Below are 110,569 nucleotides of genomic sequence, written 5' to 3' on the forward strand. Positions count from 1 at the left end.
GCGCGAAATTATATCAATACCAACTGCCTATGGATTCAGGTGTTATTCTTCGCACTCAACGCCTAGCAACACGTGAAGGTTGGATCGTTGAATTACGTGATGGTGATAAAGTCGGTTTCGGTGAGATTGCACCTTTACCTGAGTTTAGTCATGAAACTGTCGAGCAAGCAGGTGAGCAAGCAAAACAGTTACTTGAAAGCTGGATTCAAGGTGAAACCATTGACTTATCACAAGCGCTGCCATCGGTTGCGTTTGGTTTGAGCATGGCAATGTTAGAGCAGGCTTCAGAGTTACCAATGAAAGGTAATTATTTAGTCGCGCCATTATGTTCTGGCGATCCTGATGATTTGATCGTTCGCTTGAACGAAATGCCAGGTGAGAAAGTCGCAAAAATTAAAGTCGGTATGTATGAAGCGGTGCGTGATGGCATCGTGGCAAATATGTTTATTGAAGCGATTCCTGATGTACGTTTGCGTTTAGATGCAAACCGTAAGTGGACGCCTATTAAAGCCCAGCAATTTGCGAAGTATGTGAAGCCTGAACACCGTGCTGGTATTGCGTTCTTAGAAGAGCCCTGCAAGACACCAGAAGACAGCTTAGCGTTTTCTCTAGAGACAGGGATCAAGATCGCATGGGATGAAACCGTGCGTGATGAAGGCTTTGAAGTTAAAGCTGAACCTGGCGTGGTTGCAATTATCATCAAACCAACGTTAGTGGGTTCTGTGCAGCGTTGTATGGACTTAGTTAAGCAAGCGCATGCGATAGGGCTTATGGCTGTTATTAGCTCTAGTATGGAGTCTAGCCTTGGCTTAAACCAGCTAGCGCGCTTTGCTGAATGGCAAACACCAGGTGTTATTCCTGGTTTAGATACAATGCAATTATTTAAGGCGCAACTTGAAACGCCGTGGCCTGATTGTGATTTACCGAAAACTGCATTGTCTGATTTAGAGGTGGTATGGCAGAAGTAACTCAATACTTCGCCACATGGCCTTGGCAACATTGGGCAGAGGAGCGACCGTCAGCGGTCGCTCTTTCTTTTGGTGCACAATGTGTCGACGGTGAATGTATTGGCGAGCAACGATTCAGCTGGGCGGAAATGAGCCATCGCGTTGATGAGTATGCACAAGGTTTAATTGAACAAGGCGTCAAACGCGATCAAATGATTGCGATTGTTGCACCTAATTCGATTCAGGTTATATGGCTTATTTTAGCTACGCTACGCATTGGTGCCCGTTATGTTGGGTTAAATCCGAAAAATACAGAAATCGAGCTAAATGAACAACTAGCTCGATTAAAAAATGATTATATTTGGTACCCAGCACGTACTGTTCATCAATTCACAACCGGTCAACGCCTGCATTTATTGCAGCCAGAACAACCTCGTATTGTGCCTGTTACTTGGCAGCAAACACGAGCTGTAACCCTAACGTTAACATCGGGCTCAACTGGCGTACCTAAAGCGGCTGTTCATACTGCAGAGAATCATCTTGCCAGTGCTGAAGGGTTACTTGAAGTGATGGATTTTGGCAGCGATGACAGTTGGTTGTTATCTTTACCCTTGTTTCATATTTCAGGGCTCGCCATTCTTTGGCGCTGGTTATACCGAGGTGCCAAGCTGGTGGTTACAGAGCCTGCCTGTTTTGAGCATTCACTGACTATGGTGACGCATGCTTCTCTCGTGCCGACGCAGCTTCAGCGTTTATTAGCCTCTAAGCAGGATGAGGGCAGTGGCACTTTAGCCTTAAAACAAGTGTTATTGGGTGGCGCGGCTATTCCAGTTAGCTTAACAGATGCAGCTGAACGTGTTGGTATTAGCTGTTGGTGTGGTTACGGCATGACAGAGATGGGTTCGACCGTTACAGCAAAAAAAGCCGATGCGAGTGGGGGGGTAGGCACGGTTTTAGGCAACCGTCACTTTATGATTAAAGACGGTGAAGTGTATGTTCAAGGTGCTAGCTTATGTCTGGGCTATTATCGTAATAAAATGATATTTCCAGCCTGTGACGGAGAATGGTTTGCCACCCGTGATTTAGGCGAATGGCGAGGCAATGAACTGCACATTTTAGGGCGTGCTGATAACATGTTTATTTCTGGTGGCGAGAATATTCAACCAGAAGACGTCGAAAAAATATTAATGACCCATGTTAGTGTTAGGCAAACCTTTGTATTGCCAGTGGATGATGCAGAATTTGGGCAACGACCAATCGCAATCGTAGATACCGACTCGGTATTATCGAATGATGTTATTGCATCACTAGAAAACCACATGACGGACAACATCGTGAGTTTTAAGCGACCGATTCGTTACCTAGCATTGCCAAAGGAACTAGCAACATCGGGTATTAAAGTGTCGCGTAAGCAGTTAAGTGAGTGGTTAGCGCAGCAGCTTTAAATGATGTGATATAAAAAACAGGGCGATGATCAGTGTTATTGATCATCGCCCTTTTTTGTATTATTTCGCCACCTATGGATTATTGCCACGTAAGGCAACGATTCGTTCACGCAGTTCAGAGCTATGAATATTGTCTGATGGTGAAATTGGTTCTCCTGCGACTACAGTAACCTTTGACCAAAAACGTTTTGGCATCTTCAATAAAGCGCTGCCTCGTTCACGGCTGAAAAGACTGCCCCATAACCCTTGTAAAGCAACGGGAATAACGGGTACAGAAGACCGCTTAATGATGATATCAATGCCACGTAAGAATGGGCCTATTTCACCGTCGTAGGTGAGTTGCCCTTCAGGGAAGATACAAACAATGTCGCCATTTTCTAAATATTGGGTGACTTGCGAAAAGGCTCTATGCACTGAACGACGCTCATTAGGGTCAACAGGAATAACCTTACAAGCTTTACAAAATACCGAGATAAACGGCAGGCTAGAAATGTCTTTATCCATTAGAAAACGAATAGGGCGAGGATAAGCCCCCGCTAATAATAACGCATCCATGTAACTGACATGATTGCAGACAATCAGTGCACCGCCTTGTAGAGGAATATTATCTAAATTCTTATGTTTCACTCGGTACATAGTGTGTGTAACGAGCCACACCAGAAAGCGCCAGAAAAAATCGGGTACTTGTACGTATAGATAAATAACAACAATAAAGTTAGTGATTGATAGAAACAGAAAGAACTGTGGAATACTAAATTCTAATACTGATAAAAAGACAATCGATAGAATGGCACTCGCCACCATGAATAACGCATTCCAAATATTATTTGCAGCAATGATTTGTGCGCGTTCATCTTCTTTTGCTCGGCTTTGCATCATGGCGTAAAGAGGAACAATGAACACCCCACCAGAAACACCCAACAGCATTAATGCGATGAAAATATGGAAAAGCTCAGGCTGAGCAATGAACTCAATAAAACTGTTTGATACTGGTACCATATCTGGCGAAGCAAAGAAAAGAATGGCACTGAATAACGTAATACCAAAACTACCCAAAGGGACAATACCGGGTTCAATTCGGTGGCCAGACAGGCGGTCACATAATAGTGAGCCTGTAGCGATGCCAATTGAAAATAATGCGAGTAAGAAAGAAACAGAAGCCGCGCCACCACCAAGGTGGATTTTAGCAAAATTAGGGAATTGGGTTAGGTAACATGCCCCTAAAAACCAAAACCAACTAATGCCTAACACACATTGAAAAACGGTTTTGTCTTTCTTGGCTATTGCTAATGTATGGCGTGTTTGTGTAATCGGCTGCCATTTAAATTCAAGGTTAGGATTACTCGGCTTCGCTTCAGGTATTTTACGGGACGTGGCATACCCTAAAACAGCAAAAGAGACGACGCTAATGGCTGCAATTAAAGGCGCATCTTGCTGGTTGGCTATCACGCCAGCTAACAAGGTACCGAGTAAAATTGCCAGAAAAGTACCTGTCTCGACTAATGCATTGCCTGAAACGAGTTCTTCTTTTCTTAAATGTTGGGGTAAAAGTGCATATTTGGCTGGACCAAAAAATGCGGACTGGGTTCCCATCAAAAATAAGAGAATCAGCAGCATCATGTAACTTTCGGTGAGAAAGGCGATAGCGGCTAAAGCCATAATAATAATTTCAGCAAACTTTACGATACGCATAATCTGCGCTTTATCGTATTTATCTGCTAATACACCTGCCGAGGCTGAAAAAAGGAAAAAAGGGAGAATAAATAAGCCAGCCGCGAGGTTAATGATCAGATCTGAATCGAGGGGCAATGTACCAGGAGCAGAAAATGCAATAAGAATGAGCAAGATATTCTTATAGACATTATCGTTAAAAGCCCCAAGAGCCTGCGTAAGAAAATAGGGTAGAAACCGCTGCTTAGTTAAAAGGCGCGATTGGGGCTGAACACTCATCAAATACTCCGCTTATACGTGCCAAGCGTTTAAATAGGTGTTTAATAAGTTGTCTATCAGTGCTTTAGCGTCAACCGGAACGGAAGTAAACAATTTGTCATCAACACTTAATAACGTAATACCATGAACACCCGCCCATAAAACGCGGCTTGCTTCTAAGATATCGGCATCTGATTTCTGAGGCGTGATTTGACGGATTAGGGTTTCAAGCATACTTGTCATGCTATTAATTCGTTCAGATTGCCATTCAGGAAGTTCATCGCCATTCATTGTGTGTTGGAAAATCAACTGCCAGCGGTAAGGGTGGGCGGCTGCAAATTCTTGATAGCAATAAGCGAGCTTACGAAGTGCATCTTCAGGTGACGTTGCAGAGTTCATTTGTGCTTCTGCTTCTGCGAATAACTCATCAAGTGTTTGTGCTACAGCATGAAGTAGTAGTAGGTTGTAGTTACCAAATACATTCACTAATGTGCTTGGTACATAGCCGATCATGCCTGCTACTTTTCGTAAACTGAGTTCGTGATGCGGGTGTTCATTTAAAAAAAGTTTCACTTGCTCTAGTGTCATGCTTACCAACTCTTCACGAGTGTGGTCATTTCGTCTTGCCATCGAATAGTACTCTTAATGATTTATTTGTTGTTATTATTATAAATGAATAAAAAGGCAACATAGCCAGCGATCCATGATTAGTTTAATTATAGAACGACGTTCGATATTCTAGTTGCTCACTTACGATATGGTCAAGTAATTAGCCAATTCTGAGTGCGAATAAAAGCCTATATGTGATAACACTCTCACTTAGAGTGTTACCATAAATATAGCCCAACAAAAAAACATGATTTTATTGAATGCTTATGCGTTACGTTCTGAATTTTTGACTGAAATCTGATCGTTCAACGTCCAGAAATCGACAAGAATACCGATTAAAAAGAAACCAAAAGTGCACAAGTATAGAATGCCAGTAAGCCATTTTCCCATATACATTCGATGAAGACCAAATACACCTAAAAACGTTAATAGCAACCATCCGACGGTATAATCAATGTTGCCTGCTTGGAAGCGAAAATCTGCTTCGCGATCCATCGACGGTATTAGAAATAAATCAATTAACCAGCCAATCCCGAATAACCCCAATGTTAAGAACCAAATTGTGCCAGTAACAGGCTTGCCATAGTAAAATCGGTGAGCACCAGTGAAGCCGAAAATCCATAATAAATAGCCAATTAACTTACTATGTGTATCTTGCATAAATATTCCCGTTGTTGTTCTTATTTAGAGTGGTTACGCCACATGATCATATACTTGTTATATTCATTTTTTGACAAAATTTATAGAGGAAAGTGCAATAAAAAACTGTTTTGAAACAACATACTACTCTTTTATCTCTATTTATGATTTGCCACTGTCAGATCGTACAGATAAAAGTGAGTCTCAAGTTTTTTTGTTAATGTGTTTCGATCAAGTTATTAATTTATCCGCTTTTTATCTTTAATAAGTATGTATTAAAAAGTCTATAATTCAACCGTTTGAGCGTATTTTTACATTATCATCATCATTAGTAACAATTTGCACATGAGGATTGATTGACTTTTTAAGGTATACAGATAGGATGCAACCAGAACATGGCAAAGGTAATAATAATATGAAACGCTTCTTTACTCTGTTTGCTTTGATCGTGGCGGTGTCGTTTTCGGCTCCTCATGCAGAAGCAAAGAAATTTGGTGGTGGCAAATCGTTTGGTAAAAGCTTTAAAACAGCGCCAGCGAAACAGCAACAGCCACAACAAACGAATACAATTAATAAACAAAATCCAACGGCTGCACAATCAGGTAAGAAAGGTCTGATGGGTGGTTTGATGGGCGGGTTATTGGCTGGTGGTCTACTTGCTGCATTCTTTGGTGGTGCGTTTGACGGCATTCAATTCATGGATATTCTTATCTTTGGTCTGATTGCATTTGTCATCTTCAAGTTATTCAAAACAATGCGTGGCGCTAAAGGGACACCAACGGGTCATCGTGAAGCGTATGCAGGGAACTCCCCGCAACAGCAGCACAATACTCAGCAGCGTCAACAAGCGCCTGAAATGAATACAGCTCCTCAGCAATCTGGTTATGCATCAACAGATAGCGATGTGCCGTTTAATTTGCCACCTAATTTCAATATGAATGCGTTCTTGAGCGGTGCTCGTGATCACTATCGTATTTTGCAAGGTGCATGGAACCACAACGAACTTGATAAAATTCGTGAATACGTTTCACCTGCTTTATTAGCTGATTTAACGGCAGAGCGCGCAAAACTTGAAGGTGAGCAACATACAGAAGTGATGTATGTTGATACTGAAATGGTACGCGCTGATTTTGATGCGAATTTAGCACAGCTAAGTATTCAATTCTCAGGTCGTTACAAAGATCGTAATGAAGAGCATGAAGCTGACATTACCGATGTTTGGCATTTAGAGCGTGATTTACGTACGCCTAATGCACCTTGGTTGATTGTTGGTATTCAAGCTTAAGCATTGAATCAGCGACGTAACTGTATAAGTAGAAGCCGCTTTAATCGAGCGGCTTTTTTGTGCCTGTAACTTGCGAGTACCGAATTTTTATCATCTTTGTTTAAAGAGTTTTTTTTGGGAATATGCAAAACAGTAAAATGCATTGAAGCACTATTTTTTCGTACCACGTGTGTATGATGAACAGATAGTCATCAGGTTTAAAAAAGTAGAGTCAGTAACTTTGAGTAGATGATTGAATTCATAGTTATGCGCATTGCGCACTTGTTATAAACAGGAGTGGTGGCATAGTGAGCTACAGGATAATGAATACGATGGGTATAAATATCCAAATATTTGAACTAGGTCGCGATATCTGCTTTAAAGGTTTCCAGAGATTGATCTCTACACCTACTTTTATTCATATCAGGCGCTATTATTAAGCAAGTTGGTATTTAAACAAAACAGACCAAGTCTCGATTGGTAGTAAAATTATATAGAGGTGACTATGCCATATACTGCAGAACTTGTTGATGAAATGAACCTTCTTGTTAGGTTTCCAATGCACAGTGATTTGGAAGGAATCAAGGTCCGCGGTGATGCTGCGCCTGAAATGGTAGCAGCAGCAAAACGTTTGTTTACTAAAGGTTTAGTAACGCAAGAAGATGGTGGTTATTTAACATTCTCTGGCCATCAAGCCGTAGAGCATGCTAAATCAACTATTCGTATTTTAACGGGTACCGTAGCCGTTTAATACATTTGAAAAATTAGAGCAAAACTTGTCATTAAGTTATGTTTTCTAATTCCGTAATAATAGCTAAAGCTTGCTCGTTTGATGTACCACATATATCAGGGCAAGCTTTAAAATTATGGCACACCGCTGGCCGTTCTGGCTGACCAAAAATTTTGCAAAGATTCTTCTCGTTTAGCTGAATGCAGCGAACACCTGCTGGCTTACCATTTGGCATGCCGGGAATAGCAGAAGAGATACTTGGTGCAATACAACAAGCACCACAACTTAAGCGACATTCCATCTCATATCCTATACTTCACGAAGATATATCGTTGGGTTTTATAACCAATCACGACATTTACAAAAGGTTGCGCAAGTTACCACTCATCGTTCTCAGGGTCAAAATTTCATGCTTTTTAATGGTGTAAATAATAATGCCTCTTATTACCGCTATTCTTCAGGCTTAATCCGTAGTATTCGCTTGCACTTTAATCATTAGACAGCTATAAAACCGCCTCCTTAGCTATATAGGCTAGGGTTAGGTAATGAATAGGTTGGGTAGTATGGTACGTTTTTGGGAAGATAAAGAATTAGCAATAATGACAGATCAAGAGTGGGAATCTCTCTGTGATGGTTGTGGTAAGTGCTGTTTGCATAAATTAATTGATGATGCGACAGATGATATTTATTTTACCAATGTTGCGTGTAGCTTACTGGATAACAACACTTGTTCTTGTAAAGACTACCAGAACCGTTTTGAATCTGGTGAAGAGTGTTTAAAGCTAACACGTGAACGTATCGACGAGTTTGTTTGGCTGCCAGAAACGTGTGCATACCGTTTGCTTGCTGAAGGCAAACCGTTACCTGAGTGGCATCCTTTAATTACAGGCTCTAAAAAGGCGATGCACAAAGCGGGAGAGTCGGTGAAAGATCAAGTTGTCTATGAAATTGATGTCATTGATTGGGAAGATCACATTACCAATCACCCTAACCGTTAATAGCATTATTGAATTCTAATAAAACCCCGGCAATGATGACTTATTATAAGTTACGCATTGCCGGGGTTTTGTGTATCTAATACTAAGAGAAAGTCTTGTCGATTGACGCTTTTGCAATGGCTGACTTAAGCATGTGCTAATGCTTGAGCCCGTTGCAGAATATCAACAATGGGTGCTGCTTTATTCAAACTGCGAATGTCGACAAATAAGTCTTTAGCCTCAGGATACTCATGACGCAGGTAGGCAAACCATTGTTTAACGCGGTTAGGGTAGTAGAGCCCTTTATCACCTTTGATTTCAAATTCAGAAAACTTAAGCAATAGCTGAATAACATGGTGCCATGGCATATGTGCTTCATTGCGTTTTATGACATTACACAGGTTGGGTAAATTGAGTGCACCACGGCAAATCATCAATGCATCTGTTTGAGTAACGTTTAAGCATGCTTGCCCGTCTTGGTAGTTCCATACTTCACCATTAGCAATAATGGGAATAGAACTTTTTTCTTTTACTTGACGGATGTAGTCCCACTTTATTGTTTCGGCTTTATAGCCATCGACTTTTGTACGGGCATGAATGGCAATTTCATCACCGCCAGCCTGTGCCACTGCATCGACAATTTCAAAGCAGTGCGTTGGGTCATCCCACCCTAAACGGACTTTTGCTGTTACAGGTTTCGTTGGGCAAACAGCACTACGTACTTCTTTGACTATTTGGTAAATCTTTTCGGGTTCTTTAAGCAGAACTGCACCACCGCGATTCTTATTTACCGACTTCGCTGGGCAACCAAAATTAATATCGATACCTGCCGAGCCAAGATTACTTGCACGGTATGCATTTTCAGCCATCCATACAGGCTCTTGACCTAACAGTTGAACACGCACAGGTGTACCTGATGTTGTTTTCCCACCATGGTGAAGCTCTGGACACAGGCGATAAAAAACACTACTGGGTAATAAGCTATCAATAATCCGAACGAACTCTGTGACGCAAAGATCGTAATCATTGATGTTTGTTAGCATCTCTCGCATTAAAGGGTCTAAGACGCCTTCCATTGGACCTAAAATTACTCGCATATCACCCGTGGCTTTATCTGTGTGGCTACAAAAAGTGTAAGGTGCGAGATTTTAGTGCCCAAAGGCGTGCTTGTCATCTAATCTTATGCGTTAAGCCGATTTATTCTTATCGTTCTTGTGTGATGATTTTTTTCTTATTAATGCTTTTCCCGATATTGCCTGTGTTTTTTTGCTATCGGTATACTCAGGTTCCAAACTTAGGGTAAGCATGTTGCGGGCAACATCTTCAGCAGGAATGGGCTCTAAATTAACAAGAGGACCAATCAAAAGCGGGTGGATTATTTCAAATAAACGTTGAACAATAATTTCATCTTTACGGGGTTTAGAACGTTCGCCCGTTAGTGGCCCTGGTCTAACGAATGTGCAGCGAGCAAAGCCCATCTTGCTGAGTGCTTGCTCCATTTTTCCCTTACAGCGTAAATAGTGGGACGGTGACCACGGGTGAGCACCGAAACTGGATACAACCGTAATATTTTTCACGCCCAATAAATGCATCGTATTAGCCACATCTTTGACTAATTGATAATCAATAGCTTCTAAATCTTTGCTGCTGCCAGCTTGCTTCTTCGTCGTGCCTAGGCAAATGTAACCGTATGTTGGTGTATGATCTGTCTCATTCCATGTTGTTACCCGTAGCTCTGGGTGAACAATTTGCGTAAGATTTTTACTGTGAAAAGGCAGTTCACGGCGTGACAAAGAATAAACGATATTAAAATGCTCGCAGGCCAGTAATTGATGAAGAAGTTCATCACCTACTAGTCCACTAGCACCCGCAATAATCGCACTCGCTTTTTCTTGACGCATTATGTTGTCCCTAACTACCAAAAAGAAATACGTATGAAGTCATGTGGGTATATACCCAAGTTACCTTAAGATGCTCGTTTCAGCGAGAATAAAACCAGTTTTGCCTTTATCTTCATCAAATATCAACACTATTTATGTAGAATTGCAGTGTTGGTTGAAGATAAAGTTTAGTTACACGCTTTGGTTTAACTATTTGTTAACGTTAGTTATGGAGTTATTAACGTAGAGTTTGCTGCCCTGTTCCTCGCATCCTCAGGTTGTTGAGGTATAATCGGGCTATATTGAAAACCGTATGATAGAACCGGAAAATAAAATGACAGACTTAATGACACTACCTGCTGATTGGGACGGCATGCCAACCGCATTCATCGAAGGCGCACTATTGGCAGCGAATGCAAACCCAAAGCCACTCGTTCCAGAAGCATGGTTACCAGTACTTATTAATGGTGGTGTGGTTGAAGAAGATCAAAAAGATGTGACCGATGAACAGAAAAAAGCCATTCTTAGTCACTTTCAAATGCAGTATCAGTACATCAAAGCGGGTGAATACGAATTACCAAAAAGTGTAGCGTGGAATGCAGAAGATGGCGTGAGCGAATCTTTAGGACATTTCGCTGAAGGCTTTCTAAGTGTATGGCCTCAAATCGAACCTAATTGGGCCGATCAAGCTATTTCAGATGGCACGATGCGCATGTTATCTGCGCTTATTACAACGATGCTGTTGCTGCTTGATGAAGAAGACACATTAGCGCAAATGAAAGAGGCTGGAATGACAAGCCTACCAGCTCCGAGCGATCTTTACCCTCAGGTATCACTGATGATTGGTGAAGTGGTAATGGCTGCTGATGAAATGCAGCAAGGCGCGGGTGCTCAAGCGGTAAACCCCTATAAAGAAACAGGTCGTAATGATGCTTGTTTATGTAATAGCGGTAAAAAATTCAAGCAATGTTGTGGTAAGTAATGCCGCAAGAAAATGCGAGTAATACTGTTAATCCAGTAAGCAGTAAACCGACAATATTGGTCGTGGCTGGAGTGATTGAAAAGCAAGGTCGTTATTTATTAGCGCAGCGTTTTGAACATGCTAGTCAAGGTGGGTTATGGGAGTTTCCCGGTGGTAAAGTGGAAGAGGGAGAAACACCTCAATCTGCTTTAGAACGGGAGCTAATGGAAGAACTCACTATTCAAACAACGACAGGTCAGTTTCTTGCTGATAGCGTGTTTGACTATGGTGATAAGATAATCCACTTGAAAGGGTATCTTAGCCATTGGGTGTCGGGTTCATTAACTTTACATAGCCATCAAATAAGTGTGTGGGCTGAGTTAACAGAAATAAGCCATTATGCACTTTGCCCTGCAGACTATCCTATTTTAGAGGCTTTAGACGCCAAACAAAGCACATGAAAAAAGGAGAACATGATGTTCTCCTTTTTTTGTTTAAACCGTATTCAATGGTACTTTATATCAATTTAGACAAGAAACTGAACATTTACATATCCCGAATGGTATTCATCTTCTTACTAAAAAACTGAGCAATAACGATCAATGCTAATGCGACCAAATTGGCTGCAAAGATAATAACGAGCCATTGTGGCATTGATTGTCCAAGGAAAGTCCAAACGACTTTTGCACAATCGCCGTAAGCTTCGAACATCCATGGAACCCATTTATTCAACGGTGCCCAACTAGGGAACTGTACAAAGAGATCACAGGTTGCAAAAGGTGATGGGTTGAATTGATAACTCACATGCTCAATAGATAGCTGTAAGCCTCGTACAGCACTATAACCCCATGCGATAAGCCCAGCCCAACGAATGAGGGCATATTGTGGAGCAATAGCGCCTAACAGTGCTGCAAACGCAATGCCCATCATGGCAACGCGCTCATAAATACACATTACGCAAGGCCCTAGTTTCATACCATGTTGGAAGAACAGAGCACTGCCCTCGAAAAAGACAATACACAGTAGTAACAGTAACCAAGATATACGGCTTTTTGAGAATGTGTTCAGAAATTGCATATGATGATCTCTAAGCTAATTGAAGTCAAAGTATAGAATAAAGCCCTGACTAATCAGGGCTTTTACATTTCTATCGGACACTTATAATCGAGAATAATTCAATTAATGTCCAGCAGCAGGTGCAATCGTCGACATAACTTCACCCGTATTATGAACCAGCCAGCCCATATCGTAGAACCACTCCGTCATTGGCAGAAGCATAAATTCGATACCTGCTAAGCCAACCAGTGCAAGTACAATAGTATAAGGCAATGCCATATATACCATACGACCATACGAAAGGCGGATTAAAGGAGCAAGTGCCGAAGTAAGTACGAACAAGAAGGCAGCTTGACCATTTGGGGTTGCCACTGACGGTAGGTTTGTACCCGTGTTAATGGCAACTGCTAACATGTCGAATTGATCACGAGTAATCGCACCACTTACTAAGGCTGCTTTGACTTCATTGATGTAAACCGTACCAACAAAGACGTTATCTGACACCATAGAAAGTAAACCATTGGCGATATAGAACATCGTCATTTGTGCGTTACCGTTAAGAGTCAGCACCCAAGAAATGATGGGTGTAAATAAATGTTGATCAATGATCACTGCAACAATTGAGAAGAAAACGGCTAATAATGCGGTAAACGGTAACGCTTCTTCAAATGCCTTACCTAAAGCATGCTCTTCAGTAACACCAGTAAACGATGTAGCAAAGATAATAACAGTCAAACCAATCAAGCCTACAGCAGCCAAGTGCATGGCTAGACCGACAATTAACCATACTGCGATCAGTGCTTGCGCTGTTAATTTAGCGTAATCGATATTTGTACGGCTTTTACGTTCTTCGTCATCATAATCGACCAAAATTCTGCGTACGTTTTCAGGTAAAAGTGTTCCGTAACCGCAAATTTGGAATTTTTCGACCAAAGCGCACGTCAATAATCCACACATGAAAACAGGAACAGTGACTGGAGACATGCGAAGAATAAACTCACCGAATAACCAACCTGCTTGGTCTGCAATAATCAGGTTCTGAGGTTCACCAACCATTGTCATTACGCCACCTAATGCCGTACCGATACCAGCGTGCATAAGTAGACTACGTAAGAATGAGCGGTAATTTTCCAGATCATCTCGGCTCACTTCACGCACGTGAGTGTCTGTGGTGTGATCATGAGAAGAACTAGGATCTTGTCCTGATGCTACTTTGTGATAAATGCTATAGAAGCCGACTGTAACGCTGATAACAACGGCGATAACCGTTAGTGCATCAAGGAAAGCGGAAAGAAATGCAGCCATTAAACAAAAAGATAATGACAGCAGAATCTTAGAGCGAATACCAATCAGTATTTTAGTAAAGATATAAAGCAGTAACTGCTTCATAAAGTAAATGCCAGCTACCATGAAAATCAGTAGTAGTAGTACTTCAATATTCGCAACCAGCTCATGTTTTACCTGAGCTGGGCTAGTCATACCGATAGCAACAGCTTCAATAGCTAATAATCCGCCAGGTTGAAGAGGGTAACATTTTAGTGCCATTGCTAATGTGAATATAAATTCGACAACTAACAGCCAGCCAGCAACAAAAGGATCAACTAAAAAGAAAACAAAGGGATTGATGATAAGAAATGAAATTATTGTAATTTTATACCAATCAGGCGCTTTACCTAAAAAGTTCTTAATAAACGCGTTCCCTAGCGAAATAGCCATCTTTGGGGTCTCTTATAATGTACGTGTTAATAAATGAGCTGGGCGCGGCCTTTGTATCAATTAAGACCTCTAAGCTAAACATCATATCTGGTTGGATAAATTAGATGGTGTTTAACTTAAAGTAGGCAGCAGCGTCCATTCAGCTCCCAGTATTAATTCGATGCTAACTGTACCGTTAGATCTGAATCAGTCAAGTTATGTAGGTTGATGTTACATAAATTACTCAGGTTTCATCTCAAAATGAGAATATTAATGTGCTAGAAAGCCACGCCATGCAATTTACAGTTAAAAGTGTAAGCAAATGTTGCGCAGAATCAACTTTACTTAACATCTAGGTCTGAATATGGATCTGTTCTACTTTACTGTAATTTCGCCTATTCCTGAACTGGTGGTATGATGAGTGAATAAAATATAAACAAGAAGCAAATTGGATAGCATTTAAATGGTTATAAAGGCTGACAGCCCAGCAACGTTTGCTGAGAAATATATCATTGAGAGTATCTGGAATGGTCACTTTCCTCAGGGTTCGATTCTTCCAGCTGAACGTGAATTATCAGAACTGATTGGCGTAACTCGCACAACATTACGTGAAGTATTACAACGGTTAGCGCGTGATGGATGGTTGACTATCCAACACGGTAAGCCAACACGTGTGAATAATTATATGGAGACTTCAGGTCTTAGCATTTTAGACACTTTGATTACGTTAGACGGTCAAGATGTTCAGAGTGTACTTGAAGATCTATTAGCTGCTCGTACTGATATCAGCAGTGTGTTCATGCGCTATGCAGTGAAGGGTAACGGTAAAGAATCTAGCGAATTGATTGAGCATGTTATTCAATCATGTGAAGAACTGTTGAATGCAAATAGCTTTGCCGAGTTTGTAGAAAACAGCGATGACAAACTGCCACTTATGCAGCAAGTTAAGAAAATTGTTGATAAATATGGCAAAACGGATCCTGAATTGTGTGAAGCAATTTGCCGTGCTCGTGCATTTAACTATTATGATTATCGTTTGTTCCAAGGTTTAGCGGGCAAATCAGGTAACAAGTTGTATGTATTGACGATTAATGGTTTGCGTAAAATTTACACTCGTGTGGGTGGTTATTATTTCATGAGCCCAGAAGCGTGCCAGTTAGCACTAGATTTCTACCGTGAAATGCAGTCTTACTGTGATAATAATCAACCTGATCATGTTGCCGATCGTTTAAAGAAATATGGTCGTGAAAGTGGTGCGATTTGGTACAGTAACCGTATCGAAATTGCACGTTACTTATACGAAGAAGAGCAGTAACTGTTCTTTAATTTAGATATATAAAAAGCCGAAGGTAATATTACCTTCGGCTTTTTTTATTGTCTTCTTTACGTTACCTTTTACACATTCTGTAACATAAAATAGGATTTATATTTCAGTGTTATATTGATTTTGAATAGGGCAAGTTGCCAGGATTTGTGTTCTGCCATCAGGCATCTCTTCTTCAAGCGTTACGTCAAATCCCCAAATACGGTGTAAGTGTTTAATCACCTCATTATAGCTATCTGCGAGTGGTACACGATTGTGTGGTACATAACGAAGAGTTAATGAACGATCACCTCTAAGTGCCACATTCCAAACTTGAATGTTGGGTTCATTATTACTGAGGTTGTACTGAGAGGATAACTTTTCACGAATAGCACGATAGCCTTCTTCATTATGAATCGCATCGACTTCCACATAGTTGTGCCTGTCATCATCATTGACGGCAAAGAACTTAAAATCACGCATTAACTTTGGCGATAGATATTGGCTAATAAAGCTTTCATCTTTAAAGTTCCTCATCGCAAAGTGTACGGTTTCTAACCAATCCTTACCTGCAATATCAGGAAACCACTGTTTATCCTCTTCTGTTGGGTTTTCACACATACGTCGAATATCTTGGAACATAGCAAAACCAAGGGCATAAGGATTAATACCACTGTAGTAAGGGCTATTATATTCAGGCTGTACTACAACATTGGTGTGGCTGTGAAGGAACTCTATAATGAAACGGTCTGTGACTAAACCGTCGTCATAGAGGTGGTTCATGATGGTGTAGTGCCAAAAAGTCGCCCAGCCTTCATTCATAACTTGGGTTTGTTTTTGTGGGTAGAAATATTGACTAACTTTGCGCACAATTCGAACGATTTCTCTTTGCCAAGGTTCTAGCAAGGGAGCGTGTTTTTCGAAGAAATAAAGAATGTTTTCTTGAGGCTCAGAAGGGAAGCGCACTTCTTCTGAATGGTTTTCTTTTTCTTCATTAACCGGAATTGTGCGCCATAGTGAATTCACTTGAGTTTGCAAATAATCTTCACGTGCTTTTTGGCGTGCTGTTTCTTCCACTAACGATATTTTTTGTGGTCGTTTATAGCGATCTACACCGTAGTTCATTAATGCGTGGCAAGAATCGAGAAGCCTTTCGACATCATCTACGCCATACCTTTCTTCACATTCTGTGATGTATTTACGGGCAAATAAAAGATAATCAATGATCGAACTTGCATCTGTCCATGTCTTGAATAAATAGTTACCTTTGAAGAAAGAATTATGACCATAACATGCGTGCGCCATCACTAATGCCTGCATTGTGATGGTATTTTCTTCCATAAGATAAGAGATACAAGGGTCTGAGTTAATAACAATTTCATAAGCCAGACCCATTTGACCATGCTTGTAACCACGTTCAGTTTCGATGAAACGTTTACCGAATGACCAATGATGGTAATTAATTGGCATGCCGATACTGGAATAAGCATCCATCATTTGTTCAGCTGTAATGACCTCTATCTGATTAGGATAGGCATCTAACTGATAATGTTCAGCAATGCGCTTGATCTCTACGTGATACTGATCAAGTAGGTCAAAAGTCCAATCTGGACCATCACTGAGTGTTTTTGTCTTTGTGGTTGAAACCATATAACACACTCCCCAAAAGCGCTTATTGACATCAAAAACTAATCATCAACACGTGTTAACTGTGTTAGCCACTAGCTGACTTGTTTTTTAAATAGCTCCCTAAATACAGGGAAAATGTCATCCACAGTCCTTATGTTTTGCATTGCAAAGTTGGCGTGAGTTCCTTGCAGTGCTTCGTATTCTCTCCAGAGCGTTTGATGTGCTCGTCGAGTTATTTCGATATAAGAGTAATAACGGGTTACTGGTAGAATCTCTTTATTGAGTAATTCACGACAGCCTGGCGAGTCATCAGCCCAGTTATCACCATCCGATGATTGAGCCGCATAGATATTCCATTCAGCAGGGGAGTAACGCTTTTTGATGATGTCATTCATCATACGTAAGGCGCTGGATACAATCGTGCCCCCAGTTTCCTGCGAGTAGAAAAACTCGTGTTCATCGACTTCTTTAGCTTGTGTATGGTGGCGAATAAAGATCACATCTACATTCTTGTAGGTTCGATTTAAAAACAAGTACAGTAAAATATAAAAACGTTTCGCAATGTCTTTTGTGGCTTGATCCATCGAACCAGAGACATCCATTAAGCAGAACATGACTGCTTGGCTGCTTGGCTGAGGACGGCGCTCATAGTTTTTGTAGCGCAAGTCAAAGGTATCAATAAATGGCACACGGCTTATTTTCTTTTGCAGTGCCTCTATTTCTTCTAGAATTTTCTTTTCTTCAAAAGGCTGTGCTGGTTCGGTGGTCTGTAACAAGTCTAGGGCTTGTTCAAATTCACGTAGTTGTCGGCGTTTTGCCGCTGTCATTGCTGTACGACGTGCCAACGAATTTTGTAAAGATTTTACTATGGCAATATTAGACGGTACACCGACTGATTTAAAACCAGAACGGAATGTCTTCCATTCAACAATTTTATTGAGTTGGTTCTTTTGAAGATTTGGTAATTCTAGATCCTCAAACAGTAAATCAAGATATTCATCTTTTGATATTTGAAAGACGAACTCATCTTCACCTTCACCATCTTGGCTAGCTTGACCGTCACCTGCGCCACCTTGCCCACCCCCACTAGGGGGGCGTTCAATACGATCGCCGGGGCTAAATTGGTCGTTGCCTGGGTGAACAACATTACGTTGTCCACCACGGCCTTGATGAAAGCTTGGCTCTCTGATATCGCGAGAAGGGATAGTAATATCTTCCCCGCTCTCAACATCGGTGATAGAGCGCTTATTGACCGCATCCGCAATTGATTCTTTAATTTGCGATTTATGGCGGCGTAAGAAGCGCTGACGATTCACCGTGCTTTTATTTTTACCATTGAGCCTGCGGTCTATAAAATGCGCCATAAGCTCTCCCCCCTGTTTATTTATCTTATTTATCCTACCGCGTGTATCTTCTGTATTTATGAAGACTTACGTACGCGTAGATACCATTCAGATAACAAACGTACTTGTTTGCGGGTGTAACCTTTTTCCATCATTCGAGCGACAAAATCATCATGTTTCTTTTGTTCATCTGTTGATGTTTTGGCATTGAAGGAAATAACAGGAAGCAGTTCTTCTGTATTCGAGAACATTTTCTTCTCAATTACAGTGCGCAGTTTTTCATAGCTGGTCCAATTTGGATTTGTTCCTGCATTGTTAGCTCGTGCACGAAGTACGAAGTTCACAATCTCGTTTCGGAAATCTTTTGGATTACTGATCCCCGCAGGTTTTTCAATTTTTTCCAGTTCGTTATTTAATGCTGAACGGTCAAAGAGTTGCCCTGTATCAGGGTCGCGGTATTCTTGATCTTGAATCCAAAAATCAGCGTAACTCACGTAGCGGTCAAAGATGTTCTGACCGTATTCAGAGTATGATTCAAGGTATGCGGTTTGGATTTCTTTTCCAATAAACTCAACATATTTCGGAATCAAATAACCTTTCAAAAATTCAAGGTATTTTTCAGACAGATCTTGCGGGAATTGTTCACGCTCAATTTGTTGTTCAAGTACGTAGAATAGATGAACTGGGTTCGCTGCAACTTCAGAGTGATCGAAGTTAAATACTCGGGATAGGATTTTAAAGGCAAAACGAGTCGATAGACCGTTCATTCCTTCATCGACACCTGCGTAATCACGGTACTCTTGGTACGATTTTGCTTTAGGATCGGTATCTTTTAATGTTTCACCATCATAGACACGCATTTTCGAATAGATGCTTGAATTTTCTGGCTCTTTCAAACGAGAAAGTGCGGTGAATCGAGCAAGGATTTCTAGTGTGCTAGGTGAACATGGAGCTGAAGATAGCTCACTGTTTTGCAGTAGTTTTTTGTAAATTTTGATTTCTTCCGAAACACGTAAACAATAAGGCACTTTCACGATGTAAACACGGTCGAGGAAGGCTTCGTTATTCTTATTATTTCGGAATGCTAGCCACTCAGATTCATTAGAGTGAGCCAGAATGATACCGTCAAACGGCAGTGCTGATAAACCTTCAGTGCCGTTGTAGTTACCTTCCTGTGTGGCTGTTAGTAGAGGGTGCAGCACTTTTAGCGGTGCTTTAAACATCTCTACAAATTCCATCATCCCTTGGTTAGCTTTACACAAGGCACCTGAGTAACTGTATGCATCAGGATCATCTTGTGAGAAGTGCTCAAGCTGGCGAATATCTACTTTACCCACTAAGGCTGAGATATCTTGGTTGTTTTCATCACCAGGCTCAGTTTTAGCAATACCGACTTGATCAAGAATCGATGGACGCACCTTGATAACTTTAAATTTGGTGATGTCGCCACCAAATTCATGCAGGCGTTTTGCTGCCCAAGGAGACATAATATTATTTAGATAACGATCCGGAATTCCGTATTCTTTATTTAGAATATCGCTATCTTCATTTTTATCGAATAAGCAGAAAGGGTGGTCATTAACAGGGCTACGTTCACCGTTTGCCGTTAAAATATAGATTGGTATTTTTTGCATTAAGCTTTTTAGCTTTTCAGCTAATGATGATTTACCGCCACCTACAGGGCCAAGTAAATACAGAATTTGTTTACGTTCTTCTAGGCCCTGTGCTGCATGCCTTAAGTAGGAAACAATTTGTTCTATCGCATCTTCCATGCCATAAAAATCTTCGAATGTTTCGTAGCGTGAAATCACACGGTTAGAGAAAAGTCTGCTCAAGCATGGATCTTGAGCGGTATCGATCATTTTTGGTTCACCGATGGCCATAAGCAGACGTTCTGCTGCGTTCACATATGAACTACGGTCATTACGGCAGATCTCAAGGAATTCTTGCAACGAAAGCTCTTCATCCTTGGCTTCTTCATAGCGTTGACGATAATGGTCAAAAATACTCATGGTATCCCCCTGAATCGTTCTTTAATCAATTAGAAAGGACGAAAACAAAAAACTTTCACATCCCTCATATCTAAGACTAGACCTAACTGATCAAAATGCTTCACTGAGTTGTTGGTTTTTAAATAAATTTCCTTTTTTCTATCATTTTGCTGGCTTGTATATTTATTGCTCACAATCTCACTATCCTCTTAAAAAATGGGAGATGCAAGCAAGATTGTTAGTAAAATGTAACTGAATTTTGCTGGTATTCAGTATTTGTTCTATCAGTAGTCGTTAACATTATTTAATTAATATATTTTGGTTTTATATGCTTGCTTATCGTTATTCTATAATTGAATTAAGCTTTTGACGTCGATTTTATGGAGTATTACTGCGTTTTAAAGGCTGTGCGTATAATGATAAGAAATGTACTTTTACCTGTTCGTGTGATTTTTTGTGCTATGTGAGTGAATTTATTTGTCTATTTTTGAGAGTGAATAAAAAAAGACGTTGAATTGGCTGTATTTCTCTTTGTCGATGCTTATTTTTCGAGCGAAATCAACAACCCTGTTTTAAGCTTGAGAGATAGAAAAATAAAAAGTATAGATAGGGGATTTTGATTTATGGGTATTTCACGTGTTGATACAGTATCAATTCCTGTTTCTAATCAGGGCCAGTCATTGTTATTTTATCGTGATGCGTTGGGCTTTGAATTAGTACGTGATCATCATGCAAATAATAAGAAACGCTGGATTCAGCTCGCACCTAAAGGCGCGGAAACAACCATTAGTTTAGTGGTGCCATTTGCTGGAATGAAAGCGGGCTCTGTACAAGGTCTTGTAGTTAAAACTGATGATATAACATCAACTTATAATGAATTAGCGGATAGGGGGGTGAGCTTGTCTGAGATTGTGTCACTTATTGGCGGCCGCTTTGCAACGTTCACGGATCCAGACGGTAATGGTTGGGTACTCATTGAAGCGACATCGCATATGATGGCTTAATGAGCATTGCTTATGTCGGTATTAAAAAGCCGCACAGCTATGCGGCTTGTTTAACTGAGTATTACAGCTCAGTGGTGTCGAATGATAACCCGATTACTATTTCACAGAAATCAGTGTGCTTAGGGTGTGAGTTTGACCGGGTGCTAACTCAATACCTTTACCGTGAATCGTTGATTCAACACACACCATGGTTTTAAAACTATTATCAGCCATGTCACTCATGCTGATTGATAATTCTTGCCAAGGGTTCCAAATAACAGCAGCGTTATGGCCTTGATTTTCAACCGTAATCTGGCGCATATTGCTTTTATCATTAATAGTGATGATGTCTTGTGCTGAAGTATAAACGCGATCCACTTCTTGAGTAAATGTGAGTGTGTCTCCACCTTCAGCAACTTTTCCACCTTGTGTGCTATCGTTGTATTCTTTACCCATATCTGTAATTTCAACAGTATTGATATCAGCAACAGTAAAGTAAGTATGTAAGGCTCCGCCGTATGACCAGCTATGATCATCGACATTGGTCGATGTTAAGTGGACTTTAAGTTCTGTGCTAATTTCAAAAACCAGTTCATTTTTGAATTTATGTGGCCACATTTCACGTGTTGATTCAGAGTCTTCTAACATCAGCGAAATAATCACGCCATTGCTATTTTCACGGTGTTCTTTGAGTGTCCATAGGCTGTTTCGTGCGAAACCATGAGAGGGTGTTGCTGCTTTTCCAAACCAAGGCCAACAGACAGGAATACCGCCACGAATGGCTTTAGTTGTATCAAACTCAGCTTTTTCACTAAGCCATATTACATCTTGCTCACCTGCTGGTTTGAACCAAATCAGGTGTCCACCATGAAGAGATATACCCGCTTCGGCAGTATCATGAATAACGCGAACTATTTTCACGCCCTGAAATTCACAAATGGTAACAGCATCTGAAAGTGCATTAATCGTTGAAAGCTTACGTAAATCCATCGACTATTCCTTACTTAACTATGATTTAAATGTTTATTCAGCTATTTAATCAAAATTTCGGGTAGAAAAGATAGCGGAATAAATACTTATTTTTCGTTTAAAATTATCATTGTTTGTGAAAACTTATTTGTTAAATTTGTAAAATCTCAACAAAGGGAACGGATGTAAAGCTGACTCTGTAGCGGTTCAATGATACTAAATGTGATCTATTTATGGTGTTTTTTTGGTCTTATAATACTAAAGAGGTGGGTTTTCATTGAGTGTGGTGATATTACTATCAATTGTTGTGTGTATTTTAGGTATAAAAAAAGGCAGCTAATAGCTGCCCTTTTGTCACTTTGCTAAGTAAAAATTACTTAGATACGTGAGTGATTAGATCAAGAACTTTGTTTGAGTAACCGATTTCGTTGTCGTACCAAGATACAAGCTTAACGAATTTGTCAGTTAGCGCAACACCAGCTTTTGCATCAAATACTGAGGTTTGAACTTCACCGATGAAGTCTTGAGAAACAACTGCATCTTCAGTGTAACCAAGAACGCCAGCGAATTCATTTTCAGAAGCACGCTTCATTTCTGCACAAATTTCTTCGTAAGTTGCAGCAGTTTTTAGGTTAACAGTTAAGTCAACAACAGAAACGTTAGCAGTAGGTACGCGGAAAGCCATACCTGTTAGAAGGCCGTTTAGCTCAGGAATTACTTTACCTACAGCTTTAGCAGCACCAGTTGAAGATGGGATGATGTTCTGAGAAGCACCACGACCACCACGCCAGTCTTTCATTGAAGGACCGTCAACAGTTTTTTGAGTAGCAGTAGTAGCGTGAACAGTAGTCATAAGACCAGATTCAATGCCCCACTTGTCGTTAAGAACTTTAGCAATAGGTGCTAGGCAGTTAGTAGTACAAGATGCGTTAGAAACGATATCTTGACCAGCGTAGTCTGCAGAGTTAACGCCCATAACGAACATAGGAACGTCGCCAGAAGGACCAGTAAGAACAACTTTCTTAGCGCCAGCTGTGATGTGCTTACGAGCAGTCTCGTCAGTAAGGAAAAGACCAGTTGCTTCAGCAACAACGTCTACACTAATTTCGTCCCACTTAAGCTCTTCAGGGTTACGTACAGCAGTAACACGTACAGTGTTACCGTTTACTACTAGGTTACCGTCAACAACTTCAACAGTACCGTTGAAACGACCGTGAGTTGAGTCGTACTTAAGCATGTATGCCATGTATTCAACATCGATAAGGTCGTTGATGCCAACAACTTCGATGTCATTACGCTCTACAGATGCACGGAAAACAAAACGTCCAATACGGCCAAAACCGTTAATACCAACTTTGATAGTCATTACAGTAGCTCCACGACTTAATTTATTATGAAAGATAACTGGTGGTAAAATTACAGAATCCTTAGTGACCCTGCAAGTAAAAAACGAACTTAAATTGCTTAAGGTCAAAAAAAAGTCCGTATTTTTTTACATTCTTACTACAACGTTGTTAATTTGAACGCTATTTGTTCAAATGTTCGGCGTTATAGTTATTAACTTTCAATACGGTACCTAAGAACAAAAATTGTCTTAGACATGTAAACAAATCTTCAGAGCAGAAAGTATGTGCTACAGTTGTGATAATTGGCAAGTCTAAATGTCAGTTAGTGCAAAAATGGATAAAATAGGTTTTAAAATGACTGATAAAACAGATGCTTATTGGCGAAAAAAATTAACCGAAGATCAATATCATATTTGTCGAGAAAAGGGGACAGAGGCATCTTTCTCGGGAACATTGCTGCATAACCGTGAAACTGGCCTTTATAGTTGCACATGTTGTGAAGCCCCTTTATTTGTATCTGACAACAAATACGACTCTGGTTGCGGCTGGCCAAGTTTTGATGCGCCTGTGAATAAGGAAGCTGTCCGATATATTGAAGATAATTCACACGGTATGCAGCGTACTGAAATTCGCTGTGCAAATTGCGATAGTCATTTAGGGCATGTATTTCCTGACGGACCAAACACAACCGGTGAGCGGTATTGTGTTAACTCGGTATCTTTAGTGTTTGAAACTAAAAACTAAAAAGTGATTGGAATTTAAAAGGACGAGAATGTCCTTTTAAATTTATTATGTAGACGTAGTGAAACTACGATGCAGCTATTATGGTTTGTTATTTTGTGGTTTTATTTCATCATATCTGCTGTGAATTTCCCTTTTTTGAGAGCATTTGTGATTTTATTAGCACTGTTATCTAATGTCTCTCGTTTACTGTCTACCATAGGGTATAAAGCAGCAAGCTTTTCTTTGTTCGCAACGGGTAGGTTAAAATTTGCTCCTACTGTTGCCCAGATATATGCATTCTGAGTTAATCCTTTCTGATGTGAAATTGTTGCTAGACTCTGGATGATTTCAGGCTGTATTTTATCTCCTTTTTTATACAGCTCTAATGCATGCTTCAATAACGCCAATGTTTTTTCTTTATCTTTATAGGTGTAGTAGGTTGCAAGTGCGAGCTGCAAAGCGGGTGTTTCTAATTTTGGCGTACCCTCTAATAATAAAAATTGACGCAATGCATTTTGATCGCCTTGGCTCCAACGGTAGTAAATAATGTCGGGATCCGGTGACGTTGAGAGTTCTAAGTTCAAACGTTTAATGGCGTCGTAGCTATGAATGAGTGCATTCATACGGATAGTTTTACGTTCTTTTAATTCCGTTGGTTCAATACGTGCCGCGTACTCTAAGCATTTTTGATAATCATATGTGAATTGCAGCTCTTTGAATTTTTCAGCATCAGTTGGATTTTTCTGCACATCAAAACGTTGCCAAATTAAATTCGTGCGTTGAATACGACATTGACCATCGTTGACGTTTAGTTCTGCACACAATGCGGGGTAACTTTTACATAAACTGTCTGTTGTTCGATGACGTTCGTAGCAGCCGCTCAATAGCGTTGTTAAGGACGCTAAGAGAGCAAGTTTAATGAATCGGGAATGCATAAATTATCTTTACTCGTCAACAGGTTAAAGGTAGTAGTACGTTCTGTCGTTTATTGTTTATAAGTCTATCAGTAAATAGTGTGGCATCAGTGTGAACGACAATATAAATGTGATCATCAAAGCAGAAATACGGTTCTTACTTGACTGTTTTTACCATGCCTTTATGGTTAGCGCTAAGGAAGCAATAAACCTTATACCATATTTAACGTAATGGCGGATCGTAAACGCACGGATGAGAGTCGTGCAACGGAGTAAAAAATGGATGTAAAACAATTATTAGACGTAATGACGCCAGAAGTATACCAGCGAATCTCAACAGCTGTTGAAATAGGTAAATGGCCTGATGGCTCGGTATTAACGCAAGAGCAGCGTGATTCTGCGCAGCAAGCCGTCATGCTATACCAGTCGCGACATAATGATAATGCTGAACATATGTCGGTAGAAGCTGGCGGTGACATTAAATTTAAGTCAAAAGCAGAATTGAAGCGCGACTTCGGCGTAAAAGAACCGGTATTAGAATCTGACCTTAATGATATTGCGCGCTTTGGTCATGGCGATTTATAAAGAAAGCCTTTAGTTTGCTTTAAAGATCATGGGTTCACAGTAAAAGCTACTGAGCTCATGATTTTCTTCACTGATGAGGTTCGCAATCCAAGGTTCTTGTTCTATTGTGCTGATATAAGCATGTAACTTGGGATAATGTGAATTGAGTCTTAACCCTGCCATCCAACCATTTCGAAAGATGCTCCATAAGCTCACTTCTGCCATAGAAAAGTGTTCGCAAACATACCCTTTTTCTGGTATTTGCTGTTCTAAATAATCCAACACCATAGGAAGGTGATGTTGTAAGCACTGATCGACGGCATCTTGATCAACCTCTTTATTAAGAATTTTACCTCGTAATACTTTTTGATAGAAAAGTACCCCACCAATGAGTGAGGTTAATCGTGTATCTGAATATTCTTCTAGCCAACGTATTTTGGCCCGATCTTCTGCTGTGCCTGGGTAGAGGGGCGGTACTGGGCATATATCATCGAGGTAATGTGCGATAACGGTGGAATCCATGATCGTTTGATTATTATGTTCTAGAACGGGCACTTTCCCCATTGGATGACGTTTATGAGCCAATTCTTTTTCAAGATAAGGGTTTAGCGGCTGTAGATCATAAGCAATGCCTTTATAGGCAAGTGCCAACATGATTTTTCTAACAAAAGGGGAAATGGATGCACCGTGCAAAATCATAGTTATTTCTCAAGCTAACTTTATTGGTAATAAGTGTAGCTCTAAAAAAAGAGCCGAATTAAATTCGACTCTTTTTTGATGATTTTACAGGCTAAGTTCACCACGTAAATCTTGCTGCATCATACTGCGAATCGTTTCTACCGGAAAATCGGTACTTAACAAGTAGTGCAGTTTAGCGAGTGCTGCTTCAGGGGTCATATCATAACCGCTTAACACACCAGCATCCGCGAGTGCACAGCCTGTCGCGTAACCCCCCATATTCACTTTGCCAGAAAGGCATTGCGTAAGGTTCATTACAATCACGCCACGTTCACTTGCTTCTTTCAGTTGAGCCAGTAAATCGGGGTTTTGCGGTGCGTTACCTACACCAAATGTCAGCAAAATCATTGCATTAACAGGTTGGCGTAATGTGTTGCGAATCACTTCAGGTGAAATGCCAGGGTACATTGTAATGACACCAATAGGCTGCGGTGTTATTGCATTGACCTTAAAATCACCATCAGGTTTCTTATCAAGTTCAACATTGTTCAACTTGATATTAATACCAGCTTCAAGCAACGGGGGCATGTTAGGTGAGATGAAAGCACCAAAGCCGTCAGCATGTGCTTTGGTGCTTCGGTTTCCACGAATTAGCTGGTTATTGAAGAACAAGGTTACTTCATTGATTGGGTAATTAGCCGCAATATGAAGTGAATTCAATAGATTACTTTGCCCATCTGAACGTAATTCCGCTAAAGGAATTTGTGATCCTGTTACAATAACTGGCTTATCTAGGTTCTCAAACATAAACGACAAAGCTGAAGCAGTGTAAGCCATGGTGTCCGTACCATGCAAAATGACAAAACCGTCATACTTGTCGTAGTTTGCTTTAATATCATCCGCGATACGCTGCCAATCCTCTGGCGACATATCAGACGAGTCAATAAGCGGCTCATATTCGTGGATAGTAAATTCTGGCATTTCTGAACGGTGAAATTCCGGCATTTTATCCAGTTGATTTTGCATAAATCCAGCAACAGGTACGTAGCCATGATCTGACTTTTGCATACCAATGGTGCCGCCGGTGTAAGCAATGTAAATATTTTTTCTTTCCATAATCGGGTACAGACTTATCGGTTTTGGTGAGCGCATTATACGGTTAACGAACGGTAAAAAAAGCCCAGCATATGCTGGGCTGATCTCACTTCTCGATATTACTGCAATTTAGGCAGAAGGCATATTGCCCTTTTGGATCGTTAAAGTTACTGAGTGTTGTGTAGTCTGTTACAACTTGCTGTGTGACAGGTTGCAATGTACTTGGAAGCTGACCAAGCACCATAGTGGCAACTTTCGTGCTAACATCACTTGAAAACTGCTGTAAGAATTGTTCTGCAGTACTGAGTGGCTCTTCCATCCAGTTCAGCTCGTAACTCTCTAGTTTTGCTAATTCAACCGCAGCGGCAATGGCATCATCAAAATCACCAAGCTGATCGACAAGTCCGAGCTCCATCGCATCTTGCCCCGTCCATACACGCCCTTGTGCAATTTTATCTGCTTGCTCTAGTGACATGTTACGGTACTGACTTACTAAGCCGATGAAGCGCTTATAACCGTGCTCAACACCGAGTTGGAAAACCTGCCCTACACCTGCTGGTAGTTCACGTGTTACACCAACACCTGAAAATGGTGTAGTGCCTACGCCATCACTGTATACGCCCATTTTTTCCAGCCCTTTTTCAAAGGTGGTAAGAATAGCGAAAATACCAATGGAGCCAGTAATGGTTGTTGGTTGCGCGATAATACGGTCAGCACTTGATGATATCCAGTAACCACCCGAAGCGGCAACACTCGACATCGATACGACCACAGGCTTACCTGCTTGTTTTAATGCATCCACTTCATTACGAATGACTTCAGAGGCAAAGGCACTGCCACCAGGACTATCAACACGTAAGATAACGGCTTTAATATCATCATCTAGACGCGCGTCTCGTAATAGCGCCGCAGTTGAATCTCCGCCGACGGTACCTTGGCGTTGTGTTCCATCAATAATGGCACCATTGGCTACTACAACGGCAATTTGATTATCGCTTGGCAAATCGGTGTTGATAATTGTTGGTTGGTATTCGTAATAACTGATTTGATTAAAGCTGTGTTCGCCATCACTGCCGAATTCTTCAATCATTTTATTACGTAACTGAGGACGAGAAATGAGTTCATCCACTAAACCCATTTTTAGTGATAGTTTGGCAAAATCACCATCAACAGCTTTAAGCTCTTGAACAAAGTCATCAATATTAGGCGTTAATGTTGCAGCATCAATATGGCGGTTGTTCGCGACATCAGTTGTAAAAGCACCCCACAATTGATTTAACCATACGGTATTTGCTTCTCGTGCTGGAGCAGACATATCATCGCGGGTATAAGGTTCAACAAAAGATTTGTATGTACCGACACGGAAGACATGTGTATTAACGTTTAGCTTTTCTAGCAAGCTTTTGTAATACAGCGAGTAAGAACCGTAACCGGTTAGCATTACACCACCGTCTGGCGACATAAATACTTTATCAGCATAGCTGGCAAGGTAGTACTGGCTTTGGCCGAAATTATCACCGTAAGCGTAAACGGGTTTACCTGCTGCTTTAAACTCGGTAATCGCCTTAGCGATATAACGTAGTTTCGTTAAGCTGGTTTCAGACATGCCTTTTAGGTTGAGTACTAAACCTTCAATTTTATTATCTGTCGATGCTTTACGAATGGTCTCGGTAATATCGAACAGCACATTGTCTTGCGCAGGGGGTTGTCCTAGGACATTCGATGCAATGCTATCAATAGGATTAATGTAGCGACGCTGCTCTACGATAGGGCCTGATAAGTCTAAAACTAATGCGGCTTTATCGGGTTGTTCAGGTGTATCTTCACCATAATTAAACGCAACAAAAATTGCGCCAATTATGATCAAGAAAAATAGATTGAGAATAAGTTGCCGGGTGAAACTGATCAATTTCCAGATAGCACGGAATATTCTTCCAATTCCTTTAAATATTGCTTTCATGAACGTTCCTGATGATGATTCTTGTTCTTTATCGTAACTTAGTAAACAAGGAATTACATTTTTAAATCACGCAATGTTACTTTGATGTAAACAAATGTTTGAAAAATGTTGTGATTGTGCAATATACTGGTCAGACCATAATCAAAAAAGAATGGAAGCCATGGACGATAAATCTTACCCTCATCTTTTAGCACCGTTAGATCTTGGTTTTACCCAATTGCGCAATCGTGTGTTAATGGGATCAATGCATACTGGGCTGGAAGAATCTCGCGATGGTTTTAAAAAACTCTCTGCTTTTTATGCTGCTCGTGCCCGCGGCGGAGTGGGTCTGATTGTAACGGGTGGCTTTTCACCTAATTTTAGGGGGCGTTTGCACCCCTTAAGTGCAGAATTTAGTTCTGCTCGTGCAGCGCGTGCTCACCGAACAATAACCGATGCCGTCCATGCAGAAGGCGGAAAGATAGCCCTACAGCTTCTTCATGCAGGTCGTTACGCTATGCACCCTTTAGCGGTGAGTGCTTCAGCGATTCGTTCACCTATCTCTAAATTTACCCCAAGAGAAATGAGTTCTCGTCAAATCAAGAAAACGATTGAAGCCTTTGCTAAAAGTGCAGAATTAGCACGCGAAGCAGGTTATGACGGTGTCGAACTGATGGGTTCGGAAGGGTATTTAGTCAATCAGTTCATTTGCAAGCGTTCAAATCATAGATATGACGAATGGGGCGGCAGTTACGAAAACCGTATTCGTTTACCGATTGAACTAGTTAAGGCAGTAAGAGCCCGAGTAGGCAAAGAGTTTATTATTATTTTCCGCATCTCAATGCTGGATTTAGTTGAGCAAGGTAGCACCCAACAAGAAGTGGTTCAGCTAGCAAAAGAATTAGAAAAAGTAGGCGTCACCATTTTAAATACGGGTATTGGTTGGCATGAAGCGCGTGTTCCAACGATTGCCACCCAAGTACCAAGAGCTGCCTTTGCATGGGTAACCGAAAAGCTGAAAAGCGAAGTTAATATCCCATTGGTTACCTGTAACCGAATCAATACGCCACAAGTTGCTGAAGATATTCTCTCGGCTAATCAAGCTGACATGGTATCAATGGCAAGACCATTCCTTGCTGACCCTGATTTTGTTGCGAAAGCTGAGCAAAATCGAGCAGACGATATTAATACGTGTATTGGTTGTAATCAGGCTTGTTTAGATCATGTGTTTGTAGGTAAACGTGCAAGTTGTTTAGTGAATCCACAGGCCTGTTACGAAACCGAGTTAGTGTTAAAACCAACAGCAAGCGAGCGAAGTATTGCGATTATAGGCGCGGGACCTGCTGGGTTAGCATGTGCGGTTGCGTGTGCTGAACGTGGTTTCTCTGTTGATTTGTTTGATAAAAATGATTACGTCGGTGGTCAATTTAACTTAGCGATGCGTATTCCGGGTAAAGAGGAATTTAAAGAAACAATTCGCTATTTTACACGTCGGTTAGAGCAAACAGGCGTGGTTGTGAAATTGGGACATGAAGTTCAAGCTGATGAGCTGAAAAGTTACGATGATGTGGTGGTCGCAACGGGGGTGAAACCGCGTATTCCAAATATTCCAGGTGCGCTTGATAGCGACAAAGTGATTGATTATCAAACTCTGATTCGTGACAACGTGCAATTGGGTCAAAAAGTGGCAGTGATTGGTGCGGGTGGCATTGGCGTGGATGTATCAAGCCTGTTAACGGAGCCCGATCATCAAGATCTAGATGCTTGGCTAAAAGATTGGGGTATTGATAAAACCATCGAACATGCAGGTGGTTTGTATCCTCATGAACAATATGTAAGTCAACGTCAGGTATGGTTGATGCAGCGTAAACCGGGCAAAGTAGGCAGAGGGCCGGGTCGTACTACAGGTTGGATTCACCGTAAAGTGTTGGAAAAACGTGGTGTAGAGCTGTTGGGCGGTGTGAGTTACGACAAGATTGATGACAAAGGCTTGCATATCACCGTTGAAGGCCAGTCTCGTATTTTGGATGTCGACCATATTGTGATGTGTGCCGGGCAAACATCTGTTGAAGCCTTGTCTGCAAAGTTGCAAGCATTGAAAATCAATACACATGTTATTGGTGGTGCCGATGTCGCTGGTGAAGTGGACGCTAAACGCGTGATCCGTCAAGCGGTAGAGTTAGCAGCAAAACTGTAACCATGGCAATGTCGAAGGTAATCAGGCTTAGATTCAAATAGTAAGTGCATAAAGGGAATAATTATTCCCTTTTATTTACAGGGTTTTACGCGAATAGTTTTATGATATTGTAAGAACAATTATTATTTGCAGTTCGAGGTTGCTATGGATGCATTAACGCTACTATTAAATCGTCGCTCATTACCTAAGCTAATGGAGCCTGCACCGCAAGGCGAAGTGTTAGATAATATCTTTCGTGCGGGTCTTCGGGCTCCAGATCATGGTGGTTTAACACCTTGGCGTTTTATTGTTTCACAAGGTGAAGGCTTGCAAAAATTTGCGGCTATTCTTGTAAATGCAGCCAAGTTTGATGGCGCAGATGAATCAGTGATTGAAAAAGCGAGCAAAGCTCCGTTTCGTGCACCAATGATTATTACAGTGGTCGCAAAAGTGGCAGAACACGACAAGGTCCCTGTTATTGAACAACATTTGTCGGCAGGGTGTGCCACTCAAGCCATGCAAATGGCTGCGGTTGCACAGGGCTTTTCTGGCTTTTGGCGTACTGGCAAATGGGCTTATCATTCTGTTGTGCGTGAATCACTCGGTTTAACCGGAGATGATTTGATTGTCGGTTTCCTGTATATGGGCACCCCGGGTTGCCGTGAAGCGAAAGTGAATGAGCGAGATGTCAGTCAGTTTGTTGAGTATTTATAAAAGAGATAACGCAACAAATAACGTTCAGCAATCAATAAGCTAGAATAAATCTTCTTGAATAAATATAACGCTTTGTTGAGTGATCAACAGGGCGTTTGTTGTTTATAGGAGTGCATTAACGCTGATTGATCGCCGTGATAAAAATGTCTCTCTTTTGATTGTAATCAAGCCCTATAGATGACACCTGCACCTTGCAGGAGTAGTATTCACGGTTCTCAAAATTATTTCGGAGCGTATCATGGAAAATGTTCGCCTTACTCAATACAGCCACGGTGCAGGATGTGGTTGTAAAATCTCTCCTCAAGTTCTTGATACTATTCTCCGAACTCAGTTAGCACCCTTCTCTGATCCTAATCTTCTTGTCGGTAATGAAAGTAAAGATGATGCGGCTGTTTATGATTTAGGTAATGGCACTGCTGCAATCAGTACCACAGATTTCTTTATGCCGATTGTCGATGACCCATTTGATTTCGGTCGTATTGCGGCGACAAATGCAATCAGTGATATTTATGCGATGGGCGGTAAGCCAATTATGGCGATTGCAATTCTAGGTTGGCCTGTCAATGTACTGGCACCAGAAATCGCTCAACAAGTGATTGAAGGTGGTCGTTCAGTGTGCCGTGAAGCGGGTATCTCTCTTGCTGGTGGTCACTCGATTGATGCGCCTGAGCCTATTTTTGGTCTTGCAGTAACTGGTATTGTCGATACCGATCGGGTAAAGCGTAATAACCGTGCGGAAAATGGCTGTAAGTTGTACTTAACTAAGCCGTTGGGTATTGGGGTATTAACAACAGCAGAGAAGCAATCTAAGTTAGCGGATGAGCACAAAGGCTTAGCACGTGACTGGATGTGTAAACTGAATATTCCAGGCCAAGACTTTGCCGATGTTGAAGGCGTTAAAGCCATGACAGACGTGACAGGGTTTGGCTTGATGGGGCACCTAAGCGAGATTTGTGAAGGTAGCCAACTAAAAGCACGTGTTGATTTTGATAGTGTACCGTACCTACCAGGTGTGTTTGATTATATCGCACAAGGTTGTGTACCGGGTGGCACCACGCGTAACTTTGATAGTTACGGTCAAAAATTAGGTGTAATGACAGAACAACAAAAAGCGTTGTTATGCGATCCACAAACATCGGGTGGTCTACTTATTGCCGTAACCCCTGATGCGGAAACGGAGCAGCAGCTGCAAGCGATTGCTGCTCGTCATAATATTGACCTGCAAGCTATTGGTGAAATGATGCCGTTAGACGGCGATACATTGATTGAGATTTGCTAATGCCACGCCAAAATTGTGAAGATTTTCGTCAGTTGTTTGTTAATGATACCCCGTTGATGGATATGCGTGCACCGGTCGAGTTTGTCCAAGGTGCATTTCCAACATCAACTAATCATCCTTTAATGGAAGATGAAGAACGTAAAGCTGTTGGAACATGCTACAAAGCGCATGGTCAAGATGCAGCCATTGCATTGGGTCATCAGCTAATCAATGGCGATATAAAAGCAGCACGACTTGCACAGTGGAAGGCATTCGCAGAAGCAAATCCAAATGGCTATTTGTATTGTTTTCGTGGTGGGTTACGTTCACGTATTACTCAGCAATGGCTAAAAGAAGCGGGTATTGATTACCCGATGGTTGTCGGTGGATATAAAGCCTTACGCCGTTTTTTAATTGATACTATCGATACGGTTGCGCAGCAGCCGATGACGATTGTTGGTGGTAATACTGGTAGCGGTAAAACCATCATGGTGAATGAACTTGCCAATGGTATTGATTTAGAAGGCGCGGCAAACCATCGCGGCTCTTCATTTGGTCGTTATGTAACGGCGCAACGAACACAAATTGATTTTGAAAATGTATTAGCTGTGGAAATGCTTAAAAAGCAAGCCCAAGGTTGTACGCACTTTGTGTTTGAAGATGAAGGTCGTGCTATCGGTTCTACAAGTGTGCCGCTATCAATTAATGCAGCGATGGGCAATGCAGACGTAGCGATTGTTGATGATCCGCTAGATGTGCGTATTGATCGATTAATTGATGATTATGTTGTGCGTATGCAGCGTGACTATATTGCACTAAACGGTGAGCAGCAAGGCTGGGAATTATTCACTGAATACCTTGAGCGTGGCATGTTTGGTATTCGTAAGCGTCTTGGTATGAAGCGCTATGAAGAATTATTGGTAGCGCAACAACAGGCAATTGCAAACCAGAAAAGTAATGGTTCATTGACTGAGCATGATAATTGGTTACGCCCACTCTTAATTGAATATTACGATCCAATGTATACCTATCAGTTAAGCAAAAAAGCGGATCGCATTGTGTTCCGTGGTAATTATCAAGAAGTCAAAAGTTGGCTAGCTGATAAATAAAGTTGGTTAGTTGATAAATAAAGACAGCAAGCCAAACTGATTAAATCGAAAACACCCCGTATTTTCTATGCTTATGATTAGGTGCGAATACGGGGTGTTTTCTTTTAACTGTTTTTATTTAACTGTTGTTATATCCAGTATTATGTTGCCCGTTCACTCGCTTTTCGGTACAGTTTATTCATCTTTTTTGTCATTGTGTATTATTTGAATGACTCGTCTATATATTGCAGAAAAACCCAGCTTAGGTCGTGCGATTGCCGCGGTATTACCTCGCCCTCATAAAAATAATAATGGTTATATTGAAACCGGAAATGGGGACATAGTAACTTGGTGTATCGGGCATTTGCTGGAACAGGTTGAACCTGATGCCTATGACGAAAAATACAAAAAATGGAACATGACAGATCTGCCTATTATTCCAGAACAATGGCAGCTTTCTCCACGTAAATCGGCTAAACAGCAATTGGCTGTGGTGCGTAAACTCGCTAAACAAGCCACTGACATTGTGCATGCTGGCGACCCTGATAGAGAAGGGCAATTATTAGTTGATGAAGTGATCGATTATGTTAAAGTTTCCGCGAAAAAGAAAACGGAAATTCAACGTTTATTGATTTCAGATTTAAACCCAGCAGCGGTAAAACGTGCCTTATCAACCATGCGTAGCAACCGTGAATTCATCCCTTTATCAGTTTCTGCTTTAGCACGCTCACGCGCTGATTGGCTATACGGTATGAATATGACACGGGCGTACACATTACTCGGTCAGAAAGGCGGGTATCGGGGCGTATTGTCTGTAGGGCGAGTACAAACACCTATTTTAGGCTTGGTGACTCGACGTGATGACGACATTGCGAATTTTAAGCCGAAACCCTTTTACGAAGTATTTGCGCTGATCCCTTATCAAGATATGGATATTCGTGCGCGCTGGAAGCCAAGTGAGGCGTGCCAATCTTGGCAAGATGAAGAAGGGCGAGTGCTCAGCCGCCAGTTGTGTGAGAACGTGCTCAAGCGTATCAAAGGGCAACCAGCAGAAGTGACTGAGTCTGAACGTAAAGAAACGCGTCAGGCGCCGCCTTTACCGTATTCTTTATCAGCGTTACAAATTGATGCTGCCAAACGATTTGGTATGAGCGCTGCTGATGTGCTGGCGAACTGCCAGTCATTGTATGAAAAGCATAAAGTGATTACTTACCCTCGTTCAGATTCTCGCTATTTACCCAGCGAGCACTTCAAACAAGCTAACGATGTATGCCGCGCGGTGGCATCCAATGCAAGCGAGTTGTCGAATGCATGTAATGGCGCAAACACAACGTTGAAATCGAAAGCGTGGAATGACAAAAAAGTGGATGCTCACCACGCTATTATACCGACCCCAAAGCAAATCAGCCCGAACGCATTGAGCGGTAGCGAGAGTAAAGTTTATCAATTGATTGCGCGTCAATACGTCATGCAATTTTATCCTGCTGCGATTTATGCTGAAGCGAAGTTAGTGTTTACCATTGCACAAGGGCACTTTATTGCCCGTGGTCGTCAGCTAATGAGTGCCGGATGGCGAGAATTATTAGGGCGAGATCAGGCTGAAGACAAAACCAAAGTCACTGGAAATAGTGAGCAAGGGTTAACAGATAAAGTCCCTCCTCTTGAAAAAGGTACGGTTTTAACCTGTCGAGAAGGTGAACTTAAAGACAAAATGACCGAGCCACCAAAAGCGTTTACTGAAGCTACTTTGCTACAAGCTATGACGGGTATCGCCCGTTTCGTTTCGGATAGCTCACTGAAAAAGATACTTCGAGATACAGACGGCTTAGGTACAGAAGCGACTCGTGCGGGTATTTTAGAGTTATTATTTAACCGACAGCTACTGATGCGCCAAGCGAAAAATATTCATGCGACGGATGCGGGGCGAGGGCTCGTTTATGCATTACCCGATGAAGCAACATACCCTGATATGACGGCTCATTGGGAGCACCAGTTGCAAGATATGGCTGATAAAAAATGTGCTTATAAGCCCTTTATGGATGCTTTGCAGCAGCAAGTTAGTCAATTAATGGATAAAGTGAAATACAGCGAAGTACCTGAAAGTCTGCGTCAATTGAAATCACCAGAACCTAGAAAACCAATGAAAAAAAAGCGTTATACTAAAAGTAAGAAAAGCTAAATGACAAAATAGCAATTACGCCCTTGTGATTTGGCTTTATACAGTGCCATATCGGCTTGTTTGAATAATTCATGATAAGAACGGTGTGCCGCAGGAATAACAGTACTAACACCAATACTGATTGTGACGATTGTTGAGTTGCCGTCAGTATTAGCACATTTCGTTCTTGTTAGTTGAAGCTGTTGAATTTCATCTAATGCTTGTTTGGCCGAATATTGTGCTGCATGTGTATCTTGCCCTGGTAGCAAGAGCACAAACTCTTCACCTCCGTAGCGAGCAAATAATGCACCTGCTCTACGTTCTAGTTTTTCTAATGTGGTAGCAATAGCCTTTAAACACAGATCACCAGCAGCATGCCCGTAATTGTCGTTGTAAGATTTAAAATTATCCACATCAATGATTAATAAGGATAAAGGTAGTTGATGCCGTTCAGCTCGACGCCATTCTTCGATGATTCTTTCATCAAATACTCTACGATTAGCAATGTTAGTAAGCGGATCGAGTTTCGATAAGCTTTCTAGCTTTTGATTCACAAGTTCAAGCTCTGCGGTTCTTTCTGTGACGCGTTGTTCCAATTCTTTATTGAGGTTTCTAAGGTTCTCTTCAGCTTGCCTACACACGATATTCTGAGAAAGAATAAAACCAAATTGTTTGAGTAAGTGAGGGTGGTAGTCATGCAGTGGGGTGCCTGTTAGTAGGTTGTCGCAAGCTATCCAACCTACGGGTGTGTCTTCATCCCATAATGCAATGTAACAACTCCAACCAAAGCCAACTTGTTTAAGATTGTGATACAGCGGTGTATTATTTTCGATAGCAAGGTATTCTTTATTTGAACGGGTGTGTGTTAAAAACCATTGATTAGGAATGTCGGATTCAAAATAATTTTCATCAACCGTTTTACCATGCAGATCCGTACCATAAGTACCGCGCATACGGTTATTTTTGTTGCTAATAAAAATGGCCATGCGATCAATTTGTAATTGTTTTTTTCCTTCTTCAACAGCAGTGTAAAGCATCTCGTTCATTGAGTGCGTACGCCAAAGCTTAAAAGAAATATCATGCAATGCTTGTAGTTGTTCTAATAAGTTTTTTTGCTCGTGCTGACTAATTTCTAATTCACGCTCAGCTGAACGCCGTCCCCAATGCTCATCTTGAATTGACTGAGTAAGAAAACCTGTATCAACTTCAGAGGCTAATAATGAGGTTAGCGTGGAGAATGCCTGACAATCTAGCTGTGGTTCGCTAAGCGGTATATCAACCACTAAGCATCCTATAATGCGAGATCGACGCTCTAAAGGTAGCCATAAACGTTGTACATCATGTTGGCGTGTAACATGTGGTTGGTTGTGCTTTGTGAATTCTATGATGTGATCCAATGGAAAATGATTACTATCAGAAATCTCACAAGGAGGAGATTGATAGTTTATCCCTTGGCGATTCATCTCAAGCAAAACTTTCCACGTTGATTGAGAGTCGACAATGATTTGGCAATGCAGTGCATTAAAGCTTTCACAAAAATTACGGCAAGTTAACTCACAAATTGTACGCAAGCTATGGGCCTTTCCCCATTGCTCGATAATTCTCTGATAGAAAATACTTAGCTGTTGATTACTTGCCACTAGCGCAGTTCCAAATGATATGTATATTATTAATATGAGCTTATTTTTAACCAAATTACGCTAAAAGTATGCGCATACCCCACACTATGTTGTGATACTTCGTATAGATTTATAAAATTGCGATGTATGCCTCATCGGCACATCATGACTTTTCTCGATAACGATAAATCATCATGAAAATTTATACTGAGTGTTAAGAATGAGACAAAGATAGATGCCTTGATTGACTAGTTTTAAAGACTAAAGCAATGAATTGCGAGGGCACTGATGTTCTTAATTGTGCGTATAAGTATTGCTGCTGGTATGTTGATTATTTTGAGCGGATGCTCTGCTACACGGCATGATCAGTTATCGAATTTAGGCTTCACTCGACACTATCTCGATGGCTATCAAGATGGGTGTAATAGCCGTAAAGAAGATCTGAATACCTACTTAGAGGGTTTTCGTCGAGATCCCGAGCGAATGAAGGTTGAAGATAAATATGCGAGTGGTTGGAATGATGGTTACGAACAGTGTTATGCCGATAATGCTGAATACCATTAACGTAGTCAACTTTAGGTTCAGTTCCAATGTGTCAACTTATCTCAGGACGGGACACTATTTTAGGACGAGACAGTTGATATAAAAAAGGCAACGAAATCGCTGCCTTTAATTATTGCGGGTTTGGTTGAAGGCTAATTTGGCTGGTAAAAGCGTTTTAGTTCATTCATTACCTGCATTAAAGTCGATAACCTAGGTTTACCTTCACTCATCAGCTTGTAATCTTCATCGTAAACACGGTAATTACCGTACTTATCAACGACAGTCGTGCTGTTTTTCTGAATCATAACGATATCACGGTCATCTCCAGCGAGAATCCAGCGTCGTTTGGGATCTTTCTCAAACAGGTTCGTACCACTGCTGTACGTTGTTGGTGCCGAAGCTACTTCTAGTAGTGATTCCATTAGGGTCGGTACAACATCTAAATGACTGGTCATACGGTCAATTTTTGCTGGTGCTTGCTGTGGCCAATGTATAACCATAGGTACTTTCAATTGGTACTGGCTATAATTGGTGTCTGCACCCCAGCTATTGGTACCTGTTTCGTTAAATTCAGTACCGTGATTAGCTGTGATAATTACAATCGTGTTATCAAGTACCTGTTTACGTTGTAGTTCATCAAGAATATCAGCAATTTGCTGATCAACATGATATGCCGCGTTGCGGTAACTATTTTTAAGCAGCAGATTGGAATCTACGCCTACGGTATTTATTTTAACGGTACCCAGTGAAGGGGTGAATTGTGGTACATAATCACCACCTTCTTCGAATTCTTCCACAGAGGTCAGCTCTAGATAACTGAACCATGGGTTATTATTCTGTTCACCTAACCAAGTTGTCCAATCTGCAATTGCTAGATTATCGTTAGTTTTTTGCTCTGATTTTTTTGATAATTGCTCTTCAAGCTGTTTATCATTAAAAATAGCTTGAGAGTAAATTGAAGATTTAAATTGATTACCACTGAACAGGCCAAAGTCATAACCGCGTTTCTCCAATGTATTCAGGAGTATCGGGGTAGTTCCTTCTGCGCGTACGCTATTAACGTAACCACCAGGTAACCCGTAGAACAAACCAAAAATACCCACTATGTTGTCATTGTTAGCACTGTAATGATTGGTGTAGTTTACATTTTGGTTAGCAAACGCAGATAGGTTGGGCATGGTTTTGTTGTTAACCATGTCACTGCGAAGGTTATCAACCATAACGACGAGTAGGTTTTGATCTGTACCCAAGCCATCAAAATTCAACTTCTCGGTTGGGTAGCGAATGCGCTGGCTTTCACTTAAGCCTTGTTCGGCACTCCGCTTGGCATAATCTTGAAGATCAAGTAGCCCGTGCTTTTCCATAAAGCTTTTCGCTGTCATTGGGTATGACAATGGAAAGTTTGAACGTTGCATAGTGACAGGATGATACAAGTTAGCATCAGCCCAAATATATAAAAGATGGCTACCCAGGAAGGACATGCCAAACACGATAGCGATAGGTACGCCAACATGCTTACGTGTGAGCTTCCTGAGTTTACGCCATAACCATTCAGACAGAATTAACTGTAGAAGGAAGATGATCGGAACAACAACAAAGAGGTACTGCCAACGGGCATTCAGATCGGTTTTCTCACCACTTAACAACAGATCCCAAACAAGGGGGCTGAGGTGTAAGCTAAGACTTTCGTAAGCATGAGTATCTAACAACAAGATCGTTAGACCAATCGTGCCGACTAATACGGCAAAAAACCGCATTAAGCGTTGTGAGGGGATCAAAAAGCTCGCAGGGAAAATGATTAAGATGTAAAGACCAAATACCAGAAAGCCAAAATGACCAACCCAACTCAATAAGAGGTAAAGTTGTCCAAGTAGCGTTTCTGGCCATTCAGAATGCACAATATATCGCGAGCCCAATAGCATGGCTGCGATAATATTGAAAAAGCTGAACCAGTGTCCCCAGCTAATTAGCTGTGAGACTTTGTCTTTATAATTATTTCCGCTGGCGACCATATATGTCAGTTCTTCTCAGTCTTAAATGTCGTTTACTACAGCAAACTTAAATCTTATTTAGTTGACTTAAGCAGAGCTTGAGAAAATTGCTCGGCAATTTCTTTTTTCTTTGATGCTGGAACATCGGCATTGATGATGTTGGTTGCAATGTTACCTACCACCATCAGCGCTAATTCCGCTGATGCATCATGCTTTTCAAGTACGTCAAACACATCGCTAATGATCTGTTCAATTTTTTGATTTGTATATTTTGAAGTAATTGGCATAGGAAATCTTGTTTAATGTCTTAGTTTAAAGTTTAAGAAAGCGCTCTATAATAACCCACACTCTAGTCTTACTGATAACCTTTTCCATTATGAGTCTTACACTTTCTAATGTCATCCTTCATCAGCTGACAAAAAACGATCAAGATGAAATTGAAATTAACCTAAGAAATCAGGTGCTTGATACCAATTCTTCTACTGAGGGGCTAGTTGCTGAACTGCATCGAGTATACAGCAGTAAAGGGGCAAAAGGCTTCGCTCTCTTTGCTGAAGATAGTGAATTTTGTCATTGGTTGAAACAATATCGCACTGGCGAAATGGATTTTTTAACTTTTTCTAACCAATCTGCACAGCGTTTACAGGTTGAATTAGCAAAATATCCCTTTGCTGAAGCAGGTACATTGGTGATGACAGAATACCAATCGCTGGCCACTGATTATTTATTTATTGGTTTGTTGCCAACTTGCCACAGCATGAAAGTGACTGAGCAATTAGATATCAGCGCCACCGATTACCTTGATGTCGCTAAAATGGATATTGTTGCCCGTATTGATTTATCCTCATGGGAGACTAATTCGGATTCAAATCGTTACCTAACGTTCATTAAAGGGCGTGTAGGTCGAAAAATTTCAGATTTCTTCCTTGATTTTCTGCAAGCTGTTGTTGGTCTTGATGCAAAAGAACAAAATCAAGTGTTGATGCAAGCTGTTGAAGATTTTTGTGCTGATTCTCGTCTTGATAAAGAAGAGAAGCAGCAATACCGCAAGCAAGTTTATGATTATTGTAATGGCCAATTACAAGCTGGCGATGAAGTGGCGGTTAAAGAATTGGCGGGTGAATTACCACCAGCAGAAGACGGCACTAATTTTTATGAATTCACGTCAAAGCAGGGCTACGAACTAGAAGAAAGCTTCCCTGCTGATCGTACCGCGATGCGTAAATTGACCAAGTTTGTGGGTGCTGGTGGTGGCATGTCGATTAATTTTGACAGCATGCTATTGGGTGAGCGTATTTTTTATGATGCGGAAACCGATACCTTGACGATTAAAGGCACTCCTCCAAACTTGAAAGATCAGTTATTACGCCGTTTGAACTCTGATAATTAATCGTTAGGGATTAGTACCTAGTACTTAATACCTAGCAGTTAATACTAGGCACTTAATACATAGTATTCGACGGCTTTTACTCAAACCACCTAGCGTGCTTTTGTGAAAAACAAGGGTGAGCGAAAGTGGTTTTTTTGTGCCTGTTTTTCATGTCTTATTCGTATCCACCAAGATATTGTCTACTATTTCAATGATACAAGACAAATTTCATATTAAAGTATTGATTGCTGTTGTCCTTACTTTAAATTTTAACTTGTCAGGTGGTTAAATGCGTAAAGTGCAGTCGCTCAATAGTAGGCGTACTCGTAAAATACTTAATGTGATGATTTTTATTATTGCAGCTTCTGTGGTGGGGGTGAGCTACTTTTCTTATCAATCTTCCCAAGCATTGAATACTATTTCTCAAATTTCGAGTCTAGAAAGCGAGGCAGAACAACATCTAAATGGCTTGTTAGTGTATGTATCAAGGTTGGCGTTGTTCAATATGGTACTGATGGGCATAACATCACTGCTGGCTATTACTTCAATGTTTACTGCCGTGAAGCTACTGACTTTAGTCGAGGGGTTAGAGCGTTCTGAAGTTGTAGAGCGTTCTGAAACAGAAGAGCGATCAGATACAGTAGAAACACACGCAGAAGAGGCGACTTCTGTAAATACGAATGTGACTAAAAAACGTGACGAACAATCCTCTGCAGTATCTCAAGATTCACCTCAATCGACGAGTCGTCTTGATTCATCAGAAGATACGCTCTTAGATATCAATTATATTTTAGAGAGTATGAGTGGCGACAAAGAATCGGTTGTGATGTTGTTAGAGGTATTTCGAGAAGAGCATTCAGCTGACGGACTACGACTGAGAGAATTGATTGAAGGTTCACAGATCGAAGAGGCATTACGCTTAGTACATAATTTAAAAGAAGTTGCGGGTAGCCTTGGTGCTCCAAGATTAAAAGCTGAATCTGAACGACTAGAAAAGAGCTACCAGCAACAAGAACCTGTAACTGTTAATGATGCCGACAAATTGACAGATATTATTTATTTAGTGATTAATGCGATAAATGAATACTTGGCCGCTGAAATTGAAGGTTCAAGTGATATCGTTCTGAATGTAGAAGCAAAGAAGACCTCATCTACCGTAGACGCAAGTAATGAAGCTAATGAAGCGTCGGGGAACACCAATCTGTCAGATACTGATAAGAAATCGTTGTCTCCTGAAGTGGCATCAAAGGCTGCTATCGATATTCCACTTATGCTAGAAGTGATGGATGGCGACTCAGATTCTGTGCAAATGCTTTTAGACATATTTATGGATGAACATGCTGCTGATGCGGAAAAGTTACACTGCTTAGTTTCACAATGTGAACCATCGAATATCAGCGAACCAGCGATCAGAATTGTGCATAGTCTCAAAGGTTTGGCTGGTAGTTTAGGTGCTGAAAAATTAAAAGTTATAGCGGGTGACATTGAGATAAAGTTTATACAGCATCGCGTTGTGAGTGAGGCGGATTATCGTGCTTTATCCTTAGCTCTAGATGAATGTATTACGTACGCTATGTCTTATATTTCTGAAGGGTCGAATGTTCATGCTTAAAGCTTGAAAGCGCAAACTTTATTACAGTATTTTACTCTGTAAAATGATGAATTTATCAACATAAAAGTGTGATCAAAGTATTATTTTGATCTTAATCAACAATCTGATTATGCAGCGGTGGATAATAGCCGCACTATGACAGTACTAAATAGACATTCAGTTCGTACGCAACGTGAACTGGATACAGTGACGGCGATGATTCGTCTATATTGTAAAACGTTGCACCGTGGGGCGATTACTTGCCCTGAATGTGAAAGTCTTTTCGAGTATGTTGAAAGCAGAGTGGTCAATTGTCGTTTAGGCGATGAAAAACCAAGTTGTTTACAATGTCAGGGGCATTGTTACCAATCAGCAAAACGTTTGCAAATCATGCATGTGGTACGCTGGTCGTTACCAAGGTTCTTGTGGCGGCATCCAGTTAAAGCGCTACAGTTTAAATTCGATAAGATGCGTTCAAATACTATTTTATCTTCACGTAGAACAGGCGATATTAAATAGCTTGATGATGGTGAACGATTAGATAGCGAAGGGCGGGAGCCACTGAAGTAGAGTGTTACAAAGGCTGTGTTTTGATAGTTGTTTTTCGGTAATCATCAAATTACCGAAGTACAGTTAACAGATCACAGCCTTTTTTATTACATATGTTTTATATTAACCAGCAATTTTAGTTAATACTTTCATCAGTAGCTTAATACGAGGTTCGATAGTATCGAGCTCTAAGTACTCATCAGCACTGTGAAAGCCTGCACCAGCAGGGCCATCAAGTGTTGGAATGCCCATTACCGCTGTTAGGTTGGCATCTGAGCCACCCCCCACTTCTTGCCACTTAATATCGATACCAAGCTCTTTGCCTGATTCTTCAACTAATGCCATCAGTGCTTCTGTTTTCTCTGTTGGCACCATTGATGGCTTGTGCGCTTCACGTTCAACCGTGATAGTCACACCTTCAACAAAGGGTGTTTCTGTTAGTGCACGGATTTTTGCATCAGCTTCTGCGTATTCGTCATTATCCCAGAAACGTACATCAACAACTGCTTCTGCTGAATCAGGTACAATGTTCGCACCCGCACCACCTTTGGCAATACCGACATTTAACGTCGTACCTGATTCAAAATTGGTTAAATTGTTTATCGCCAAAACCCAGTTAGCCATTTCCGTAATAGCACTGCGACCGTTCTGTGGTTCATTACCAGCATGCGCAGCTTTACCTGCGAATGTTAGACGGTAACGAGCCATACCTTTACGTGCTTTCACTAAAGAGCCATCAGCACGTGCTGCTTCTGCAACAAGTACATTCTTTGCATTAACGGCAACGCTTTTTAGCCATGATTCTGAGTGCAATGAACCGATTTCTTCATCAGGGTTCATGCAAATGCAGATAGATAGTTTATCGAGTGTTTCTTTGTCCATATTACGTAAAGCATGAACAACATTAAGTAGGCCTGATTTCATGTCAGAAACACCTGGGCCGTATGCGCGTTTTTCATCAAACGTCATTGGTCGTGCAGCGACGGTTCCTTCAGGGAAAACAGTATCCATGTGGCCAATAAGCATTACGTCGATATCGTTGTTTTCAGGCTTGTTGCGAACTTCTATGCCAGTACCCGCAATACCACAATCGGTACGTTTAACGTACCAGCCCATATCCAGATATTTTTGCTGCATCTGAGTGGCAATAACTTCGATACCGTCCTTAGTATACGTACCGCAATCAACATCAATTAATGGGCGTAGCTCTTGTAAGTAATTTTCTAGAGAGAAATCTTGTAGGGCGAAAGTCATCGGAAACTCCAAAGAGACTCAGTGGTGAGTTTTAATCGCGAAAAGAAAGGAGAGAGCAGAGACCTCTCTCCATTGACATCTATATACGGAAAAGCTGTATATGGAAAACCTATACCAGAATGTTCATTACAAACATTGCTGCAAAAGCGTTGAGCACAGATAGAGCAATCATTACTGGAATGTATCGGCCTTCAGTTTTGATAGGCCCCATGATGCGACCCATGTATTGAACTTGAGAGCCCATAAGGTAGATTGCTGGGGCTAAAATTGCGATGTGTTGCCCATTTAAGATACCTTGGTCGAAAAGAGTAATAACCACACCTACCGCACCGCCCATCGACATCCAAGCACCTATCAGTACAGCTGCTGCTTCACCAGGAAGACCAAATACAGCCATAATTGGTGAGAATACGGTTCCCATTAATTCTAAAGCGCCAGTGATCTGCAATGCTTTGATGATCACAAAAGCCATTAATACGTTGGGTACGGTTGACGTTGTTGCTATTACCCAACCTTTTTTAGCACCTTCAACGAAAATGTCTGTCACCATTGGTTTTTTAGCCGTAGTCATTATGCTGTTTCCTCTTTCATTTCAGGCTTTGTATCTTCTTTATCTTCTTTATCTGCTTTACCTTCAGTAATGTTTAGGTATAAGCGGAACATGTTGGCACCGACAAATTTAAAGATAAACATGATGGCAACAGCGAGACCAATAGATGATGTAACCGCTGGCGTACCATCAGTATTAGTTAATGTGAACAGCACAGCGCCAGAAGAGAAGAAGTTAACAATGGCCGCACCTGCAGAAAATTGGAACATAGTGAAAACATCGGTTTCCCGCTTGGTTAGATGGCCTTCATCTTTTAATTGGCGGGTCATCGCTGCACCTGCATCTGTACTTTGTAGCGAGGCTATAAGTGCAAGACCAGAGTTTCCAGGAATACCCATTAAAGGGCGAAGCAGCGGTGTTAGAATTTTACGAGCAGCATCTAGCGCACCATAGTGTTCTAGAACATTGATCATACCTAAAGCGAACATTACTGTTGGGATTAACGTTAACGCGAAAATGAAACCGTCACGAGCACCACTACCGCCTTTACCGCGCAGTGAGGTTGTAGCCGTTTGGATGCCATCAGCAGTGTCGTTTACAGCGTAAACAACGTTACCAAATGAACCATTTAAGGTTGTGAAATCAAAAACGCCATACCATTCGTTTGATTGAAGTAGCCCAGAAAAGAAGACAACAGCAAAGGCGAGGGCAATGTAGCTGCCAATCGTTACTTTGCGGTCTTGTCCAACCTGATTGCTCATGAATATAACCCCTTAGGAAATTAAAATCGCAAATGCGAAAATGTGTCTTTCGTAATCCTGTTCAAAAGTTTTAATATTTTGATACAAGTGAAAACTAAGATTTAAATAAACTAGTGCTATTTTCACTGATTTTGATGGGGTTTTATTGATTGGGGTCAATATGTGCTACTGAATATTAACACTTTGGAGTTAGTTGGTGTTTTTGTGAACTTATTCACTAAAAACACGCCATTAACATGTTTTTTTATTTTAATGGCTTGTTTTACACATTTGTTAATTTTAACTAATGAATAACAGTGACTTATGTTTTTGAGTTTAAATATAAAATAATGATATGTGATGAATTATATACAGTATTGATATAAAAAAAGAGCGCTATTAGGCGCTCTTCTTTGAGTTGCTTATTTTGTGTTTTCTACTGTTAAGCTGTTTGCTGAGTAACCGCTAGGTTCTCATTCTCATCAGTTTCTTCAGTAATTGTTGGTGGGCAACGGTCAACAAACCAACCCATGTAAGATGTCACGATAGTCACGATAATACAGACGAAGCTTAACCACATAAATGGTGCGTAAGAGAAGGTTGCAACCCCCAAGATACTCGCCATGTAAATACCGTTATCACTCCAAGGCACCATACCAGATGTTAACGTACCGCCAAATTCAGCGTTACGAGACAGGTTCTTACGTTGGTAACCTAGGCGGTCGTAGTTCTTCGCACAGATTTTAGGCGTTAGAATTAATGATACGTACATAGCAGAACCAAATACGTTACCAAAGAATGCCGTCGCAATCGTGGATGTAGCTAAGCTACCCGCAGAGTTAACGCGTTTCTCGAATAACTTAGCAACAGTTTGTAGTACACCTACTTTATCAAGTAGACCACCAAAACCCAGACCAAAGATGATAACGGCTACTGAACCCAGCATAGAAGACATGCCACCACGGTTTAGAATCGCATCAATGAAGTCAACGCCAGAACTAATAGAGAAAGGTGCCCATGCAGTGTTAAATGCCACTAGTGGGTCCATATCTTGAACCATTACCGCCCATACGATACCCAGCAGCGAACCGAAAGAGATAACAGGGAAAGACGGTAGGCGCATTGCTAGTAGGCCAAGAACAATAATCACAGGGATGAATGAGAATGGAGAGATAACAAACTGATTTTCCATCGCAAGAATAACAGAATCAACCTGAGCCATGTCGACATTACCAGCATAGTGCAAACCAGCACCGGTAAATAGAATACCTGTAATGATGTAACTGATTAACGCGATAGGTAGCATGCCTTTGATGTGTTCCATCACTTCTACGCCAGACATAGAAGAAGCAAGAATTACCGAATCAGATAGCGGCGACATTTTGTCACCAAAGTAACAACCTGAAAGCACAGCACCTGCAGTCATTGGGGCTGGAACGCCCAGACCTTGTCCAATACCCATCATTGCGATACCAGCGGTACCTGCTGCACCCCAAGATGTACCTGTTGCTAACGCTGTTAGTGAACAAATAATCATGGTTGCAAGCAAGAAAATGGATGGATGAATGGCTTGCAAGCCGTAATAAATGATTGTCGGAACAATACCACCTGCAATCCAAGTGCCCACAAGAGCACCTACAGCAAGAAGAATTAGTACAGCACCTAAGCCATTTGAAATGCCTTGAGTTGCCGCTTTTTCAAGTGATTTATAGTCATGGCCAAGTTTGATACCTAGCGTGATAATAATGAACCAGCCGATATAAAGTGCTAGTTGAATGGGTAAATCAAGTTTAGCGGTGAAAGAGAATGCCAGTGCAAGGAAAGTACCAAGGGCAAGGATCACTTGCATTAGCGATGGTAGCTTCATAGTCTGTTTTTCCATACTGTTTAACCTTGTTTGATCGAGCTTATTAAAGGGTGAACCCTGAAACTAACGTCATTAAGAACGTTAATAATTAATTTTTCTTCTGATCACTGAGTCCTTCTTTAAAGAGACTCATGTTGTTTCGGCGCTACTCTATCTAAATGAGTTACTCACTGCGATAGATATTGTACTTTTCTGTGACCTGAATCTTTTAGTACTGATAAACGCTTGAAAATATATGTTTACATGTGTTTTTACTGTTAACTTTAGGTTTTAAATTTGTTCTTATGTTGTTTTTTAATCGATTTATAAGTTGTGTTTTTATATTAATGATGTGGTTTTTAAAGTGTAAATAACTACATATGCTTATTTTATTGGTGCTTTAAGTCTGCTTAATCAGTATGTGTAGGTTATCAGGGTGTGGGTTTTTATTCAAAACTTGTGGTTTTTTTGATTTTATTGGTTGGAGGTGGAAAGTTATTTGTAGAGGGTGAATTGTTCACTCTTATTGGTTTTTGGGGGTGAATTAATCACATTTAGTTTGCTTTCTAGTCCGTATTAATTGTTGGTCTAATATGTGTGTTTACTGTCTTAGATGCCAACTAATCTCTAGATATTAAATATGTAAAATAAAACGTGGACGGAATTTTTATGCAATTTCTTCAGATTCTGCTTGTTTTTCACAATTTAAATCTCTATAGATGGAGGTAGAAATACTCATTCGTGTAGTGATAGGAATATTACAACAAGCGTTGGGTTTGTAATTATGAACAAGGAGTGTAGCAAGCGATGATGAAGGTTGGTTTAGTTGGTTGGCGTGGCATGGTAGGTTCTGTGCTGATGCAGCGCATGGTTGAAGAGGGTGACTTCAATTTCATTGAGCCTGTATTTTATTCAACATCTCAAATCGGAATCCCAGCGCCTAACTTAGGTAAAGATGCTGGCTTACTGCAAGATGCGTTTGATATAGAAAGTTTGAAAAAGCTGGATACCATTATTACCTGTCAAGGTGGTAGCTATACAGAAAAAGTATACCCAGCATTGCGTGCTGCAGGTTGGAAAGGTTATTGGATTGATGCTGCCTCTACATTACGTATGGATCCTCAATCTATTATTACGCTAGATCCGGTTAACTTTGATCAAATCAAACAGGGCATTCATAGCGGTACTAACACTTATGTGGGTGGTAACTGTACGGTTAGTTTAATGCTAATGGCGGTTGGTGGCCTTTATAAAGAAGGCCTTGTTGAGTGGATGACATCGCAAACCTACCAAGCGGCTTCTGGTGCGGGTGCGAAAAATATGCGTGAGTTGATCAACCAAATGGGTGTGATTAACGATACGGTGTCAAGCGAGCTTGCAAACCCAGCAACATCGATTCTAGATATTGATCGTAAAGTATCTGAAACCTTACGTTCACCTGGTTTTCCTTCGCAAGAATTTGGTGCTCCGCTTGCGGGCTCATTAATTCCGTGGATTGATGTGAAGCGTGACAATGGCCAGAGTAAAGAAGAGTGGAAGGCGTCGGTAGAAACGAACAAAATTCTGGGCTTACAAGATAACCCAGTGCCGATTGATGGTACGTGTGTACGTATTGGTGCAATGCGCTGTCACAGCCAAGCATTAACGTTGAAGCTGAAGAAGAATGTACCGTTAGATGAGATCGAAGAAATGATCGCATCACATAATGATTGGGTTAAAGTGATCCCGAACGATCGTGATGCGACCGTTCAAGAGCTTAGCCCTGCGAAAGTAACGGGCACATTGTCTGTTCCTGTTGGCCGTTTACGTAAACTGGCAATGGGTGATGATTTCCTTAATGCCTTCACTGTGGGTGACCAATTACTATGGGGTGCTGCAGAGCCACTTCGTCGTACACTTCGCATTATCTTGTCTGAAAAATCGTAACGCGAAAAAACAGACATTAATAAAAACGCCTGCAAATGCAGGCGTTTTTGTTTCCGATGCTAGTGCTTTGAATTGCAGACCGTTATGTATATCCCCAAGTTTCCTCAAGATGCTAGCTGAGATCACTCTGAATCCTGAGGTAGCTTGGGTATTAATGAGTAATTAAGCATACAGATAGGCTGTAAATCAGATATAAAAAAGCCTGCAATTAAGCAGGCTCTGTTGGCAATAATTGAACCGCAATAACGCGATATTATGCCGCTAGGTTCTTCGCTACGAATTCCCAGTTTACTAGTGACCAGAAAGCAGCCATGTAATCAGGACGAACGTTACGGAAATCGATGTAGTAAGCGTGTTCCCACAGATCAACAGTAAGAAGAGGAGTAACACCTTCTTCTGTGATTGGAGTACCAGCGTTAGAGGTGTTTACGATTGCTAGAGAGCCGTCAGCGTTCTTAACAAGCCAAGTCCAAGAAGAACCGAAGTTGTTGATTGCTGAATCAGTGAATTTCGCTTTGAATTCTTCGAAAGAACCGAATGCTTTAGCGATAGCGTCTGCTACTTCACCAGTTGGTTCGCCGCCTGCGTTAGGGCTTAGGCTGTGCCAGTAGAACGTGTGGTTCCAGATCTGAGCTGCGTTGTTAAATACACCACCAGTTGAAGTCTTGATGATTTCTTCAAGAGACTTTTCTGCTAGATCAGTACCTTCAACAAGGCCGTTTAGCTTAACAACGTAAGTGTTGTGGTGCTTACCGTGGTGGTATTCTAGCGTTTCTTGAGAGATATGTGGCTCAAGAGCGTTGATTGCGTACGGTAGAGCTGGTAATTCAAATGCCATTGCTCAATTCTCCATTTGGTATATTTGAGAGGGGCAAGCCCTCGACATTGCTTCCGGCAGACTTCAAACGAGCCTGCATTATTTTTCTAAACTGACGGGTTTTATTTTAGCAAGTTTTTACTTTATTAAAAGCCCTAAACACTAATAATCGTCATGTAATATATCCTTACAGATAATAGGCGTTTTTTTCCAGTCCGTGACAAAGTAGAATGTGACTGTTATAAGACCCTATATAAGCAAATTGTCGTAAGAGGAAGCTATGGAAACCATCGATAAGATTAAGCAGCAGATTTCAGAAAACCCAATTCTGTTGTACATGAAAGGCTCTCCAAAACTACCTAGCTGTGGTTTTTCATCTCAAACGTCGCAAGCGCTAATGTCATGTGGTGAGAAGTTTGCTTACGTAGATATTCTTCAAAACCCAGATATTCGTGCAGAACTACCTGTTTACGCACAATGGCCAACTTTCCCACAATTGTGGATCGAAGGTGAGCTAATTGGTGGTTGTGATATCGTTCTGGAAATGTTCCAGAAAGGTGAGCTTCAGCCGCTAATCAAAGAAGCTGCTGTACGTCGTGATGGCGAAGCGGCTGCTGAGTAAGCGCTAATATATTCCCTCCTTTTTTAGGTGGTTTATATATACAAAGCCCCGCTGGTTGGGGCTTTGTTGTATCTGGCTGTTTAGCTACCTGCAATCAACTCTCGTCCAAACGTAGCATTCGCAGTGAGTGGGGTAATAGCTTTAATCGTATCTAAGCGTACTGGCTGCGATAGTCCATCTTGCTCTATGACTAACCATTCTGTTTTATCTGCTTGGGTTTTGGTGTCAATCGCTGTGCCGACCAAGGTTGTCTCATCATTTAGTTCGATAGACAGCAGATAACGTCGCATACAAGCAATCTCGATAAAGTCGTACCGTTGGCATTGAATCGCTTGGTAGTCACTCATATGCGTCCTGTGATTTTGTCAGTAGTTTATATAACCAAGTTACCTCAAGATGTTCGTATCAGCGAGAACTTGTTGGGATATAGGCTAGGCAAAGGTGAACAATCGACAGATGAAAAAAATCCGCCCCTTAAAGGACGGATTCAGATGTTAAGTTTGCCAATGTTATTTAACCAATGTTTGGTTAACGAAAGGCTATAGCACCATTGATGCTAACCAACCAAATGCGATAAGTGGCAGGTTGTAGTGTAGGAAAGTTGGAACCACTGTTTCCCAAACGTGTTCGTGCTGACCATCAGCATTCAAACCCGCTGTAGGCCCTAACGTTGAGTCAGATGCCGGTGAACCCGCATCACCCAACGCAGCCGCTGTACCGACAAGTGCGATTGTCGCCATTGGTGAGAAACCAAATGTTAGGCACAAAGGAACATAAATAGTGGCAAGAATAGGGATAGTTGAGAACGAAGAACCAATACCCATCGTCACAAACAGGCCAACAACCAGCATCAATAATGCCGCCAGTGGTTTGTTATCACCAATAACAGTAGCAAGAGAACTAACCAGTGTTTCAACACCACCTGTTGCTTTCATTACTGAAGCAAAACCAGCAGCTGCAATCATGATAAAGCCGATCATTGCCATCATGTGTACACCTTTCGTGAACACATCATGCGTTTCTTTCCACTTAATCACACCACCAAATGTGAACACCATGAAACCAGCAAGACCACCAATAATCATCGACCCGCTATATAGCTGAGCACCTAGTGCAGCAAAAATAGCGACTACCGCGATATAGACATGGCGCAGGTTAATTTCTTTGTGTTCAGGTTCGTTAGCTAGAATTTTTTCTTCAGAATACTCGCGAGGCTTACGGTAAGTCACAAACGTCGCCAAAAGTAAGCCAAAAATCATACCTGCAGCCGGTAAAAGCATCGCTATTGGTACTTGGCTTGCTGTTACATCTAGCCCGTTATCATGCAGGTTCTTCAACAAAATGTTGTTAAGGAAGATACCGCCAAAGCCAACGGGTAGAACCATATAAGGTGTTACTAAACCAAACGTTAGTACACATGCAATTAAACGACGGTCTAATTTTAACTTAGCAAAAACATGCAGTAGCGGCGGAATAACAATCGGAATAAACGCGATATGCACCGGAATAACGTTCTGAGAAGAGATAGCCAGTAAAACTAAAATGATAAGAACGCTATATTTAACCCCAGTTGCTGCTGCTGCATTCTCATGCCCACTAATGCGTTTAATGACTTTTTGAGCCAATACATCAGTAATACCAGAGCGAGAAATTGCCACGGCAAAGGTCCCGAGCATTGCGTAGCTTAATGCCGTCGTTGCACCGCCACCTAAGCCGCCTTCAAATGCAGATACTGCTTCGGTTAATGGCATGCCGCCAATTAAGCCACCGATTATGGCACTAAAAGTAAGCGCAACTACTACATTAACCCGCATTAGCGCGAGTAAAAGCATGACGCATACCGAAATTACTACAGGGTTCATAAAACTAAGATCCATCGTTGTGTTATGTCATAGGTGAAAAGCAGAGAATTTTAATTATGTGATGCTCGTAATTATTTTCTCATTTTTTATTATATTTTGAGCTGTTCTACTCAAAAACAATCAGTTTGCTGGAATTTTTTCACATGTCGAGTAAAAGTTGATACTCGTACGGAATTTTATTGGCATTGTGCCAAGTGTCTTAGTCTTGTCACCTTCCCGACGATATACTGAGATTTACTGTATTGGTAGGCAGAACAGAACGTTACTGTCGATTTCAACGTTAAAAGTTAATGGAGTTAACCATGAGTGTATTAGTAGGCCGCCCGGCACCTGATTTTACTGCAGCTGCAGTGCTTGGTAATGGCGAAATTGTTGATAGCTACAACTTGTTTGAAAATATCAAAGGTAAAGCCGCGGTTATTTTCTTCTACCCGTTAGATTTCACGTTTGTATGCCCATCAGAATTGATTGCATTTGATAAGCGTTATGCTGATTTTCAAAGCAAAGGTGTAGAGGTTATCGGCATCTCTATCGATTCTCAGTTTTCACATAACGCATGGCGTAATACGCTGGTGGAAGATGGTGGCATTGGCGAAGTACAGTACCCATTAATTGCAGATACCAAGCATGAGATTTGCAAAGCTTACGATGTTGAACACCCAGAAGCGGGCGTTGCGTTCCGTGGTTCATTCTTGATCGATAAAGAAGGCATGGTTCGTCACCAAGTAGTGAATGACTTACCGCTGGGTCGTAATATTGACGAAATGCTACGCATGGTCGATGCGCTTCAATTCCATGAAGAACATGGCGAAGTGTGCCCAGCACAGTGGGAAAAAGGCAAAGAAGGTATGGATGCATCGCCAGCAGGTGTCGCGGCATACTTATCAGAGCACACTGACGATTTGTAAGGAATAGTCTGAAAGCTATTCTTTAAACAATAAAAAGCGGATGTTGTAAGTACAACATCCGCTTTTCTATGCATAGAAACTATAAATGATTCATTCTAGTTAATCTGATAGATAAAGCTTTGCTCAGCCATCGGCAAAGAGCCGTTACTTAAGAATGAAATAGAATTAGCTTGCATGTCAGCAATTGCACTAGCAAATGGAGCTAGTGGACCTAATGGTTGTTTTGCTAATGCACCATGGAAACTGTATTCCTTTTTATATAGTGCAGCACTTCTGTTATTACCTTCAGTTGGTGGTCCTGACAGAATTTCGTAACTGTTGTTAACTATCATCGGAATAGTACCGGCGACTGCTGATTTTAGAACATCTTCTTGTGCTAAAAATGGTCCATTAGGAATTACGGTATCGCCTTGTGCCATCGATAGATAAACAGGTGTTTGTATACTACCTAGCAAGTTGGCTGGATCTGTTGTATCTAATACCGATTGCGCTGCATAAGCAAAGGTATTAAAGAATACACTGTCACAACTAGCATCATCTAGCTCACTACATGTACTCGCTTTAAAGGCCGTATAGCCATCACTTGCTTTCAATGCTGCTTTGATGGTGCCACTAAATGCTTCTGAGTTAAATAGGAAGTAAGCAATGCCACCACCAGGAACGTCAAAGTGGCTTCGAGTAATACTGAATAAGCCTGCTTCAGTCGCTAGATCATCAAGTACTGGTTTATTCATGGTTGCGGTATAACCAATACCCACAATTCCACCTAAGGAAATACCAACATAACCGACACCAGGTTTACCGTTATTGATAAGGGATAGTTTACTTAATTCACCATATGTGGGTTCGATTCCTGCTTGAGTAAATTTATCTTTTGCTCCAAACATAACTCCCAGAGAGGCGCGTAAACTCATTTGGTCAGCGACAGATTGTCGAATATTATCACGTGCAACAGGTAATACTGCGAGATTCATATAAGCAATTTCTTGTGTAATCTTTTCATTGAAAGCAGGATCCCACCGTTCACCATGCAATGGTAAATCTATTGCAATGAGTGCCTGACAGTTTGTATCAAGGGTTTTTCCTGCATAATAATCAGCGCTGTTATTATCACTTGTAAAGCCATGGCCAAAAATATTTACTGGAATATTATTTACATCGCTACAGTTTGATGGGTCTGGCATATATAAGTTATATGGTACATCTGCGACTGAACGTAATTGAGGTGCTGGGCTGTATTTAGTGATTAGACGTTCTGCATCAAGCTGTTGTGTTTTGGCTTCATCTAGATATAGCTTCTTGTTAATCAACTTTTGAATAACCGCTAGTTTAGTGGCATTGTCGCTAGGATCGTTAACGAGAGTTGTTAATTGATCTGGTGTTATTCCAATATTATTACTTGTTAATTGAGCCAATAAAATTGCACTGGTGGCATCATTACGGTTAATTACGTTTAAGATTTTGGCCAAACTTGGAGTGGCACTTTGCCACGGTTGAGAAAGAAGAGCTGTTAAATCCTCATTTGATGCCAAGAAGTAAGGCAGTTTTACTGTGCCTGTGTACTTTGTAACTCCTGGCATTGTATAACTAGCATCTAGTTCTGGTTTGACAAAGCTAAACATCCCCTGCGTATCAATATCTGTACCCCAGATAGCGCTGGCATTTCCTTGTTCAGTTTGTGTGGTTGTTGCTACAACATTACCTGCGGATAATGCGATCGCTGCTTTGGCTGCGTATAGAGCGTCACCAGCAGATGCTGTTGTAAACCAGGTAGAATAAACAATATCTTTTTGTAGAGTGCCTGTAGTTGCTTCTATTGTCTTCTCGGTCGCATGAATAATTTTTTGGGCCGGTATAAGCGCTTCTGATGGCGGTGGATTAGAGACTTTAAGTACGGCATAACTATTAGAAGTACCAACAGAATTATTACTTTCATCCAGTAAGGCATCCGTGACAGCAAACATGTAATTACTGTTTGCTTTTAATGGTTTTAACAATGACACAATGAGTGATTGTCCTGCTGTTGTTACTATATAGTCGGTGCCATAAGTAAGGGCTGCAGGTGTAGTTGTATCTGTTTGAGAGGTCGGGTTAAAAGACTCAATAATAACAAAGCTTTCTGGGTCAGGGGTTTCAGTTAATGCTTTGCCCTTGAATTCGATGGTGATGGGTTCAAGTGTTCCCCAGCCATCATTTTTACCTAATGCAATTTTAGGGTCTGCGATATTTGTTGAATAAGCAGGATCCGGTTGCCCATTGCTGAGTAGATTACTACCGTCTGTGGCGAGCGTACCGTCATAACTATCAACAGCTAAAAATGAAGGTGTTACCACTTCTTTTTCAGTGGAAAGCAAATCAAAATTGATCTTTGTTTCGGCTTTTAAACTTTTTTCAATATCAGGGTCAATGGTAGCTTTACCCTCGAGACTAGTTTCATCACCACAGCCATATAGACCTAAACTTGAAGCAATTAATAACGCTAATAAATTCTTATTCATACTGGAATCCTTTCTTTCAAATCATCTGATGGTGTATTTACACCAATAAGTTTCTAGAATGTGTAGTTCATTTGTGCGGCACTAATAATGGCGCCGCCGGATGATGTGAAAGTGCTGCCATCTTCTTCGAAGGTGCTTTCTTTGCCGTATAGATAAGTCAGACCGAGATCAAATGACATATTTGGGCTGTAGGTATAAGTAGCACCTGCTGAGTACCAATAACGATCGGTATCAGGGATACTTAAAGTTGCTTGACCTGCTTGCTCGTCAAACGCAAAACCAGCACGTACTGTCCACGTTGGGTTGATCGTGTATGTAGCACCTAACGCATAACGGAAACTGTCGTCGTAATCTTCTTCTTTTAGCAAACAAGTACCTGATTCCCCGTTGTAACCTGGTGAACATTCATTACTTGTTGCTTTTAATTCTTCAAATTTGCTGTATTGCGTCCATTGAACGCTGTAGTGCACAGCCCATTGATTGTTTAACTGATGGAAGCCTGAGAACTCAGCAATGGCAGGTAATACTACTGGCAGCTTACCGGTTATGGTGTTATTTGGTGTACCTGTGATAGCACCAAGGTAGTCAGTGAAGTCACCTTCAAACTCGAGATCCACTTGTGAACGGTAGCTGAGACCGAAACGGTTGTTTTCGTTGTATTCGTATAACCCACCAATGTTCCAACCCCAATCAAAGGTATCTCCTTTCATGGTGATTGTTTTATCGCTGGGGCTAGAGTCAGAAACTGCAGCAGAAAGTGAGCCAAGATAACGGTTTAATTCAGCATCACCGTATACCAAACTGACACCACCACCAATACTGAAGTTATCGTTAATACGATAAGCAATATTAGGGTTGAAATTGATGGTGATGAGCGATGTATCACCAGCTGATGAGCCTGCATTAAAATCGGTAGGGTATTCTGTCGCCACACCATAATTTGAAAAGAGTGCCAAGCCAACAGCTAAGCGATCATTAATTGGTTGAATGTAGTAACCTGCTGGTACAAAAGCGACGGGCGCGACATCTTTAGCTGTTTGGCCAAAGCTTTTATCTTCCACATCGACACTAGGGTCAACAATACTGAATCCACCTGAAATTTCAGCTGTTTTGAAAAGGGTCATTGCGGCGGGGTTACGTGAAAGCACGGCGGCGTTATCAGCGATAGCTGCATCACCTGCGAATGCTCGACCAAGACCTGATGCTGAATGTTCTGAAACTTGAAACCCAGCGCCATGTGCTGTTGTTGATATTAATGCTGCTGTAATGGCAAGTGCTGTATATCTAACTTTTACGGACATTATACTGCCTCTCTATTCACTTCTGTATTTAGCTTCTTGTTCTTCATTCCATGAAGGAAAAACAACTCAATTTTATTGAGTTTCAACAATGTTCAGATAAACAGAGCCATGTTAGGCGCGCTGAAAGGAAAGGATGCTATCTAGGTATAGATGCGTCATATCCATATGATGCAAAGTGATTATGCTTGCGCGATTAGTCTCTCATGGAAATTGTCTGAAACAATATGAAACACAGTTATGGAGTATAAAGAGGAAAGTTTAAAATGTTAACCCAGTGTAAATCATTGTTTTTGATATTGATGGCTAATCGAGCAGTATTCGATTGCATTGCGTTTTAAACGTATGTTTTAAATAAAACGAGCGTTTGGAATCATAGATCTAAAAGCCCAGCAGTGCTGGGCTCATAGGAGGTCTGATGAGTTTTGGTTGTTTTAATTTTGAGACTTATCGATTTCTTCTGTTTGAGATTCAAAAAGCGGCCATCCGCCTAATTTCTTCCATTTGTTAACAATCTCACAAAACAGTTCTGCTGTTCGCTCGGTATCATAGAGGGCAGAGTGTGCTTCTTTGTTATCAAATGCGATTCCAGCCGTTTTACATGCTTTTGCTAAAACGGTTTGACCGAACGCTAAACCACTCAATGCGGCAGTATCGAAAGTGGCAAAGGGGTGGAAAGGATTGCGTTTTAGACGGGCACGCTCTGAGGCTTCCATTACAAAGCTATGATCGAAGTTAGCATTATGTGCAACCATGATCGCACGTGAGCAATCAGCCGTTTTTTGTTCTTTACGTATTTGCTTATAGATTTCTTTTAATGCCGTTTCTTCAGACACAGCGCCACGTAATGGGCTGAACGGGTCACGAATGCCATTAAATTCTAATGCTTCTTTATGTAAAACTGCGCCTTCAAAGGGGGCTACATGAAAATGAATGGTCGAAGCCGGTTTTAACCAACCATCTTCGTCCATTTGTAATGTAACGGCACAGATCTCAAGTAGGGCATCAGTTTTGGCATTAAAGCCGGCAGTTTCAACGTCAATGACTACGGGAAAGTAGCCGCGGAAGCGACTTTTTAATGTATTTAGTTCGTTTTGTTCGCTCATAACACTGCTGTCGATAAAAAAGAGGCTGGCATTATGTCAGATTCAGAAGTCTAGCTAAACCTTCTGGTTACAAATGTTCATGATCTCACGATGATCGGCTAAAGATTTTTGAATTAAATTCGATACAATAGGGAGTAGTGAAAAGCCCCGTTGTTAGATTTGGAAAAGCATGAATACATTTTTTAAAATTGTTTGTTTAAATGCTTCTGTTTTAACGTGCTTAGTATTAAGCCCGTCAGTTATGGCTGCTAAACAATATGTAGCGACCCCGGCACAATCAAGCTGGAAAGTTGCAGTCGATACGCCACTTGAATGCCGTATGATTCATGCTATTCCAAGTTATGGAGAGGCTCAATTCACCTCAAAGGCGGGGAAAAAAATCAATTTAGATTTTGAGCTTAAAATGCGCCGCCCTATGGGTGAAACACGCAATGTCAATTTAGTGTCAATGCCTGCGCGTTGGATGCCGGGTGAAGCGGCTGAACCGATAACGCAGATCCAATTTTTTAAGCAGTTTGATGGTTACGTCGGTGGTCAAATGGCGTGGGCAATGTTATCTGAGCTTGAAAGTGGGCGTTATCCTACTTTCAGTTATAACGATTGGCAGCATCGAGATAAAATGATTGAAGTAGGGCTTTCTGCGGTGTCTTTTCAAGCGCCATATCAGCAATTTAGCATCTGTCTAGATAACCTGCTTCCATATAGCTTTGAAGATATCGCTTTTACTGTCTTGCATTATGATATGGATAACGATGAATTGAATAAACCTTCTCAGCGGCGTTTAGCTCAAATTACAGACTTTGTGCGTTACAGTGATGATATTGATTTAGTGTTGCTAGCAACTTACAGCGATTCGACTGGGGGTGCCAACGTGAATCAGAGTTTATCTGAACGTCGTGCAAAGAAACTAGAAGAATACTTTATGTCGCTAGGGCTACCTAAAAACCGTATTCAAGTAGAAGCGTATGGTAAGCGTCGTCCAATAGCAGATAACGATACCCCAATAGGGCGTAATAAAAACCGTCGTGTTGTTATCTCGTTGGGCAGAACAATCATTTAATACGTTATGTCGCCACATGTTAGTGGCTCAATAACGATAGTAGAAAGAGTTTCGGGCGTATAGCACGAAACTCTTTTTTATTGGAGTGATATTTTTTGCTTAATGCAGGCGGAACTTAGCAATTAATTCACATTGGTTGCTCGCACTGATGTGAGAGAGCTGCTTTGCGATAACAGGGTTTGGGTGACGTTTTAGAAATTCAACTAAAGCAGAGCGACAACAGCCTAAGGTTTCAATAAAAGCATCACACTCTTTTCTTGGGCATTGTGGGATCAGTGACATAACTTGTTCAGATGCAAGCTGAAGGTATTTAAGTTCATAATCATTGTCTCCATTCTTACGCCAAAAATCGGCAAGGTTATGGCATGAAACTACCTTAATAGTAAGCAGATCTTCTAACTCATCACGTGTATCATGAATCGGTTCAAGCAGCTGAGATTCAGCTAAAGCAAGTTGATAATGAATAATGGACATCATTGGTTTATTACTTTTTTCGGCTTCCGTTGCTAGCAGGGTATGTGTTTCCCACCTTGAAACGTCCATGGTTTTTCCTTTTATTTACCCCCAACGTTGAATCTCAAGGGGACGTGATATTAACGGTGACTGATACCAATCAGCATCAGTCATTGATGTTCTTTGCAAACTAAAGCTGCTGATTACTGCTGCAAGATAGCTAAGTAGCGCTGCGAGACTTGCTCCCAATCGACTACATTCCACCAAGCATTAATATAATCAGGACGTTTATTCTGATAGCTGATGTAATAAGCATGCTCCCATACATCAAGGGCTAGAATCGGTTCGCCGCGATTGTCTGCAATATCCATTAACGGGTTATCTTGATTGCTCGTTGCCGAGATCTCTAATCGCCCCTCTACAACTGAAAGCCAAATAAATCCGGAACCAAAGTGGTTTGCTGCCGCATTAGAAAATGCTTCTTTAAATAATTCAAAACTACCGAAGTGGCAGTAAATTGCTTCAGCGAGTAAACCTGAAGGCTGGCTACCTCCGGTTGGTGACATACATTGCCAGTAAAGATTGTGGTTAAAGAAACCGCCACCATGGTTTCTTACTGCTGGTGAATGTGATGAGACATTGGCAAAGATAGTATGCAGTGACTGGGTTTCAAGCTCTGTTCCGGCAATGGCAGCAATGAACTTATCAAAGTACGTTTTGTGGTGACGGCTATAGTGGATCTCTACCGTTTTTGTATCGATATAAGGTTCAAGTGCATCATAGGCATAAGGTAACTTTGGAAAGCTAAAAGGCATAGAAGAGACTCCCTTGATTATTTCTATACATGGTAATGATAATCACTCGCACTAACAACCATAACTTTTTTGAGATTATTAACTATGATTAGGTTGGACCCAGTGATGAGTGCCGTATTAATCATTGCTGAAACATATAACTAAGAAGAAAAAGTGGTGTGATATGAAGAAAATTATTTTATTGCTAATGGTGTGCTCATTTACTGTTTTTGCTGACGACAAAACGGTTGTAGGTAGTGATGCGACAGAGGCACTAGAACAAGTTGTCAGTGAAGTGACTTCAGAGTTGATTACGGTGGAACGAGCAGAAGAGTTAGATTTAAACCGTGCCACAACCTATGAAGTATCTAGCACCGTCAGTATTGATAATTTAGAACACAATATTGCCGAAAAAGTGAAAGAGTCGAAAGTGCCTTTTTATTCAGTAAAATTTAATAAGGCAACGCAGGCTGATGGTAATTATCGCGCAGAAGTGACGGAATACTTTAGCAAAGTTGAGTAACCAGTTCGTTCATACTAAAAGGCCCGATGATATCGGGCTTTTTGTCGAATTATGCACGTTGGATTAGTTCTATTTTGTAACCATCAGGGTCGGTCACAAAGGCAATATGTGTATTGCCGCCTTTAACCGGACCAGGCTCGCGAGTTACATTGCCGCCTGCGGCTTTAATGGCATCACACGTTGCGTAGATATCTTCAGTGCCAATAGCGATGTGACCAAATGCATCGCCCATTTCATATTCAGTTGTTCCCCAGTTGTAGGTCAACTCAATAACAGCACCTTGCGATTCATCACCATACCCGACGAAAGCAAGGGTGTATTTATAGGCTTCATTTTTACGTTTACGAAGTAAATCCATACCCATTACATTGGTATAAAAATTGATTGCGCGGTCTAGATCTCCGACGCGAAGCATTGTGTGAAGAATACGTCCATTAGCCATGTGTTACTCCAGTGTGTAGGTAAACAATTTAGGTTATTCGTCAGGGTATATTTTATCTTTGAATTCACAGAGATCTTCAATAATACAGCTGCCACAGCGAGGTTTTCGTGCTATGCAGGTATAACGTCCGTGTAGAATCAACCAGTGGTGTACATCTACTTTGAATTCTGTTGGTACGACTTTAAGTAGTTTTTCTTCTACTTGGTCAACATTTTTACCCATGGCAAATTTAGTACGATTCGACACACGAAAGATATGGGTATCAACGGCAATTGTCGGCCAGCCAAACGCGGTATTTAGCACAACATTCGCTGTTTTTCGCCCAACACCTGGCAGTGCTTCTAGCGCTTCACGATCTTCAGGAATTTCACCATTGTGCTTATCCAGTAAAATCTTACAGGTCTTAATGACGTTTTCAGCTTTGGAATTAAATAACCCAATGGTTTTAATGTACGTTTTAACCCCTTCAACACCCAAATCGTAGATAGTTTGTGGCGTATTTGCGATAGGGTAAAGTTTATCTGTTGCCTTGTTCACACTCACGTCTGTAGCTTGAGCTGATAAGAGCACAGCAATCAGTAGCTCGAAGGGAGAGCTCCATTTTAACTCTGTTTCAGGGTGAGGGTTTTCTGCTCGTAAGCGTTCTAGTATTTGGGTACGTTTTTGATTGTTCATTGCTTGCTTCCTGGCTGCACCGCAAATGACTTGTTATCACATGAACTCACGTAGGGGATGTGATGGGCGGTTGAGTCGCCCATCATGTGATAAGTGTTTTGCGGTTTACTTTGTACGGTTAACAATACGAATGTGCTCTAATCGGCAGATGTAATGCGTACTCGTTCTATTTCTGGCTTTTTATCGGCGGTTAATGCTTTTTTCTCTTCACGCTTTTTATCGATCACATTTTTTAACGCAATCATGAAGCCGACACCGAGGAATGCGCCCGGTGGTAGCATGGCAAGCAAGAAGCTGCTATCAAAGTTGAACACTTCAATACGCAACGACAAAGCCCAGTCACCCAATAGGCGATCTGCACCATCGAAGAGTGTACCGTTGCCTAAAATTTCACGCATAGCACCAAGTACCACGAGCGCAGCTGTCATACCTAACCCCATCCACAGTCCATCTAAGGCGGCAGGGATTGGGTCATTTTTAGAGGCAAATGCTTCGGCACGACCAATAATGATACAGTTAGTTACAATCAATGGAATGAAGATTCCTAATGATTGGTATAAACCATAGGTGTATGCATTCATTAGTAATTGAACGCATGTGACGAGTGCCGCAATGATCATCACAAATACTGGAATACGGACTTCTGATGGAATCCATTGGCGCACCAAAGACACGATCAAATTAGAACCGACCAATACAGCTGTTGTCGCTAAACCTAAACCCAAGGCATTGGTCACTGTGGACGATACGGCTAATAACGGACACAAGCCTAATAGCTGTACAATGGCAGGGTTATTGACCCACATGCCATTTTTCATTAATTCTTTATTTGTGCTCATGATTCACCCTGACAGTTCAAAGGTTGACTGAGTAGTTCTTGCTGGTAACGTTCAAAGTATAGTGAAACATTCTTTACTGCTTTTACGACGGCACGGGGTGTGATCGTTGCGCCAGTAAATTGGTCGAACTCACCACCGTCTTTTCTTACTGCCCATGCCGGATCTTTTTCACCGTTCAGTTTCTTACCTGTAAAGGCATAGATCCAGTCGGTAATACGCGTTTCGATTTTATCACCTAAACCGGGCGTTTCATTGTGTTGTAGAACACGAACACCTGTTACATAACCCGCCATGTCTAAACCAACAATCAATTTAATCGCGCCGCTGTAACCATCGGGTGCAATCGCTTCTATGGCCACACCCGTAGGCTCACCATTTTTTTCTGCTATGTAAGCTGGCATTGGCGCTGGTGTGCCGATATATTGTTGGTTAGTAATGAGTGTGCAGCTTTTATACAATTCATTGTCATGATTGACTGCTGGAATCACCTGATTAAGAACTTTTAGTAGTTCTTTTTGCTGCTGTTCTAGAATTTTATCTTCAGTCAGTAAATGGGTGACTGACACTAATGCTGTTGCCAATAAGGCAAATATCGCTAGCACTCCACCATTTTTTTTCATTACATTTAGCATGGTAGCGCTCCTAAGAATGACCGAAAGTACGAGGTCGGGTGTAATAATCGATTAGTGGTACACACATGTTGCCAAGTAATACCCCAAATGCGACCCCATCAGGGAAGCCACCCCACGTTCGAATGAGATAAACCAGTAGTCCAATGAGGGCGCCAAAGATGATGCGTCCTTTCACTGTAGTGCATGCCGATACTGGGTCAGTCGCAATAAAGAACGCCCCTAACATGGTTGCACCAGAGAACAGATGGAAGATAGGAGAAGCAGTCCCGTCAGGATTTAATATGTAGGCAATACTGCTGACTAAAAATAACGTACCTAGCATTCCCGCTGGAATTTGCCATTGGATAATGCGCATTTTCAGCATGATTAAACCACCAATCAAGAAACCAATATTGACCCACTCCCAGCCTATGCCAGCAATGGCGCCATAGATTGGGTTTGCCAATGTTTCAGAGGCCGTTAGCCCTGTGGTTAATGAGGTTTTGAATGTATCAAGCGGTGTTGCCATTGTTACGCCATCGACTGACATACGTAGTTGATGAACACTAAAGCCATCTTGAGTGAACCCGGTAAAAACAGAATATACACTATCAATTAATGAGACTGGCTCGGCACTTAATGACGCTGGTGGTAGCCATGTTGTCATTTGTACTGGAAAAGAAATGAGCAGTACCACATAGGCAACCATTGCCGGATTAAAGAGGTTTTGACCTAGGCCGCCATAGAGGTGTTTGGCGATAAGAATGGCAAAAATAACCCCTATCACTGTGATCCACCATGGTGCTAAAGGTGGAATAGATAACCCCAATAAGAGGCCGGTTAGCAATGCACTATTATCGCGAAGATAAGGCATTACTGGGCGTTTTCTTAATTTAACAATGGCAGCTTCAGTGACAACTGCAACGGAAGATGCCAACAGAACTTGGATTAACGTACCCCAGCCAAAAAAGAACCATTGTGCAGCTACACCGAAAACAGTGCAGAAAATAACGGTGCGCATAATGTTGCTGGTACTGCGACGATTATGGGTATGCGGAGAACTGGCGATTTTGAAAGCCACGGCTTAATTATCCTTGTTATTCGGTTGAGCTTCTTTTTCAGCTTGTTGCGCCGCTTTACGGGCTTTCGCACGTGCAATGGCAGCAGCAATAGCGGCTTTCTTCGGATCGACTTCGGCTTCTACCGTTGAAGCAGATTCCGTGTTTGAACTCGAATCTGATTCAGCAGCATTAGTTTGGTCAGCTTGTTGCGCTGCTTTACGGGCTTTCGCACGTGCAACGGCAGCAGCAATAGCGGCTTTCTTCGGGTCGACTTCGGCTTCTACAGTTGGAGCAGATTCCGTGTTTGAGCTTGACTCTGATTCAGCAGCTTTTCGTTCACGGGCTAAGCGTTTACGCTCTTCTCGTAATTTCGCCATTTCTGTATTATCAGGAACTGCGGCGCTTTTATCTGCTTGGGCTGCTTGTTTGGCTTTTGCCCGAGCAATCGCAGCAGCTACGGCGGGTTTCTTTTCTGTATCTGGTGAGCTTGCCGCGGCTTGTTTGGCTTTCACGCGAGCAATGGCTGCGGCTACCGCATCATCACCACCCTTAGTTGCGGTTTCTTTGCGACGATCATCAGCTGCTTTCTTAAAGCGATTTTCACGCTCAGCTTTGTCTCGTTCCATACGCGCATTTTTAGCTTCAAAGCGTAATCTTGCGCGCTCGGCATTAGCTTCATCTTGTTTTCTGGCGGTGATTTCAGATTTAGCCTGACGGTAGTATTGAACAAGTGGAATCTCACTTGGGCACACATAAGCACAGGCACCACATTCAATACAGTCGAAGAGGTTATATTCTTCGCACTTTGCGTAATCTTGATCTTTCGCGTACCACTGCAATTGCTGGGGCAATAAAGATGCAGGGCAAGCTTCTGCACACGCCGTACAACGAATACATGCCATTTCGTGAGTATGTAACGGCAATTCTTTTCGCTTAGGCGCAAGAATACAGTTAGTGATTTTAGTTATGGGTACATTGGCGTGAGGTAATGTAAAACCCATCAACGAGCCACCAATAATGACACGAGGATATTTCTTGTCTGGCTGGTAGCTGTAGTTATCAAGTAGGTATGAGATCGGTGTACCGAGACGAGCAAAAACATTACCACGTTGCTGGAAAGCTTCACCGGTTAAGGTAACAACCCGTTCAATCAAAGGCTCGCCATCGATAATGGCACGTTTGACAGCAAACACCGTCCCCACGTTTTGTACAATGACGCCTACCGATGTTGATCGCGCCTGACTTGGTACTTCACGACCTGTGAGTACCTTAACCAGTTGCTTTGAACTACCAGAGGGGTATTTCGTTGGTATAACACGAATAATGATGTGGTCATCGTTTGTGATGTGCTTTTCTAAAGCGGTAATCGCTTCGAGTTTATTGTCTTCAATGCCAATAATCGTTAGCTTTGGTTTTACGATATGGCGAAGAATACGAATACCGTCAATAACTTCGGCGGCATAATCTTGCATCAAGCGATCGTCAGCAGTGATGTAAGGTTCACACTCAGCTGCATTGATAATTAGAATATCAACTTTCCCCAAACCGCCTTGTAATTTACGGCTGGTCGGAAAACCTGCGCCACCTAACCCGGCAATACCACTGAGTCGTATTTTCTCGATCAGATCAGCAGATTCTTCAGCTGTATAATCAGCAACAGGTGATTGTTCACACCATTGGTCATCACCATCGCTGTCGATAACAATGCATAAATCAGTTAAACCTGATGGGTGGGCGATTGTGCGTTGTTCTATTGCAGTGACTGTTCCCGACGTTGGTGCATGCACGGGCACACACATGGCAATATCACCTTGGGTCAGTGGCTGACCTTTCAAGACTTTATCGCCAACCGCAATAATAATATCGCCTCTAGAACCTATGTGTTGTTTCAGAGGGATAATGAGTTGTTGCGGTACGCCAGCGTGTTGCAGTTCAACTTGATTTGAAATGGCTTTATTTTCTGCAGGGTGAACACCGCCATGAAAATCCCAAAGCTGACCTTGTTTTATTTGTTCGATAATTGACAGCATGTTTACTCTACCTTGTCAGTATTGGGTTCAGTAGGAAGATTGACGACCGGAATCTGGTTAAGATCCCATTTCCAACTTTCCGGTGTATCTTTAACCGGAATCATCTCAATACAGTCGGTAGGGCAGGGGGCGACACATAAATCACAGCCAGTACATTCGTCTTTTATGACGGTATGCATCGATTTTGTACCACCAACAATGGCATCAACAGGGCAAGCTTGAATGCATTTTGTGCACCCTATGCACATGTCTTCATGAATAAAAGCCACGGTCTTTATGTTTTCTTCTTCGTGTGCTGAATCTTGTACTTCCACACCCATTAAGTCGGCTAGCTTTTCAATCGTAGCTTGTCCACCTGGAGGGCATTTATTAATGTCATCACCGTTTGCAATCGCTTCTGCGTAAGGGCGGCAACCCGGATAGCCACATTGACCACATTGAGTTTGCGGTAAAATGGCATTAATTTGTTCAACAATAGGGTCAGCTTCGACTTTGAATCGAATAGAAGCAAACCCAAGAATAAGGCCAAAAATTGCGGCTAAGACAGCTATCACAATAACTGCAATTAAAATTCCGCTCATCTACAGTTTCACCAATCCAGTAAAGCCCATGAAGGCAAGAGACATAAGACCTGCTGTGATCATCGCAATAGAGGCGCCTTTAAAAGGGCCAGGAACATCTGCCGCGGCAATACGTTCTCGCATAGAAGCGAATAAAATCAAGACCAACGAAAAACCAACGGCAGCACCAAACCCATAAATAACGGATTCGATAAAGTTGTGGTGCTCATTGATATTCAATAGAGCAACACCTAATACCGCGCAGTTAGTCGTAATTAACGGTAGAAAAATACCCAGCAAACGGTATAGCGTTGGGCTCGTTTTATGTACCACCATTTCGGTAAATTGCACGACAACGGCAATAACAAGAATAAAGCTAAGAGTACGAAGGTATTCAATGCCAAGAGGCGCAAGAATGTAATTTTCCACGAGATACGCAGACACGGAAGCCAAGGTTAAGACAAATGTCGTCGCCAAGCCCATACCAATCGCAGTTTCCAGCTTCTTAGATACGCCCATAAATGGGCATAAACCTAAGAATTTAACGAGTACAAAGTTGTTTACCAACACTGTACCGACAAGTAATAAAAGGTATTCAGTCATACCATCATAATTCTATTTGAAAGAGATCTTAGTATTATCTGATTTTGTGAAGGGTATAACAACTCCTCTCGGGCAGGGTTTTTCAAGTTTGGTGCTATTTTCCTGTTATAAATGAGGTAATGTACATTTATTTTTATAATTCTGACTGTCTTACAGTATATCAAGATGTTGTATTACTTGTGTTTTAGTTTGAATTCGTGTTGGTAAACTGTAGTTGAATAGTGTTTATTGCTGGAGAATCACCCAAAGCATTACTAATAAACTAGCCCCTTGCGTTTTTTGTGATCGCCCCCGTTGTAAATAAGCGTAAGAAGGCGTTATCTATCTGCTATAAATTCGATCAGTATCAAAACAGAGCATAAGGTAGAAAAGATGGATATTTTATTGTTAAGTAATGGCAAGATTGCAGGCAATCAACATGTGATGGAGTTTGCGAGTGATGCTGTTGTCGAGCAAATTAAACGAACAGGGGCTAAAAACTTAGTTCTGATCCCTTATGCTGTGATTCGTTCTAGCCATGATGATCGTGTTGCCTTGGTTCAAGAAACATTTGATGCGTTAGGTTTAGATTGCAAAGTCACGGGTTTACACCGTGCAGAAGATCCGGTGAAGGCGATTCAAGAAGCCGAAGGTATTTTGGTTAGTGGTGGTAATACTTGGGTGCTGAACAAAACATTGCATGATTTAGGTTTAGTGGGTCCAATTCGTAAAGCGGTTCTTGATCAAGGTATTCCTTATATTGGCTGGAGTGCAGGAACAAACATTGCGTGTCCTACTATTCGCACAACAAATGATATGCCGATCATTACTGGTGCGGTACTTTCGTCATTAAATTTAGTGCCATTCCAAATTAACCCTCATTACCTTGAAGCCAATGTGGAAGGCCACATGGGGGAAACCCGTGATGAGCGTATCCAAGAGTTTTTAGAAGTTAATCAGTATGAACCTGTTGTCGGTATTCCAGAAGGTACATGGTTACATTTACTAAATGGTGAATTGAGCTATCACACTGCGAACGGTAAGCCGTTAAAGCTGTTTAGTCACGGGGAAGACCCTGTTTACTATACTGCAGAACAAAGTGTTCAGTTTTTAATGGCGCATAGCTGCTAATAAAAGCGGTGATGCACCCAAAGAGATAATTCCCCTTTAGTTCAGTTGGTAGAACGGCGGACTGTTAATCCGTATGTCGCTGGTTCGAGTCCAGCAAGGGGAGCCAAATAACAGGCCTCATCTTCGGATGGGGCTTTTTGTGTTTAGAGCTAAATTTGGGCAGTAGGCATGTAATAGGCATGTAAAAAAACGAGGCGATGGCGCCTCATTTTCATTTTTCAAAGCAGTTTTTCTGATTTTGTTGGTCTTTGTTGTGTTAAATGTTTGCTCATATTTACAACTATTTGACAATTGAGTTGCTGTTCAAACAATTGTCAGCCAACTTATTTCATCTTTCTGAGCTGATTTATCTTTTAGATGTGTCAAAAACGGACGTTATCTAGTGACCATTTTTGTATAGTTCAACGAATGATGGTTGGTATAAAGAGATGATTTTTTCAAAAATACGAGTCATTGTGACTTCCTCAATCAATTTAGGGTTTAATAGGGAAACTGTTTTTAACCCACCTAAAAGATGACTTTTCTTCTCTGGATGGTTCAACCTGTTTCTGCCGCTGATTATAGATATTTTCCCTAAAGTGAAAAGCAAGAAATTTTCTTTTTTTAGATTAGAATATCTAATCCAAAACCTGTTCTATTTTATGCGTTAACTCTATAATATTGATGTTGTTCCCTAGGTGGTATAGGCATATAACAGATTTGGAATAAAGATGATTTCCCCTTCTTTTTTCTAACTGTGCATATCCAAGTGATGAAGATTTTAAAATAAGATGTCTTATCCTGTTAATTAGGCGAATATGTTATGAAAAATCTTATCTTTTAATGCTTTATAAAATCCGTAAAAAAAGTGATTCAAAGTTTGATCTATATCAAGCTGGCTGGTGTTGATTGAAAAATGAACAGCTTTTATTGATACTTATCAAAGAAAAATGTGTGATAAATCCTTTGCCGCGGGCAGTGATTGTCAGTAATATTAGCAATGACTTTATTAGCTGTAGCTCAACAATAAACTAACTAATTTGATACATAGCCGCAACATAAGAAGGAAGTCATTGATATCACTTGATATGGCAGCCAGGACGGCAATCAAATTGCGGGTTTGTAAGCTACATTTTGCTAAGCCCAACAATCGGTACACTGTGTAAGTACTGTCGTCACTCAGCCTGACGAAAAAAGGAGTTCAACATGTTCACTGATGTCGTCGAACTATCGAGATTACAGTTCGCATTAACTGCGATGTATCACTTTTTGTTCGTACCACTGACTCTAGGTATGGCGTTCCTACTAGCCATCATGGAATCAGTTTATGTAATGACTGGAAAGCAAATCTATAAGGACATGACAAAGTTCTGGGGTAAGCTTTTTGGTATTAACTTCGCTCTAGGTGTGGCCACTGGCCTTACTATGGAATTCCAGTTTGGTACAAACTGGGCATACTATTCTCACTACGTTGGTGACATTTTCGGGGCGCCTCTTGCCATCGAAGCGTTGATGGCGTTTTTCCTAGAATCCACTCTGGTTGGTTTATTCTTTTTCGGCTGGGATCGTTTATCAAAACGTCAACACCTTACAGTGACATGGCTGGTTGCTATCGCATCTAACTTCTCTGCGCTTTGGATTCTTATTGCAAACGGTTGGATGCAGAACCCAGTAGGGGCTGAATTTAACTTTGAAACCATGCGTATGGAAATGGTGAGCTTTGCTGAAGTTATCTTTAACCCAGTAGCACAGGTGAAATTCGTTCACACAGTTGCTTCTGGTTATGTAGCTGGCTCGATGTTTGTTCTTGCGATCAGTTCATACTACATGCTGAAAGGTCGTGACATTCCGTTTGCACGTCGTTCTTTTGCCATTGCGGCATCATTTGGTATGGCTGCGATTGTTTCTGTAATCATTCTTGGTGATGAATCAGGCTACGAGCTGGGCGATGTTCAGAAAACGAAGCTTGCTGCGATTGAAGCAGAATGGCACACAGAAGAAGCCCCTGCAGCATTCACTGTGTTTGGTTTGCCAAATCAAGAAACAATGGAAACCGATTTCGCCATTAAGATCCCATATGTAATGGGTATTATCGCGACACGTTCTACTGATACCCAAGTAACTGGCTTACGTGATCTGAAAGATGAGCACGAAGTCCGTATTCGTAACGGTATGGTTGCGTACGGTTTACTTGAAAAATTACGTAGTGGCGATCGCTCGCCAGAAAACGTAGCTGCATTTGATGCAGTGAAGCAAGATCTTGGTTATGGCTTCCTACTTAAGCCATATACTGACAACGTTGTTGATGCAACGCCTGAGCATATTGCACAAGCCGTTGACGATTCAATCCCTACCGTTTGGCCGCTGTTCTTTAGCTTCCGTATCATGGTTGCAGCTGGCTTCTTAATGCTGGGCATCATTGGTGCTGCATTTATCCAAACGTGTCGTCATAAGATCACAGAGAAGAAGTGGTTACTTAAAGCTGCGCTTTACGGTTTACCACTGCCTTGGATTGCAATTGAAGCTGGTTGGTTCGTTGCAGAGTATGGTCGTCAACCATGGGCTGTAGGTGAGATCTTACCTGTATCTATGGCGGTATCTGATCTTGAGCCATCAGCAATTATCACAACATTGGTGTCAATGATTGCACTTTACACTGTGTTCTTGATTGCTGAAGTGTACTTGATGGTTAAGTTCGCACGTAAAGGTCCAAGTAGCCTGAAAACAGGTCGTTATCACTTTGAACAAAATGATGCACCACAGAATGTGGTATCGCGTCAGGTTGAAGCGTAATTCAGGGAGAGTAAGCAATGTTTGAATATGAAGTATTGCGATTCATCTGGTGGTTGTTAATTGGTGTGCTTTGCATCGGTTTCGCTGTTACAGATGGTTTCGATATGGGTGTAGGTATCTTGTCTAACGTTATTGGTAAGACAGATACAGAACGCCGAATAATGATTAACTCAATTGCACCGCATTGGGATGGTAACCAAGTTTGGCTTATCACTGCGGGTGGTGCTTTATTTGCGGCTTGGCCTCTTGTTTACGCAACAGCGTTTTCTGGTTTCTACTTCGCAATGGTACTAACATTGGCGGCTTTATGGCTACGTCCGTTAGGCTTTGATTACCGTTCTAAGATCGAATCTCCAAAATGGCGTAATACTTGGGACCGTGCAATCTTCGTTGGTAGCTTTGTGCCACCAGTTATTTTTGGTGTAGCTTTCGGTAACTTGCTGCAAGGTGTTCCATTTGTCTTGAGTGAATTTATGGTTCCATCATACAAAGGTACATTCTTAGGCTTGCTAAACCCGTTTGCACTACTGTGCGGTATTGTTAGCTTGATGATGATTGTGACTCAAGGCGCAACCTACCTACAGATGAAAACAACAGATGCCTTGCATGAGCGCTCTCGTAATGTTGCATCTATTACTGCTGTTATTACAGCGGTATGTTTTGCAGCTGCAGGTGTCTGGGCTCAGAGTATTGACGGTTACGTTATTACTTCTGAAATCATCAAAAATGGTCCATCAAATCCATTAACGAAAGAAGTGATTCGTGAAACTGGTGCATTGTTCGCAAACTTTGATGCTTACCCATTACTATGGATTGCACCGATTCTTGCGGTTGTTATGCCACTGCTAACCGTTGTCGCATCTCGCGCTAATCGTGCAGGTTTTGCATTTTTGACATCAAGCTTAACGATGGCTGGTGTAATCCTGACATTTGGTTTCGCATTGTTCCCGTTCATTATGCCTTCAAGCTTAGTGCCATCGAATAGTTTGACCGTGTGGGACTCAACATCAAGTGAACTTACGCTAAATATTATGACTGGTGTAGCCTTTGTTATGGTGCCAATTATTCTTGCGTACACTTCATGGTGTTACTACAAAATGTTTGGCCGTCTTGATAGCAAGTTTATCGAAGACAACAAAACTTCACTGTATTAAGGAGACAGACTATGTGGTATTTCGCTTGGATTCTTGGTGTTCTGCTAGCCTGCTCATTCGGTATCATCAACGCTTTATGGCTTGAAACAACTGAAGATATGGATAACAAAGGTGAGTAGCCTCAGCTTATGGGTCACACAGGCTCATCAGTTATTTGATAATGCACTATTACGTGCATTATCCTTTCTGCTGGCGCTAGCATCTGCAGGGCTGGTCGTGTGGGAGCCTATTCATTTTGCTCAGGCTATTGGTGGTTTTGACCTAATCAAATCGCCAACATTGATATGGGCAACCTGCTCGGCAATGATTTATGGGGTGGGTTTTGTACCGCGCCATTGGTATTGGCAAGTTGTGTTTACGCCATTTATCGCCTTACCCATCTTGAGCTATATTATGTGGCTGCGTTTCAGTTACTAAACAAAGTTACATTAAGATACACAATAGACAGCCTATTACTAATTGAGTAATAGGCTGTTTTTTTTGTGTAAAAGATGCATTTCAAGTAAAGAAACGCTGTACAATAGCGCTCTTGTTAGAAATGTCATGCGTTGTTGCTGAAGATGCTTTCGGGATATTTCATAAAGCGGATGAAGTTAGGTATAGTAGGCAAATTAAGCCTTTAAAGTCGTTATTAGGCATTTAGTTTCATCACTCTTGTGGATTAAACATGGCAGAAAAAAACATATTTAAATGGCCAATCACTATTTATTATGAAGATACTGATGTAGGCGGCTTGGTTTACCATGCTAATTATCTAAAGTTTTTTGAACGTGCAAGAACGGAACTATTAAGAAGTATCGGGGTCAGCCAACAAGAGCTATTTAAAAATAAAGCGAGTTTTGTTGTTTGTCATATTGATATGGGTTATTTAAAAGGCGCGCGTTTAGATGAGCAACTTATCGTACAAACATGTGTTGAAACCGTAAAAAAAGCGTCAATCATATTTTGTCAGGATTTAGTTAACAATGCAGGTCATGCCTTGTGTAAAGCTACTGTTAAGGTAGCCTGTGTCAATCCTGAAACCATGAAACCAACTGCAATTCCTCAATTTATTATGTCGGAGATTTCTAAGTGAGTGCTGAACTGTCAATTCTGGATCTTTTTCTACAGGCTAGCCTGTTAGTTAAGATCGTAATGCTAATCTTGCTTGGTATGTCAGTTGCTTCTTGGGCAATGATCATTAAACGCTCGCAAATTTTATCGAATGCCGCTTCAAAGGCTGGGCGTTTTGAAGACCGTTTTTGGTCAGGTGTTGATCTGTCACAACTTTATAAAGAAGTTGAAGCGCGTAAAGATGATCTGATGGGGTCAGAGCAAATCTTTTATACCGGATTTAAAGAGTATGCCCGTTTACATCGCAGTAATGGTCAAGTACCAGATGCTGTAATGGAAGGTACTTCCCGAGCAATGCGCGTATCACTTTTACGTGAAGTTGATGAACTAGAAACCAACTTACCTTTTCTTGCAACAGTCGGTTCAATTAGCCCTTATATCGGTTTGTTCGGTACTGTTTGGGGTATTATGCATGCATTTATCGCACTTGGTGCAGTGAAGCAGGCAACACTCGCAATGGTTGCGCCTGGTATTGCAGAAGCGCTAGTTGCAACAGCAATGGGCCTTTTTGCAGCGATTCCGGCGGTTATGTTTTATAACAAACTGACGAACCAAGTTTCTAAACTTGAGCATACTTATGCGACTTTTATGGAAGAGTTTTCAAGTATTCTTCATCGTCAGGCATTTGCCGCTAATCAGGAGTAATAAGCAATGGCTTATCAACCTAAAAAGCGAAAATTGACGGCTGAAATCAATGTCGTACCTTATATCGATGTGATGTTGGTACTCTTGATTATTTTCATGGTTACCGCACCTTTTGTAACACAAGGTGTTGATGTTGAACTACCTTCCACTCACACCGCGAAAACCGTCGCTGACTTATATGAAGATAATTCAGGTGCGCCAATTATTGTTGAAGTGGATCAAGACGGTAATTTAGGTCTAAGTGTTGATAACGGTGACATGCTTCGTGGGTTAGCGCTTAATGATTTATTAACCCGAGTAAAAGCGGAATTGCAACTTAACCCTAAATCATTAGTGATGGTTGGTGGCGATGGGCGAGTACCATACTCTTTCATCATCGAAACACTTGATGCGTTAAGTCAAGCTGGGGTGGGTTCTGTTGGTTTAATGACCGAACCATTAGATCAATAGGCAGGTAGTAGGATGAAAAATAATAATTACACTGCTGCCGCCATCATCTCGTTATTTCTTCATGTTTTATTGTTAGTCGCATTGCTTTGGGGAACGGATTTCTCTATGAGCAAGCCCAAGCCTTCCGGTAATACGATTCAAGCTGTGGTTGTTGATCCAGCGTTAGTTAATCAACAAGCTAGGCAGATTCGTCAGCAACGTGAAGCAGCCAAAAAAGCGGAGCAAGACAGATTAAAACGTCTTGAGCAGCAAGCAGCGTCATTAGAGAAGCAACGTAAAGCAGAAGAGCAACGTTTAAGGCAGTTAAAATCCGATAAAGTCAAAGCGGAGCAAGAAACGCGCCGTGCAGAAGCAGAACGTAAGCGAGTGAATGCTGAAAAGCTAAAAGTCGCTGAAGAAAAACGTAGAGCAGATGAAGCGACAAAAGTGGCTAAGCAACAAGCAGCCAAAGCAGAAGCGGATAGAAAGCAGAAACAAGAAGCCACACAAAAAGCTGAATTAGCAAGGCAGCAAAAAGTCGAGCAACAGCGTAAAGCAGAAGAAGCGACACGCAAAGCCGAAGCCGATCGTAAAGCTGCAGAGGCAGCACGTAAAGCACAAGTGGCGGCGAAAGAAAAAGCCGAAGCTGCTGCGCGTAAAGCAGAAGTAGCACGCAAAGAAGCAGAGCGTAAAGCGGCTGAAGCAAAAGAACTTCAGCGTCAGCAAGAAGCGGCTTTAAACGACATGTTTTCAGGTCTTGAAACGGAAAGTGAGCAACGAGGTGGTGCTCGTGGGCAATTCGTTGCTGATGAGGTATCTCGTTATGGTGCAATCTATACTCAGATGATCCAGCAAAATTTGTTGGTTGATCAAAGCTTCGTTGGTAAAGAGTGCATTTTAACAATGCGCTTATCAACCAATGGCTTGTTACTTAATGCATCAGAAGCTGGTGGGGATAATCGTCTCTGCCGTGCTGCGAAAGCTGCCGTTGTTAAAGTCAGTCAGTTCCCGATGCCAGATGACCCTCAGGTTGTCGAGAAGCTTCGTAGTATTCGACTTACGGTAAGCCCACAATAATGAAGGAGATATTGATGAAACGTTGGATGATGGGCCTATGTATTGCTCTGCTGAGCTTTAGCCAAATCGCACAAGCTGAACTTGAGTTAGTGATTACAGAAGGTGTCGACTCAGCCCGCCCAATCGGTGTTATACCGTTCACGTGGGAAGGTGAAGGTAAACTACCGACTGATATATCTTCAGTTATTGCATCTGATTTACAGCGAAGTGGTAAGTTTAGCCCAGTGGCGACAAGTAAAATGCCACAAACACCCGATAGCGAAGAGCAGATCGATTATAACGCTTGGACGTCAATGGGGGTTGATGCGCTAGTAACGGGTAAAGTCACCAAGAACGCAGACGGTAATTACGTTGTTAATTATCAGTTGGTTGATGTTGTTCGTGGTCAATTAACCAGCGGTGAAAGTCGTGGTTTAGCAAATGGTGAATTGGTATTAACCGAAGATCATTTGCTCGTTAATAATCGTGCAGAAGTTAAAAAAACCGGTTTACGTCAATACGCCCACCGTATTTCTGATGTGGTTTATGAAGCGTTAACTGGCGAGCAGGGTGCTTTTTTAACCCGTATTGCGTATGTCGTGATTGATGATAAATCACAGCACCCTTATCAACTTCGCATTGCAGATTACGATGGGTTTAACGAACTTCTTGTTTTGAAGTCTCAACAGCCAGTGATGTCGCCAGCTTGGTCGCCTGATGGTAATAAGCTAGCGTATGTTAGCTTCGAGAATCAGCAAGCACAGATTTATATCATGGATATCTACAAAGGTACTCGTGAGTTGGTTACCTCATACCCTCGTCATAACGGTTCTCCTCGTTTCTCGCCAGACGGTAAAAAGCTGGCGCTTGTGTTGTCGAAAACTGGTAGCTTGCAAGTTTATATTAAAGATTTAGAGACGAAAAAATTAACACAAATCACATCAGGTCGAGCGAATAATACAGAAGCCTTTTGGGACCCAGACGGTAAGTCTCTGATTTTTACGTCAGACAGAGGTGGTCAACCGCAGATTTATCGCGTAAATTTAGCGGATAATTCGACTAAGCGTTTGACTTGGCAAGGAAGTCAGAACCTTGGGGGTCAATTGACACCCGATGGTCGTTACTTAGTGATGGTGAACCGTTCTGATACGGGTTTCAACATTGCTAAGCAAGACTTGAAAACCGGTGCCGTTCAAGTTTTAACCAAAACATTTTTGGATGAGTCACCAAGCATTGCACCTAATGGCGGCATGGTTATCTACAGTTCAGTAAATAATAAATCTAATGAACTGTCGTTAGTGTCGATTGATGGGCGATTTAAAGCTCGATTACCGACGACAAATGGGCGAGTACGTGCACCTTCTTGGGGCCCGTTCTTATAACATTTAGCGTTTTTGCGATAATAAAGGAAATATAAAATGCAACTTAACAAAATTTTAAAGGGTTTGGCAATTGCGCTGCCAATGATGACTCTTGCTGCTTGTAGCTCAACAGATAGCACTGATAGTTCAGCTGCATCAGAAACCACTGACGGTTCTACTCAAACAGTAGTAACAACGCCAGTAGATGGTGGTTCAGCTGCACTTTCTGAGCAAGAGCTGCGTAGTCAAGAGCTTCGTCAAGAGCAAACTGTTTACTTTAAGTTCGATACAGCAGAAATCCAAGCTGATTACCAAGCGATGCTAGAAGCACACGCAGAGTTCTTGAGCAACAGTTCTGATGTTAAAGTGATTGTTGAAGGCCACGCCGATGAGCGTGGTACACCTGAATACAACATCGCTCTAGGTGAGCGTCGTGCAAATGCAGTTGCTCAATACCTACAAGCTCTAGGTGTATCTGCAAGCCAAATTTCAATTGTTAGCTATGGTGAAGAAAAGCCACTAGTGCTTGGTCACACTGATGCTGACTACGCTAAGAACCGTCGTGCGGTTCTAGTTTACTAATAGACAGGTAAACGATTATGAACAGTAACATTGTGCGAAATATCGCATTAGCGTTGCTGATTGGCGCGGCGACTCAAGTAGTTGCCGCTCCTGCTCCTGTTACTGAACTCAGTAAAAGCGGACAAGGCTCCAGTCTTGAACGTTTGGAGCGGTTGCTTGAAGCTCGAAATCAGGTTCAGCTTGATATGCAGCGTCAGCTTAATCAGTTAGCCTCAGAAATGGATCAACTTCGTGGTTTGGTTGAACGTAATAGCTATGACTTAACTCAGATGTTAGAACGTCAACGTGAACTCTACCGTGAAGTGGATACTTTAAGTCAACAGCCACAAAAAGCTGCGAAAAAAGATTCAGCTGATAAGTCTGCATCGGGTGAAACCTACAGCGGTGATGTCAGCGAAAATGAAGCGTATGAAAAAGCGGTCAACTTAATCTTAAAAAAGAAAGATTATGCGGGCGCAGTCACTGCATTCAATGCCTTTTTAACGACATACCCAGAATCTACGTACAAGGCGAATGCGCATTATTGGCTTGGTCAGTTGTACTTCACTCAAAATCAGTTGGCAGAAGCGAGTAAAGAATTCAAAGCTGTTACCAGCGATGAAAAATCGAATAAACGCTCTGATGCATTATTGAAGCTTGGTGTTATTGCTGAGCGCAGTAAAGATGTTGAATTGGCGAAGAAATATTACCAAGAAGTAATATCGACTTACCCAAGTTCAACCAGCTCACGGCAAGCCGAAGGTAGCCTGAAGCAACTTGGTAACTGATACCCCTAGAAAACGAATACATAAGGTCTGCCTGATTAAGGTGGGCCTTTTTATTTTATAAAACAATTGGTTATGCGAAAGCTAAAAATTCCTTTTTAGACCGTGTATAATGTCCGGATAGTAAGGACTAGCTGATGAGCAAGTAAGTAATGAGCCTAACATACGATCCGTCTGAAACGATTTACCCGTTTCCGCAAAAACCTGTTCCATTATCTGATCAAGAGAAACTGACTCACGTCGAGAAAATCAAAGCGTTGTTGAAGGAAAAAGACGCGGTTTTGGTTGCTCACTATTATACCGACCCCGAAATTCAGGCCCTAGCTGAAGAGACTGGCGGTTTTGTTGGTGATTCTCTTGAAATGGCCCGTTTTGGTAATCAACATTCAGCCAAAACATTGATCATTTGTGGTGTTCGCTTTATGGGTGAATCTGCAAAAATCTTAACGCCTGAAAAAAATGTTCTGATGCCAACCCTAGAAGCGGAATGTTCGCTAGATTTAGGTTGTCCTGCTGATAAATTCTCTGAATTTTGCGATGCTCATCCAGATCATACTGTTGTCGTTTACGCCAATACATCTGCGGCTGTTAAAGCACGTGCTGATTGGGTTGTTACATCAAGCATTGCCCTTGAAATTGTTGAGCACTTAGACAGTGAAGGTAAAGACATTATTTGGGGACCTGATCGCCATTTAGGTGCTTACATTCAAAAAAATACTGGCGCTGAAATGCTATTGTGGCAGGGCGAGTGTGTTGTGCATGACGAGTTCTCTGCAAAAGCGCTTCGTGACATGAAAGCACTCTATCCTGATGCTGCGGTGCTTGTTCACCCAGAATCACCAGCAAGCGTTGTGGCGTTAGCTGACGCGGTAGGGTCAACTAGCCAGCTAATTAAAGCGGCAAAAGAGCTACCGAATACAAAATTAATTGTGGCAACCGACAAAGGCATTTTCTTTAAAATGCAACAAATGGTGCCAGATAAAGAATTGGTTGAAGCCCCAACGGCGGGTGCGGGTGCAACGTGTCGTAGTTGTGCGCATTGTCCGTGGATGGCAATGAACGGGCTTAAAGCAATTGAAAGTGCATTAGTTGAAGGCGGAGAAAAGCACGAAATCTTCGTTGATGAAGCATTACGTGTGAAGTCATTAATTCCGCTTAATCGCATGCTTAACTTTGCTGCTGAATTACAATTGAAGGTAAAAGGCAACGCATAATTGTGCGAGGCCTCAGTCTTTTAAGTGGCGACCATGTGGTCGCCATTTTTATGTGCTACATTTGGTGCCGATTAAATAACCATAATATAAATAGCTGTTATTTAAAATAAAGATAAGGAATGCTTTTTTATGAGCCAGACAATGTTAACCATTGCATTACCGCTCGCGTTAGCATGGATGATGTATTGTGTTGGTCTCACATTAACCCTTGCTGATTTTAAACGTGTTGCGACTTTTCCGAGTAAAATACTGGCAGGTTTAACCGCTCAATTAATCGGTTTACCCATACTGGCCTATGCATTGATTCATCTGTTGGCGTTACCAGAACCTATTGCCGTTGGCTTATGGCTATTGGCGCTAGCACCGGGTGGGGCATCGTCTAATGCTATTACGCATTTGAGCGGTGGTGATACTGCGTTATCGATCAGTATGACCGCGATAAGCAGCCTGATTATTCCACTTAGCTTGCCATTGATGCTGCCTTTAGTGCTCAGCGATACTCAGTTGGTTATACCCGTTAAGATGGCAATATTACAGCTGACGGTAGTAACGTTTGTACCTGTAATGATCGGTATGATCATGAAGCAATATATTAAGGCGCCATGGTTTTCTTCGTTTATCACCTTCGCTGGACGATCGTCATTATGGGCATTGTTTTTCACCGTAACCATTACGTTGGCTGCAAACACCAAAGTCTTTAATCAGCTATTTTCTGTTGGGTCTATTGCTGCAATCGTATTGTGCTTGAGTGGAATGATTCTTGGGGTCATTGTGGCTAAAGCATTGCGTGGCGATAAGACATTAGTCAAAACGTTAGCAATAGAGGTTGGTATTCAAAATGCAGGAACGGCTATTTTTGTGGCTGTTGTGCAACTACAAAGACCAGAGTTAGCACTCACCCCGTTATTGTATGGTGTGCTCATGAATATTCCGGCACTGCTTATTATTCATCGAAATAAACGACAAGGCGTATTGTTGAAGCCTTAGTTGAATTTGTAATTGAAAGACCGCATAAGAAAAAGGTTGCCCGTTATTTGTCATAACATAAGCAACCTTTTTGCATTTCTGCGCAACAGCCTTATGATGCTGTGCTCTTGATATAGTACGCGTTATTAGTGAAGCGTCACTAATGCTTGTCCACGCTGTGTTAAGCCACATAGCATGTTCGGTACTGCTGTAAAGATTTCTTCAAACTGTGCCAGTGCGTCAGCACCTTCTTCAGATAACGCGACCATTGCATTTTCTGGATCGTATAGAAGAGTGATTGATAGCAATACGCCACCTAATAAGGCGTTATCTTCACTATGTTCAGGCATAATGTTTTCCCAATCATCACGAGCTAGCTGCCAACCTTGTAACATGCCTTCGGCAAAATCACGGGTTTCTTCTGAAACGAGTTCTGCGTCATCAAGTGCACAGGTTTCAGGCCATTGCCATGTGCCTTCTAATAAGGACTCACGACTCTCATTCCAGATATTAATAACCGCATTGGCATAAGCTTCAAGATCTTCGTGGCTGGTAAATGGAGATGTTTCATCGCCACCCCATAGGTATGCTAACCATTCTGAAGGGTCTAACAAATGCGGTGCAGCTGCCATTGCAGTCACAAAGCCATGAGTTTGCGCTTCAGTTAAAAGGTGGTTTGTAAGCTCAGGGTCTTGCAGTAATGCACCCAGTTGTGACTGTGAAGACATAGTTAATCTCGGTTAATCGCTTGTATTGACTACTACTCATTGACCTACTCGAATATATACAGAGTGAAAGGCAGTGAATAATTAGTAATGATGCGAGGTATTGTAGCAGCCTAGTTAAATATGAGCAGTAGCCACCGCGTTATATTTTATGCGTAGTATTTTAATTCTGTCGAAAAGTGAACAATTATAAGGCGTTTCGATGATTTTTGTTGACCGATCCTTATATGGTCACTATAGTAGCGCTCCGTTGTGGTATTCGTATCCAACGGCAATTTGTGGTGAGGTGTCCGAGTGGCTGAAGGAGCACGCCTGGAAAGTGTGTATACGGCAACGTATCGAGGGTTCGAATCCCTCCCTCACCGCCATCATTTAAAGAAGCCGTCCTCGTGACGGCTTTTTGCTATCTGCAATACCATAAATAGTCTGAATAACCCAAACTTTTGTTCAATGTCGCTATACGGCATGTAGCCTTTCAAGACGACTCGATATCGATTGGGTATACCTAATTCCAGTGACATTTTATTTCCTTCTAGAACAATACCTGATCGTCTATTTACCCTGAATGATAGTGTCTTTCTCTTTACTTCATTTCTTCTAACATTCCTCTTCTTGATGTGATCATTTGTTAACCACTCTGCAGTTGTAGCGATTAAACATTGACCGACTAATTGGTCTGTCTACTATATGATTCATTGGTTGTTGTTGAAATGTTCATTCACAAATCGTGAGAGGCAAGTATGAGTCAGTTTGATTTCGATAATATTGTTGTGGGTTCCGGGTTTGGTGGCGCTGTAAGCGCATTACGGTTAACCGAAAAAGGCTATCGTGTTTTAGTGCTAGAGAAAGGAAAACGGTATGAAGCCCAAGACTTTGCGAAATCTAACTGGCGAATTAATAAATTTCTATGGATACCGTGGCTTGGGTTACGGGGTCCGTTGCAAGTTGCGTTCACGCGTAAATTGTCTGTTGTGTATAGTGCTGGCGTCGGTGGAGGATCATTGGTTTACGGTAACACCCACCTTGTTCCAGACGACAAAGTGTTCAATTCTCCCCTTTGGTCTGATATCCATGATGATTGGCAGCTGCGCCTCAAGCCATATTATGCCTTAGCGCAACGAATGATAGGGTTACAACAGAATGTATGGGAAGGCGAGGCCGATAAAACCTTAAAGCAAGTGGCTCAAGAGTTAGGTTGTGGTGATACTTATACGACCGTTTACAGTGGCTTGTTATACCCAGAAGATCATGATGTTTTTGGATCTGAACCCAACGAATCCACATTAGGCGCAGATCGTGGCGATCCTTATTTCAATGGTGAAGGCCCCAAACGCAATAGCTGTAATTATTGTGGAAATTGCATGGTGGGTTGTCGAAATAATGCTAAAAATACGCTGGATAAAAACTACCTGTATTTTGCTGAGCGAAACGGTGCTGAAATACGAGCTGAAAGTAAAGTGACACGCATTGAACCCATTGCAAATGATGCAGGTTTACAAGATGGTAGTGCGGGTTATGTTATTACTGTTGAAGAGGGAATGGGGCTGATAGGGCGGAAAAAATACACAATAACGACCCATGGTTTAACCTTATCTGCCGGTGTATTGGGTTCAATCCCGTTGCTGCTTAAAATGCGCGATGTTGATAAAACCCTGCCCAATATTTCTACCGAGCTAGGTCGTCAAGTCATGACCAATTCAGAAACACTGCTGACAGTGAATGATCGCCATGATCGGATGCCGAGTGTTGATCAAAGTCTGGGTACAGCAATCACCTCGATGATCCATCCGGATGATGAGACCAAGATTCAGGTTGTACGCTATGGTGCAACCAATGACGCTTCTTGGATAACGGTTCCCAATATCCCTTTAACCAGTAAACATGCAGGCATACCACGTGTCGTCACTATGCTTGGTAATATGGTTCGTCATCCAATAACGACGTTGCGTGTGATGAATCCAGTAGGGAAAGCGAAAAGAGGGGTATGGCTGCTGGTGATGCAAACTGCCCATAGTTACATCCACCTAGAGATGCGTAAACCGTGGTATTACTTGTTTCTTAAAAATACTTGGGTTCCTACGCAATATGCAGACGATGAAAAGTTGAGAAGCTATTTTCCGATTGCCCAAAAAGTGGCTGAAATGTATTGCAAAATAACGGGAGGAGACGCCGCTAATTTACTTCCAGAAGTTGTTGCAGGTACACCTTTAACGGCACATATGATGGGTGGTGCACGTATCGGTAATAGCGCCGAGAATGCGGTTATAGATGATAGCGGAGAAGTATTTGGTTATCAAAACCTGCGTGTACTTGATGGCAGTATTATTCCCGGAAATTTAGGTGTTAATCCCTCATTAACCATCTTAGCGCTAACCGAACATGCAATGGCTCTGCTACCCGTCTTTAATGAAGAAAGAGCGAATGCTATTACGCCCGTTGTATTCGCTCCAGCGCTTACTCGTAATCCATCAGCTTATCAAGGTGAGGGTGTGTTACATCAGCAGGCTGTGCAAGATAGCAATATGGACTGATCCCTTTCCACCTTTATTTCTAAGTAGTTAATGTCAATTATAAGCACCGTAATGGTGCTTTTTCTTTGTCTGATATTTGATACCAAGGTGATTTTGTCTCGTGATTGTTGGAAGTGTGAACAACATGTAATTAACTTTCAGTTTGATGTGATTTGTTTTTTGATCTCTCTGGTTGTAAATCATGATTTATCGATAGGAATTGAGCGATATATTCTGATTTTACACTTTAATTATGATGACGAATGTATGGCGTTAAATGTTAATTTCATATGCTTTATAGCGATAGCGTGCTTTGTTAAGTATTTGTCTGGATAAATATAAGCATATACTGGCTAATTATCCGTTATTTTTTTATTTTTCAATGTTGCTTATTCATGGTTTTATTTTTCGTTTTTTATTTGATTGTAACTACTTGTTATTAATTGATTTATTTTTATTGTCTGTCGGCTTTATTACTCGTTGGTTTTATTTTCATATTTTATGGATAAATATCCATCACGGTATGATAGTAATGACTGTTGCTTAATTATATGTGTTTACTACCTTTTAAAAGCGCTTTTATTGCAACTTATAGTAGTTAAATGAAGGTTCAATTTGATGTTTTTTGCTAGTGTGGCACGTGAGTGGTGCGTGGGTAGTAATTTGTTCCAAAAACGAGGTTAAAACTAGTGGTAAATTTACCAACATATAAAAACTTTAGTATTTTATTTTGATAAAAACCTGTTCTAATACGCGAATCAACTGGCTTGGCTATTTAAGCTAGTTTAAGTTTCTATTATTACCTAATAATCTGGTTTTATTTGCTATAGCTTGGGGGTTTAAAATGTCTGTCAAAGGTCAATTCAATATGCGTAACGCAGCGGCAGATACGTTTGCCATGGTTATTTTTAGTTTTATTACAGGCATGCTGATTGAAGTTTTCGTGTCGGGTATGACCCTCGAGCAGTCTTTAGCATCACGAACCTTGTCGATCCCCGTTAACATTGCGATTGCATGGCCATACGGTGTGTTCCGCGATTACCTATTACGCACAGGTCATCGATTATCTCCCTCTAGTTGGATGAAGGGTTTATCTGACATGGTGGCCTACGTGTTGTTTCAGTCACCGGTTTATGCTTGTATTTTATTGGCTGTAGGTGCAGATACCGATCAAATCATTACCGCAGTAACAAGTAATGCTTTTGTTTCTGGTGCGTTGGGTATTGTTTATGGTCAGTTCTTAGATGCATGCCGTCGTATGTTTAAAGTACCGGGCTACTGCCGTGAGCTATCACACCCAGAGCCTCAGCATCAAGAAGTGTAATCAATTGAACACGGGGTCTAAATAGAAAAGGCACCTCATTGGTGCCTTTGTTGTTTTTAACGATTGTTTTTAGCGATTGTGTATCTGATATTCGAGTGTTTATATTTACGCTGTTTTCAAGTTCAGGTTGATCATTTCTATTGGAAATGTCTCGCTTGGCTCGACGAGTTCATTTTGGGCTAGAATGGTTTGCAATTCCCACTCGTTTAGCTGATGAGTTTGTTTAAGAACGCCATAACAAGCATCATGGCAATGTTGGAATGCACGCCTTGTTGAGTAACCTTTTAATAAACCTGCGGTGAACAACGAAGATATCAGATCTCCAACCCCAACGGGTTGCTGAGCAAACGTTAAATGAGGACGCTGGGCAAGAAAACAACCTTCTGGTGTGGCTAACAGCATGCTGAACTTATCGTCTGAAACACAATATAGATGCTTAACAAGAACAACTTTTGGACCCTTAGCTAAAGCAATGTTGCAAGCTTCCACGGCATCAGACAGCGTGTTGATTTCCATTTGTGCAAATTGGCTGAGCTCGAATTGATTCGGCACGATAACATCTGCCATTGGCATTAAATGATTCACTAAGTATTCCGTAATGCCGGGAGCAACGATACAACCTTTATCCGGTGCCCCCATGACAGGATCACAGATGTATAAGGATGAAGGATTTTGAGCCTTAACTTTTTCTACGGTTCTGATAATAGCTTCACATTGCTCAGCACTTCCTTGGTACCCCGTGAGAATTGCTTTACAACGCGTCAGCGCATCAATGTTATCAAGCCCCTGAACCAGCTCATCAATATCTGAGGCAGAGAAAGCGCGCCCCGTCCAACCTTGTTTATATTGAGTATGATTAGAAAATTGAACCGTATGTATTGGCCATACTTCGAACCCCATTCTTTGCATCGGAAAAATAGCAGAGCTATTCCCTGCGTGTCCGTAAGTAACATGTGATTGAATGGACAGAATGCCATGCATAATGTTTTCCTTTCTATAAGTAACTCAAGGAGGGATCCAAATTGCGTATTTAGAGTTATAGACATAATCTAAAAGAGCATTTGGTGATTTGATTATTTCTTGTTTTAGGTGAACTTAAAATAATTGAGGGTATTCTAGCTTAAAATACTTAGCCCTATCATCTATAAATGACAGGGCTATTAATTAAGATAAGAAAGAATTTTCAAAACCCTAAACGTTATTGTGAGGCAATAACTTCAATTTCAACTTTTGCATCCAGAGGTAAGCGAGCGACTTCAACACAAGAGCGAGCCGGGAAAGTTGCCTGCTCAGCAACGTCTTCAGGCATTGCTTTAGTTTCTGGATTTATAGGTAGTTGACCTGACGTGATTACCATATTACCTAGATTCACACCTTGTACGTATGGACCAATAGCTTCAGGCGCATTGGGTGTATTAATTGCTATCATTGTATTTTCCTTTGTATCTAAAATTGTTTAGCCTGTAAACGCTGGAAGCATGCCTAACATCGACATGAAGTGGAATACAGCAGTTAAAATACCAAAGCTAATGACGACAACAATCATTGGCTTGCCTCCTGGCGCTTTAAAGCCTTTATCACCATTCTCTAACGTGCGTGCTTTTCTCACGAGAAGTGCTGGAATAATACATGTCCAGACGGTTGCCGCAGCGCCGGCATAACCAATGGCAATGACAAAACCAAACGGGAATAGCAATGATAGGATCAAAGGAGGTAGGAAAGTCGCTAGCCATGTTTTTGTACGGCCTTGTTTGGTGTCTTCGAGCTTGAATAAATCAGCCAAATAGTCAAACACCCCAAGCCCAACACCAATGAAAGAAGATAAAATTGCCGCCATTGAGAAGGTATGGATCGCATGCGCCACTTTGTCAGATTCAATGACTGAGCCTAATGTAGTTAGTAGTGCATCTACGTTACCACCTTGCTCAATCACAGGTCCAAATTGACTTCTAGGTAAATTCCCATAAATGCTGAACAACCATAGAACATACAGACTTAACGCTATTATTGTGCCGCCCAAAATCGCGTATTTCGCTTTTTCCTCTTCGCCGTAATAAGCACGCATTGTTGCCACAGAATGGTGATAACCAAACGACGTCAAAGCGACAGGCAGCATTGCCATTGCGTAGGGTGCGTAGCTTGTTTTTTCATTAATGGTATTAAACAAGATCGACATATCGACTTTGATCGCTAGCCCTGACACACCAAATACAAAGCTTAAGACCATAAATAAGATTAAAACAACGGAAATTCGGTCTACTGCTCGAGTTGAGTGCCAAACGAAGGGAGAAAATACCAAAACAAACAAGATTGAAGTGATTTTGCTATCGAGGCCCAAAATATCTTGAAGGATAAGGCCTGAAGATGTGATGTAGGCGTACAGCAAAATACCCCCAACAAAGTACACCATCAGGTTATTGAACATGTTGACCTTATCACCAAGCATGTCTTTGGTTACCGTGTTGAAAGATACCTTTAAGTCATAATTCTTGAATGCCTCTAGCAGCATCCAACCCGAAATGGTCATGACGACCATGGTAATTGTAATCGCGAAAACTGACCATGTTGTCCATGCACCTGCTCCCGCACTTGGGAGCCCCAGCATGCCCGCACCAACGCAGACACTGGCGATAATACATGCCCCTCCTATTAATGACGGATGTTTTTCCTTAACACTGTCACTTGATACTAATGACGGATTCTGTTCCATAATTCAGTCACTCTTGTAATTTCACGTTATTGGATTGATCACCCTAAACTATTTATTTTATTCTGTGCTTAGGAAAAAGAGCGCAACCGTAGGGTGCGCTCTTTGAGTGTGATTAAGCTTCTTCTAGAATCTTGGTTTCCGTTTTCACCGCTGTTTGCACAGGCTCAACTTCTTTAAGTCGAGCAGTAAAGTGACGAAGTACTGCTGGCTCATAAGTAAAATCAAGACCTTTCACATTTGCTGCGTTTGCCTTCACTTTTTGGAACGCTTCTATAACGAAATCCATATGCGTTTGAGTGTAGGTCGCACGTGGGATCGTCAAACGAAGTAACTCCGCAGGACAAGGATGTTGTTTACCTGTTGCTGGATCGCGACCGAGTAATAGAGAGCCAATTTCAACGGCGCGGATACCTGCCACTTTATAGAGTTCGCAAGCAAGAGCATGTGCTGGGAACTGCTCGGTAGAAATGTGTGGAAGCAGCTTACCTGCATCAACGAATGCCGCGTGGCCCCCAGCTTGCTGACATACGACACCGATAGACTCTAGACCGTCTACAAGGTATTGAACTTGACCAATACGGTATGCTAGCCACTCCTGACGCATGCCGTCATAGAGGCCAACGGCAAGACGCTCCATCGCACCACCTTCTAGACCACCGTAGGTTGGGAAGCCTTCCTGAATCACACACAAAGTACGACACTCTGTGTATGCATCCATCATGGATTCATCTTTGAAGCAAAGTAGACCGCCCATCTGTACCATGGCATCTTTCTTTGCAGACATAGCTAGGCCGTCAGCATACTTATAAGATTCACGCGTAATTTCTTCGATAGTCCAATCTTTGTAAGTATCTTCACGTTGTTGTATAAAGTAGGCGTTCTCGGCATAACGAGCGGAGTCCATAATCACTGGAATGTCATATTTCTGTGCGATCTCATACACCGCTTTTAGGTTAGCGATAGAAACAGGCTGACCACCTGCAGAGTTACAGGTAATAGTACTCACAATGTACGGTACGTTTACAGGGTCGGCTGCAAGGATTGCTTCTTCTAGCTTAACTAGATCAAAGTTACCTTTGAAATCGGCATTGACCGAGGTATCAAACGCATCTTCTGTATACACATTCTTTGCCACACAACAGTTCACTTGAGTGTGACCTTGTGTTGTATCAAAGAAGTAGTTAGACAGTGCTACCATTTTGGTACGGTCTAGTCCCTTCTCTATTTCACGTTTCTTGATAAGGACAGGAATGTAGATTTGCTCGGCACCACGACCTTGGTGAGTTGGAATTGTTAATTCATAGCCAAAGATATCTTTTACCGCGTTCGCAAGTGCGTAGTAACTGCGGCTACCGCTGTATGCTTCATCACCACGGAACATCGCGGCTTGCATTTCTTGAGTAATTGCCCCCGTTCCACTATCAGTAAGCAGGTCAATAAATACGTCTTCACTATCTAGTAGGAATGGGTTCATCCCCGCTTTTAAAATAGCTTCATCGCGATATTCACGAGTAGTGCGTTTTACTGGCTCAATAACACGGATACGGAATGGTTCAGGTAAGTGTTTAAAGTTTTCCATGATAATGCCTTTACTTTTATTTGGTGTTTTATTTCACCAGAAGTTAATGTTTGGTTTTTATGTAATTAAAGTTAATAGCATGCCTTTAATGTTATTTAATGCTTGATTTTACGGTGAGTAAAGTCGCGTCAAATAAATAACAAAATATAGGTGTATTAACTTTGCCTCAAAGAAAAGAGACGTAAATGTTTATATGTTTATTTTGAAGGGAAATAGTAAGATATTTTATAATCTTCTATATACCATGGCATTAGCGATGATAATATTGAAAGCTGCCATTTAAGATACATATTCATTTCATGTTCCCACATAAAATCAAAGTGAAAATGAATAGTCAATATTGTAGGTTTAATACGTTAAAGCATCTTTGCTTGTACATATTAAGTTTAACCTTACAATACCAAAAATTAGCTGTCAAAATATGTTTGACTGTTGAGGGCGCATAAAAATGGCCTCTAGAAATTATTTTGAAGACAAATGAAAGGACAGTTTGTGGTCTAAATTATACCAGGCTAACAATGTTAGCGCCGAAGTGGATTGCCATTTGAGGTACACGTTCATTTTATGTCCTATATGAAAAAGCAATGCTTTAAACCAATAACGAAAGTATCCTATAGCTAAATTAATAAATATATACTACTTATCAATAAGTGTGACCAGACAAGCAAAAACTCGCAAGAGGAAATTGAAAGCTTGTCATGTTGTGAACAAAGAACATGACAAGCACATTTACAATTATTGTCATTATTAATAGTGACAGTATTGTGCTTTTTCGATGCGAAAAGGTATTACCAAATAACTATTTAGCAAAAGGGTGCGCCATTTTATCTTTTATTGATACTTCCAACTGAGGTGACGCAATGGAGATATCATGTTTGATAAATTTATTTTTGATTCGGCAATGTAAGTCATGGGTTAACCCTAAACGATGCCCTGTTTCTGCCGCATAAGCACGCACTTCAAAGTTCTGGCAGTTTGCCGTTAGCCCTAAAAAGAACACTTCAGGTGCGGGGTTATCCAGTACTAACTCACATTCATCGGCGGCTTCAAATAATAACTGGGTAACTAATTCGCTATCAGATACATATTGAACACTGATTGTAAGCGTTACTCGAGTAATAGCATCTGATAGTGACCAGTTAATAAACTGCTCGGTAACAAAGGATTTGTTGGGCACGATAACTTCTTTGCGATCCCAATCAACGATGGTTGTTGCACGTGTTTTAATTTTTGCCACAACACCCGTCAACTCCCTAATGGTGACGGTATCACCAATTCGAATCGGTTTTTCGAATAAAATAATGATACCAGAAATGAAGTTAGCGAATATTTCCTGCATACCAAAGCCGATACCGACACCAAGTGCCGCAACAAGCCATTGCATCTTACTCCAATCGAAACCAATCAGCCCAGAGCCGATAATGATACCAGTGAAGATAGCAAAGTAGCGGGTAAGGGAAGTGATGGCATAACCAGTACCAGGACTAAGATCAAGGTGCTGGAGTATGAGTAGCTCCATGGCGCCGGGTAAATCTCGCGCGAGGATGCCCGTTAAGAAGATAGCGAGAATGGCCAGTAAAACACTCTTAACTGTAATCGCGCTGAGTTGTTCTATGCCATTAATGGTACTTGTTGCATCCCACAGTGAAATGTCTTCAAGCAGCGTGATTGCTTGATATAGGTCGTCCCATATCAATGACAATACGGCGACATAAATCAGTAATAACAATGAACGTAATAAACGTAAAGATTGCGCACTAATTTTATCAAGATCAACTTCTGGTTCTTCTATTTCAATGTGTAACTCACTGCTTATTGGTGCATCATCTTTGTCTTCAAGTACTTCAGCTTGTCGTTGAGCGATTATTTCTTGTCGTTTTATTTTCGCTCGCTCGAAAGCCAAACGGCGTTTTTGAATGAGCATTAAGCGTTTTACTAAGTAATAAATAAGTAGAGTAACAACCCCGATAACGGCAGACATTTCCATCTTATTCATAACGATTTGAGATGAACCTAAATAACCATTTAAAGCCGCATAATTTAAACCTTGAGGGAGTAGAATCAGTGCCCACCAAAAAATGTGGTGACCAATATGTGCTTTACCTTCAGGTACGTCACCATAAGTCATTGGTAATTTTACTTGCCACATGCGCCAGTGAAAATAACTGACGGCAATATTACTGATAATAAAGGCTAAACGCCCGAGAGTACCACTAATATCAATATCACTATAAAGGTAGGTGAAGTTTTGAATCACCATCATCGGAAGGTAGATCCATAATAGATTCCGATAATGTATAAACGTTTTGTTTACGACACTTTTATCCCAATTAAAGTGGCTGATAAATAAGCCATTATCTCTTACTATTTCACGCATGAAACAATAAACAACTAAAGCCAAAGGTAATGATAAAGCTTGGCCTAAATGATGAACGAAAGGGTACTGCCAGGCAGAGCTGAGTAATAGACCCGTAATGGCGACAATAATGGGTACAGGCCAAGCAAGGCAGAAAGAGAGAAAGACATTGATATAGCTGTAACTGAATTTGTCTTGTGTCACTTTTCCTATTTTTTGGCTCGTTTTCTCAAGGTATTTAAGCCAACGGCTACGACACCAATTTAAACTCATAATAATAAGGGCGATAATACCGATACCAATAAAGAGCTTTAGTTTTTCTATTACGGCGGGGGCTTTTAATAAATTAACCCATTGGAATGGTGAGAAAAACCATTTTAGTTTTTCCCACGTATCGGTAATAAGATTTAGGCTAAATGTCTTGGCATCTGGTGCCCAAAAAAGTCGCTTTGTAGCTTCAGTTTTTAAATCAATAAGCATGTTATTTAACCGATCAAAAGCCACGGTTAATGTTGCTTGTTGGTAGATTAAAGTATCTGAAGCAGCTATTATTTTTTTTAATAAAGCCAAATTAGCACTGATGAGTTTCTTTGCCGTTTTTTGTTGTTCTGGTGTGAGAGCCTCAATTTCAGTGAGGTTTTTTGCACGTTCAGATAAAGTATCGTGTTGTTGTTGATACTCATATTTATTGATTTGGTTCTGAGCAATATTTTTGTTTAAGGCTTCAATCGGAGGGTTAGAGGGTAAACGATCTATTCGGGTTCGAAGACTTTCACTGAATGCAGGGCTTAGCTTAAGCCATTCAGACATCATATCTAAGTCATCAGCTGTTTTAGAGACGATGGTGATTTGTTCATTCGTTGTTTTTATCTGTTGCTGTACTTGCTCTCTTTTCGTAGAGAAGCTACCAAATGAAGATGACAGTCGTTGATTTGTTATAATTAACTGACGAAGTACTGGTGGCTGATCAATTAAATTTTCTTGTAACTCATTACTGTTTTCAATATTTGTATCAGCGCTGGTTCGAAGTACGCGGTTCAGCATGTTTTGCAAGTTATTGCGGTAGGCCTGACGAGCTTCAATTTCTAAATTGGCATAGGTGATTTTAAATTTAGTTAACGTACGGCGATTACCTGAACTAAGTTGTTCGGCTTCCAGCATAAAGACTTGGCTAATATAAAATTGTTGTTCGATCTTGAATAACAGGGTTTCGTTCAGAGCTGCGGTATCGCCACTGTCATGCTGAGTCTTTGCTAGCTTAGTTTCCACTTTTTTTATTTTTACTCGAAGTGCTTCTGATTGATAAGAAAACTCATCAATTCCATGTTCAATTTCAAGTAGAAGATTTTTGTCATTTTTTCGTGTTACTTCTAATTGAACTAAAGCGTTGTCTTGCTCTGCAATTTCAAGAGTTAACTCTTCTTTGCCCCACTCAAAAAAATCAGGAAATTCAGTTGAAGAGTAAGCGGCAATTTTTTGCTTTAGTTTATCCGCTTCTTGCGGGAATGTTTCGGTAACCAGCTGGTACTGACGCGTTCTAATATTAAATTCTTTGGTTTTATCAATCCGGTTTTGTGCTTGTAAATAGCTATCAAGTTCTTTGATTGTTTCGGGGGTGTTTGGTAATTGGTTAAGTTCTTCAATTTTGCTGGTTAACGCAGCCTGCGAATCTTCAATCTCGTCTGCTATCGTCGAAAAAGCAGTAAGAAGAGACAGAAAGAGAAAAAAGAGAAAGTGGTGCGCTTTTAACATAGATATGCCTATATAAAATCCATAATCATGAAGGCCCTAAACCATAAACTTACGATAAAACGTATTGAATTACTTCAAAATAAAAGTGTAGCAGTGAATAAATAGAATTGATTGGATTAAGAATGAGGCGAATTGGGCTAATAGTCGACAAACGAGAGTTGTTTGAAGAAAACCCCTTGACCCTATCGACCTAAAACATTACATTAGCCGCCGTTGAGACGTACAGCGTCTTGGCAACAATGTGGTGAGGTGTCCGAGTGGCTGAAGGAGCACGCCTGGAAAGTGTGTATACGGCAACGTATCGAGGGTTCGAATCCCTCCCTCACCGCCATATCTCTTTTAGAGATATAAAAACGGAGAGATGGCTGAGTGGTCGAAAGCACCGGTCTTGAAAACCGGCAAGGGTTTATAGCCCTTCTAGGGTTCAAATCCCTATCTCTCCGCCACATTTAGAAAAGGGCGCTGATTTATCAGCGCCCTTTTTGCGTCTAGCGCATGTGGTTAGAGGAATTTGTGCCAAATCCGCCTCACCCAGAACACTCCGCTACATTCAAAGAAACCGCTAATTTATTAGCGGTTTTTTTACGTCTGAAGTTTGCCAATAAAATAGGGATGCAGAATCCTAGACAGGGTTCACCTGAGCGAAGCGAAAGCACATTGCCCGTACCGAAGGTGCGAAAAGGCAATAGCCCGAAGGGTACGAGCTTGCGAGTAATAAATCCCTATCTCTCCGCCACATTTAGAAAAGGGCGCTGATTTATCAGCGCCCTTTTTGCATCTAGCGTATGTGGTAAGAGAGATTTGTTCCAAATCCACCTCACCCAGAACACTCCACCAGATTCAAAGAAACCGCTACTCTGTTAGCGGTTTTTTTACGTCTATAGTTTGCAAATAAGATAGGGATGCAGAATCCTAGACAAGGTTCACCTGAGCTCTATTTTCCCCTCTCTTTAATACCTTGCTGTCCCAAAAATGAGAAAGTGACTTACACTTAATACAGGATAGTCGCAGGCAATTAATCAAGTTAGCTTGTTTAATTATGCCGTGAAAATGAGCCTTATCTATGGGTAAATTTTTGTATGTTCATCTACTTGGTATGCTAATGGTTGGCTGTACTAGCACGACAGCCACTCATCAACCTGATCATCAGTTTCGTCAACAATATATGGAACTCTATAGAACGATGGAGATGACACCAAAGACATACCCGATTCTTATTCTACAGCCGAGACAAAACGAAACGTTAATGTAGAAAAAGTAAGATGTCACAAGAACGTATTACTTTAATATTTAAACATCAGGAAGCGAATAACGGTGGAACTATTTAACTTAAGAGTAAGACTCATTTCCATTATTTGATCAACTAAACGTACTGCTATCGGTACGTTTGTCATTTTTTTAAAACGCCAGTAATATCAATTCAACCCCGTGTTCAGGTACCGTGCTTGTCACCAAAAGAGCTTCTCCTTCATGGTGGAGAGATTGCGTTGAGCGTTTGGGATAGGCCGTTCGCTTGATTTCGTCGATATCTTCTTCAGACAATGGCTCCGGAGCGCCCATTCTTAGCCAGTCATCATACGCAGAGCCGTGTTCACGGTTGAGCATATAGCGAGTCAGCTTATAGTTGCCGGAAGGAAGATCAAACGCAAAATCAAACAATTTGTCAGGTGCCGGATTGAAGGCTGCGTAGGGATCGGACATCTCAATGGCAGAGGTATCACCGCTGGCATATAGATCGTCGAAATGAACATAGTTGACCATTAAGATTTGAATACCCTGTGACGACCGGGTGATGATGAAGTCCTTTTCTCGCTTAAGCAGTTTCGGACCAAGGCGATTGAGCATAGTCAGGGCGTGGAAGTTGGGTTTTTTAATCCCTTCACGCGTCATCATGCCAAAACCTCCGTGGAAAGTGGAGGTCGACGGCCCTCGCTCCTCAAACAGGTCGCTGAACGTCCAGATCCCCAGTGAGCTGACTTTGTCATACAGAGCGATGATATTGTAGACGACGAAACTGCCCAGAAAAGCGGTATCCAATACCTTGTTCCCCCAGCAGGCACTCAGGTTCCACTCGGTAATATGAAGCTCGTCAATGTCCAGCTGTTGTTGGTAAGGTCGACAGCTGTTGAGTAATTCCAGGCACCCGTCGGGGCCAAGTGTTTTGCGGCTGACCTTACTGGAATCCATCAGATTATCAATGTTGCCATACAGCTCAGGGTAGATGTGGCAGGAGAAAAAATCGGGCTGTAGCTGGTGCTGGTGACAGAAACGGATAAAGTTATCGAGCCAGTCAGAGCGATCAAATACCATGTGGCTGACAGATGGGCCGCCAAGTTTAATTAAGGGTGAAACGGCTCTTACCGCATGGTAGGTTGCTAGGTAGAGTTGGTGATATTCAGCCTCATTGCCCGCCCAGAATACGCCTTCCAAATCAGGTTCGTTCCACACTTCAAAATACCATGTCTGCACCTGTTCTATGCTATATCGGGTGATGATATGGTGGAAGAACGCAGCGACTAAATCAGTCCAGTTCTCCATGTGTTCCGGAGGGGAGATATTGCCACGCCAATGGGCGACGGTTTGCTCGTTACTGGCAAATAGGTCGGGCATGTATCCGAGGCAGAAAAAGGGTTTGAGTCGAATAGAAAGTAGGAAGTCTATGAGGCTATCAATGTTGCTCCAGTTGTAGAGGCCTTTGGCGGCAACAATGTGCATCTGTTCGGCAAAAATGCCCTGAAAACGGATGTACTCAAAATGTAGGCTGCTCTGCATTTCTGCTAGTTGTGCACGGTGCTGTGTTTTCAATCCCTCGTACGAGCAACCAAATGTCGTGAGTTTACGCCAAGTCTGGGTAACATTATCAATGACTTCCTCGGTCGTGATTGAAATTGGACTCGAAGCTGGCACCGGTGTTGTGGCTGTTTTAGCTTCTGTGGTAGATGTATTCAAATACTCAAATAGTGATTTATAGATATCCCGATCACGAACCGATAGATAGCTGCTGCCGCCGTTAGGGTGGTTTGAGGGAGCCGATAGTTGTCTTCTGAGCTTGATGGGGGTCTGGTTATATTTTTGTTTGAACTTTTTATAGAACAATTTTGGGTCATTGAAACCGCATGCAAAGGCAATATCGGCAATTTTTTCGTTGCTGTTAATTATCTGTTTTGCGGCCTGATAAATACGGTAGTCGAAGAGGTATTCCTGAAATGAAATACCCATTTGTTCTTTAAAGAAGCGGGAAAGGTGGTGCATGGTGACGCATTCGCGATCGGCCAGTTCCTGCAGCTGGACTTTGCCCGCATAGTGTTCACCAATATAATCGACGATACGGGTAAGCCGTTCTAATTCGCGTTCATGGATCTGATGACGGTTGTCTTCTATGATTTCGTGATGGTAAGTGGATAGAAGTGTCGTGATGAGAGCCAGCAGCTCCTGCTCGATAGTAAACTTGCACCACTTGTGCTTTTTGGTAAATGCCCAAACGATCCGGGCAAGGTGGCTTCTCAGCGGGTTGAAATAGGTTTGCTCGGCATCACTGTATTGCGCCGAGTTACAGTGGAATATGATGTTTTTCAACTCTGGATAGCAATTGTTCATTAAGTCAGGAGAAAATTGGATCGCTAGCAGAATATTATTTTCATCGGTTGCCTTGATGCTGTGAAGTTCGTTGTGATTGATCAGCAATACATCATCTTGGACGAGGTTAAACACCTGATTATTGCGCCGAAGCTCAATACTGCCCTTCAATACCATCATTAATTCAATTTCATGGTGCCAGTGTGCTGTGACCTCCATGACTGAGTGAACATAGATTTTGGCTTTTAGCCCTTCATCAAGACGAACGAGCTCATGGCGGTATTGCATAATGACTCCTGGAGCAATACGAAATATCAAACTTCTACTATACGCAGAATATACATAGAGCTGTTTGTGGAAACTCACACTACGATAAAAAAGATGATACCTCGCCTCGTGATCACGAGGTGAGGTGGTTCATGCCTTTGGCAAAAGTGTTAATTGGATATTGAGCGAAGATGCTGAAGTTCTTGCTGCATCTGTTCGCAGATAGTTTTGTTGATGGGGTAGAGGATCAGTACCAGTGCACTGGCTAAAAATCCTAGGGCTGGCAGTAGACTCATCATGATCAGAATACCATGCAGGGTATTAGCTGATTGGACTGCTCCGGCCTGGTAACCATAGTGACTGAGAATCGCGCCGGTGATCACGCCACTGATCCCCATGCCGAATTTATGCGAGAAGGTGACTGAGCTGGTTGTTAGGCCGATGACTCTTTTCCCTTGCTTCCACTCACAGTAGTCGGCAGCATCAGCCACCATCGACCACATGATCGGTACACTTACACCCTGGGCAATCATCACTAGGAAGAACAGACCGCAGATAAGCATGATATTGGCGGTATCCAGCCAGTAGAGGTTGATGATCAACAGAGAGGCCAGTAACTGGGCACAGATCATCATTTTTTTCTTACAAAGTGATTTTGATAATACAGCAGTGATTACCACGCCAAGCAGCATGCCAATATTACCGGAAACAAAGAAAACTGTTGCCATGTCGGTTTGGCCGACGTTGTAGCGGAAATAATACATCCCAACGGCAAACGGCATCATGGTAAAGCTAAAGCACAACACACCCACAATCAGCAGCACCCACCATGCTCGGTTTTGGCTAACCACTTTTAGATCTTGTTTAATCGATGATTGGTGGCCGACGGATTTCACTCGCTCCTTGGTTGAATGAAAGGTGACGAAGAAAAAAAGTATCGCCAGAGCGGCAAAAATGGCAATGGTTAACTGAAAACCTTGTTGTTCGTTATCGCCACCCAACAGGCGTACCAGAGGTAGCGTGCTGCCCGATACCAACAGCATGGCAAAAAAGCCACAGAACATTCGAAAGCTTGTCAGTTGAGTCCTGACTTTGCTGTCTGAACTCATCATTACTGGCAGTGCCGAATAGGGAATATTGACAACGGTGTAGCAGATCATCAACAGAATATAGGTAATATAGGCATAGATCAGCTTGCCGGAGTCAGATAGATCAGGGGTGGTAAAGGTGAGCACCGCAAGAATACCAAGTGGCACCGCGCCAAACAGCAGATAAGGGCGAAACTTACCCCAGCGGCTAATGGTACGGTCGGCAATAGCTCCCATCAGGGGATCGCTGACGGCATCAATCATTCTGGCGACAAAAAATATACTGCCTACCGCGGCGGCAGACAGACCAAAGATGTCAGTATAAAAATACATCAGGAAGGTGGTCACCGTGGCAAAAATCAGTGTACTGCCTAGGTCGCCCACGCCATATCCTAGCTTTTCTTTTAATTTAAGTGATTCCATTACTCGTTACCTGTGTAGGGTTTGAATTGATTGTCATGAAAACGGCAAAGAACAACTAGCGAGCTATTTGAGGTAGGTGCTGGGGGATGTTTGTGTTGATTGACAAACTGTGAGTTGCATCATGGTCGCTGTGTGGTGGTGGACAAGAACTCAGTGGTGAGCTAACGCACTCTAATAAAAGATAATTCGTGATTTAAGGTTACTTCACTGTCGAGTGCTACTCCGGTCACATTTCTGCGCTGATCACAAAATCCCCCTATAACATCAGGTAAACCTCTACGAAGTTTGTGGTGGCAAAACGGCTTAGACTAATTCTCAACCTATCCACCAAGAAGAAGTCTGGTGGTTATACAGAGAATTGAAAATAGACTGAGGCTAAAATGATAGATTTAACGGCAAAACCTTTTTATTTAAGTCATGAAGATATTGTGTGGGTGGAGGAAACTCTCAACGCAATGACGCTGAAAGAGAAGGTCGGTCACCTATTTTGTCCTATCGGTTTAAGTGCCGATCAGGCTGATTTACAGGCGTTATTGGATGAATTTAAACCGGCTGGGATCATGTTCCGACCGGGCGACGCCAAAGAGGTTCAGCAGGTCCATCAGTACTTGCAGCAAAATAGTAAGGTACCGATGCTAATCGCTGCCAATCTCGAAAGTGGCGGCAACGGTGCGGTGACCGAGGGAACCGAGTTTGGCTCGCAAATGCAAGTAGGTGCGACTGCAGATCCGGAAATGGCGGCAAAGCTGGGGGCTGTGGTTGCTGAAGAAGGTCGAGCGGCAGGCTGTAACTGGGCTTTTGCGCCAGTTATCGACCTTGATTATAACTTTCATAATCCGATTACCAATACTCGTACTTACGGCAGTGACCCTGAACTCGTCGGGGCAATGGGCAAAGCTTATGTCGAAGCCGTGCAGGCTCGAGGCATGGCAACATCAATTAAACATTTCCCTGGTGATGGTGTTGACTACCGTGACCAACATCTGGTGCTTTCTGTTAATACAATGGAGCCACAGCAATGGGATGAAACATTTGGTCAGGTTTATCAGCAATCGATTGATGCAGGCGCGCTTACCGTCATGGCAGGGCACATTGCACTGCCGGAGTACTCCAAGGTGCTGAATCCTGAATTGAGCGATCATGAGATCATGCCTGCTTCACTGGCACCAGAGCTGCTTAATGACCTGTTGCGCGACAAACTCTGTTTCAACGGTATGATCGCCAGTGATGCCACGTCGATGGTGGGCTTTACCATCATGATGAAACGTGAACAGGCGGTACCATTAACGATTGCCGCGGGTTGTGATCTATTTCTGTTCAATAAAGATCTGAAAGAAGATTTTGGCTACATGCTAAAGGGTATCGAAACAGGCTTGCTGAGTATGGCACGTGTCGATGAAGCGATTATCCGTACGCTTGCGACAAAAGCGACTTTGGGGTTGCATAAACGTGATCTGATAGCTGAGCTGGATTTGTCGTTGATCGGTTGTGAAGCACATAAACAAATGGCGATTGAATGTGCGGACAAAGCGGTGACTTTGGTCAAAAACAACCAGAATATCTTACCGTTATCACGTGATCAGCATAGTCGTGTACTTCTGATTGGCTTGGGCGATGAAGCCGATATGTTTGGTAAGAAGGCCGGTACTGTTGAAAAGTTCCAGAGCCAGCTTGAAGTCGAAGGGTTTAAGGTTACCTTGTATGATACTTCGCAATTTACTATGCGGGATATGATGCAGTCTGTAGAAGACTTTATTGCCGACTACGACGTGGTGGTGTACGCCGCGCAGTTCAAAACCGCCAGTAACAAAACGACCCTTCGGATCAACTGGGCTCGTCCGATGGGCATTGATGCGCCGTGGTTCAGCCAAGAAATCCCAACCGTCTTTATTTCGTTTGGTAACCCTTACCATTTGATGGATGTCCCTCGTGTGCCGACATATATCAATGCCTATACTGCTAACGATATTACTATTGAAGCCGTCGTGAATAAGCTAATGGGTCGTTCGGCGTTTAAGGGGCAGAGCCCTGTCGATGCTTTCGTTGGGCAGTGGGATACCCGCCTGTAAATATTTAACGTGGTTAACAAACAGCATTAGTGGTAAGCGTATGAAAGAGACAATTAAAGGCGTGATCTTCGATCTCGATGGTGTATTGGTTGATACAGCCTGTCTGCATTATGAAGCCTGGAAAAAAATAGCCGATAAACTCAACATTTCGTTTAGTGAAAAAGATAATGAAAAATTAAAAGGCGTGAGCAGAAAAGATTCATTGGATATTATATTGAGTCAGGGCACGGAATATTTCAGTGAAGGTGAAAAGAGTCAGTTACTACTGAATAAAAATAATGACTATTTAACCTTAGTTAATCAAATAAATAAAAATGACGTGTTAGGTGGTGTCGTAAAGTTAATTGAAGAATTGAAATGTAAAGGAATGAAAATTTCTCTAGGTTCAGCAAGTAAAAATGCCCGCCTGATATTAGAACTAACGGGTTTATACCATTATTTTGATTATATCGTAGATGGCAATATGGTTGTTAAAGCCAAACCTGCACCGGATGTGTTTCTGATGGGAGCCGAATTACTCGGCCTTTCTCCATCAGAATGTTTGGTGTTTGAAGATGCCCAGTCTGGCGTGCAGGCAGCATTGGCTGCTGGAATGAAGGTTGTTGGTGTCGGTGAGTACGCTCTATTGCATCAGGCGACATTTGTAGTCCCTAACCTGATAGGATTTAGTATCGAAGATTATATAAAGTAAACAGCATTAAATATAGATATAAATATAATTATAAATAGCCAGGGTGTAATAATATAAATCTGGCGTGTAGATAACCTCACAGGAATATCAATGTCAATATAAGGCGCGCTGGAATAATACAATAAGTTTTATGCGTGTATGTATTGCTATGTCTGTGAATATATTTTCTAAGGAATGAAAATGGATCTTACCTCTACCTTTAAATGTGTCAGATTAGCTTGTCTGACAGGTTTGCTTATTACTCCAGTTGCTCAGGCTAGTGGGTTATTTGAAAATAATGAACTTACATTATCCACTCGAAATATCGCGATGTATTTGGATGAAGATACATCAAATAGTGAAGACCAGTTTGCCTGGGCGCAAGGGATTGCGATTGATTATAAATCTGGCTATCTCGCTGACATTATTGGTTTTGATGCAACCTATTCCGGTGCAATCAAATTAGGCGCTAATGATAACTTCCAGGGCCGTGACTTATTACGTGATAATAATGGTAAAGCCGAAAGCTTTAATAAAATCAGCCAGATCTATGCGAAGGTCAAACTGGGGGACGATGACTTATACGTAAATGTTTATGGTGGCTGGAAGGAGCTATACAAAACCGGCTCGCTGACTGTTTCACATGGTCGTGCCGTTGTTGCCTCATATCAGGGTATTAGCGGAGAAGTTGGTTATAAGGGCTTGCGTCTGCGTGGTGTATATACCGATCGCTTTTCAGATCGAGACTCGCCGACAAAAGTGCGTTTCAAAACCCTTTCTGGCCAACAAATTGACAACATTATTACCGGCGATCTCAGTTATAGCTGGGGTAAAAAGAATGTAGTTAATCTGTTCAGTGGCGAAAGTAAAGATTACTTGCGACGAAGCGGCCTTGAATTTAAATGGCAGACGCCAGTTTCTGAAACTTCGAAGATGGGCTTGAGCGGTTATTTCTATCAAAACGACGCTTTGGATAACTGGGAAGGAATGGCGTTCGACGATAAAGCCAACCACTATAACCTGAACTTGGATTACATGGTTGGTTCATGGACCTTGTCAGGCAGTTATGCCTATACCGAAGCAGAGCTAGAAAATGGCCTAGGTATGTTCTTCTGGGATATGGGAAAAAATACCGACGGTAACTTCAACAGTAAGGCGGATGGAACCGGTACTGACTTTAACAAAGATGGCGAGACCATGGTTGCCTTCCAGGGCATGTATAACATGGCGAATGCTGGCGTACCCGGCTTGATGGTTGGTTTACGTGCGACGTACGGTTTTGGGATGGAATTTCAGGGCGCAGATATAGATGAAGCAGAGCTGAACCTTCTGATGATGTATAAATTTCAGGATAAGGCACTTAAGGGCCTCAGTATGATGGCTGGTGTTGGACCGGGGTACTCCTATGTTGCGGATAGCGCAAGGAATCCTGTTGTTGAAAACGGTGACTGGGAAAAACGTACCATTCTCGGTGCCGTATTTGTGGTTGATTATAAATTTGACTTGCTTTAAGCACTTACGATGAAGGATATGATGATGAATACGACATTGAAAATAGTTGCTGCACTGGTTGCTGGTGCTCTAGTAACTCTACCAACATTGGTTCAGGCAAAAACGTCTAATACTGAAGATACGCTGCGTATTTTGCTTGTCAGTGATGATGGCTGCCGTAGTGAGGGTTCGCAAGAACTATTTAAAGCACTGACCGAACAAGGTTATGATGTTTGGCTGTCTGGCCCTGCCAACAATCAAAGTGGCAAGGGAACGGCAGTTACCTTCAAGCCGGGCAAAGAGCTAACGTACGAAAAAATAGGTGAAAAGGAGTATTGCTTCAATGGTACCCCAGTGGATTCGGTGCTGTTTGGTTTAACAGGCCTTATGGCTGAACAGAAGCCGGACCTGGTCATTTCGGGGGTCAATGACGGACCAAATGTCGGGGTCAACCAGTTTAACTCTGGTACCGTTTCGGCGGCGGCCCGCGCTGTGCGTCACGGTGTGCCAGCGATTGCCGTCAGTATGGGATTTCGGCTTGAAGAAGCTAAAACCGGCTTTCCGAGTTCAATGGAATATATCCCAGCAGGCGTCGAGCATACGCTGGCGGTGGTAAAAAAACTGAATGATAAGAAGCTTGTGGGCCAACCTCTGTTGCCGAAAGGTACTGGTCTAAGTATCAACTACCCGCCGTACCCGACAGCAGAAATTAAGGGTGTAAAATATATCGAGAACGAGCGCTATCCAGACTATAACTACACCTTCAAGCTAGTCGACGAAAAGACAGTGGTACAAGAACTGAATTTCAAGCCCTTCCTTGCTGCCAGTGATCCGACTGTGACTACTGATACCACGGAGCTGATGCGTAAATACATCACCTATACCGTATTTAACGCACATTGGAATGCGCCCGAAGCGGTGGCGTCATATAAGGCAATATTGAACTGATCTTAACCGATAGAGGTTAATAACATCACACGATTAAAGAGAGCCTGAGGGCTCTTTTTTTATGAGAAGTTAGGTCGATACCTTCTTTTGTAACCTGAAAATTTCTTCATGAAGCCAATTCAGCAACGATTTAATTGTTCGCGATAGCGCCTTGCCTTGCCTGATAATATACCCACAGTAGAACGTTGGGATATTCGATAAAAGCGTGAACCTTGCGTGAATATTGAGTTTGGGATGAAGAGAAAACTCCGGTACTATCATCATGCCAATTCGGTTTCGGGTGTGGGTATCATGCCCCCAAAAAAACAGGGATTTCCCATGATTATTGAGCCAGTAGTAAAGGGGGTTGTTGCACGTTCAGCGCATCCATTTGGTTGCCAGCAGGCTATCCGCAATCAGATCAATTATGTGAGAACAGCTGATCCCGTTACTGACGGGCCGAAAAAAGTATTGGTGCTTGGTGCCTCGTCGGGGTTTGGTCTGGCATCTCGTATTTCACTGGCTTTTGGTGGTTCGATGGCAGATACCATTGGTATTTCTTTCGAGCGAGGACCGAGTGAAAAAGGAGTAGGCACTGCGGGTTGGTATAATAATATTTTCTTTCGCGAAGAAGCTGAAAAAGCGGGTTTAATCGGTAAAAACTTCATTGGTGATGCTTTCTCGCCACAAATGCGCCAACAGGTTATTGAGTATATAAAGACAGAATTTGGTGGCCAGCTTGATTTGGTTGTATATAGCTTGGCAACGGGAGTAAGGCCGAATCCTGAAACCGGAGAGTTATGGCGTTCGTCAATCAAGACCATGGGTGAGCCTGTAACAGGGCCGACGATCAATATCGAAACCGATACCATGGAGCAGATGACGATTGGTACGGCGACACCTGAAGAAGTTGAAGACACTGAAAAGGTGATGGGCGGAGAAGATTGGGCGAGCTGGATTGATATGTTGTCTGAAGCGGGTGTTCTAGCGACTGGCTGTAAAACGGTGGCCTATTCGTATGTTGGCCCTAAAGCGACGTATCCTATTTATCACCAAGGAACATTAGGCAGAGCTAAGGCGCATTTGCATGCAACAGCCGATCAGCTTAATGAACAAATGTCTGAAATGGGGGGTGAGGCTTATGTGTCTGTCTGTAAAGCATTAGTCACTAAAGCCAGTGTTTTTATTCCTGCTTTTTCGCCCTATATTCTCGCTTTGTTTAAGGTAATGAAAGACAAAGGTGTGCATGAAGGATGTATTGAGCAGATGCAGCGACTCTATGCTCAACGTCTTTACGGAAAAGACAAAATAGTACCCGTTGATGACAACCGTTTGATTCGTGTTGATGACTGGGAACTAGAGGACGACATTCAGCAGCAAGTCAGTGAGTTAATGGTAAAAATCACCCCTGAAAACTTTACCACAATGGGGGATTACCAAGGGTATAAAACCGACTTTATGCAGTTAAATGGCTTTGATTTAGAAGGCGTTGATTATCAAGCAGATATTAGCTTTGAAACGCTAACTCAATTAGTCGCATAAAAGCATAAGGATCATGTCATGCGCCAAGTCAGTGAAAAATTACAGCCATGGCTTGAAGGTTTTAACCAGCAAGTAGCAGTATTAATTGTAAATGGTTTTAAGCCGACTTCAACCAATGCCCGTGAAGGGCTAGCCAATTTAACAACAGATTTGGTTACCGATATTCCCGCTATTGCTTGGGTTCAAGATGATGTCGTTATCAACGACGAAGACACTGTACCTGTGCGTATTTACCATCCGGCACCAGAGCAGGCTTTACCTGTTTTAGCTTATTACCATGGTGGCGGGCATATGGCAGGCAGTATTACGGTTTATGATCCTATCTGTCGAAAGTTGGCGAATGCAACCCAACATATCGTGGTTGCTGTCGACTACCGATTGGCGCCAGAATGCCCGTACCCGGCGGGTGTGAATGATGCTTATGCTGTTGTGAAAGGTATTTGGACAACATTGGATAGCTGTCAACTCCAGTATCAACAAGAATTAGTGATTGCAGGCGATTCTGGTGGTGGTGCATTAGTAGCGACGATAAGTGAGCTGGCGCAATTTGATGACACGGTGAATATTGCCAAGCAAGTAATGATCTACCCAAGCCTTGACTACACCATGCATTCAGGCTCGATGGAACAAAATGCAGCAGGGTACTTGCTTCAGAAAGACAAGATAGCGTGGTATTTTGATAATTATTTACAAAATAACGAAGACCGCCAACGGGTTTCTCCGTTATATGGCCGTTTTACCCTAGCATTGCCAGAAACCTTACTCTTTACCGCTGAATTTTGCCCGCTTCGTGATGACGGGGTAAGCTATTGCAAAAAGGTTGAAGCGACTGGCGTGCAGGTTGAGCATGTACATTTCCCTGATATGATCCACGCCTTTATGAATATGGAAGATTTGGTAAAAGAAGAGTGCGCTCAAGTTTACCAAACCATTGCCCGTTTTCTTCGCACATAAGCGCGGTACTAAGTCATAGATCCTAGCGGCTCCCAATATCAGACAGCTGTTAAAATAATGCATTCTTCCTCCAATATTTGTTGTAACTCTGGTACACAGCTTCCGCAGCCTGTACCTGCTTTTGTGCATGCGCTTATTTGATCGACTGATTTTAAGTGTTGTTCTCTAATGGCTTGGCAAATTGTATTTCTTCCAACTTGTTTGCACGCACAAATTGTTTTACCAGCCGCTAACTTACCCTCAGCTGTCCCCGATATGAGTGAGCGTTCGACAGAGGTATCGATAGGCTCATCTAATAGATTTTGTAGCCAATCTAAATCTTGTTGCTGTAAGTCGTTAGCGACTAGATAGCAACTGCGTAAACGTTGTTTCTCAATATTAGCGTAGCGATATTGTCCGTTACTCGCCCCATTGAAACTCAATTCACGCCCATTTTCATGCTGGCAATATTGTGAAAGGCGTAGCATTAATTGTTCTGGTAATAAACAACTGGCGATTCGGTATAGATACCCCCCCGTTACTTTCTGACGTACCCAATAATCAAACTCGGTAATATCAAGAACCGTGCTGGATAGCAGCATAGCTTCACTTTTATAAGCGAAAGAGGCAATGGATACAGGAGTAAACTTGAATTCAGGTTGGCCAGATATATCGTCTGTTTTTGGGCTTATTAAGTTACAGACTTTACCGGCACTGGATGTCACGTTATTCCAATGTATCGGCATAAAGAGTTGTCCTTGGTTGACCTGTTTTGATAGTTCAACCCGTACCTGAGCACTACCGAATGGGCTCGCGAGAGTGGCGATTGTGCCGTGTTGTAACGCATAATGTTCAGCATCGTTCGGGTTAACAGATACGAAAGGCTCTGGTTTATGCGCACCTAAACGCGCCGATAAACCTGTTCGCGTCATGGTGTGCCATTGATCGCGAATACGACCACTGTTTAACGATAAAGGATAGTCAGTATTACATTGTAAAGCGGTTGGTTGGTGTTGCACGGCAATGAACTGCGCTTTTCCTGATGGGGTAAAAAAGTGACCATCAGCGAAGAGTCGCTTATGAGTAATGTCGTTATCAATATCGAGAACGGGCCATTGTTGTGGTGGTAATTGCGCATATTGTTCAGTGGTTAGATGAGCAAGACCAGTTAAGTTTAAATCACGTTTGGCATTATCGAGCCCCGTCATTATGGCGTATTCATTAAAAATCTCGGCTTCATGCTGATAAGTAAATGCCTTAGCAAAGCCCATCGATTTTGCAACTTCACTGATTATCCACCAATCAGGTTTGCCTTCACCCGGGGTGGGTAATAGACGTCGTTGACGTGATATACGACGTTCTGAATTAGTAACAGTACCAGACTTTTCACTCCAGCCTTGTGCCGGTAAAAGTACATCTGCACAACGGGTAGTATCGGTATCTGCAATGCAATCAGACACTACAACCAGCGGGCATTTTTTGAGTGCGCGTTTAATTTTTTCTGCATCTGGCAAGCTGACGACAGGGTTGGTCGCCATTATCCAAATTGCTTTAATTTTACCATTATCAATTGCATCAAATAGCTCGATTGCTTTTAGACCGGGCTGAGTGGCAAGTGAATCTGTTTGCCAATAGTCGCTGATTAATTGGTGATGTGTTGGGTTACCAAAATCCATGTGTGATGCTAAGGTATTGGCTAGCCCGCCCACCTCACGCCC

Annotated in this window: 99 protein-coding genes and 4 tRNA genes (1 of these 103 only partly in view); 52 read left to right on the forward strand and 51 right to left on the reverse strand. The window is 41.9% G+C overall.

Features of this window, described 5'->3' with window-relative positions:
• Nucleotides 1-968, forward strand: the 3' portion of a protein-coding gene (gene menC, locus C9J12_RS03200; protein WP_107241475.1) for an o-succinylbenzoate synthase. It extends 7 nt beyond the left edge of the window; 968 of the gene's 975 nt are visible here — the last part of the coding sequence; its start codon lies beyond the left edge, outside the window; its stop codon occupies nucleotides 966-968.
• Nucleotides 956-2,392: an o-succinylbenzoate--CoA ligase gene (menE, locus tag C9J12_RS03205; protein WP_107241383.1), complete on the forward strand. Its 1,437-nt coding sequence runs from the start codon at nucleotides 956-958 to the stop codon at nucleotides 2,390-2,392. The genes menC and menE overlap by 13 nt, the downstream gene beginning before the upstream one ends.
• 72 nt (nucleotides 2,393-2,464) lie before the next feature.
• On the opposite strand, the gene C9J12_RS03210 is transcribed toward menE, so the two are convergent.
• From C9J12_RS03210 to C9J12_RS03220, 3 genes are all read right to left on the reverse strand, one after another.
• The gene (locus C9J12_RS03210; RefSeq protein ID WP_107241384.1) at nucleotides 2,465-4,342 is read right to left on the reverse strand and encodes an MFS transporter; all 1,878 of its coding nucleotides are present in this window, start codon (nucleotides 4,340-4,342) and stop codon (nucleotides 2,465-2,467) included.
• Between the two features lie 12 nt (nucleotides 4,343-4,354).
• Nucleotides 4,355-4,951, reverse strand: a complete 597-nt coding sequence (locus C9J12_RS03215) for a TetR/AcrR family transcriptional regulator (RefSeq protein WP_107241385.1) — start codon at nucleotides 4,949-4,951, stop codon at nucleotides 4,355-4,357.
• Between the two features lie 243 nt (nucleotides 4,952-5,194).
• Complete coding sequence (locus C9J12_RS03220; protein ID WP_107241386.1) at nucleotides 5,195-5,590, reverse strand: NINE protein; 396 nt, start codon at nucleotides 5,588-5,590, stop codon at nucleotides 5,195-5,197.
• Nucleotides 5,591-5,984: 394 nt separating this feature from the next.
• Between C9J12_RS03220 and C9J12_RS03225 the strand changes: the two genes are divergently transcribed.
• Nucleotides 5,985-6,854 carry a Tim44 domain-containing protein gene (locus C9J12_RS03225; RefSeq protein ID WP_107241476.1) on the forward strand — a complete coding sequence of 290 codons (870 nt, stop codon included), beginning with the start codon at nucleotides 5,985-5,987 and terminating at the stop codon, nucleotides 6,852-6,854.
• A gap of 484 nt (nucleotides 6,855-7,338) precedes the next feature.
• Entirely contained in the window at nucleotides 7,339-7,584 is a 246-nt protein-coding gene (locus C9J12_RS03230; protein WP_011219274.1) for a TIGR02647 family protein, read from the forward strand.
• Between the two features lie 31 nt (nucleotides 7,585-7,615).
• On the opposite strand, the gene C9J12_RS03235 is transcribed toward C9J12_RS03230, so the two are convergent.
• The gene (locus C9J12_RS03235) at nucleotides 7,616-7,864 is read right to left on the reverse strand and encodes a YkgJ family cysteine cluster protein (protein WP_107241387.1); all 249 of its coding nucleotides are present in this window, start codon (nucleotides 7,862-7,864) and stop codon (nucleotides 7,616-7,618) included.
• Between the two features lie 262 nt (nucleotides 7,865-8,126).
• On the opposite strand from C9J12_RS03235, the gene C9J12_RS03240 reads away from it, so the two are divergent.
• Nucleotides 8,127-8,561: a YcgN family cysteine cluster protein gene (locus C9J12_RS03240; protein ID WP_006233007.1), complete on the forward strand. Its 435-nt coding sequence runs from the start codon at nucleotides 8,127-8,129 to the stop codon at nucleotides 8,559-8,561.
• 125 nt (nucleotides 8,562-8,686) lie between these two features.
• Here C9J12_RS03240 and dusC read toward each other — a convergent pair whose 3' ends face one another.
• On the reverse strand, nucleotides 8,687-9,637 hold the full coding sequence (dusC, locus tag C9J12_RS03245; RefSeq protein ID WP_107241388.1) for a tRNA dihydrouridine(16) synthase DusC: 951 nt from the start codon (nucleotides 9,635-9,637) through the stop codon (nucleotides 8,687-8,689).
• Between the two features lie 90 nt (nucleotides 9,638-9,727).
• Complete coding sequence (locus C9J12_RS03250) at nucleotides 9,728-10,441, reverse strand: NAD(P)H-binding protein (protein ID WP_107241389.1); 714 nt, start codon at nucleotides 10,439-10,441, stop codon at nucleotides 9,728-9,730.
• A 313-nt stretch (nucleotides 10,442-10,754) separates the two neighbouring features.
• Here C9J12_RS03250 and C9J12_RS03255 point away from each other — a divergent pair, with 313 nt between their 5' ends.
• Entirely contained in the window at nucleotides 10,755-11,402 is a 648-nt protein-coding gene (locus C9J12_RS03255; RefSeq protein WP_107241477.1) for a YecA family protein, read from the forward strand.
• Nucleotides 11,402-11,842 carry a (deoxy)nucleoside triphosphate pyrophosphohydrolase gene (locus C9J12_RS03260; RefSeq protein WP_107241390.1) on the forward strand — a complete coding sequence of 147 codons (441 nt, stop codon included), beginning with the start codon at nucleotides 11,402-11,404 and terminating at the stop codon, nucleotides 11,840-11,842. The genes C9J12_RS03255 and C9J12_RS03260 overlap by 1 nt, the downstream gene beginning before the upstream one ends.
• Before the next feature lie 85 nt (nucleotides 11,843-11,927).
• On the opposite strand, the gene dsbB is transcribed toward C9J12_RS03260, so the two are convergent.
• Nucleotides 11,928-12,458 carry a disulfide bond formation protein DsbB gene (gene dsbB, locus C9J12_RS03265; protein WP_107241391.1) on the reverse strand — a complete coding sequence of 177 codons (531 nt, stop codon included), beginning with the start codon at nucleotides 12,456-12,458 and terminating at the stop codon, nucleotides 11,928-11,930.
• Nucleotides 12,459-12,560: 102 nt separating this feature from the next.
• The gene (gene nhaB, locus C9J12_RS03270; RefSeq protein WP_107241392.1) at nucleotides 12,561-14,153 is read right to left on the reverse strand and encodes a Na(+)/H(+) antiporter NhaB; all 1,593 of its coding nucleotides are present in this window, start codon (nucleotides 14,151-14,153) and stop codon (nucleotides 12,561-12,563) included.
• A gap of 442 nt (nucleotides 14,154-14,595) precedes the next feature.
• Between nhaB and fadR the strand changes: the two genes are divergently transcribed.
• Nucleotides 14,596-15,447, forward strand: coding sequence for a fatty acid metabolism transcriptional regulator FadR (gene fadR / locus C9J12_RS03275; protein ID WP_107241393.1), 852 nt, complete (start codon nucleotides 14,596-14,598; stop codon nucleotides 15,445-15,447).
• 108 nt (nucleotides 15,448-15,555) lie between these two features.
• On the opposite strand, the gene C9J12_RS03280 is transcribed toward fadR, so the two are convergent.
• The 3 genes from C9J12_RS03280 to C9J12_RS03290 form a co-directional block, all read right to left on the reverse strand.
• A complete protein-coding gene (locus C9J12_RS03280) occupies nucleotides 15,556-17,085 on the reverse strand; it encodes a SpoVR family protein (protein ID WP_107241394.1) in 1,530 nt (509 codons plus the stop codon).
• Nucleotides 17,086-17,156: 71 nt separating this feature from the next.
• Entirely contained in the window at nucleotides 17,157-18,428 is a 1,272-nt protein-coding gene (locus C9J12_RS03285) for a YeaH/YhbH family protein (protein WP_107241395.1), read from the reverse strand.
• 56 nt (nucleotides 18,429-18,484) lie between these two features.
• Nucleotides 18,485-20,419: a PrkA family serine protein kinase gene (locus tag C9J12_RS03290; protein ID WP_107241396.1), complete on the reverse strand. Its 1,935-nt coding sequence runs from the start codon at nucleotides 20,417-20,419 to the stop codon at nucleotides 18,485-18,487.
• A 602-nt stretch (nucleotides 20,420-21,021) separates the two neighbouring features.
• Here C9J12_RS03290 and C9J12_RS03295 point away from each other — a divergent pair.
• Nucleotides 21,022-21,402 carry a VOC family protein gene (locus C9J12_RS03295; protein ID WP_011219262.1) on the forward strand — a complete coding sequence of 127 codons (381 nt, stop codon included), beginning with the start codon at nucleotides 21,022-21,024 and terminating at the stop codon, nucleotides 21,400-21,402.
• A 96-nt stretch (nucleotides 21,403-21,498) separates the two neighbouring features.
• On the opposite strand, the gene C9J12_RS03300 is transcribed toward C9J12_RS03295, so the two are convergent.
• Nucleotides 21,499-22,371 (reverse strand): D-hexose-6-phosphate mutarotase, encoded by an 873-nt coding sequence (locus C9J12_RS03300; protein ID WP_107241397.1) that lies wholly within the window; start codon nucleotides 22,369-22,371, stop codon nucleotides 21,499-21,501.
• Nucleotides 22,372-22,723: 352 nt separating this feature from the next.
• Complete coding sequence (gap, locus tag C9J12_RS03305; RefSeq protein WP_107241398.1) at nucleotides 22,724-23,716, reverse strand: type I glyceraldehyde-3-phosphate dehydrogenase; 993 nt, start codon at nucleotides 23,714-23,716, stop codon at nucleotides 22,724-22,726.
• 334 nt (nucleotides 23,717-24,050) lie between these two features.
• Here gap and msrB point away from each other — a divergent pair, with 334 nt between their 5' ends.
• Nucleotides 24,051-24,440, forward strand: a complete 390-nt coding sequence (gene msrB / locus C9J12_RS03310) for a peptide-methionine (R)-S-oxide reductase MsrB (RefSeq protein WP_107241478.1) — start codon at nucleotides 24,051-24,053, stop codon at nucleotides 24,438-24,440.
• Between the two features lie 101 nt (nucleotides 24,441-24,541).
• Here the strand turns inward: msrB and C9J12_RS03315 are convergent, their stop codons facing one another.
• Complete coding sequence (locus tag C9J12_RS03315) at nucleotides 24,542-25,354, reverse strand: DUF2989 domain-containing protein (protein ID WP_107241399.1); 813 nt, start codon at nucleotides 25,352-25,354, stop codon at nucleotides 24,542-24,544.
• 258 nt (nucleotides 25,355-25,612) lie between these two features.
• Between C9J12_RS03315 and C9J12_RS03320 the strand changes: the two genes are divergently transcribed.
• Entirely contained in the window at nucleotides 25,613-25,918 is a 306-nt protein-coding gene (locus C9J12_RS03320; protein ID WP_107241400.1) for a YeaC family protein, read from the forward strand.
• Nucleotides 25,919-25,927: 9 nt separating this feature from the next.
• On the opposite strand, the gene C9J12_RS03325 is transcribed toward C9J12_RS03320, so the two are convergent.
• From C9J12_RS03325 to sppA, 3 genes are all read right to left on the reverse strand, one after another.
• Nucleotides 25,928-26,596, reverse strand: coding sequence for a glutathione S-transferase family protein (locus C9J12_RS03325; protein WP_107241401.1), 669 nt, complete (start codon nucleotides 26,594-26,596; stop codon nucleotides 25,928-25,930).
• 84 nt (nucleotides 26,597-26,680) lie between these two features.
• Nucleotides 26,681-27,691: an asparaginase gene (gene ansA, locus C9J12_RS03330; protein WP_107241402.1), complete on the reverse strand. Its 1,011-nt coding sequence runs from the start codon at nucleotides 27,689-27,691 to the stop codon at nucleotides 26,681-26,683.
• A gap of 85 nt (nucleotides 27,692-27,776) precedes the next feature.
• The gene (sppA, locus tag C9J12_RS03335; protein ID WP_107241403.1) at nucleotides 27,777-29,630 is read right to left on the reverse strand and encodes a signal peptide peptidase SppA; all 1,854 of its coding nucleotides are present in this window, start codon (nucleotides 29,628-29,630) and stop codon (nucleotides 27,777-27,779) included.
• Between the two features lie 160 nt (nucleotides 29,631-29,790).
• Here sppA and C9J12_RS03340 point away from each other — a divergent pair, with 160 nt between their 5' ends.
• The 5 genes from C9J12_RS03340 (at nucleotide 29,791) to C9J12_RS03360 (ending at nucleotide 37,024) form a co-directional block, all read left to right on the forward strand.
• Entirely contained in the window at nucleotides 29,791-31,806 is a 2,016-nt protein-coding gene (locus tag C9J12_RS03340) for an NADPH-dependent 2,4-dienoyl-CoA reductase (protein WP_107241404.1), read from the forward strand.
• 144 nt (nucleotides 31,807-31,950) lie between these two features.
• Entirely contained in the window at nucleotides 31,951-32,499 is a 549-nt protein-coding gene (locus C9J12_RS03345) for an NAD(P)H nitroreductase (RefSeq protein WP_107241405.1), read from the forward strand.
• Between the two features lie 238 nt (nucleotides 32,500-32,737).
• Nucleotides 32,738-33,778, forward strand: coding sequence for a selenide, water dikinase SelD (gene selD, locus C9J12_RS03350; RefSeq protein ID WP_107241406.1), 1,041 nt, complete (start codon nucleotides 32,738-32,740; stop codon nucleotides 33,776-33,778).
• On the forward strand, nucleotides 33,778-34,866 hold the full coding sequence (gene mnmH / locus C9J12_RS03355) for a tRNA 2-selenouridine(34) synthase MnmH (protein ID WP_107241407.1): 1,089 nt from the start codon (nucleotides 33,778-33,780) through the stop codon (nucleotides 34,864-34,866). The genes selD and mnmH overlap by 1 nt, the downstream gene beginning before the upstream one ends.
• A 208-nt stretch (nucleotides 34,867-35,074) precedes the next feature.
• Nucleotides 35,075-37,024 carry a DNA topoisomerase III gene (locus tag C9J12_RS03360; RefSeq protein ID WP_107241408.1) on the forward strand — a complete coding sequence of 650 codons (1,950 nt, stop codon included), beginning with the start codon at nucleotides 35,075-35,077 and terminating at the stop codon, nucleotides 37,022-37,024.
• Here the strand turns inward: C9J12_RS03360 and C9J12_RS03365 are convergent.
• Nucleotides 37,021-38,643, reverse strand: a complete 1,623-nt coding sequence (locus C9J12_RS03365) for a sensor domain-containing diguanylate cyclase (protein WP_107241409.1) — start codon at nucleotides 38,641-38,643, stop codon at nucleotides 37,021-37,023. The genes C9J12_RS03360 and C9J12_RS03365 overlap by 4 nt on opposite strands.
• Nucleotides 38,644-38,910: 267 nt before the next feature.
• On the opposite strand from C9J12_RS03365, the gene C9J12_RS03370 reads away from it, so the two are divergent.
• Nucleotides 38,911-39,186, forward strand: a complete 276-nt coding sequence (locus C9J12_RS03370) for a hypothetical protein (protein ID WP_107241410.1) — start codon at nucleotides 38,911-38,913, stop codon at nucleotides 39,184-39,186.
• A 131-nt stretch (nucleotides 39,187-39,317) separates the two neighbouring features.
• Here the strand turns inward: C9J12_RS03370 and C9J12_RS03375 are convergent, their stop codons facing one another.
• On the reverse strand, nucleotides 39,318-41,177 hold the full coding sequence (locus C9J12_RS03375) for a DUF3413 domain-containing protein (RefSeq protein ID WP_107241411.1): 1,860 nt from the start codon (nucleotides 41,175-41,177) through the stop codon (nucleotides 39,318-39,320).
• 53 nt (nucleotides 41,178-41,230) lie between these two features.
• Entirely contained in the window at nucleotides 41,231-41,443 is a 213-nt protein-coding gene (locus C9J12_RS03380) for a YejL family protein (protein WP_006233037.1), read from the reverse strand.
• An 89-nt stretch (nucleotides 41,444-41,532) separates the two neighbouring features.
• Between C9J12_RS03380 and yejK the strand changes: the two genes are divergently transcribed.
• The 3 genes from yejK (at nucleotide 41,533) to C9J12_RS03395 (ending at nucleotide 44,635) form a co-directional block, all read left to right on the forward strand.
• Nucleotides 41,533-42,546 (forward strand): nucleoid-associated protein YejK, encoded by a 1,014-nt coding sequence (gene yejK, locus C9J12_RS03385; protein WP_107241412.1) that lies wholly within the window; start codon nucleotides 41,533-41,535, stop codon nucleotides 42,544-42,546.
• A 268-nt stretch (nucleotides 42,547-42,814) separates the two neighbouring features.
• Nucleotides 42,815-44,137 carry an Hpt domain-containing protein gene (locus tag C9J12_RS03390; protein WP_107241413.1) on the forward strand — a complete coding sequence of 441 codons (1,323 nt, stop codon included), beginning with the start codon at nucleotides 42,815-42,817 and terminating at the stop codon, nucleotides 44,135-44,137.
• A gap of 135 nt (nucleotides 44,138-44,272) precedes the next feature.
• A complete protein-coding gene (locus tag C9J12_RS03395; protein ID WP_107241414.1) occupies nucleotides 44,273-44,635 on the forward strand; it encodes a nitrous oxide-stimulated promoter family protein in 363 nt (120 codons plus the stop codon).
• A gap of 153 nt (nucleotides 44,636-44,788) precedes the next feature.
• Here C9J12_RS03395 and C9J12_RS03400 read toward each other — a convergent pair whose 3' ends face one another.
• The 4 genes from C9J12_RS03400 to nhaC form a co-directional block, all read right to left on the reverse strand.
• Nucleotides 44,789-45,919: a M20 family metallopeptidase gene (locus C9J12_RS03400; RefSeq protein WP_107241415.1), complete on the reverse strand. Its 1,131-nt coding sequence runs from the start codon at nucleotides 45,917-45,919 to the stop codon at nucleotides 44,789-44,791.
• 109 nt (nucleotides 45,920-46,028) lie between these two features.
• On the reverse strand, nucleotides 46,029-46,490 hold the full coding sequence (locus tag C9J12_RS03405; RefSeq protein ID WP_107241416.1) for a YjiG family protein: 462 nt from the start codon (nucleotides 46,488-46,490) through the stop codon (nucleotides 46,029-46,031).
• Nucleotides 46,490-47,230 (reverse strand): nucleoside recognition domain-containing protein, encoded by a 741-nt coding sequence (locus C9J12_RS03410; protein ID WP_107241417.1) that lies wholly within the window; start codon nucleotides 47,228-47,230, stop codon nucleotides 46,490-46,492. Before C9J12_RS03410 ends, C9J12_RS03405 begins: the two co-directional genes overlap by 1 nt.
• 421 nt (nucleotides 47,231-47,651) lie before the next feature.
• Nucleotides 47,652-49,091, reverse strand: a complete 1,440-nt coding sequence (nhaC, locus tag C9J12_RS03415; RefSeq protein ID WP_107241418.1) for a Na+/H+ antiporter NhaC — start codon at nucleotides 49,089-49,091, stop codon at nucleotides 47,652-47,654.
• 774 nt (nucleotides 49,092-49,865) lie between these two features.
• Between nhaC and asd the strand changes: the two genes are divergently transcribed.
• On the forward strand, nucleotides 49,866-50,981 hold the full coding sequence (gene asd / locus C9J12_RS03420) for an aspartate-semialdehyde dehydrogenase (RefSeq protein ID WP_107241479.1): 1,116 nt from the start codon (nucleotides 49,866-49,868) through the stop codon (nucleotides 50,979-50,981).
• A 253-nt stretch (nucleotides 50,982-51,234) separates the two neighbouring features.
• Here the strand turns inward: asd and sodB are convergent, their stop codons facing one another.
• Nucleotides 51,235-51,819, reverse strand: a complete 585-nt coding sequence (gene sodB, locus C9J12_RS03425; RefSeq protein ID WP_011219237.1) for a superoxide dismutase [Fe] — start codon at nucleotides 51,817-51,819, stop codon at nucleotides 51,235-51,237.
• 259 nt (nucleotides 51,820-52,078) lie between these two features.
• Between sodB and C9J12_RS03430 the strand changes: the two genes are divergently transcribed.
• A complete protein-coding gene (locus C9J12_RS03430) occupies nucleotides 52,079-52,420 on the forward strand; it encodes a Grx4 family monothiol glutaredoxin (RefSeq protein WP_006233051.1) in 342 nt (113 codons plus the stop codon).
• 80 nt (nucleotides 52,421-52,500) lie between these two features.
• On the opposite strand, the gene C9J12_RS03435 is transcribed toward C9J12_RS03430, so the two are convergent.
• Entirely contained in the window at nucleotides 52,501-52,767 is a 267-nt protein-coding gene (locus C9J12_RS03435; protein WP_107241419.1) for a Rho-binding antiterminator, read from the reverse strand.
• Between the two features lie 192 nt (nucleotides 52,768-52,959).
• On the reverse strand, nucleotides 52,960-54,282 hold the full coding sequence (locus C9J12_RS03445; RefSeq protein ID WP_107241421.1) for a Na+/H+ antiporter family protein: 1,323 nt from the start codon (nucleotides 54,280-54,282) through the stop codon (nucleotides 52,960-52,962).
• 302 nt (nucleotides 54,283-54,584) lie between these two features.
• On the opposite strand from C9J12_RS03445, the gene C9J12_RS03450 reads away from it, so the two are divergent.
• Nucleotides 54,585-55,190 (forward strand): peroxiredoxin, encoded by a 606-nt coding sequence (locus tag C9J12_RS03450; RefSeq protein ID WP_041394424.1) that lies wholly within the window; start codon nucleotides 54,585-54,587, stop codon nucleotides 55,188-55,190.
• 95 nt (nucleotides 55,191-55,285) lie between these two features.
• On the opposite strand, the gene C9J12_RS03455 is transcribed toward C9J12_RS03450, so the two are convergent.
• The 3 genes from C9J12_RS03455 to rnt all read right to left on the reverse strand — a co-directional run bounded on the left by C9J12_RS03455 (nucleotide 55,286) and on the right by rnt (nucleotide 60,092).
• Complete coding sequence (locus tag C9J12_RS03455; protein ID WP_107241422.1) at nucleotides 55,286-57,688, reverse strand: lipase; 2,403 nt, start codon at nucleotides 57,686-57,688, stop codon at nucleotides 55,286-55,288.
• Nucleotides 57,689-57,741: 53 nt separating this feature from the next.
• Nucleotides 57,742-58,989, reverse strand: coding sequence for an outer membrane protein transport protein (locus tag C9J12_RS03460; RefSeq protein WP_107241423.1), 1,248 nt, complete (start codon nucleotides 58,987-58,989; stop codon nucleotides 57,742-57,744).
• 431 nt (nucleotides 58,990-59,420) lie between these two features.
• Nucleotides 59,421-60,092 carry a ribonuclease T gene (gene rnt, locus C9J12_RS03465; RefSeq protein ID WP_011219232.1) on the reverse strand — a complete coding sequence of 224 codons (672 nt, stop codon included), beginning with the start codon at nucleotides 60,090-60,092 and terminating at the stop codon, nucleotides 59,421-59,423.
• Between the two features lie 169 nt (nucleotides 60,093-60,261).
• On the opposite strand from rnt, the gene motY reads away from it, so the two are divergent.
• Complete coding sequence (motY, locus tag C9J12_RS03470; RefSeq protein ID WP_107241424.1) at nucleotides 60,262-61,152, forward strand: flagellar protein MotY; 891 nt, start codon at nucleotides 60,262-60,264, stop codon at nucleotides 61,150-61,152.
• A 99-nt stretch (nucleotides 61,153-61,251) separates the two neighbouring features.
• Here motY and C9J12_RS03475 read toward each other — a convergent pair whose 3' ends face one another.
• Nucleotides 61,252-61,695 carry a DUF2753 domain-containing protein gene (locus C9J12_RS03475; RefSeq protein ID WP_107241425.1) on the reverse strand — a complete coding sequence of 148 codons (444 nt, stop codon included), beginning with the start codon at nucleotides 61,693-61,695 and terminating at the stop codon, nucleotides 61,252-61,254.
• Nucleotides 61,696-61,808: 113 nt separating this feature from the next.
• On the reverse strand, nucleotides 61,809-62,420 hold the full coding sequence (locus C9J12_RS03480; RefSeq protein ID WP_107241426.1) for a superoxide dismutase: 612 nt from the start codon (nucleotides 62,418-62,420) through the stop codon (nucleotides 61,809-61,811).
• Nucleotides 62,421-62,583: 163 nt separating this feature from the next.
• Here C9J12_RS03480 and C9J12_RS03485 point away from each other — a divergent pair, with 163 nt between their 5' ends.
• Complete coding sequence (locus tag C9J12_RS03485) at nucleotides 62,584-62,922, forward strand: hypothetical protein (protein WP_107241427.1); 339 nt, start codon at nucleotides 62,584-62,586, stop codon at nucleotides 62,920-62,922.
• A gap of 49 nt (nucleotides 62,923-62,971) precedes the next feature.
• Here C9J12_RS03485 and gloA read toward each other — a convergent pair whose 3' ends face one another.
• The 8 genes from gloA to rsxA form a co-directional block, all read right to left on the reverse strand.
• Nucleotides 62,972-63,364, reverse strand: a complete 393-nt coding sequence (gene gloA / locus C9J12_RS03490) for a lactoylglutathione lyase (protein ID WP_107241428.1) — start codon at nucleotides 63,362-63,364, stop codon at nucleotides 62,972-62,974.
• Nucleotides 63,365-63,397: 33 nt separating this feature from the next.
• On the reverse strand, nucleotides 63,398-64,039 hold the full coding sequence (gene nth / locus C9J12_RS03495; protein ID WP_107241429.1) for an endonuclease III: 642 nt from the start codon (nucleotides 64,037-64,039) through the stop codon (nucleotides 63,398-63,400).
• Nucleotides 64,040-64,176: 137 nt separating this feature from the next.
• Nucleotides 64,177-64,878 (reverse strand): electron transport complex subunit E, encoded by a 702-nt coding sequence (locus C9J12_RS03500; RefSeq protein WP_107241430.1) that lies wholly within the window; start codon nucleotides 64,876-64,878, stop codon nucleotides 64,177-64,179.
• Nucleotides 64,875-65,510 carry an electron transport complex subunit RsxG gene (gene rsxG / locus C9J12_RS03505; RefSeq protein ID WP_107241431.1) on the reverse strand — a complete coding sequence of 212 codons (636 nt, stop codon included), beginning with the start codon at nucleotides 65,508-65,510 and terminating at the stop codon, nucleotides 64,875-64,877. The genes C9J12_RS03500 and rsxG overlap by 4 nt, the downstream gene beginning before the upstream one ends.
• Before the next feature lie 10 nt (nucleotides 65,511-65,520).
• Nucleotides 65,521-66,570 (reverse strand): electron transport complex subunit RsxD, encoded by a 1,050-nt coding sequence (gene rsxD, locus C9J12_RS03510; protein WP_107241432.1) that lies wholly within the window; start codon nucleotides 66,568-66,570, stop codon nucleotides 65,521-65,523.
• A 3-nt stretch (nucleotides 66,571-66,573) separates the two neighbouring features.
• Nucleotides 66,574-68,580, reverse strand: coding sequence for an electron transport complex subunit RsxC (gene rsxC / locus C9J12_RS03515; protein ID WP_107241433.1), 2,007 nt, complete (start codon nucleotides 68,578-68,580; stop codon nucleotides 66,574-66,576).
• A gap of 2 nt (nucleotides 68,581-68,582) precedes the next feature.
• Entirely contained in the window at nucleotides 68,583-69,161 is a 579-nt protein-coding gene (gene rsxB, locus C9J12_RS03520) for an electron transport complex subunit RsxB (RefSeq protein WP_107241434.1), read from the reverse strand.
• Nucleotides 69,162-69,743, reverse strand: a complete 582-nt coding sequence (gene rsxA, locus C9J12_RS03525; RefSeq protein ID WP_006233069.1) for an electron transport complex subunit RsxA — start codon at nucleotides 69,741-69,743, stop codon at nucleotides 69,162-69,164.
• Between the two features lie 372 nt (nucleotides 69,744-70,115).
• Here rsxA and pepE point away from each other — a divergent pair, with 372 nt between their 5' ends.
• The 15 genes from pepE (at nucleotide 70,116) to C9J12_RS03600 (ending at nucleotide 82,930) form a co-directional block, all read left to right on the forward strand.
• Nucleotides 70,116-70,853, forward strand: coding sequence for a dipeptidase PepE (gene pepE / locus C9J12_RS03530; protein WP_107241435.1), 738 nt, complete (start codon nucleotides 70,116-70,118; stop codon nucleotides 70,851-70,853).
• Nucleotides 70,854-70,883: 30 nt separating this feature from the next.
• A tRNA-Asn gene (locus tag C9J12_RS03535) sits at nucleotides 70,884-70,959 on the forward strand.
• Between the two features lie 1,079 nt (nucleotides 70,960-72,038).
• On the forward strand, nucleotides 72,039-73,625 hold the full coding sequence (cydA, locus tag C9J12_RS03540; RefSeq protein WP_107241436.1) for a cytochrome ubiquinol oxidase subunit I: 1,587 nt from the start codon (nucleotides 72,039-72,041) through the stop codon (nucleotides 73,623-73,625).
• Between the two features lie 17 nt (nucleotides 73,626-73,642).
• On the forward strand, nucleotides 73,643-74,779 hold the full coding sequence (cydB, locus tag C9J12_RS03545; protein WP_107241437.1) for a cytochrome d ubiquinol oxidase subunit II: 1,137 nt from the start codon (nucleotides 73,643-73,645) through the stop codon (nucleotides 74,777-74,779).
• Between the two features lie 11 nt (nucleotides 74,780-74,790).
• Nucleotides 74,791-74,898 carry a cytochrome bd-I oxidase subunit CydX gene (gene cydX / locus C9J12_RS03550; protein WP_006233074.1) on the forward strand — a complete coding sequence of 36 codons (108 nt, stop codon included), beginning with the start codon at nucleotides 74,791-74,793 and terminating at the stop codon, nucleotides 74,896-74,898.
• Nucleotides 74,891-75,196 carry a cyd operon protein YbgE gene (ybgE, locus tag C9J12_RS03555; RefSeq protein ID WP_107241438.1) on the forward strand — a complete coding sequence of 102 codons (306 nt, stop codon included), beginning with the start codon at nucleotides 74,891-74,893 and terminating at the stop codon, nucleotides 75,194-75,196. Before cydX ends, ybgE begins: the two co-directional genes overlap by 8 nt.
• Before the next feature lie 250 nt (nucleotides 75,197-75,446).
• Nucleotides 75,447-75,854 (forward strand): tol-pal system-associated acyl-CoA thioesterase, encoded by a 408-nt coding sequence (ybgC, locus tag C9J12_RS03560; protein ID WP_107241439.1) that lies wholly within the window; start codon nucleotides 75,447-75,449, stop codon nucleotides 75,852-75,854.
• Nucleotides 75,851-76,537: a protein TolQ gene (tolQ, locus tag C9J12_RS03565; RefSeq protein WP_107241440.1), complete on the forward strand. Its 687-nt coding sequence runs from the start codon at nucleotides 75,851-75,853 to the stop codon at nucleotides 76,535-76,537. Before ybgC ends, tolQ begins: the two co-directional genes overlap by 4 nt.
• Before the next feature lie 6 nt (nucleotides 76,538-76,543).
• Nucleotides 76,544-76,987, forward strand: a complete 444-nt coding sequence (gene tolR, locus C9J12_RS03570) for a protein TolR (RefSeq protein ID WP_107241441.1) — start codon at nucleotides 76,544-76,546, stop codon at nucleotides 76,985-76,987.
• 12 nt (nucleotides 76,988-76,999) lie between these two features.
• On the forward strand, nucleotides 77,000-78,043 hold the full coding sequence (gene tolA, locus C9J12_RS03575; RefSeq protein WP_107241442.1) for a cell envelope integrity protein TolA: 1,044 nt from the start codon (nucleotides 77,000-77,002) through the stop codon (nucleotides 78,041-78,043).
• An 11-nt stretch (nucleotides 78,044-78,054) separates the two neighbouring features.
• Nucleotides 78,055-79,404 (forward strand): Tol-Pal system beta propeller repeat protein TolB, encoded by a 1,350-nt coding sequence (gene tolB / locus C9J12_RS03580; RefSeq protein ID WP_107241443.1) that lies wholly within the window; start codon nucleotides 78,055-78,057, stop codon nucleotides 79,402-79,404.
• A gap of 36 nt (nucleotides 79,405-79,440) precedes the next feature.
• Nucleotides 79,441-79,965 carry a peptidoglycan-associated lipoprotein Pal gene (pal, locus tag C9J12_RS03585; protein ID WP_107241444.1) on the forward strand — a complete coding sequence of 175 codons (525 nt, stop codon included), beginning with the start codon at nucleotides 79,441-79,443 and terminating at the stop codon, nucleotides 79,963-79,965.
• A 17-nt stretch (nucleotides 79,966-79,982) separates the two neighbouring features.
• Nucleotides 79,983-80,732, forward strand: a complete 750-nt coding sequence (ybgF, locus tag C9J12_RS03590; protein ID WP_107241445.1) for a tol-pal system protein YbgF — start codon at nucleotides 79,983-79,985, stop codon at nucleotides 80,730-80,732.
• Nucleotides 80,733-80,881: 149 nt separating this feature from the next.
• Complete coding sequence (gene nadA / locus C9J12_RS03595; RefSeq protein ID WP_107241446.1) at nucleotides 80,882-81,943, forward strand: quinolinate synthase NadA; 1,062 nt, start codon at nucleotides 80,882-80,884, stop codon at nucleotides 81,941-81,943.
• Between the two features lie 129 nt (nucleotides 81,944-82,072).
• Nucleotides 82,073-82,930: a bile acid:sodium symporter family protein gene (locus C9J12_RS03600; RefSeq protein WP_107241447.1), complete on the forward strand. Its 858-nt coding sequence runs from the start codon at nucleotides 82,073-82,075 to the stop codon at nucleotides 82,928-82,930.
• 125 nt (nucleotides 82,931-83,055) lie between these two features.
• On the opposite strand, the gene C9J12_RS03605 is transcribed toward C9J12_RS03600, so the two are convergent.
• Nucleotides 83,056-83,637, reverse strand: a complete 582-nt coding sequence (locus C9J12_RS03605; RefSeq protein WP_107241448.1) for a UPF0149 family protein — start codon at nucleotides 83,635-83,637, stop codon at nucleotides 83,056-83,058.
• A 277-nt stretch (nucleotides 83,638-83,914) separates the two neighbouring features.
• Between C9J12_RS03605 and C9J12_RS03610 the strand changes: the two genes are divergently transcribed.
• Nucleotides 83,915-84,002: transfer RNA gene (locus tag C9J12_RS03610), tRNA-Ser, on the forward strand.
• Here the strand turns inward: C9J12_RS03610 and C9J12_RS30595 are convergent.
• Entirely contained in the window at nucleotides 84,003-84,155 is a 153-nt protein-coding gene (locus tag C9J12_RS30595) for a hypothetical protein (RefSeq protein WP_170111705.1), read from the reverse strand.
• A 219-nt stretch (nucleotides 84,156-84,374) separates the two neighbouring features.
• Between C9J12_RS30595 and C9J12_RS03615 the strand changes: the two genes are divergently transcribed.
• Both C9J12_RS03615 and C9J12_RS03620 read left to right on the forward strand, forming a co-directional pair.
• Nucleotides 84,375-86,165 (forward strand): GMC oxidoreductase, encoded by a 1,791-nt coding sequence (locus tag C9J12_RS03615; RefSeq protein ID WP_107241449.1) that lies wholly within the window; start codon nucleotides 84,375-84,377, stop codon nucleotides 86,163-86,165.
• An 823-nt stretch (nucleotides 86,166-86,988) separates the two neighbouring features.
• Complete coding sequence (locus C9J12_RS03620; RefSeq protein ID WP_107241450.1) at nucleotides 86,989-87,468, forward strand: L-alanine exporter AlaE; 480 nt, start codon at nucleotides 86,989-86,991, stop codon at nucleotides 87,466-87,468.
• Nucleotides 87,469-87,573: 105 nt separating this feature from the next.
• On the opposite strand, the gene pdxY is transcribed toward C9J12_RS03620, so the two are convergent.
• From pdxY to mscM, 6 genes are all read right to left on the reverse strand, one after another.
• Nucleotides 87,574-88,449, reverse strand: coding sequence for a pyridoxal kinase PdxY (gene pdxY / locus C9J12_RS03625; protein WP_107241451.1), 876 nt, complete (start codon nucleotides 88,447-88,449; stop codon nucleotides 87,574-87,576).
• Nucleotides 88,450-88,666: 217 nt separating this feature from the next.
• Complete coding sequence (locus tag C9J12_RS03630; protein ID WP_107241452.1) at nucleotides 88,667-88,897, reverse strand: Rid family hydrolase; 231 nt, start codon at nucleotides 88,895-88,897, stop codon at nucleotides 88,667-88,669.
• 27 nt (nucleotides 88,898-88,924) lie between these two features.
• On the reverse strand, nucleotides 88,925-90,178 hold the full coding sequence (locus tag C9J12_RS03635; RefSeq protein ID WP_107241453.1) for an aromatic amino acid transporter: 1,254 nt from the start codon (nucleotides 90,176-90,178) through the stop codon (nucleotides 88,925-88,927).
• 112 nt (nucleotides 90,179-90,290) lie between these two features.
• Nucleotides 90,291-91,757 (reverse strand): tryptophanase, encoded by a 1,467-nt coding sequence (tnaA, locus tag C9J12_RS03640; RefSeq protein WP_107241454.1) that lies wholly within the window; start codon nucleotides 91,755-91,757, stop codon nucleotides 90,291-90,293.
• Nucleotides 91,758-91,954: 197 nt separating this feature from the next.
• The gene (tnaC, locus tag C9J12_RS31575; protein WP_107241455.1) at nucleotides 91,955-92,068 is read right to left on the reverse strand and encodes a tryptophanase leader peptide; all 114 of its coding nucleotides are present in this window, start codon (nucleotides 92,066-92,068) and stop codon (nucleotides 91,955-91,957) included.
• A 488-nt stretch (nucleotides 92,069-92,556) separates the two neighbouring features.
• Nucleotides 92,557-95,865, reverse strand: coding sequence for a miniconductance mechanosensitive channel MscM (gene mscM, locus C9J12_RS03650; RefSeq protein ID WP_107241456.1), 3,309 nt, complete (start codon nucleotides 95,863-95,865; stop codon nucleotides 92,557-92,559).
• 243 nt (nucleotides 95,866-96,108) lie between these two features.
• Between mscM and C9J12_RS03655 the strand changes: the two genes are divergently transcribed.
• The 3 genes from C9J12_RS03655 (at nucleotide 96,109) to C9J12_RS03665 (ending at nucleotide 97,117) form a co-directional block, all read left to right on the forward strand.
• Nucleotides 96,109-96,196, forward strand: a tRNA-Ser gene (locus C9J12_RS03655).
• 24 nt (nucleotides 96,197-96,220) lie between these two features.
• Nucleotides 96,221-96,311, forward strand: a tRNA-Ser gene (locus tag C9J12_RS03660).
• Nucleotides 96,312-96,928: 617 nt separating this feature from the next.
• Nucleotides 96,929-97,117 carry a hypothetical protein gene (locus C9J12_RS03665; RefSeq protein ID WP_107241457.1) on the forward strand — a complete coding sequence of 63 codons (189 nt, stop codon included), beginning with the start codon at nucleotides 96,929-96,931 and terminating at the stop codon, nucleotides 97,115-97,117.
• Nucleotides 97,118-97,263: 146 nt separating this feature from the next.
• Here the strand turns inward: C9J12_RS03665 and C9J12_RS03670 are convergent, their stop codons facing one another.
• Nucleotides 97,264-99,729 (reverse strand): GH39 family glycosyl hydrolase, encoded by a 2,466-nt coding sequence (locus tag C9J12_RS03670; protein WP_107241458.1) that lies wholly within the window; start codon nucleotides 99,727-99,729, stop codon nucleotides 97,264-97,266.
• A gap of 149 nt (nucleotides 99,730-99,878) precedes the next feature.
• Complete coding sequence (locus C9J12_RS03675; protein ID WP_107241459.1) at nucleotides 99,879-101,219, reverse strand: MFS transporter; 1,341 nt, start codon at nucleotides 101,217-101,219, stop codon at nucleotides 99,879-99,881.
• 380 nt (nucleotides 101,220-101,599) lie between these two features.
• Between C9J12_RS03675 and C9J12_RS03680 the strand changes: the two genes are divergently transcribed.
• From C9J12_RS03680 to C9J12_RS03705, 6 genes are all read left to right on the forward strand, one after another.
• Complete coding sequence (locus C9J12_RS03680; protein WP_107241460.1) at nucleotides 101,600-103,288, forward strand: glycoside hydrolase family 3 protein; 1,689 nt, start codon at nucleotides 101,600-101,602, stop codon at nucleotides 103,286-103,288.
• 40 nt (nucleotides 103,289-103,328) lie between these two features.
• On the forward strand, nucleotides 103,329-103,979 hold the full coding sequence (pgmB, locus tag C9J12_RS03685) for a beta-phosphoglucomutase (protein ID WP_107241461.1): 651 nt from the start codon (nucleotides 103,329-103,331) through the stop codon (nucleotides 103,977-103,979).
• A gap of 180 nt (nucleotides 103,980-104,159) precedes the next feature.
• Complete coding sequence (locus C9J12_RS03690; RefSeq protein ID WP_170111707.1) at nucleotides 104,160-105,470, forward strand: OprD family outer membrane porin; 1,311 nt, start codon at nucleotides 104,160-104,162, stop codon at nucleotides 105,468-105,470.
• 24 nt (nucleotides 105,471-105,494) lie between these two features.
• On the forward strand, nucleotides 105,495-106,397 hold the full coding sequence (surE, locus tag C9J12_RS03695; RefSeq protein ID WP_107241463.1) for a 5'/3'-nucleotidase SurE: 903 nt from the start codon (nucleotides 105,495-105,497) through the stop codon (nucleotides 106,395-106,397).
• A 318-nt stretch (nucleotides 106,398-106,715) separates the two neighbouring features.
• Nucleotides 106,716-107,918, forward strand: a complete 1,203-nt coding sequence (gene fabV / locus C9J12_RS03700; RefSeq protein ID WP_107241464.1) for an enoyl-ACP reductase FabV — start codon at nucleotides 106,716-106,718, stop codon at nucleotides 107,916-107,918.
• An 18-nt stretch (nucleotides 107,919-107,936) separates the two neighbouring features.
• A complete protein-coding gene (locus C9J12_RS03705) occupies nucleotides 107,937-108,872 on the forward strand; it encodes an alpha/beta hydrolase (protein ID WP_107241465.1) in 936 nt (311 codons plus the stop codon).
• A gap of 38 nt (nucleotides 108,873-108,910) precedes the next feature.
• Here the strand turns inward: C9J12_RS03705 and C9J12_RS03710 are convergent.
• Nucleotides 108,911-110,569: molybdopterin-dependent oxidoreductase (locus C9J12_RS03710; protein ID WP_146150075.1), on the reverse strand; the 1,659-nt coding region annotated here is incomplete at its 5' end.

Source organism: Photobacterium frigidiphilum (genome assembly GCF_003025615.1).
In the GTDB taxonomy this organism is placed as follows: domain Bacteria; phylum Pseudomonadota; class Gammaproteobacteria; order Enterobacterales; family Vibrionaceae; genus Photobacterium; species Photobacterium frigidiphilum.

Excerpts from the sequence above, each read along its gene's own strand:
- menE (WP_107241383.1), top strand. The coding sequence starts at position 956 with ATGGCAGAAGTAACTCAATACTTCGCCACATGGCCTTGGCAACATTGG.
- C9J12_RS03210 (WP_107241384.1), bottom strand. The coding sequence starts at position 4,342 with ATGAGTGTTCAGCCCCAATCGCGCCTTTTAACTAAGCAGCGGTTTCTA.
- C9J12_RS03215 (WP_107241385.1), bottom strand. The coding sequence starts at position 4,951 with ATGGCAAGACGAAATGACCACACTCGTGAAGAGTTGGTAAGCATGACA.
- C9J12_RS03220 (WP_107241386.1), bottom strand. The coding sequence starts at position 5,590 with ATGCAAGATACACATAGTAAGTTAATTGGCTATTTATTATGGATTTTC.
- C9J12_RS03225 (WP_107241476.1), top strand. The coding sequence starts at position 5,985 with ATGAAACGCTTCTTTACTCTGTTTGCTTTGATCGTGGCGGTGTCGTTT.
- C9J12_RS03230 (WP_011219274.1), top strand. The coding sequence starts at position 7,339 with ATGCCATATACTGCAGAACTTGTTGATGAAATGAACCTTCTTGTTAGG.
- C9J12_RS03235 (WP_107241387.1), bottom strand. The coding sequence starts at position 7,864 with ATGGAATGTCGCTTAAGTTGTGGTGCTTGTTGTATTGCACCAAGTATC.
- C9J12_RS03240 (WP_006233007.1), top strand. The coding sequence starts at position 8,127 with ATGGTACGTTTTTGGGAAGATAAAGAATTAGCAATAATGACAGATCAA.
- dusC (WP_107241388.1), bottom strand. The coding sequence starts at position 9,637 with ATGCGAGTAATTTTAGGTCCAATGGAAGGCGTCTTAGACCCTTTAATG.
- C9J12_RS03250 (WP_107241389.1), bottom strand. The coding sequence starts at position 10,441 with ATGCGTCAAGAAAAAGCGAGTGCGATTATTGCGGGTGCTAGTGGACTA.
- C9J12_RS03255 (WP_107241477.1), top strand. The coding sequence starts at position 10,755 with ATGACAGACTTAATGACACTACCTGCTGATTGGGACGGCATGCCAACC.
- C9J12_RS03260 (WP_107241390.1), top strand. The coding sequence starts at position 11,402 with ATGCCGCAAGAAAATGCGAGTAATACTGTTAATCCAGTAAGCAGTAAA.
- dsbB (WP_107241391.1), bottom strand. The coding sequence starts at position 12,458 with ATGCAATTTCTGAACACATTCTCAAAAAGCCGTATATCTTGGTTACTG.
- nhaB (WP_107241392.1), bottom strand. The coding sequence starts at position 14,153 with ATGGCTATTTCGCTAGGGAACGCGTTTATTAAGAACTTTTTAGGTAAA.
- fadR (WP_107241393.1), top strand. The coding sequence starts at position 14,596 with ATGGTTATAAAGGCTGACAGCCCAGCAACGTTTGCTGAGAAATATATC.
- C9J12_RS03280 (WP_107241394.1), bottom strand. The coding sequence starts at position 17,085 with ATGGTTTCAACCACAAAGACAAAAACACTCAGTGATGGTCCAGATTGG.
- C9J12_RS03285 (WP_107241395.1), bottom strand. The coding sequence starts at position 18,428 with ATGGCGCATTTTATAGACCGCAGGCTCAATGGTAAAAATAAAAGCACG.
- C9J12_RS03290 (WP_107241396.1), bottom strand. The coding sequence starts at position 20,419 with ATGAGTATTTTTGACCATTATCGTCAACGCTATGAAGAAGCCAAGGAT.
- C9J12_RS03295 (WP_011219262.1), top strand. The coding sequence starts at position 21,022 with ATGGGTATTTCACGTGTTGATACAGTATCAATTCCTGTTTCTAATCAG.
- C9J12_RS03300 (WP_107241397.1), bottom strand. The coding sequence starts at position 22,371 with ATGGATTTACGTAAGCTTTCAACGATTAATGCACTTTCAGATGCTGTT.
- gap (WP_107241398.1), bottom strand. The coding sequence starts at position 23,716 with ATGACTATCAAAGTTGGTATTAACGGTTTTGGCCGTATTGGACGTTTT.
- msrB (WP_107241478.1), top strand. The coding sequence starts at position 24,051 with ATGACTGATAAAACAGATGCTTATTGGCGAAAAAAATTAACCGAAGAT.
- C9J12_RS03315 (WP_107241399.1), bottom strand. The coding sequence starts at position 25,354 with ATGCATTCCCGATTCATTAAACTTGCTCTCTTAGCGTCCTTAACAACG.
- C9J12_RS03320 (WP_107241400.1), top strand. The coding sequence starts at position 25,613 with ATGGATGTAAAACAATTATTAGACGTAATGACGCCAGAAGTATACCAG.
- C9J12_RS03325 (WP_107241401.1), bottom strand. The coding sequence starts at position 26,596 with ATGATTTTGCACGGTGCATCCATTTCCCCTTTTGTTAGAAAAATCATG.
- ansA (WP_107241402.1), bottom strand. The coding sequence starts at position 27,691 with ATGGAAAGAAAAAATATTTACATTGCTTACACCGGCGGCACCATTGGT.
- sppA (WP_107241403.1), bottom strand. The coding sequence starts at position 29,630 with ATGAAAGCAATATTTAAAGGAATTGGAAGAATATTCCGTGCTATCTGG.
- C9J12_RS03340 (WP_107241404.1), top strand. The coding sequence starts at position 29,791 with ATGGACGATAAATCTTACCCTCATCTTTTAGCACCGTTAGATCTTGGT.
- C9J12_RS03345 (WP_107241405.1), top strand. The coding sequence starts at position 31,951 with ATGGATGCATTAACGCTACTATTAAATCGTCGCTCATTACCTAAGCTA.
- selD (WP_107241406.1), top strand. The coding sequence starts at position 32,738 with ATGGAAAATGTTCGCCTTACTCAATACAGCCACGGTGCAGGATGTGGT.
- mnmH (WP_107241407.1), top strand. The coding sequence starts at position 33,778 with ATGCCACGCCAAAATTGTGAAGATTTTCGTCAGTTGTTTGTTAATGAT.
- C9J12_RS03360 (WP_107241408.1), top strand. The coding sequence starts at position 35,075 with ATGACTCGTCTATATATTGCAGAAAAACCCAGCTTAGGTCGTGCGATT.
- C9J12_RS03370 (WP_107241410.1), top strand. The coding sequence starts at position 38,911 with ATGTTCTTAATTGTGCGTATAAGTATTGCTGCTGGTATGTTGATTATT.
- C9J12_RS03375 (WP_107241411.1), bottom strand. The coding sequence starts at position 41,177 with ATGGTCGCCAGCGGAAATAATTATAAAGACAAAGTCTCACAGCTAATT.
- C9J12_RS03380 (WP_006233037.1), bottom strand. The coding sequence starts at position 41,443 with ATGCCAATTACTTCAAAATATACAAATCAAAAAATTGAACAGATCATT.
- yejK (WP_107241412.1), top strand. The coding sequence starts at position 41,533 with ATGAGTCTTACACTTTCTAATGTCATCCTTCATCAGCTGACAAAAAAC.
- C9J12_RS03390 (WP_107241413.1), top strand. The coding sequence starts at position 42,815 with ATGCGTAAAGTGCAGTCGCTCAATAGTAGGCGTACTCGTAAAATACTT.
- C9J12_RS03395 (WP_107241414.1), top strand. The coding sequence starts at position 44,273 with ATGACAGTACTAAATAGACATTCAGTTCGTACGCAACGTGAACTGGAT.
- C9J12_RS03400 (WP_107241415.1), bottom strand. The coding sequence starts at position 45,919 with ATGACTTTCGCCCTACAAGATTTCTCTCTAGAAAATTACTTACAAGAG.
- C9J12_RS03405 (WP_107241416.1), bottom strand. The coding sequence starts at position 46,490 with ATGACTACGGCTAAAAAACCAATGGTGACAGACATTTTCGTTGAAGGT.
- C9J12_RS03410 (WP_107241417.1), bottom strand. The coding sequence starts at position 47,230 with ATGAGCAATCAGGTTGGACAAGACCGCAAAGTAACGATTGGCAGCTAC.
- nhaC (WP_107241418.1), bottom strand. The coding sequence starts at position 49,091 with ATGGAAAAACAGACTATGAAGCTACCATCGCTAATGCAAGTGATCCTT.
- asd (WP_107241479.1), top strand. The coding sequence starts at position 49,866 with ATGAAGGTTGGTTTAGTTGGTTGGCGTGGCATGGTAGGTTCTGTGCTG.
- sodB (WP_011219237.1), bottom strand. The coding sequence starts at position 51,819 with ATGGCATTTGAATTACCAGCTCTACCGTACGCAATCAACGCTCTTGAG.
- C9J12_RS03430 (WP_006233051.1), top strand. The coding sequence starts at position 52,079 with ATGGAAACCATCGATAAGATTAAGCAGCAGATTTCAGAAAACCCAATT.
- C9J12_RS03435 (WP_107241419.1), bottom strand. The coding sequence starts at position 52,767 with ATGAGTGACTACCAAGCGATTCAATGCCAACGGTACGACTTTATCGAG.
- C9J12_RS03445 (WP_107241421.1), bottom strand. The coding sequence starts at position 54,282 with ATGAACCCTGTAGTAATTTCGGTATGCGTCATGCTTTTACTCGCGCTA.
- C9J12_RS03450 (WP_041394424.1), top strand. The coding sequence starts at position 54,585 with ATGAGTGTATTAGTAGGCCGCCCGGCACCTGATTTTACTGCAGCTGCA.
- C9J12_RS03455 (WP_107241422.1), bottom strand. The coding sequence starts at position 57,688 with ATGAATAAGAATTTATTAGCGTTATTAATTGCTTCAAGTTTAGGTCTA.
- C9J12_RS03460 (WP_107241423.1), bottom strand. The coding sequence starts at position 58,989 with ATGTCCGTAAAAGTTAGATATACAGCACTTGCCATTACAGCAGCATTA.
- rnt (WP_011219232.1), bottom strand. The coding sequence starts at position 60,092 with ATGAGCGAACAAAACGAACTAAATACATTAAAAAGTCGCTTCCGCGGC.
- motY (WP_107241424.1), top strand. The coding sequence starts at position 60,262 with ATGAATACATTTTTTAAAATTGTTTGTTTAAATGCTTCTGTTTTAACG.
- C9J12_RS03475 (WP_107241425.1), bottom strand. The coding sequence starts at position 61,695 with ATGGACGTTTCAAGGTGGGAAACACATACCCTGCTAGCAACGGAAGCC.
- C9J12_RS03480 (WP_107241426.1), bottom strand. The coding sequence starts at position 62,420 with ATGCCTTTTAGCTTTCCAAAGTTACCTTATGCCTATGATGCACTTGAA.
- C9J12_RS03485 (WP_107241427.1), top strand. The coding sequence starts at position 62,584 with ATGAAGAAAATTATTTTATTGCTAATGGTGTGCTCATTTACTGTTTTT.
- gloA (WP_107241428.1), bottom strand. The coding sequence starts at position 63,364 with ATGGCTAATGGACGTATTCTTCACACAATGCTTCGCGTCGGAGATCTA.
- nth (WP_107241429.1), bottom strand. The coding sequence starts at position 64,039 with ATGAACAATCAAAAACGTACCCAAATACTAGAACGCTTACGAGCAGAA.
- C9J12_RS03500 (WP_107241430.1), bottom strand. The coding sequence starts at position 64,878 with ATGAGCACAAATAAAGAATTAATGAAAAATGGCATGTGGGTCAATAAC.
- rsxG (WP_107241431.1), bottom strand. The coding sequence starts at position 65,510 with ATGCTAAATGTAATGAAAAAAAATGGTGGAGTGCTAGCGATATTTGCC.
- rsxC (WP_107241433.1), bottom strand. The coding sequence starts at position 68,580 with ATGCTGTCAATTATCGAACAAATAAAACAAGGTCAGCTTTGGGATTTT.
- rsxB (WP_107241434.1), bottom strand. The coding sequence starts at position 69,161 with ATGAGCGGAATTTTAATTGCAGTTATTGTGATAGCTGTCTTAGCCGCA.
- rsxA (WP_006233069.1), bottom strand. The coding sequence starts at position 69,743 with ATGACTGAATACCTTTTATTACTTGTCGGTACAGTGTTGGTAAACAAC.
- pepE (WP_107241435.1), top strand. The coding sequence starts at position 70,116 with ATGGATATTTTATTGTTAAGTAATGGCAAGATTGCAGGCAATCAACAT.
- cydA (WP_107241436.1), top strand. The coding sequence starts at position 72,039 with ATGTTCACTGATGTCGTCGAACTATCGAGATTACAGTTCGCATTAACT.
- cydB (WP_107241437.1), top strand. The coding sequence starts at position 73,643 with ATGTTTGAATATGAAGTATTGCGATTCATCTGGTGGTTGTTAATTGGT.
- cydX (WP_006233074.1), top strand. The coding sequence starts at position 74,791 with ATGTGGTATTTCGCTTGGATTCTTGGTGTTCTGCTAGCCTGCTCATTC.
- ybgC (WP_107241439.1), top strand. The coding sequence starts at position 75,447 with ATGGCAGAAAAAAACATATTTAAATGGCCAATCACTATTTATTATGAA.
- tolR (WP_107241441.1), top strand. The coding sequence starts at position 76,544 with ATGGCTTATCAACCTAAAAAGCGAAAATTGACGGCTGAAATCAATGTC.
- tolA (WP_107241442.1), top strand. The coding sequence starts at position 77,000 with ATGAAAAATAATAATTACACTGCTGCCGCCATCATCTCGTTATTTCTT.
- pal (WP_107241444.1), top strand. The coding sequence starts at position 79,441 with ATGCAACTTAACAAAATTTTAAAGGGTTTGGCAATTGCGCTGCCAATG.
- ybgF (WP_107241445.1), top strand. The coding sequence starts at position 79,983 with ATGAACAGTAACATTGTGCGAAATATCGCATTAGCGTTGCTGATTGGC.
- nadA (WP_107241446.1), top strand. The coding sequence starts at position 80,882 with ATGAGCCTAACATACGATCCGTCTGAAACGATTTACCCGTTTCCGCAA.
- C9J12_RS03600 (WP_107241447.1), top strand. The coding sequence starts at position 82,073 with ATGAGCCAGACAATGTTAACCATTGCATTACCGCTCGCGTTAGCATGG.
- C9J12_RS03605 (WP_107241448.1), bottom strand. The coding sequence starts at position 83,637 with ATGTCTTCACAGTCACAACTGGGTGCATTACTGCAAGACCCTGAGCTT.
- C9J12_RS30595 (WP_170111705.1), bottom strand. The coding sequence starts at position 84,155 with ATGTCACTGGAATTAGGTATACCCAATCGATATCGAGTCGTCTTGAAA.
- C9J12_RS03615 (WP_107241449.1), top strand. The coding sequence starts at position 84,375 with ATGAGTCAGTTTGATTTCGATAATATTGTTGTGGGTTCCGGGTTTGGT.
- C9J12_RS03620 (WP_107241450.1), top strand. The coding sequence starts at position 86,989 with ATGTCTGTCAAAGGTCAATTCAATATGCGTAACGCAGCGGCAGATACG.
- pdxY (WP_107241451.1), bottom strand. The coding sequence starts at position 88,449 with ATGCATGGCATTCTGTCCATTCAATCACATGTTACTTACGGACACGCA.
- C9J12_RS03630 (WP_107241452.1), bottom strand. The coding sequence starts at position 88,897 with ATGATAGCAATTAATACACCCAATGCGCCTGAAGCTATTGGTCCATAC.
- C9J12_RS03635 (WP_107241453.1), bottom strand. The coding sequence starts at position 90,178 with ATGGAACAGAATCCGTCATTAGTATCAAGTGACAGTGTTAAGGAAAAA.
- tnaA (WP_107241454.1), bottom strand. The coding sequence starts at position 91,757 with ATGGAAAACTTTAAACACTTACCTGAACCATTCCGTATCCGTGTTATT.
- tnaC (WP_107241455.1), bottom strand. The coding sequence starts at position 92,068 with ATGTGGGAACATGAAATGAATATGTATCTTAAATGGCAGCTTTCAATA.
- mscM (WP_107241456.1), bottom strand. The coding sequence starts at position 95,865 with ATGTTAAAAGCGCACCACTTTCTCTTTTTTCTCTTTCTGTCTCTTCTT.
- C9J12_RS03665 (WP_107241457.1), top strand. The coding sequence starts at position 96,929 with ATGGGTAAATTTTTGTATGTTCATCTACTTGGTATGCTAATGGTTGGC.
- C9J12_RS03670 (WP_107241458.1), bottom strand. The coding sequence starts at position 99,729 with ATGCAATACCGCCATGAGCTCGTTCGTCTTGATGAAGGGCTAAAAGCC.
- C9J12_RS03675 (WP_107241459.1), bottom strand. The coding sequence starts at position 101,219 with ATGGAATCACTTAAATTAAAAGAAAAGCTAGGATATGGCGTGGGCGAC.
- C9J12_RS03680 (WP_107241460.1), top strand. The coding sequence starts at position 101,600 with ATGATAGATTTAACGGCAAAACCTTTTTATTTAAGTCATGAAGATATT.
- pgmB (WP_107241461.1), top strand. The coding sequence starts at position 103,329 with ATGAAAGAGACAATTAAAGGCGTGATCTTCGATCTCGATGGTGTATTG.
- C9J12_RS03690 (WP_170111707.1), top strand. The coding sequence starts at position 104,160 with ATGGATCTTACCTCTACCTTTAAATGTGTCAGATTAGCTTGTCTGACA.
- surE (WP_107241463.1), top strand. The coding sequence starts at position 105,495 with ATGAATACGACATTGAAAATAGTTGCTGCACTGGTTGCTGGTGCTCTA.
- fabV (WP_107241464.1), top strand. The coding sequence starts at position 106,716 with ATGATTATTGAGCCAGTAGTAAAGGGGGTTGTTGCACGTTCAGCGCAT.
- C9J12_RS03705 (WP_107241465.1), top strand. The coding sequence starts at position 107,937 with ATGCGCCAAGTCAGTGAAAAATTACAGCCATGGCTTGAAGGTTTTAAC.